Source organism: Variovorax sp. efr-133-TYG-130 (assembly GCF_030208835.1).
In the GTDB taxonomy this organism is placed as follows: Bacteria; Pseudomonadota; Gammaproteobacteria; order Burkholderiales; family Burkholderiaceae_C; genus Variovorax.
Genome location: NZ_JARVTD010000033.1, coordinates 111508 through 202191 on the forward strand (window position 1 = coordinate 111508; position 90684 = coordinate 202191).

The window sequence follows — 90684 nt, forward strand, 5'->3', positions numbered from 1 at the left end:
CGAGCGCCTGGACCGCACCGGCAGCACCAAGCCGCCAGCCTCGGAGGTCAGCGGGGAGCCAATCGAATCGCTCCGTCCAGACGAATCACCTCGCCGTTGAGCATGTCGTTCTCGATGATGTGCCTGGCCAGCTTGGCGTAGTCCTCGGGCGTCCCCAGGCGCGAAGGGAACGGCACGCTGGCGGCCAGTGCGTCCTGCACTTCCTGCGGCATGCCGAACAGCATGGGCGTGCCGAAGATGCCGGGGGCGATGGTCATGTTGCGGATGCCGCTGCGCGCGAGGTCGCGGGCGATCGGCAGCGTCATGCCGACGACGCCGCCCTTGGAGGCGCTGTAGGCCGCCTGGCCGATCTGGCCGTCGTAGGCGGCGACGGAAGCGGTGGAAATCAGCACGCCGCGCTCGCCGGTGGCTTCGGGCTCGTTCTTGCCCATGGCGTCGGCGGCCAGGCGGATCATGTTGAAGCTGCCGATCAGGTTGACCGTGACGGTCTTGCTGAACACCGCCAGCGCGTGCGGGCCGTTCTTGCCCACGGTCTTCTCGGCCGGCGCGATGCCTGCGCAGTTGACCAGCCCGACCAGCTTGCCGAGCTTGAGCGCGGCGGCCACCACGGCCTGGCCGTCGGCTTCCTGGCTCACGTCGCACTTGACGAACACGCCGCCGATGTCCTTGGCAACGGCTTCGCCCTTGTCAGCCTGCATGTCGGCGATGACCACCTTGCCGCCGTTGGCGGCCAGCATGCGCGCCGTGCCTTCGCCGAGGCCCGAAGCGCCACCGGTCACGATAAAAACCTTGCCGTCGATCTGCATAAAAAGTCTCCTGGGATGAGCCTTTCATTATCGAAGACGCCCGCCAGGCCAAAAAAAAGGCCTCATCCGAAGATGAGGCCCTGAATCGGATCCGTGAGGACCCAAGGAGACAACTGGTGGTGGTCGGCGGCTTAGCGCTTGCGCGAAGCGGTCGCGGTCTTCGCGGCGGCGACGGCTTGGTTCGACACGGCGTTGAAGTTGGCTTCGGCGACGTCCGACGCCTGCTTGACGGCCTTCTGGACCGATTCGAAAGCGTTGTTGGCGGCGGCCACGGCGCTCTTCATCACGGCGACGGCGGTTTCCGAACCGGCCGGGGCATTCTTGGAAGCGCTGTCGACGAGGCCGACGAAGGCTTGCTGGGCTTCGGTGGCCTTGGCTTCGAAAGCCTTGCCGAACTCGGCGCCGGTGCCTTGGGCGATGTCGTACAGGTGACGGCTGTAGGCGGCGGTCTTTTCAGCCAGGGGCTGGAACAGGCTGGCTTGCAGCGTCAGCAGTTCTTGCGCGTCCTTCACGCTCAGGGCGGCCTGGGCGGTGCTCTGGGCTTCGGCCAGGGCTGCCTTGGAAGCGGTCACGTTCAGTTCGACCAGCTTTTCGACGCCTTCGAATGCCTTGGTGGTCAGGCCGAACAGGGTTTCGAGGTTGGCTTTTTGGGCGGCGAGGATTTGGTCAGCGGTCAGGGCCATTTGAGATCTCCAGAAGGGATGATTGGGTGGTCGGTTCACGTTGCGCTGTCTCGCCGTCTATGTTGCGGTGCAGCATGGCCTCAAGTATAGGCAGCTGGTTTTTGCGGGCAAGGGGTTTTTGCTGCTCTGCAGCAATTTAGAACCCGTCTTCTAAATTCGGCCTGCCGCTCCAGAATGCAGCCATGCGCGCTTTCTATTCCGGCCAGTTCGTCCTGCCCCTGCCCGAGGGCCATCGCTTTCCCATGTCCCGCTACGCCATGCTGCGCGACCGCCTGCTGGAGCAGCTTCCGGCCGTGGTGATGGACGTGGCCCCGCGCGCCGGCGACGAAGAACTGGCGCTCGCCCACACGGCCGAATGGATCTCCGCCGTCAGCGAGGGCAGCGTCAGCCCGCAGGCGATGCGAGAGATCGGCTTTCCCTGGAGCGAGGCGATGGTCGAGCGCTCGCGCCGTTCCGCCGGCGCCACCGTCGCGGCCTGCCGCGCGGCCTTCTCGGAGGGCGTGTCGGCCAACATGGCCGGCGGCACGCATCACGCCTACGCCGACAAAGGCAGCGGCTTCTGCGTCTTCAACGACGCCGCCGTGGCTGCCCGGCTCATGCAGGCGGAGCACGCCCGCGCCGGGCAGTTGCTCCGGGTGGCGGTGATCGATCTCGACGTGCACCAGGGCAACGGCACCGCGAGCATCTTCCAGGGCGACCCGAGCGTGTTCACGCTGTCGCTGCACGGCCAGAAGAACTTTCCCTTCCGCAAGGAGACGAGCGACCTCGATGTCGAATTGCCCGACGGCTGCGGCGACGCCGAGTACCTTGCAGCGCTGGAGCACGCCCTTGACGAGCTCGACCGGCGCTTCGCCCCCGGCCTCGTGATCTATCTCGCCGGCGCAGATCCCTTCGAGCGCGACCGCCTGGGCCGCCTCAAGCTCAGCTTCGACGGGCTGGAGGCGCGCGACCGGCGCGTGTTCGACTGGGCCTGGCAGCGCCGCCTGCCGATGGCGTTTGCCATGGCCGGCGGCTATGCCAGCGACATCGCGGAGACGGTGCAGGTGCAGGTCGGCACCTTCAGGGTGGCGCTGGAATACTGGCGCCGCTGGCAAAATGCCGCGCGATGAGCGCCACCACCAAACCCACCCCGCACACACGCGACGGCTATCGCGCCTTTCGCAGCATCCCGACGCGCTGGGCCGACAACGACATGTACGGCCACGTCAACAACGTCGTCTACTACAGCTGGTTCGACACTGCGGTCAACGCGCTGCTGATCGAGCGCGGCGCGCTCGACATCCACCAGGGCCAGACCATCGGCTTCGTGGTCGAGACCCAATGCAACTACTTCGCTCCCATCGCGTTTCCCCAGACGGTGGAGGCGGGCATCCGCGTCGCGCAGGCCGGCCGCTCCAGCGTGCGCTACGAGATCGCGCTCTTCGCCGAGGGCTCTGACAGCGCGGCGGCGCAGGGCCACTTCATCCACGTCTACGTCGACCGCGCCACCCAGCGCCCGGTGCCACTGCCAGAGGCCTTGCAGCAGGTGGTGGACTCGCTCAAGGCCTGAGCGGACAACCAGCTCTTCAACGAGAAACGGCGCCCGAGGGCGCCGTTCCGTCTATTGAAGGCGCTCAGGCCTTACATCGTCTTCTTCATGGCCTTGATGTCGGCCTTGCCCTTGTCTTCGTCAGCCTTGGCCTGGTTCACGCAGGCGCTCTTGGCGTCACCCTTCTGGTCATCGCACTTTTCCTTGGCGACCTCGTAGGTGGCCTTCACCTTTTCCTCGGCGACCTTGCGGGCATGGCTGTCGCTCGGCTGGTATTGCTGTTCCAGCTCGGCCTTGGCCACGTCTTCCTTGCCCTTGGCTTCCTTCTGGCAGACGTCCTTGGCGTTGTCCTTCATCGTGTCGCACTGGGTCTTGGCGACCTTGTAGTCGGCCTCGATCTTTTCCTTGGCGACCTTGTATTCGTCCTTGGTCATCGCGCTGGCTTGCGTGGCGACGAAGCAGGTGGATGCCAAGGCGAGCATCAGCAGGTGTTTTTTCATTTGAGTTTTCCTTCAGGGAGATGTTGAAACAGGGTTCGGTTCAGCGAACGGCTCAGTAGCGCTCGAACCAGAGTGCATCGGGCGTGCGGCCGTCGCGGGATTCCCACTCCTTGACCTGCTTCTCCGCCTCATCGCGGCTGATGCCGTGGCGCTCCTGGATGCGGCCCAGCAGTTGGTCGCGCTTGCCGGCAATGACATCGAAGTCGTCGTCGGTCAGCTTTCCCCATTGCTCCTTGACCTTGCCCTTGAGCTGTTTCCAGTTGCCTTCGATGGTGTCCTTGTTCATGCGACTCTCCTTTGAGATGTTGATCCGGCAGACTGTTGCGCCGCCGTGAAGTCAATGTCGCCGGGTCGATTCACCCCCGTGGTAGGACGTGCTGTCCGGGCCTCGTAGGCAGAGGCCGACGCCTCCCGTGATAATCGAGCGGACGCCGAAAGTTTGAGACACCGCATCGCGTACAGCACCATGATCATTCACAGCCTGCTCGACACCGACCTCTACAAATTCACGATGATGCAGGTCGTGCTGCACCACTTTCCCGGGGCCCGGGTCGAGTACCGCTTCAAGTGCCGCAACCCCGGTGTCGACCTGGCCCAGTTCGCGGGCCAGATCCGCGACGAGGTGCGCAGCCTGTGCTCGCTGCAGTTCCGCGACGCCGAGCTCGCCTACCTGCGCTCCATGCGCTTCATCAAGAGCGACTTCGTCGACTTCCTCGGCCTCTTCAGGCTCAACGAGAAGTACATCAACATCATTCCCCAGCCCTCGGGCGAGCTCGAGATCCGCATCAAGGGGCCGTGGCTGCACACCATCCTGTTCGAGATCCCGGTGCTGGCCATCGTCAACGAGGTCTATTTCCGCAACACCCGCAAGAAGCCCGATTTCGAAGAGGGCCGCCGCCGGCTCGAGACCAAGATCGCGCAACTGCAGGACGAGGGCCTGGCCGACCTCAAGATCGCCGACTACGGCACGCGCCGCCGCTTCTCCAAGGACTGGCATGAAGAGGTCCTGCGCACGCTCACCGCTCGGCTGGGCGCAGTCACGCCGCCGGCGGTGCAGCAGCCCACGGGCGCGCGGCTGCCGCAGCTCGCGGGCACCAGCAACGTGCTGTACGCCATGAAGCTCGGCCTGATTCCGCTGGGCACCATGGCGCACGAATACCTGCAGGCCTGCCAGGCGCTCGGCCCGCGGCTGCGCGACAGCCAGATCTTCGGCTTCGAGAGCTGGGCGCGCGAGTACCGCGGCGACCTCGGCATCGCGCTGTCCGACGTGTATGGCATGAGCGCCTTCCTGCGCGACTTCGACCTGTATTTCTGCAAGCTCTTCGACGGCGCCCGCCACGACAGCGGCGACCCGTTCCAGTGGGGCGAGCGCATGCTGGCGCATTACGTCGCCAACCGGGTCGACCCGCGCACCAAGACGCTGATCTTCAGCGACGGCCTGACGGTGCCGCGCACCATCGAGCTCTACCAGCAGTTCCGCGGCCGCTGCCAGCTGGCCTTCGGCATCGGCACCAACCTCACCAACGACCTGGGCTACGAGCCGCTGCAGATCGTCATCAAGATGATCCACTGCAACGACCAGCCGGTGGCCAAGCTGTCGGACACGCCGTCCAAGAACATGTGCGAGGACGAGAAATACCTGGCCTACCTGCGGCAGGTCTTCGAGATCGAACAACCCCCCGCCTGACGGCTGTACCCGCGCCCCGCCCCGCACGGTCTGGTACGGTACAGCCCCGATGAAAAAAACGATCCGACTGACCGCGGCCGCGGTGCCGCTGCTCCTTCTTCCCGCCCTGGCCACGGCCGCCGACTTCGACGGCGGCAAGCTGTCGCCGCTGTGGGGCGTGCCCTTCGCGGGCATCCTGCTGTCGATCGCGCTGATGCCGCTGCTTGCGCCGTCGTTCTGGCATCACCACTACGGAAAGATATCCGCGGCCTGGGCACTGGCCTTCCTGCTGCCCTTTGCCGCCACCTACGGCGCGACGCTGGCCGGCGTGCAGCTGGTGCATGCGCTGGTGGCCGAGTACATCCCGTTCATCATCCTGCTGACGGCGCTGTTCACCGTGGCGGGCGGCATCCATATCCGGGGCAACCTGCGCGGCGCGCCGGGGCTCAACACGGCCATCCTTGCCATCGGCGCGGTGCTCGCAAGCTTCATGGGCACCACGGGGGCCTCGATGCTGCTGATACGGCCGCTGATCCGCGCCAACGACAACCGCGTGCACAGGGTGCATGTGATCGTGTTCTTCATCTTCATCGTGTCGAACGCGGGCGGCTCGCTCACGCCGCTGGGCGATCCGCCGCTGTTCCTCGGCTTCCTGAAGGGCGTCAGCTTTTTCTGGACCGTGCAGAACATCCTGCCCGAGACGCTCTTCATCCTGGCCGTGCTGCTGGCGTTGTTCTATTTCATCGACCGCCACTACTACCGCAAGGAAGGCGTGCTGCCGGTCGACCCGACGCCGGACACGACGGGCATCCGCTTCGACGGCGCCGCCAACTTCTGGCTGCTGGGCGGCATCGTCGCGCTGGTGCTGATGAGCGGCTTCTGGAAGTCGCCCGTGGTGTTCGACGTGTTCGGCACCGAAGTCGGCCTGCCGGGCCTGCTGCGCGACGTGGGGCTGGCGCTGATCGCGGTGGTCTCGTACAAGCTCACCGCGCCCAAGGTGCACGCGGACAACCAGTTCGAATGGGGGCCGATGGCCGAGGTGGCCAAGCTGTTCGCGGGCATCTTCCTGACCATCATCCCGGTGATCGCGATGCTCAAGGCCGGCACGCAAGGCCCGTTCGGCGCCATCGTCTCGGCCGTGACGCGCGCCGACGGCCAGCCCGATCCGGCGATGTACTTCTGGGCCACCGGCTTGCTGAGTTCCTTCCTCGACAACGCGCCGACCTACCTCGTGTTCTTCAACACCGCGGGCGGCGATCCGGCCACGCTGATGACCACCTATGCCTCCACGCTGGCCGCCATTTCGGCCGGGGCGGTGTTCATGGGCGCCAACACCTACATCGGCAACGCGCCGAACCTCATGGTCAAGGCCATCGCCGAGAGCCGCGGCGTGCGCATGCCGAGCTTCTTCGGGTACATGGCATGGTCGATGGCGATCCTGGTTCCGCTTTTCGTCATCTGCACCTTCATCTTCTTCCGCTGATCTTCTTCCTTCGACAAGAGACAACATCATGAGCAAGCCCAAGATCCTGGTCGCGCGCGCGATCTTTCCCGAGACCATCGAGCGCCTGTCGCAGCATTTCGAGGTCGAGTCGAACCAGTCCGACGAAAGCTGGAGCAAGGATCAGCTCATCGCCAGGCTGCAGGGCATGGCGGGCGCCTTCACCACCGGCAGCGAGCGCATCGACGCCGCCGTGCTCGACGCCTGCCCCGACCTGAAGATCTGCGCCAACATGGCGGTGGGCTACAACAACTTCGACGTCGACGCGATGGCCGCGCGCGGCGTGCTCGGCACCAACGCGCCCGACGTGCTGACCGAGACCACGGCCGACTTCGGCTTCGCGCTGCTCATGGCCACGGCACGCCGCATCACCGAGAGCGAACACTTCCTGCGCGCGGGCAAGTGGCAGAAATGGAGCTTCGACATGTTCGCGGGCTCCGACATCCACGGCTCCACGCTGGGCATCATCGGCATGGGCCGCATCGGGCAGGGCATTGCGAAGCGCGGCGCGCACGGCTTCGGCATGAAGGTGGTCTATCACAACCGCTCTAAGCTCGACGCCTCGCTCGAGGCCGAATGCAAGGCCAGCTACGTGAGCAAGGAAGAGCTGCTCAAGACCGCCGACCACGTGGTGCTGGTGGTGCCGTACTCGGCGGCTTCGCACCACACCATCGGCGCGGCGGAAATCGCGCTGATGAAGCCGACGGCCACGCTCGTCAACATCGCGCGCGGCGGCATCGTCGACGACGCGGCACTGGCTGTTGCATTGCGCGAAAAGCGCATCGCCGCCGCCGGCCTCGACGTGTTCGAGGGCGAGCCCAAGGTCCATCCCGACCTGCTGACCGTGCCCAACGTGGTGCTCACGCCGCACATCGCCAGCGCCACCGTGCCCACGCGCCGCGCGATGGCCGACCTGGCAGCCGACAACCTCATCGCCTACTTCGGCGGCAAGGGACCGCTGACGCCGGTCACGCCCGTGCCCGCCGCCGGCAAGTAAGAAGCAAGAGGCGACAACCAGACCTTGGACACTGCCCTTATCCTGATCGGACTGGCCGTACTCGCGGCCGTCCAGCTCGTGCTGCTGATCTGGCTGCTGGCCCGCCGGCAGCCCCCGGCCGACCACAGCGACCTGCTGCGCGTGCTTGCCAACATCGGCTCGGCCAACGAGCGCACCGAGCGCGAACTGCGCCGGGAAATCGCCGACAGCTCGCGCGGTGCCCGCCAGGAAACCACGCAGGCCTTTGCCACCTTCCAGCGCGCGCTGGTGCAGCAGGGCGCCGAGGCCACGCGCACGCAGAACGCGCAGCTCGATGCTTTTTCGCTGCAGCTCGCCTCGCTGCAGAAGACGCTGGCCGACACGCTCAATACGCAATTGCAGGGCCTGAGCGAATCGAACGCCCGCCGCCTTTCGGAGGTACGCGCGACCATGGAGTCCCAGCTCGCGCAATTGCAGCAGACCAATGCCGCCAAGCTCGACGAGATGCGCAAGACCGTCGACGAGAAGCTGCAGAGCACGCTCGAAACCCGGCTGGGCGAAAGCTTCAAGCAGGTGGCCGACCGGCTCGAGCAGGTGCACAAGGGGCTCGGCGAAATGCAGACGCTGGCCGTCGGCGTCGGCAGCCTGCAGCGGGTGCTGACCAACGTGAAGACGCGCGGCGTGTTCGGCGAGGTGCAGCTCGAGGCCTTGCTCGAGCAGGTGCTCACGCCCGACCAGTTCGCCAAGCAGATCGAGACCAAGCCGCGCAGCGGGCAGCGCGTCGACTTCGCGATCCGCTTTCCGGGGCGAGGCGAGGAGGGCGCGCCCGTGTGGCTGCCGATCGACGCCAAGTTCCCGCGCGACGACTACGAGCGCCTGATCGACGCGCACGAGCGCGCCGATGCGCCCGGCGCGGAGCTGGCCGCCAAGGCGCTGGAGGCGCGCATCCGCACCGAGGCCAAGTCGATCGCCGACAACTACCTCGCCGCGCCGCACACCACCGACTTCGCCATCCTCTTCCTGCCGGTCGAGAGCCTCTACGCCGAGGTGCTGCGCCGCCCCGGACTGATGGACGCCATCCAGCGCCAGCACCGGGTGACGCTGGCCGGCCCGACCACCTTGCTCGCCATGCTCAACAGCCTGCACATGGGCTTTCGCACGCTCGCGCTGGAGCAGCAGGCCTCCGAGGTCTGGAAGGTGCTGGGCGCGGTCAAGACCGAGTTCGAGCGCTACGGCGACTGGGTCGCGCGCATCAAGGAACAGGTGGCCAAGGCGTCCGACACGCTCGACAAGGCCGACACGCGCGCCAAGCAGATGCGCCTGGCATTGCGCAAGGTCGAGGCCCTGCCCGAGGCGCAGTCGCAGGCGCTGCTGCCGCCCACCGCCGACAGCGAGGGCGACGACACCCCGTGAAAGGCTCCGAGCTTCTGCGCGTCATCGGCGCCCAGGTCTGCCTGCACGCCACCATGGCCGGCATGCGCCTCGCCACGCCGCTGCTGGCGCTGCAGCAGGGCTACAGCGCGGCGGCGGTCGGCGTGCTGATCTCGCTGTTCGCGCTGACCCAGGTGTTCCTGGCGTTGCCCGCGGGGCGCTTTGCCGACCGGCATGGCTTCAAGCGGCCGCTGTGGCTGTCGGTGATCGCGGCGGTGGTCGGCGCGGGGCTGGTGGTGGTGTTCCCCGTGTTCCCGGTGATGTGCCTGTCGGCCTTGCTGACCGGCGGCGCCACCGGCGCGACCGTCATTGCGCTGCAGCGGCATGTGGGCCGCTCCGCCCATGACCCGACGCAGCTCAAGCGCGTGTTCAGCTGGCTCGCCATTGCGCCTGCGGCAGCCAATTTCGTCGGGCCTTTCCTGGCCGGCATGCTGATCGACCACGCAGGCCGCGCGCCGGCGGACATGCTGGCCTTCCGCGTCTGCTTCGCGGTGATGGCCGCGCTGCCGCTGGTCTGCTGGTTGCTCGCACGCGGCGCTCACGAGCCGCCGCCCACGCCGCCGCTGGCCGGTGCCGTGCCCACGCGCGCCTGGGACCTGCTGCGCGAGCCGATGTTCCGGCGCCTGCTCTTCGTGAACTGGCTGCAGTCGTCGAGCTGGGACGTGCACGCCTTCGTGCTGCCGGTGCTGGGGCACGACCGGGGCATCAGCGCTTCGGTGATCGGCTCGATCCTCGGCGCTTTCGCGGTCGCGGCGGCCGTCATTCGGGTGGTGCTGCCGGTGATCGCATCGCGCGCCTCGGAGCGCGGCGTGATCCTGAGCTCCACCGTAGTGACGGCGCTGGTGTTCGCGGTCTATCCGCTGCTCGACGCGGCCTGGGCCATGGGCGTGTGCTCGGTGATCCTGGGCTTTGCGCTGGGGGCAGTGCAGCCGATGGTGATGAGCATGCTGCACCAGATCACGCCGCACACGCGGCACGGCGAGGCGCTGGGGCTGCGGCTGATGACCATCAATGCGTCGAGCGTGGCGATGCCGATGCTCTTCGGCTCGCTCGGCGCGCTGATCGGCATTGCCGGCGTGTTCTGGGTGGTCGGCGGCGTGCTGGCGCTGGGTGCGCGCGCCACCTGGGGCCTGAAGGCCTGAGATGGCGCCGCCGCCTGCGGCGGACCCGGGTCAGAGCTTGTAGAAGCGCTTGATCGCATTCCAGGCGTCGTCGGGCGCGTCGACGTACTCGAAGAGCTTCACGTCGCCCGGCGAAATGACGCCCTCGTCGACGAGGAAGTCGAAGTCGATCAGCCGCTTCCAGTAGTCCGAGCCGAACAGCACGATCGGCACCGGCTTCGACTTCTTGGTCTGCACCAGCGTGATCACTTCGAACAGCTCGTCGAGCGTGCCGAAGCCGCCCGGGAATGCCACCAGCGCCTTCGCACGCATCATGAAATGCATCTTGCGGATCGCGAAGTAGTGGAACTTGAAGCTCAGCGCCGGCGTGACGTACGGATTGGCTTCTTCCTCCATCGGCAGCGCGATGGCCAGGCCGACCGAGAGGCCGCCGCCTTCATGCGCGCCGCGGTTGGCCGCCTGCATGATGCCGGGACCGCCGCCGGTGCAGACGAACAGCTTGTCCTGCGGTTCCTTGTCGTTGCTGTACTGCGCGACCAGCTTGCCGAAGGCGCGCGCCTTCTCGTAGTAGTGCGAGTTGCGCGCGAGACGGCGCCAGCGCTCGGAGGCGGCCGCATCGCCGGCCGCATCGGCCTGGGCGATCATGGCGGCGGCGTCTTCCTCGCTGCGGAAACGCGCGCTGCCGAACACCACCACGGTGTTCTCGATGCCGTGGGCGCGCTGCTCGACGTCGGGCTTCATCAGCTCGAGCTGCATGCGGATGCCGCGGGTTTCGCGGCGCAGCAGGAATTCGGGGTCGGCGAAGGCGATGCGCGAGGGATCGGGGTCGAGCGGGAGGCCCTGGTCGGCGTGGGACTGGAGCGTGGCCCAGGCGTCGGCCAGGCGTTTGTCGTGAAGATCGTGCGTGTTGTTCATGAAGAAACGGGACAGATGGACCTGCGTGATTGTGCAGCGTTGCAACCAGTGTGCCCGGAAACGAAAAAGGCTCCTTGCGGAGCCTTTCTACAGGGTGGTGGTCGATCGGCCGGGGAGGCTCAGACGCGCTTGCGGTATTCGCCGGTGCGCGTGTCGATTTCGATCTTGTCGCCTTGCGAGACGAACAGCGGCACGGGCACGTCGAAGCCGGTGGCGATCTTGGCGGGCTTCATGACCTTGCCCGAGGTGTCGCCCTTGACGGCGGGTTCGGTCCAGGTGATTTCGCGCTCGACGCTGGTCGGCAGTTCGACCGAGATGGCCTTGCCGTCGTAGAACACCACTTCGACGGCCATGCCGTCTTCGAGGTAGTTCAGGGCGTCGCCCATGTTCTCGGCTTCGACTTCGTACTGGTTGTATTCGGCGTCCATGCAGACATACATGGGGTCGGCGAAGTAGGAGTAGGTGCACTCCTTCTTGTCCAGCACGATCTGGTCGATCTTGTCGTCGGCCTTGAAGACCACTTCGGTGTTGAAGTTGGCGATCAGGCTCTTCATCTTCATGCGCACGGTGGCGGAGTTGCGACCGCCGCGGCTGTATTCGGTCTTGAGGACGACCATCGGGTCCTTGCCGTGCATGATGACGTTGCCGGCGCGGATTTCTTGAGCGATTTTCATAACAGGGTCTCTGGATGTTGGCCGCTCGGTGCGCGGAGCCATCGACGGTATGTGCCGGTGTTGCTGGCCCCGCGGTACATGTCCCGCGGCAGGTTTAGCGGAGAGCATCACGGACCGAAGGAATCCGGGCCGAAATCCGCAAAGCCCGCTATTTTAGCTTTTTTGGCCGATCATTTCCTGCAGTTGCGTGACGAGATCGTCCTGCGCGAGCAGGCGCTCACGGGCATTCCGGGCGGTTTCGCGCCACGGACCCTGCATTTCCAGCGGCGGCAACGGCCCGTCGCCGAAGCCGTTCCAGGCGTGGTGAAAAAGCCGCAGCGAAGGCGGGGCGCCCAGCCAGTCCTGCCAGGCGCCGAGCTTGACGTGGTGCGCGTCGTCATCCTGCGGGTAGATCTGCCAGACCAGCGGCGCGCCCGCCCAGAGCCCGCGCACCAGCGAATCCTCGCCGCGCACGAAGTTCAGGTCGCAGGCCCAGAGCAGGTGGTCGAAATCGGGCTGGGTGAGATAAGGCAGGTATGAAATTGATAGCGCGCCGCGCGCTTCTTCCGCGCCGAGCAGTGCCCTGACCGCCTGAGCGGCGCGCCCGGCCGTCACCAGCAGCCGCGTGTGTTCAGGGCCGTGCGCCAGTTGTGCCAGCAGCGCGGCCAGCGCCGGCGGCTCGTAGCAGAACAGCGACACCAGGCGCTCGCCGGCTTGCCACGGAATCTGCCGTCCGGAAAGCCACCGCGTGCGGTCGAAGCCGGCCTGCCGCGCCGCAAGGTCGGCCTCCCGGAGCAGGCCGCCGGTCGCGGGCGTGAAGCCAGGGTAGAAGAAGCGCTTGGTCAACCCTGCGCCCGGGCCCCGGAACACCGGGGAGGGCAAGCCGTGCAGCCGTTCCACGTATGGCTCGGCCGACAGGTATTCGAGATTGATCCAGGCCTTGCCCGGTGTTTCTGCAAAACGCGCGATCAGCTCCGGCGCCGGATCGCAGCCGAAGGCCTCGACCAGCACGTCGGGCGGGGGCTGCGCCACGGCTGCCTGCAGCGCGGCGGCGTCCAGCCAGTCGATCACCCGCACGCCTTCGTGTCCCGACGGCGCCATCCAGCGCAGCGCGGCCGCGTCGTCGATCCACAGCCGCACGCGTTGGCCGCGTACCGCCAGTTGGCAGGCCAGCCGCCAGCAGACGCCCAGGTCGCCGTGGTTGTCGATGACCCGGCAGAAGATGTCCCATTGCCTCGATTGCATAGGTCGCGAGTGTGCCCGTGTTCCGCGGCGTCGCTTGCTATGCTGGCCGGCACAACAACCACCGGAGAGAGACCATGAGGATGCAGACCTTCCGCGCCGTGAAGACCGTGCTCGCCGCGTCGCTGGCCCTGTGCGGCATGACCGCCGCGCTGGCGCAGACGCCAACGCCAACGCCGCCGCCATCGCTCACGCCGCAGCAGCAGCGCTTTCACGACATCTACAAGGAGCTGGTGGAAATCAACACCACCCATTCGGTGGGAGACAACACGGTGGCTGCGCGCGCCATGGAAAAGCGCCTGATCGAAGCGGGCTTCGCGCCGGGCGACATCCAGATCTTCGAGCCGTTCCCGAAGAAGGGCAACCTGGTGCTGCGCTTCAAGGGCGACGGCAGCAAGAAGCCGCTGCTCCTGCTTGCCCACATCGACGTGGTCGAGGCCCGCCGCGAAGACTGGAAGACCGATCCGTTCAAGCTGCAGGAAACCGGCGGCTACTTCACCGCGCGCGGCTCCATCGACGACAAGGCCATGGCCTCGGCGCTGGTGTCGGTGGTGGGGCAGCTCAAGCAGGAAGGCTTCAAGCCGAAGCGCGACATCATCCTCGCGCTGACCGCCGACGAAGAGCGCGGCGACGCGCTGAGCAACGGCGCCTTCTGGCTCATCAACAACAAGCCCGAACTGCTGCAGGCGGAGTTCGGCATCAACGAAGGCGGCGGCGGTGAACTGCGCGGCGGCAAGCCGAACCTGCACCGCATGCAGGTGGCCGAGAAGATGTACACCACCTACATGCTGGAAGTGCGAGACGTCGGCGGCCACAGCTCGGTGCCGACCAGGAGCAACCCGATCTACGCGCTGTCGGCGGGGCTGGAGCGGCTGGGCAATTTCAATTTCCCGGTCAAGCTGGCCGATGTCACCAAGACCTACTTCGCGCGCAGCGCGCCGTTTGCCACCGGCCAGCTGGCCGACGACATGCGCGCGGTGGGCGCTGGCAACCCCGACCCCTCGGTGATCGAGCGCATGTCGGCCAATCCGGCCTACAACGCGCAGTTCCGCACCACCTGCGTCGCGACGATGGTGCAGGCCGGCCACGCCGAGAACGCGCTGCCGCAGTCGGCCAAGGCCACGGTCAACTGCCGCATCCTGCCGCACGACGACCCCGACGAGGTCGAGCGCCTGCTGACCCAGGCGGTCGGCAACGACAAGATCGTGGTGCGCAACATGGGCAAGCCGCTGCGCAGCCCGGCTTCGCCGCTGAACGGCGACCTGGTCAAGACGGTGGAGTCGCTCACCCAGCAGATGTGGCCGGGCGTGCCCGTGGTGCCGGCCATGAGCACCGGCGCCACCGACAGCCGCTTCATGCGCAATGCCGGCATCCCGATGTACGGCGTGACCGGCATGTTCCTGGAGCCCGCCGATGCGCGCGCCCACGGGCTGGACGAGCGCATAGAGATCCAGCGCCTGTACGACGGGCGCGAGTTCCTGTACCGGCTGGTCAGCGAACTCGCGAAGTAGGCGTACCCGGCGCTTTCCGGGGCGTCAGGGCGTGAAGGTATCGCCCAGCACGATGCCTTCGCGACGCGGATCGGCCCCGCCGGTCAGCGTCGGCTTGCCGCCGACGTTGGTGCGGATGATGGTACTGGTGCCGCTGGACTGGGCGCCGAAATTCACCACATGGCCCAGGTCGCGCAGTCCTGTGATCAGCGGGTCGCTGTTGCCGCTGTTGGCGGTGTTCACGTTGGGATGCTCGCCGCCGACGTTGGTGGCGCTGTAGGTGCCGCCGGGGGTGGCCGCCGAGTTGGTGGCGCCGAAGTCGACCAGCGACGTGGCCTGCTGGGCATCGAGTCCCCAGTCGAGCGCACCCACGAGGGTCTTCACCACGTACTGAATGATGGTGCCGCCGCCCGGCGAGCCGGTGCCCATGACGAACTCGCCCATGCTGCCGTCGGCGTTCTTCCTGAAGACGAGCGTGGGCGCCATCGTGCTGCGTGGCCGCTTGCCCGGCGCGACGCGGTTGGCGACCTTGATGCTCGGGTCGGTCGTGTCGTTCGGATTGGCCGAGAAGTCAGTGAGCTGGTTGTTCAGCATGAAGCCTTGTGTCATGTGGAACGAGCCCAGCGTGCTTTCCACCGTGGTGGTCATCGAGACCACGTTGCCCTGCTTGTCAACGATGGTGAAGTGCGTGGTGCCGTGCTCCTCGGTCTTGTCGATGCCCAGCGGCACCGAGCCGAGGTTGCCGGCTTGGGCGAGGCCCATGCTCTTCGTCAGGCTGATGAGGCTGGCGCGGCTTTGCAGGTACGGCTTGTTGATCAGCGAGTCGACGGAGCCGTTCGGCAGCGGGATGAAGTCGGTGTCGGCCACGTACTTGTCGCGGTCGGCGTATGCGAGGCGCTCGGCTTCGCTCACCAGGTGGACGCCCATCACGGTGGGCTTGCCGCCTTCAAGGTCGATGGCGGTCGGTTTGTAGAGGCCCAGGTTGAAGGTCTCAAGGATGCCCAGGCTCGCCACAACCGCTATGCCCCCTGACGATGGCGGCGACATGCTGCACACGTAGTAGTCGCGATAGGTGCCGCACACCGGGTCGCGGCGCTTGGCCTTGTAGTTGGCCAGGTCTGACATCGTGGTCACGCCTGGCGTGATGGCCGAGCCGTCGTTCGCTGCGGTGGTGATGCCGATCTTGTCGACGATGCCCTGTGCGATGCTGCCCGAGTAGAAAGCGCCGGCGCCTTGCGTGGCGATGGTGTTCAGCGTCTTGGCGTAGGCCGGATTCGTGATCTTGGTGCCCAGGGCCTTGGGCGTGCCGTCGGCGTTGAAGAAATATGCAGTGGCTTCGGCGTCGCGCTTCAGGTTCGTGGCCGAGGACGAGATGGCTGCAGCCATGCGCCCGCCGATAGGGAAGCCGTCGGAAGCCAGCGTGATGCCGTAGCCGAACAGGTCTTTCCAGGGGAGCTTGCCGTGGTCCTGGTAGGCGATGTCGAGCATGCGGACCGCTCCGGGCGTGCCGATGGAGCGTCCGCTGGCGCGCGCGCCACCGGGCTTGGGCGCCGTGGTGTCGGCGCCGGTCTGGTCGATGTAGCGCAGGTAGTTCTCGGTGGCCGCGGCGGGCGCAGTCTCGCGGCCGTCATAGGCTTGCACCTTCTTCGTGACCGCATCGTAGTGGAGCATGAAGGCGCCGCCGCCCAGGCCGCTCGACTGCGGCTCGACCAGGCCGAGCACTGATTGCACCGCCACCGCCGCATCGACCGCGCTGCCGCCGGCCTTGAGGATGTCGCAGCCGGCACGCGTGGCCAGTGGATGGTTGGCGACCACCATGTAGTTCTTGGCGTAGACCAGCTTGTGGCCTGGCACATAACCCGAGGCCGGTTCGGGCGCTGCGGGGTCGCCAGCGTCGCCGGAACCCACCACGACCGAGGAACTCGTGCCTGCCGTGAGGCAGCCGTTGTCGGCGACGGGAGCCGGCGGCTGGGAGTTGTTCGCGTTCATGGCCGCAATGGCCGCGAGCAGGGCTGTGTTGTCCTGGGTGTTGCTGCCGCCGCCGCAGCCCGCCAGGGTCAGCGAGAGTGCGAGGGGCGTCACTGCCCACCACGCGTGCGCGTGATTCTTCGTCTTCATGGAGTTTCCCGAGTAGTTATGCTTAAAAAACACGGGCGCTCCTCGCGCCCGTGTGCCCATTCTTCAGCAGGTTTTGTTCCAGCCCTGTCGGGTTTGCGATAGGTGCGCGCCGGGCCGTGCGTCGCACGCCACAATAGCCGCCATGTCAGACGTGCATTCCGATCAATTGCTCAGCGAAGTCGCGGCCTTGCCGCAGCTGCCCGGGGTCTATCGCTATTTCGACGCCGCGGGCGCGGTGCTGTATGTGGGCAAGGCGCGCAACCTCAGGAAGCGGGTCGCCAACTACTTCCAGAAGAGCCACGGCGGCACCCGCATCGGGCACATGATCTCGAAGATCGCGCGCATGGAGACCACGGTGGTGCGCTCCGAGGCCGAGGCGCTGCTGCTCGAGAACAACCTGATCAAGACGCTCAAGCCGCGCTACAACATCCTGTTTCGCGACGACAAGAGCTACCCCTATCTCAAGATCGCGTCGCACCAGTTTCCGCGGCTGGCCTACTACCGCGGCGCGGTCGACAAGAAGCACCGCTATTTCGGGCCGTACCCCAGCGCCTGGGCGGTGAAGGAGTCGATCCAGCTGCTGCAGAAGGTGTTTCGCCTGCGCACCTGCGAGGACACGGTGTACGCCAACCGTACGCGGCCCTGCCTGCTGTACCAGATCAAGCGCTGCAGCGGGCCCTGCGTCGGCCACATCGCGCCGGAAGCCTATGCGCAGGACGTCGCGAGCGCCGAGGCCTTCCTGATGGGCGACACGCAACTCGTGCTCTCGAAGCTGGAGCAACGCATGATGACGCACGCCGAGAAGCTCGAGTTCGAGCAGGCGGCCGAACTGCGCAACCAGATGTCGGCCATCTCGCGCGTGCTGCACCAGCAGTCGATCGAGATCGCCTCCGACAAGGACGTGGACATCCTGGCCGTGAAGGTGCAGGGCGGCAAGGCCTGCGTGAACCTGGCCATGGTGCGCGGCGGCCGCCACCTGGGCGACCGGCCGTACTTTCCCGTGCACGTGGAAGACGCGGCGCAGATCCATCACGGCGAGCTGGACGGCGACGAGGGCGACGATGCAGCTCCCGTGGCGGCCGACCCGATCGAGGTGCAGGTGCTCGAGGCGTTCATCGCCCAGCACTACATCGACGTGCCGGTGCCGGCCACGCTGGTGCTGAGCCAGCAGGTGAGCCGCGAGCTGATCGAGGCGATCTCGCAGCAGTCCGGCTCCCGCGTGACGGCCGTGTTCCAGCCGCGCGAGCAGCGCCGCCACTGGCTCGAGATGGCCGAGACCAATGCCGGCCTGCAACTGGCCCGGCTGCTGGCCGAAGAGGGCTCGCAACAGGCGCGCACCCGCGCGCTGGCCGACGCGCTCGAGCTGGCTTCGGACGACCTCGACAACTTCCGCGTCGAGTGCTTCGACATCTCGCACACGGCCGGGGAGGCCACGCAGGCCTCCTGCGTGGTGTTCGAGCACCACGCCATGCAGAACAAGGAGTACCGCCGCTACAACATCGAGGGCATCACGCCCGGCGACGACTACGCGGCCATGCGACAGGTGCTGCACCGCCGCTACGGCAAGCTGGCCGAGGCGATGGCGGCCGAGACCGACGCGCTGCCGCCCGGCGACGCCGAGAGCGATGGCACCGAAGCCCCGCCGAAGCCCCGCACCGCGCGCATGCCCGACCTGGTGCTGGTCGACGGCGGCAAGGGCCAGGTGTCGATGGCGCGCGAGGTGTTCGGCGAACTGGGCCTGCCGCTGTCGCTGATCGTCGGCGTCGAGAAGGGCGAGGGCCGCAAGGTCGGGCTCGAGGAACTGGTGTTCGCCGACGGCCGCGAGAAGGTCTACCTGGGCAAGGACTCGGCCGCGCTGATGCTGGTGGCACAGATCCGCGACGAGGCGCACCGCTTCGCCATCACCGGCATGCGGGCCAAGCGCGCCAAGGTGCGGGTGGGCGGCAGCCAGCTCGAAGACATTCCGGGCATCGGGCCGAAGCGCCGGGCGCGGCTGCTGCAACGCTTCGGCGGCATCCGCGGCGTGGCCGCGGCGAGCGTGGAAGACATCGCCTCGGTCGAGGGCATCGCCTCCGACCTGGCGGAAGAGATCTACAAGGCGCTGCACTGAGTCGATTGCCCTCAACCGGTCGCCGGTCGAGGGGTAACGCCGCCATGACACAATCAAGCGATGTTCTGGACCTTACCGACCATCATGACCTGGACGCGCATCGTCGCGATCCCTTTGATCGTCGGCGTGTTCTACCTGCCGATGGCCGAGCCGATGCGCAACCTGATCGCCACGGTCATGTTCATCGTCTTCGCGGCCACCGACTGGCTCGACGGCTTCCTGGCCCGCAAGCTCAACCAGACTTCGGCCTTCGGCGCCTTTCTCGACCCGGTGGCCGACAAGTTCCTGGTCTGTGCGTCTCTTCTGGTGCTGGTTCACCTGCAGCGCGCCGACGTGTTCGTGGCGCTCATCATCATCGGCCGCGAGATCGCGATCTCGGCGCTGCGCGAGTGGATGGCGCAGATCGGCGCCAGCAAGAGCGTGGCGGTCCACATGATCGGCAAGGTCAAGACGACCGTGCAGATGATCGCCATCCCGTTCCTTCTTTATGACGGGCGGCTCTTCAAGGTGATCGACACCGGTCTCTGGGGCCAGTGGCTGATCTGGATCTCGGCCGTGCTCACCATCTGGTCGATGGTGTACTACCTGCAGAAGGCCATTCCCGAAATCCGGGCGCGCACCAAATGACCTCGGCGGTCCCGGCCCGCAATGCGGGCTGGCTGCGGGCGATGCCCGGGGTCTTCGTGCTGATCTGGAGCACCGGCTTCATCGTCGCGCGCTACGGCATGCCGTATGCGCCACCCCTCAAGTTCCTGGCCGTGCGCTATGCGCTGTCCCTGGCGTGCTTCGGCTTTTGGGTAGCGCTGGCGCGGGTCGCGTGGCCGAAGCAGCGCGCCCAGTGGGGGCACCTGGCGGTCACCGGCATCCTGATGCAGGCGGGCTACCTCGGCGGCGTATGGGCCGCGGTGCATGAGGGCATGGGTGCCGGGCTGGTGGCGCTGCTGGTCGGAATCCAGCCGGTGCTGACGGCGGTCTGGATGTCGCTCAACGGCGGGCGCATTTCCAAGCGGCAGTGGGGCGGGCTTGCGCTGGGTTTCGCGGGGCTGGTCCTGGTGGTGTCGCGCAAGCTCGGGCAGGGCGGCGAGGTGAGCGCCCTGACGATGGGCCTGGCGCTGATGGCGCTGGTCTCGATCACCGCGGGCACGCTGTACCAGAAGCGCTTCGTCGCGCCCTGCGATGTGCGCAGCGCAAGCGCGGTGCAGATGGCGGCGGCGCTGCTCGTCACGCTGCCGTTCGCGGCGCTGGAGCCGCAGCATATCGAGTGGAACCTGCAGTCGGGCGGCGCGATGGCCTGGTCGGTGCTGGCGCTGTCGCTCGGCGGGAGTTCTCTTCTATATATGTTGATACAGCGCGGCACCGCCACCGCCGTCACCAGCCTCCTGTACCTGGTGCCGCCCTGCACGGCGGTGATGGCGTGGCTGCTGTTCAGCGAGCCGATCACGCTGGTGACCGTGCTCGGCATTGCGCTCACCGCTGTCGGCGTGAGCCTGGTGGTGCGCAGCGAGCGCTGAGCCGGCCGGCCCCGGTCTATTCAGCGTGCGCCGGCCTTGCCCGGCTTCCACGGTTCCGCTCGAAACTGTTCCGCGAGGTGATCGACCAGCAGCCGCACGCGGCGCGGCGTCTTCGGCCGCCATGGGGCGACCCAGTGGATGTCGGCGTCCGCCATCGCGTAGTGCGGCAGCACGCGTACCAGTTCGCCGCTGGCGAGCTGCGGCGCGATGTCCCACAGGCTGCGCAGCATCACGCCATGCCCGGCCAGGCACCAGTCGCGCACCATCTCGCCCGAGTTGCTGGCAAGGCGGCCCTGCACGCGCACCCGCGCCGTGCTGCCGTCGCGCGCATGGCGCAGGCTCCACAGCGTGAACTGGCGCTGGTTGACCTCGCCGTTTTCACGCGCGACCAGGCAGTCGTGCGATGCCAGCGCCTCGACCGTGGCCGGCATGCCGCGGCGGGCCAGGTAGTCCGGTGACGCCGCCAGCACGCGCTGGTTGCGCGTGATGCGCCGCGTGACCCAGTCGGCCGCGCGGGGCTGCTGCACGGCCCAGAGCCAGATGGCGCCGTCGTAGCCTTCGGCGCCGAGGTCGGGCAGCTGCTCGGTCAGCAGCAGCTCGATCTGAAGTGCCGGGTGGCGGGTCTGGAAAGTGGCCAGCGCGGGCCCGAGCCAGCGCCGCCCGAATCCGAATGTGGCGGCAAGGCGGATCGTGCCGGCCAACTCGTTCTGCCGTTCGCCGAGTTCGCTCTCGAGCGCGGCAAAGCCCTCGAGCAGCGTCTTCGCATGCAGGCAGACGGCCTCGCCCTCGGCCGTGACGCTGAGGCGCCGCGTGGTGCGATCGAACAGGCGCTGGCCCAGCCGCGCCTCGAGCGCGCCAAGCCGCTTGGTGATGACGGAAGGCACGACATCGAGCGTGTCGGCGGCGCCGGCCAGGCTGCCCTGGTCGCGGATGGCCAGCACCAGCGCCAGGTCGCCTCGGTCCATCAAGGGGGAATTCATGCCGGAATGGAAAGTATGAATTGGCCGATTGTTGCTTGATGGCGGCGAGGGCGCAACGCACAATCGCCGACGTGACAACCTCGTTCCTCTCCTTCCCCACTTTCGACATTGCGCGCGACGGCGTGCGCATCCACGGCCGCATCGGCGGGCGGGGTGCGCCGCTGCTGCTGCTGCACGGTCATCCGCAGACGCATGCGATCTGGCACCGCGTGGCGCCGGCGCTGGCCGAGCGCTTCACCGTGGTCGCCCTGGACCTGCGCGGCTACGGCGATTCGGGCCGGCCGGCGGCCGATGCCGAGCACAGTGTCTACAGCAAGCGCGAAATGGCGCTCGACGCGCTCGCCGCCATGCGGCACCACGGCTTCGAGCGCTTCGGCGTGCTGGCGCATGACCGCGGCGCGCGCGTGGCGCATCGGCTCGCGGCGGACCATCCGGCGGCGGTCGAGCGCATGCTGCTGCTCGACATCGCGCCCACGCTCGCCATGTACGAGCAGACCTCCGAGGCGTTCGCCAAGGCCTATTGGCACTGGTTCTTCCTGATCCAGCCGCCGCCGCTGCCCGAGTCGCTGATCGCCTCCGACCCGGTGCGCTACGTGCGCAGCGTGATGGGCGGGCGGCATGCGGGACTGGCGCCGTTCGCGCCCGAGGTGCTTGCGGAATATGAGCGCTGCGCCGGCATCGCGGGCACGGCCGAATCCATCTGCGAGGACTACCGCGCCTCCGCAACGATCGACCTCGTCCATGACCGTGCCGACATCGCGGCCGGGCAACGCCTTGCACAGCCGTTGCGCGTGCTGTGGGGCGAGCATGGCGCGGTCGGCAAGGCCTTCGACATGCTGGCGCTGTGGCGCGAGCGCGCGGCCGAGGTGTCTGGCCATGCCCTGCCTTGCGGCCACTACGTTCCCGAGGAGGCGCCCGACGCATTGCTGGCCGAGGCGCTCGAATTCTTTTCCCTTCCCCTACAAGCAGGAGCCACATCATGAGCACCCAGAGAATCGCAGTCATCGCCGGCGACGGCATCGGCAAGGAAACCACGCCCGAGGGCCTGCGCGTGCTCGAGGCGGCGGCCACCAGGTTCGGCATCGACCTGAAGTTCGACCACTTCGACTTCTCGAGCTGGGACTACTACGAGAAGCACGGCCAGATGCTGCCCGACAACTGGAAGGACCAGATCGGCGGCCACGACGCCATCTTCTTCGGCGCGGTCGGCTGGCCCGAGAAGATTCCCGACCACGTGTCGCTGTGGGGCTCGCTGCTGATGTTCCGCCGCGAGTTCGACCAGTACATCAACCTGCGCCCGGCGCGCCTGATGCCCGGCATCATCGCGCCCGTGGTGCGGCGCGACGGAACGCCGCGCGAGCCCGGCGAGATCGACATGTACATCGTGCGCGAGAACACCGAGGGCGAGTACTCCAGCATCGGCGGGCGCATGTACCAGGGCACGCCGCGCGAGATCGTGGTGCAGGAAACCGTGATGTCGCGCGTGGGCGTCGACCGCGTGCTGAAGTTCGCATTCGAGCTCGCGCAGTCGCGGCCCAAGAAGCACCTGACCAGCGCCACCAAGTCGAACGGCATCTCGATCACCATGCCCTACTGGGACGAGCGCGTGGCCGAGATGGGCAAGAACTATCCGGGCGTCACGCTCGACAAGTTCCACATCGACATCCTCACCGCGCACTTCGTTCAGCGGCCCGACTTCTTCGACGTGGTGGTGGCGAGCAACCTGTTCGGCGACATCCTGTCGGACCTGGGCCCGGCCTGCACCGGCACCATCGGCATCGCGCCGAGCGCCAACCTCAATCCCGAGCGCACCACGCCCTCGCTGTTCGAACCGGTGCACGGCTCGGCACCCGACATCGCGGGCAAGGGCATCGCCAACCCCATCGGGCAGATCTGGTGCGGCGCGATGATGCTGGAGTTCCTCGGCCACAAGCAGGCGCACGATGCCATCCTGTCGACCATCGAGAAGGTGCTCGCGCCCCAAAGCGGAGCGCCGCGCACCCCGGATATCGGTGGCAAGGCGAGCACCTCGGACCTTGGCAAAGCCATCGCAGAAGCGCTTTGAACCGCAAGGGAAAAGGAGTTCACGAAAGGCCCCTAAAATCGCGCGCTCCGCTGATCGGCAAGGCGCCGTGTCTTATTGACACCCTGCAGACCAGTGGTTGTAATCCTCGCTGGCAGTGCGCTGCCGAGGCGTCAGGCCTGCCAGGTTCTTGAGTCGCACACACCGCGGCCAGGTCGCAGCTGACGAAAGCCGACCAACTTTTTTTCTACAAGGGGCCCTTGTGAACAAGACCGAACTGATTGAGCACATCGCAAAGAACGCCGACATCTCCAAAGCCGCAGCGACCCGCGCGCTCGAATCCACGATCGGCGCCATTCGTACCACGCTCAAGAAGGGCGGCTCTGTTTCGCTCGTCGGTTTCGGCACTTTCGCAGTCGGCAAACGCGCTGCCCGCACGGGCCGAAATCCCCGCACCGGCGACGCGATTAAAATCAAGGCCGCCAAGATCCCGAAGTTCCGTCCAGGCAAGGCGCTGAAAGACGCGCTGAACTAAGGCGTTAGACTCGGAGAACAAATTCCGGTGGGGTGCTTAGCTCAGTTGGTAGAGCGGCGCCCTTACAAGGCGTAGGTCGGGGGTTCGAGCCCCTCAGCACCCACCACCACCAGATGCAAAGGCGAACCGCAAGTTCGCCTTTTTTATTGCCGTCCGACAGCCGTCGAAAAAGAGTGTTCAAGCATGTTTGAAGCCTTCCGCAAGCACACCAAGATCGTGATGATTTTCTTGTTCTTGCTGATCATTCCCTCGTTCGTGTTCTTCGGGGTCGAACGCTACCAGGGGTTCGGCGGGGACGAGAAGGTTGCGCGCATCGAAGGTCATGACATCACTCGCCCCGAGTGGGACCAGCAGCACCGCGTCGAAACGGACCGCATCCGCCAGCAGTCTCCCAACGTCGACCCGACGCTGCTCGAGTCCGATGCGCTGCGCTACGCCACCCTGGAGCGCATGGTGCGCGACCGCGTGCTGGCGGCAGCTGCTTCCAAGGCCAACATGACGGTGTCCGAAGACCGCCTCTCGCGCATCTTCGCGCAGGACCCCGGCCTGGCCTCGTTCCGCACGCCCGACGGCAAGTTCGACCGCGATACCTTCCAGCGCGTGACGGGCCGCACGCCCGAACAGTACGAAGCTTCCGTGCGTGCCGACATGGCAACGCAGCAGGTGATGCTGGGCATTTCGGGCACGGCCTTCACGCCGCCGGCACTGGCCGCCACCACGATCAACGCCTTCTACGACAGCCGCGAAATCCAGGTCGCGCGCTTCAGCCCCGAGACCTTCGCGTCGAAGGTGACGGTGAGCGATGCCGACATCGAGACCTACTACAAGGACCACTCGGCGCAGTTCCAGGCACCGGAGCAGGCCAACATCGAGTACCTGGTGCTCGATCTCGACGCCGCCAAGAAGAACATCAACGTCAGCGAGGCCGATCTCAAGTCCTACTACGACCAGAACTCCGGGCGTTTCGGCACGAAGGAAGAACGCCGCGCGAGCCACATCCTGATCACCGCGCCGTCGAGCATGCCCGCAGCCGACCGCGCAAAGGCCAAGGCCAAGGCGGAAGAACTGCTGGCCGAGGTGAAGAAGGCGCCGAACACCTTCGCCGACGTGGCGCGCAAGAACTCGCAAGACCCGGGCTCGGCAGAGAAGGGCGGCGACCTCGACTTCGTCACCAAGGGCGCGATGGTCAAGCCTTTCGAAGACGCGATGTTCTCGCTCAAGAAGGGCGAGATCAGCAACGTGGTCGAAACCGAGTTCGGCTATCACATCATTCACCTGACCGACATCAAGCCCGCAGTGGTGCCGCCTTTCGAACAGGTGCGCGCGACCATCGAGAACGAGGTGCGCTCGCAGCAGGCCACGCAGGAATTCGCGAAGGCGGCCGAGGTCTTCACCGACGCCGTGTACCAGACGCCCGACAGCCTCAAGCCCGCGGCCGAGAAACTGAAGCTCACGATCCAGACCGCCAACAACGTGGCGCGGGCGCCCGTGCCGGGTGCCAAAGGCCCGCTGGCCAGCCGCAACTTCCTGAACGCGTTGTTCGCTCCTGATTCGCTGCAGCGCAAGCAGAACACCGAGGCGATTGAAGTCGGCTCGAGCCAGCTCGCATCGGGCCGCGTGACGACGTACACGCCGGCGCATCCTGTGCCGCTGGCCGAGGTCAAGGACAAGATCCGCGCTCAGATCGTCAACGAGCGTGCTGCTGTGCTGGCCAAGGCCGAGGGTGAGGCAAAGCTCGCCGCATGGACGGCCAAGGCCGACGGTGCGACCTTCGGCGCGCCCATGACCGTGTCGCGCCGCGATGCGGCATCGCAGCCGCTGCCGGTGATCGACGCCGCGCTGCGTGCCGACGCCGCCAAGCTGCCGGCGCTGGTTGGCGTGGACCTGGGCGCGCAAGGCTATGCCGTGGTTCGCGTGACCAAGGTCGTCCCGCGCACGCCGCCGCCGGCCGAACTCGCGAAGCAGGAGCAGGCGCAGGTCGGCCAGTCGGTGGCCGCCGCCGAAGACGCCGCGTACTACGACATGCTGAAGGACCGGTACAAGGCCCAGATCCTGGTGCCCAAGCCGGCGGACCCGCTGCCTGGCGCAGCAGCAGCCGGTCGCTGACCCGCAGCAAGAGTCTTCTCGACGCAAGATACGGCCCGAGCCCATGGCTCGGGCTTTTTCGTTTTGGTCGCACGAGGGACAAGCGGCGAACACGCTTCTTGCCAGAATCCCGCACATGGGAACCCTCTATCTCGTGCGCCACGGGCAAGCCAGCTTTGGTGCCGCCGACTATGACAATCTGAGCGAACTCGGACACCGGCAGTCCGTTCGGCTCGGCGAGTACTGGCGCGAGCGCGGCATGGCTTTCGATGCGGTGATCACCGGCACGCTCAGGCGCCATCGCCAGACCTGGGAAGGCATCGCCAAGGGACTGGGCCTTTCGCGCGACGACGTGCTGCCGTGGCCCGGGCTCAACGAGTACGACAGCGAGGCCGTCATTGCCACGATCCATGAAGGCAAGCTGGAGAAGCCCGATTCACCCGAGATGTACCGTCATCACTTCCGCTTGCTGCGCGAAGGATTGGGCGCCTGGATGCAGGGCAAGACCAAGCCTGCGGGCATGCCCAGCTATGTCGACTTCCTGGCGGGCGTGACCACGGCGCTCGACCACGTGCGCGACAAGCATCACGGCGCGAGAGTGCTGGTGGTGTCCAGCGGCGGCCCGATCAGCACCGCCGTCGGCCATGTGCTGGGGACGAGCGCCGAGACCACGATCGAACTCAACCTGCGCATCCGCAACACTTCGGTCACGGAATTCGCGTTCACCCCGAAGCGGCACATGCTGGTCACCTACAACACGCTGCCGCACCTGGACGGCCCGGCTTACGAAGACTGGGTGACCTACGCCTGAGTGCCTGGTCGTGGTGCGCGGGCTGGCTCAGGCCTGCCATACGCCGTAGCCGGCCTTGCGCAGCATGATGCCGAGCTCGACTTCCATCGAACGGGCGTCTTCATACGGCATCGGGTTGTAGCGCTCGTAGAGCGCGGGCAGCAGGCGCAGGCCAAATTCCTCGACGAAGCTGTTGGCCTGGATGCCGGCCTTGTGCTTGTCGAAGCGGATGTCGGGGTCAAGCCCTGTCATGCCCACGTAGACGAACGGCTTGCCGAGTTGGTAGTCGGGGTTGGCACGACGAAAGCGGCCGTTGTTCCAGACGCGGTCGTCGAGTTCGACCACATAGACGTGGTGTTTTGCGCGTGGTTTGCGGGGTGCCCGCGGCGGCATCAGCTCTTGCGCTTGATCAGGCCGTAAAGAATCAGCAGCACGATTGCGCCCAGCACCGAAGCGATGAAGCCGGCGCCCTGTCCGGCGATGTACCAGCCCATCGCCTGGCCCACGTAGGTTGCGATCAGCGAACCGGCAACGCCGATGATCGTGGTGATGATGAAGCCAGCGGAATCGTCCCCCGGCTTGACGGCGCGCGCCACCAGACCCACGACGAACCCGATCAGAATAGTCCAGACGATGCTCATGAAATTCCTTTGGAGGTGAGTGGCAGTGGCGAAAGCCGGGCGGTACGCGCGGCCCTCTTTCATGATAGCGGAGCGATGTGGAGCACCGCGACACCGAGGGCGCGCGGCGTCCTACAGGAGGCGACGCAGGGCGGCGGTATACCCGTCGCATGCTGGAAAAATTGCCTGATGTCATTGGTCACGCGCTGCAGGGCGTTCGCGCGGGGCTGGACAACATCGTTTTCAACGCGCTCGGCATGCGGGAGGGCATGGCCACCATCGCCGTCACGAGCATGGCGTTCGTGGACCATGCGCCGATTCCCGCGCGCTACACCGCCGACGGGGAGGGCGTGTCGCCGCCCCTGCAATGGACGGATCTGCCTGCGGGCACCGCTGCGCTGGTGCTGATCGTGGAGGACGCCGATTCGCCGACGCCCAACCCGCTCGTGCATGCCATCGTCGTGGGGCTGCCGCCCGAGAGCGGCTCTATTGCCGAAGCTGCCATACCGAGCCCGGACAACGATGGCGCCGGCCTGCATGTCGGACGCAATTCGGCATTGCAGGCGATGTGGCTGCCGCCCGATCCGCCTCCGGGGCATGGAGAGCATCGCTATGCATTCCAGGTGTTCGCGTTGAGCGAGTCGCCCGAGTTCTCCGATACGCCCGGCCGGGAAGAGGTTTTCGAAGCCTTGCGCGCGAGCGCCATCGCCAGCGGCCTGCTGATCGGCACCTGCGAGCGGCCCGATGGCTCCATCAAGATCGAGGAAAGCGCGCCCGCCACAGGTCCGCTGGCGGCGGGTTGAGATGCACGAATGCGACTTTCGAGCAATCGAGTTGAAGTCGATCGTCAAAACGACGATTTTTAACGCTACAATCTGAGGCTCTGCGGTGGCTGTAGCTCAGCTGGTAGAGTCCCAGATTGTGATTCTGGTCGTCGTGGGTTCGAGTCCCATCAGCCACCCCAAAATATCTCCTTTGCGCTATTGCTCAATAGCAATCAAAGGATTACACCGCCGGACTTGCTCCGGCGTTGTCATTTCCGGCACCGTTTTCTGCGGCGCGCCATCTCTCATTTTCCCCCGCTGATTCGCATATCCCGTCCCGGGTTGGCGCAACTTTACGTTGCGAGTTGTTGCATTAAAGCAATGAACTGCAGGTTTTTTGATCCCGAGGCACGTGCGTGACAAATGTAAATTGAATTAAAATCCGCTCGTTTTCAATTTCAGGAGTCCAACAATGGCTTCGACCCTCGCAGATATCAATTCCCAGATCAAGAAGCACGACGAGCAGATTGCGCAATTGCGCAAGCAGGCTGAAGACCTGCGCAACCAGGAGCGCGCTGGCGTGATCGAAGAGTTGCGCAAGAAGATTGCCGAATATGGGTTGACGGCTTCTGATCTGAAACTGACGGGCCGCGCCACCGCCGCCAAGCGCAGCACTGGCGCCGCCCCGGCAAAGGCAGCCGCCAAATACCGCGGTCCGACGGGCGAAACCTGGTCCGGTGGCCGGGGCCGCAAGCCGCGTTGGGTGACTGAAGCGTTGGCAGCCGGCAAGTCGCTCTCCGATTACGAGATCAAGTAAGTGCCTGCGCTTTCGGTGGCAGGCAACTGCCCAATAAAAAAGCCCGCATCCGCGGGCTTTTTTATTGGGCGATGACGCGCTGCAGTCCGGTCAGTTGACCATCACGAGTTTGCCTTTGACGCCGCGCGAACCCATGTGGGCATAGGCGGCCTTCAATTCCGCCATCGGCATCGTGCTGTCGATCACCGGCTTGATCTTTCCCTGGCCGTACCACTGAGCCAATTCGGCCATCATCTGTGCATTGGCCTTGGGTTCGCGCTTGGCGAAATCGCCCCAGAACACGCCGACCAGGGAGGCGCCTTTCAAGAGCGTCAGATTCAATGGCAGCGACGGAATGGGCCCGGATGCAAAACCCACCACCAAATAGCGGCCCCGCCATCCGATCGAGCGAAATGCCGGCTCCGCAAAATCACCGCCGACCGGGTCATAAATGACATCCGGGCCTTTGCCGTCGGTCGCGGCCTTGATGGCATCGCGGAAACCGTTGGGCAGCGCGTGCGTGGTGTAGTTGATCGTCGCGTCGGCACCAATGGAGCGGCAGAGTTCACATTTCTCGTCGCTCGATGCAGCTGCAATGACCTTGGCGCCCGCGGCCTTGGCAATCTGGATGGCCGCCGTGCCCACGCCGCCAGCGGCGCCGAGCACCAGCACGGTTTCGCCGGCCTTGAGCTGGGCGCGGTCCATCAGCGCATGCCACGAGGTTGCATAGATCATGATGAAAGCGGCCGCGTCGACATACCCGAAGCCTTCCGGCAGCGGCATGCACAGCGCGGCGGGTGCCAGCGTGTGGGTGCCGAATCCACCAGTGCCTGACAGGCAGGCCACGTTCTGGCCGACCTTGAGGTGGGTGACGCCTTCGCCGACCGCCTGCACGACGCCTGCGTACTCGGAACCCGGCACGAAGGGAAGCGGCGGCTTCATCTGGTATTTGTTCTGCACGATCAGCAGATCGGGAAAATTAAGGCTGGCCGCCTTGATCTCGATCAGCACCTGGCCGGGGCCCGGGGTCGGTGTCGGCAGTTCCTTCCAGGTCAGCGCATCGACGCCGGTGGGGTTTTCGCAAAGCCATGCGTGCATGCTCGGGTCTCCTTCGTGTGAGTCGGGTGAGGGCAATGAATGCGGGCGATGATAGGGGGCGCGGCAAGGCGGCCTTGTCCCTGCTGCGACGCACCCGGCGCCTACAATCTGGCGCATCCAGGACACCATGAAGATACTTATTTCCAACGACGATGGCTTTCAGGCGCCCGGCATCGTCGCTTTGCACGACGCGCTGAAGGACATCGCCGACGTCGAGGTGGTGGCCCCCGAACACAACAACAGCGCCAAGTCGAACGCGCTCACGCTCGCAGCGCCGCTCTACGTGCGCGAGGCGCACAACGGCTTTCGCTACGTGACCGGCACGCCGGCCGATTGCGTGCACATCGCGCTCAAGGGACTGCTCGACTACCGGCCCGATCTGGTGGTCTCCGGCATCAACAACGGTGCCAACATGGGCGACGACACCATCTATTCGGGCACTGTCGGCGCGGCGATGGAGGCCTATCTTTTCGGTATTCCGGCCATCGCCTTCTCGCAGATCGAGAAAGGCTGGGCCCACGTCGATGCGGCAGGCCAGGTGGCGCGCCGGCTGGTGCAGCAGATCGAGCGCGAGCGCATGCTCGGCGGCGCGCCGTTCCTGCTCAATGTGAACGTGCCGAACCTGCCGTTCGACCAGCTCAAGCCGGTCAAGGTCTGCCGCCTTGGCCGCCGGCACGCGGCCGAGAAAGTGATCACGCAGGACAGCCCGCGTGGCGAAACCATGTACTGGATCGCCGGCGCGGGTGGCGCAAAGGACAGCGGCGAGGGCACCGACTTCCACGCCACCGCTGCGGGCCACATCGCGCTGACGCCCTTGCAGATCGACCTGACCGACCACGCCAACCTCGGCCAATGGCGCGAGACGGTGGCCCGTCTCGGCAACTGACATGGCCACGCAGCGGCCCGGTTTCCCCGTTCGACTGACACCCACAGCTTCTGCCGCCACGCGCGGGCGCATGCCCGCCGTGCCGGTCAAGCCCATGGTGCCGTCCACTCCCTCCATGGCTTCGGACGCGGTGCGCGCACGCATGGTGCAGAAGCTTGCGGCCCAGGGCATCTCCGATCCGCGCGTGCTCCGCGCGATGGGCGCCGTGGAGCGGCATCGCTTCGTCGACAGCGCATTGGTCAACCAGGCCTACGAAGACACGAGCCTGCCCATCGGGCTGGGACAGACCATCTCCAAGCCCAGCGTGGTGGCCCGCATGATCGAACTGCTGCTCGGCGCCCCGGCGCTGGTCGGCAAGCCGCAAGACAAGCTGGGCCGCGTGCTGGAGATCGGCACCGGCTGCGGCTATCAGGCTGCGGTGCTCGATCATGTGGCCGCCGAGGTCTACAGCATCGAGCGCCTGCGCGGTCTGCACGAGCGCGCACGCACGAATCTGCGGCACTTCCGCCTGGCCACGGTGCACCTCATGCTGGGCGACGGAATGATCGGCTATGCCAAGGGCGCGCCGTATGCCGGCATCATTGCCGCGGCGGGTGGCGAGGCCGTACCCGAAGCCTGGATCACGCAACTCGCGGTAGGCGGCCGCATCGTGGCGCCGACGCATTCCGCGAACGGCGGTCAAGCACTTGTCGTCATTGACAAGACCCCGCGGGGGTTGGAGCGGCTCATTCTTGAGGCGGTCCACTTTGTCCCCCTAAAATCGGGGATTGCTTGAAGGAATAACAAATGCAGGGTATTGGCAATCGGAGTTGGTTCGCTGGCATCACGTTGGCTTTTGTGCTCGTGATCGCGGGCTGTTCCACGCCGCGTGGGCCGGCGCCGGTCGAAGACCGCGGCACCATGACTCGCGCCCCGGCCCCCGGCACGGTTCCTGGCGGCCCGCCGATCACCACCGACGCGAACGGCAAGCCGCTTGCCGGCATTGAAAACTACGGCAAGCCCGGGTACTACGCAGTGCGTCCGGGCGACACGATTCGCCGCATCGGCATCGAGACAGGGCAGCGCTGGCAAGACATCGTGCGCTGGAACAACATCGACAACCCCGACCTCATCGAAGTCGGCCAGGTGCTGCGTGTAATTCCCCCGACCGGCTCGGGTACTTCCGTCGCCGCAGCGCCTTCGTCTTCAGCAAACAGCGGTTCCGAGGGCGCGGTCACCAAGCCCGTGACGCCGCCTCCCGTCATCGCGCCGGTAACACCCCCCACCGGCGCAAGCAAGCCGCCGGCTCCCGTCACTGCATCTCCGGCAGGTCCGGGCAGCGGCGCGTCGGGTGACGAAGACCTCGGCTGGATCTGGCCCGCGAGTGGTTCGCTGATCGCAGGCTTCGACGAAGCCAAGAACAAGGGCTACGACATCAGCGGCAAGGCGGGCGACCCGGTGCTGGCCGCCGCCGATGGCCGCGTGGTCTACGCCGGCGCCGGTCTTCGCGGCTACGGCAACCTGATCATCCTGAAGCACAACAACACCTACCTGACCGCGTATGCGCACAACCAGGCGCTGCTCGTGAAGGAGGACCAGTCGGTTCAGAAGGGCCAGAAGATCGCCGAAATGGGCAGCAGCGATTCCGATCGCGTCAAGCTGCACTTCGAGATCCGCCGCCAGGGCAAGCCCGTCGATCCCTCGCGTTACCTGCCCAGCCGGTGATGCCATGGCTGCCTCCCGCCCCCGCCGCACGCCGCCTGTGCGCGGGTTGGCGGGCAAGGGCAGCGCGTTTCCGCCTTCCGCGGACCCTGCCGGCGAGCCACCCGAGCAAGACCTGCGCTCGATGGAGGGCACGGCCGCACAGCCCAATGGTGCGACGGCCGATTTGATCGGTGGTGAGGGCGCCGACGCCCTCACCATCTACCTGCGCCAGGTTCGCCGCACCGAACTCTTCACTCCCGCCGAGGAGTACCAGGCCGCATGCGCCGCGCGGGCCGGCGACTTTGCCGCGAGGCAGTCGATGATCGAGCACAACCTGCGGCTCGTCGTGAGCATCGCCAAGGGCTATCTCGGGCGTGGCGTGCCAATGTCCGACCTGATCGAAGAAGGCAACCTGGGGCTGATGCATGCCATCAGCAAGTTCGAGCCCGAACGCGGCTTTCGCTTCTCCACTTACGCGACCTGGTGGATCCGCCAATCGGTCGAGCGCGCCGTCATGACGCAGGCACGGGCGATCCGCTTGCCGGTGCATGTGGTGCGCGAACTCCAGCAGGTTCTGCGTGCCCGGCGCACGCTCGAAGGCGACGCCGAGTTCCTCGCTCGCCGACCCGACGGCGTGCGCGTGGAAGACATCGCCGCGCTGCTCGGTCGCGACGTCCAGGCGGTGGCCGACCTGTTGGCTCTGGCGGAGGCGCCGCGCTCGCTCGACGCGGGCGATGCGCGCGGCGACGACGGCTTCACGCTGGCCGACACCGTGGCCTCCGACGACGAACAAGGCAGCCCCAGCAGCACCACGCACGCGCACGAAGTCGAGCGCCTGCTCGACCAGTGGGTGCATGCGCTCGACGCGCGCGAGCGGGAGGTGCTGGAGGGCCGCTATGGCCTGCACGACCGCGAGCCCGAAACCCTCGAGGTGCTGAGCGTCCGGCTGGGTCTCACGCGCGAGCGCGTCAGGCAGATCCAGAACGAGGCGCTGGCCAAGATGCGCCGCCAGCTGGCGCGCTCCGGGGTCGGGCGGGACGCGCTGTTCTAGGTGCTTTCAGGGCGCTTCGCCCGCGCTGAGACAATCGGGGGATGACGGAATCCATCGAAGAAAAGAAAGTCCCCACGAATCCCGGTGAAGAATGGTTGCAGGTCGAGTCGCTCGACCTCGACGCACAGGGCGTATCGCACAAGGCCGACGGCATGGTCGTGTTCATCGAAGGCGCATTGCCCTTCGAGGAGGTGCAGTTCAACGTCCATCGCCGGAAGAACAACTGGGAGCAGGGCACGGTCACGGCCATCCGCCGTGAATCATCACAGCGCGTGCGCCCGGGCTGCCCGCATTTCGGCCTGCACACCGGCGCCTGCGGCGGCTGCAAGATGCAGCACCTGGACCCGGCCGCCCAGGTGGCCGTGAAGCAGCGTGCGCTGGAAGACAACCTGTGGCACCTCGGCAAGGTCAAGCCCGAGAACCTGCTGCGGCCGCTCGAAGGCCCGGCGTGGCATTACCGCTATCGCGCGCGGCTGTCGGTGCGGCACGTGGTGAAGAAGGGCACGGTGCTGATCGGCTTCCACGAGCGCAAGAGCCGCTACCTGGCCGACATGCAGGTGTGTCCGGTGCTGCCGAAGCAGGTCAGCGAAATGCTGATGCCGCTGCGCGCGCTGATCGGCTCGCTCGACGCGCGAGATACCTGCCCGCAGATCGAACTCGCCTGCGGCGACGCACCGGACTCCACCAGGCTCGGAACCATCGCGCTGGTGCTGCGGCACCTGGAGCCGCTGTCGCGTGCCGACATCGACCGCCTGAAGGCCTTTGCAGCGCAGAACGAGGGCGTGCAATGGTGGCTGCAGGCCAAGGGGCCTGACACGGTCAAGCTGCTCGAGGAGGGCGGCACGCCGCTGGCTTACCGGCTGCCCGAATTCGGCGTCACGATGCCTTTCAAGCCAACCGATTTCACGCAGGTCAATCCGCACATCAACCGAGCGCTCGTGGGCAAGGCGCTGCGCCTGCTCGACGTGCAGCCCGACGAGCGCGTGATCGACTGGTTCTGCGGCCTCGGAAACTTCACGCTGCCGCTGGCGAGCAAGGCGCGCGAGGTGCTGGGCATCGAGGGCAGCGACACGCTGGTGGCGCGCGCCACCGACAACTACCGGACCAACCAGCCCGCGACCTCCGCCCGTCGTGCGCTGTCACCCGCAAAGTTTGTCGCGCGCAACCTGTTCGAAATGACGCCGGCCATGCTGGTTGCAGACGGCAGCGCCGACAAATGGCTGGTCGATCCGCCGCGCGAAGGTGCGTTTGCGCTGGCCAAGGCCATGGCCGACCTGCATCAGCAGCCCGAACTGCGCACCGACGGCTGGACGCCGCCGAAGCGCATCGTGTATGTGAGCTGCAATCCGTCGACACTGGCGCGCGATGCCGGCCTGCTGGTGCACCAGGCGGGCTACCGCTGCACCTTCGCGGGGGTGGTCAACATGTTCCCGCACACGGCGCACGTCGAGTCGATCGCGGTGTTCGACCTGGAATGAAAAAAGGGCCCCTCGCGGGGCCCTTCTTCCTGGCGGGCGGCCCTCTGGGGGCCTATAGCTCAGTCGCGTTCGCCACCGAAGATGCCCAGCAGGGCCAGCAGGCTCTGGAACACGTTGAACAGGTCCAGGTAAAGCGCGAGCGTGGCAGTGATGTAGTTGGTTTCGCCGCCGTCCATGATCTGCTTCAGGTCATAGAGCATGTAGGCCGAGAAGATGCCGATGGCGGCCACCGAGATGACCAGCATGCCGGTGCTCGAGCCCACGAACACGTTGATGATGGCGCCGAACATCAGCACCATCGCGCCGACGAACAGGAACTTGCCCATGCCCGACAGGTCGCGCTTGATGACCGTGGCCAGCGAGGCCATCACGAAGAACACGCCGGCGGTACCGCCGAAGGCCGTCATGATGAGTTCCGAGCCGTTCTTGAAGCCCAGCACCATCGCGATCAGGCGCGACAGCATCAGGCCCATGAAGAAGGTGAAGCCCAGCAGCACCGGCACGCCGGCTGCGGAGTTCTTGGTCTTCTCGATAGCGAACATGAAACCGAACGCGCCGCCGAGGAACACGATGAGGCCGAGGCCGCCCGTGAGCGAGCGTGTGATGCCGGTGCTGACGCCGACCCAGGCGCCCAGCACGGTGGGCAGCAGGCTGAGCGCGAGCAGCCAGTAGGTGTTGCGCAGCACGCGCTGGCGTTCTGCCTGGGCCAGCGGCTGGCCGTAGCCTGTGGAGGTGTCGAGGGTGGTAACGCGGTCGTTCATGGCCGGAGCTCCTGTGGTTGCTGCTAAGACGCAGTTGGGGCGCATTCTAGGGGGCTGCAAGAGCAGGTTTCGATAAAGACCGTATGCAGGATGTTCCCAAGCTTGGCACCTGCCCGAAGGCACTGCTGGCTGCGTGGCCGTTATGCTGTGGGGTTTTTACGCAACCTGAGCCAAACCATGAAGACCAAGTCATTCCTCGAACTCGCCGACGTCAAGACCATTGCCGCAGCGGCAGAAGCCGAGGCGCTCAAGAACAACTGGGCTGTCACCATCGCCATTTCGGACGACGCCGGCAACCTGCTCTGGCTGCAGCGCCTGGACGGTGCCGCTGCTCTGTCTTCGCACATCGCCCCCGCCAAGGCCCATACGGCTGCCATGGGCCGCCGCGAGAGCAAGGTCTATGAAGACATCATCAACGGCGGCCGTACCGCATTCCTGACCGCGCCTGAAGTGCAGGGCCTGCTCGAAGGCGGCGTGCCGATCGTGAAGGACGGCCACGTGATCGGGGCAGTCGGCGTGAGCGGCGTGAAGTCGAATGAAGACGCGCAGATCGCCAAGGCGGGTATCGCGGCGCTCGGCCTCTGATTCTTTTCGGAATCGCATAAAGCAAAACGCCGACTTCAAGGTCGGCGTTTTCTTTTTGAAGGCTTCAGCGTGAAAAAAAGCTTGGCTAGTCGGCGAACCGTTGGCTAGCAAAAAAACGACCCTTCGGAGATGAATCTCCTTGAGTCGCCCCACGATGAAACTTGCGCGAGGGGCGGGCTGAACGACCTTACTTGGTCAGGATCAGCTTGCCGAGTTTGGTGGCTTGAAGCCGATAGAGGGAACCGTTGTGCATGATGCCCACGGTCTTGCTTCCCTTCAGAAGCTCCGTGCTTTCGACCATCGGGACCGGACGCGTTGCCTGGATCGAATGGCCGCCACCCGACTGGTCGAGCGAAGGATGGTTCAGAACAGAAAAGGCGTTGGGGGTGGCTGGCATTTGAAGTTCCCTTATCGAAGCGATGACTGAATGATAATGATTCGCAATAAAAAATCAATAGCCGCGATCAACTTTTTTTCGATCGCGATTCAGCTCACTTCGTATCGGGCTCCGTGATGAAGCCGATCTTGCGCACGCCGGCTTCGCGAGCCTCGGACATGGCCTTGGCCACGCGCTCGTAGCGCACGGCCTTGTCACCGCGGATGTGCAGTTCGGGCTGAGGGTCCTTGGCGGCTTCGGCGGCCAGGCGGCCTGGCAGCTCGCTGTCGTCGATCTTCTGCTCGTTCCAGTAGTACTCGCCATTGGCCGTGATGCTGAACAGGATGTTCTGCGGCTTGGGCTGTTCCGGCTCGCTGGTTGCGCGCGGCAAGTCGATGTTGACCGCGTGCTTCATCACCGGCACGGTAATGATGAAGATGATCAGGAGCACCAGCATGACGTCGACCAGCGGCGTCATGTTGATCTCGTTCATCACCTCATCGGGCTCGTCTTGGGTTCCGAAAGCCATGATGCTCAGCCCTTCTTGAGCGGAACCACGATCGCTTCGGTGCCGCTCTGGACGCGGGCGCCGGTCACGAAGTAGGCGTGCAGGTCGTGCGCGAAGGCGTTCAGCTTGGTCAGCACGAACTTGTTGCCGCGCACCAGCGCGTTGTAGCCGAGCACCGCGGGAATGGCCACCGCCAGGCCCAGCGCCGTCATGATCAGTGCCTCACCGATCGGACCGGCCACCTTGTCGATGGTCGCCTGGCCGGCTGAGCCGATACTCATCAGCGCGTGGTAGATGCCCCAGACCGTGCCGAACAGGCCGATGAACGGCGCGGTCGAGCCGACAGACGCCAGGATCGCCAGGCCGGTCTGCAGGCGAGCGGTGAATGCGTCGATGCCGTTGCGCAGGGAGCGCGTGATCCAGTCGCTCACGTCCAGCGCGTCATGCAGATGGGCCTTGGTGTTGCGGTGGTGCGCCGCGGCTTCTCGGCCTTCGAGGGCCAACGCGCGGAACGGGTTGCTGTCGTCCTTGCCGAGCTTGTTCAACGCGGTCGCGAAGTCCTCGCTGTGCCAGAAGTCCTGCGAGTGCTTGGCAAGGCGCTTGTAGCGGATGACGTCGAGCGCCTTGATGATGATCACGATCCATGACGCAAGCGACATGCCGATCAACAGCACAGCCACGGCCTTGGTGACGAAATCGCCTTGGTTCCAGACGTTCATCAAGCCAAATTGGGAATCCATACGAAGTTGCTCCAGAGAAAAATTAGTTCAGAACGTAGTTGACGGGGGCGTCATAGGACATGGCCTGCACCACTCCATTGACCTTGCCGGGAACGAACCGGCATTTCAGGATGTATTCCACGGCGGCTTCATCGAGACGGTCGAAGCCGCTGGATTTCTTGACCTCGGCGCTCTTGGGCAGTCCGTCGACGCCGACGAGCACCCGCACGATGACCTTGCCCTGTTCGCCGAGCCGTTTGCTCATGGCCGGGTAGGTGGCCTTGGGGTTTTGCAGATAGTCGGCGTTGCTCGACGGCAACTGCACGGCGGGCGGTGCCGGCGGAGCAGGTGGCGGTGCGGGCGGCGCTGGGGGCGCGGGCGGTGCCGGCGGAGCGGCCGGGGGCGGCGGCTCCGTGACGCCGACAGGTGCCTGGGGTGCCGGAGTGGGCTTCGGCTCGCGAATGGCCTGGGGGCGCGGCGGAGGCGGCGCCTTCGTCACCTTGGGCTGAGGCGGCGGCGGGGGTGGAGGAGGGGGATCGGCCTTCGGTTTCGGCGGCTCGACGAACTGGCTCAGGATCTCGACCGGAATCACCACTTCGGCAGCGCGCCGGAGCAACCCGCTTTGCAGTGCCCAGAGCGCGGCCGCATGAAAAACGATGACGCTGCCGGCAATGACGACATTGCGGGAAAGGCCGAGGACGGAGGGGGGAGGGGCAAAGCGATCAGACACGATCAAACATTCGAATGCGGGCACTCAAGAAAGTGCCACGATTGCAGCAAAACCGCTACGAAGACGCTAACTGCGCTATTTTCGGAAAATCCACCAGACCGAGCCTGCGACCAGGATCAGGCTGCCGCCGAGTGCCGAGACGAGTTCCATGCCTTGCTTTCCTTGATGGAGTTGGCAAGCTGGATCGCCCTCGGACCCGGTTCGCAATTCAAGGCGGCGACCGGGTGCGAAGCGCTGCACTGCGCGACGATATCGCGCGCACAACCTTCACACTGGCCACACTGGGTGGCCACGCCGAGTTCGAATTGGACTTCGTCGAAGGTCATGCCCGCGCGCACGTGACGTGCGATTTCGCGGTCGGAGACTCGGCGGCAGACGCAAACGATCATGGCGGTGAAAGCGGCAGTTGGCTGGCTGTTGGATGTGGCTGATTATAAATAAGAATTTATCGCATTTGCAATAACTATGGTGTTACCGATTTCTGCAACACCCGCTTTCAGGCGTCAGACGTCCGACCAGAGCCGCAGAAGATTGTGATAGTGGCCGGTGAGCGCCACGGTTTCCTCGCACTCGCCAAGCCGCGCCCGCAGCTTCTGGATGCTCTGGTCCAGTTCGAAAAGCATGCCGCGCTGCTGGTCGCTGCGCACCATGCTCTGCAGCCAGAAGAACGAACAAACCCGCGCGCCCCGGGTAACGGGATGCACCCGGTGCAGGCTGCTGGCCGGATAAAGAATGAGATCGCCGGCAGGCAGCTTCACTTCGTGCGAGCCGTAGGTGTCGATCACTTCCAGTTCGCCGCCGTCGTAGTCCTCCGGCTCGCAGAGAAAGAGGGTGCAGGACAAGTCGGTCCGCAGCTGCTCCCCGCCGGGCACGGCTCTTACCGCACCGTCGACATGCACCCCGTAGTTCTCGCCGCCTTCGTAGCGGTTGAACAGCGGCGGCACGAAGCGCAACGGCAGCGCGGACGAGAAGAAGAGGGCATTCCGGGCCAGCGCCGCCAACACCGTCTTGCCGAGCTCGCGGCCGACCGGCGATTGTTCCGGCAACTGCCGGTTGCGCTTGACCTGGGCACCCTGGTCGCCGACGGTCTCGCGGCCATCGGTCCATGGGGCGGCGTCGAGCGCGGCGCGCATCTGGCGAACCTGGTCGGGGCTCAGTACCCCGGGCACATGCAGCATCATTTGTAGGGAATCCCGCAGTCAAAAAAGCTCCGGCATGGGCCGGGGTTCCAGTGTCGCACCGCCTCGGACGAGCCCGGCTGCGGCGGCCGATCGTTCAATAGACGTCGCGACGGTAGCGTCCGCTCGCCGATAGCTCACTGACCAGGTCCTCGCCTGCGATCTGTCGCAAAGCGGCGTCCACGCCCGAGGCCATGCCTCGCAGGCTCCCGCAGACGTAGATTGCCGCACCGTCCTTCAGCCACTGCAGCAAGGTGTCGGCCAATTGCAGCAGCCGGTGCTGTACGTAGAAGCGCTCCGGCTGGTCACGCGAGAACACCATGTCGAGGCGTCGAAGCACGCCCTGCGCCTGCCAGGCGTCGATTTCGGCGCGGTAGAGAAAGTCGTGGGCTTGCTGGCGCTCGCCGAATACCAGCCAGTTTTCGTGCTGGCCCGCGGCGGCCCGTGCGCGCAGGTGGGCGCGCAGCCCCGCGAGGCCCGTGCCGTTTCCTATGAGGATCAGCGGCCGGGCGTCGTTGCCATCGAGGCGAAAGCCGCGATGTGGCCGCAGGCGCACGGCCACGCTGTCACCGACCGCGAGGGTGGACGTGAGCAGGCCCGACGCGGCGCCCAGCGTGCCGTCGGGATGCTGTTCCTGCCGCACGAGGAGTTGCAGTTCGCCGTCGGAATGCAGGGACGAGATCGAATAGTCGCGAGGATGCGAGGGATCGCTCGCGACCGCCACTTGCGCCAAGTCGCCGGAGGCCCATTGCGGCATCGGACCGGCCTGAGGCACCAACCCCAGATGAAAGACCGGGGCGCCGGCGCTGCCGGGGTTGAGCAGTTCCCGGCTGGTCAGCCGCCATTGCGCGAAGGCGCTGCCTGGTTCTTCGGCGGAGGGCGCGGCATCCGCCGAAGAACCCCACCGGGCTTGCCATACGGCCAGTGCGGCCGGATCGCTGTTGTCGACCTCGAGACGCTCGAACTCGCGCTCGGCGCCTGCCGCTTGCAGCCATTCGTCAAGCGCACGCCCGAAGCCGCAGAAGTTGGCGTATTGCCGGTCACCCAGCGCCAGCACAGCGTAGCGGAGCGACCCCAATGGCTGCGGCGAACCCATCACTTGCTCGCAGAAGACGCTGGCGCCGTCGGGCGCATCGCCTTCGCCGTAGGTGCTTGCGATGAAGACGGCTTTGCGGGCGGCGACGAGGGTCGCGACATCGAGCGTGTTCATCTCCATCACCCGCACACCAGTGCCGGCCGCTCGCAACTGCCTGGCCGTCTGCCAGGCGATGGTTTCCGCCTGGCCTGTCTGGCTCGCAAAAACCACAAGCGTGGGCGGCTCGTCGCGGCTGCCGGCCGACAGCGCGGCGGCGGCACGCAAGGCAGCCGCTTTTCTGCGGCGCTCGCGCATATAGATGGCGGTGCACAGCGCGCCATAGGCGATCACGGAAGAGCTCGCGCCGAGCGCGCGCCAGGCGGCCTCGTTCATGACCGGGCTTGTGCGGGCCAGTCGCTCGTGGCTCGCATAGTGGGCGATGGATTGCCATGACTCACGAACAACGCGGCAACACCGTGCTGTTCCGCAAAGCCCCACCCCTCGTCGGGCCCCAGCACGGTCAGCACGGTGGCCAGTGCGTCGGCTTCCATGCACTGCGCATGCAGCACGGTGACGCTGGCCAGCGCATGGGCGACCGGCTCCCCGGTACGCGGGTCGATGGTGTGCGACCAGCGCTTGCCTTCGTGCGCCCGCTGGTGCCACCGGTCGCCGGAGGTCGCGGCAGCCATGTCGGCCAACGCGATGCGCTGCCCGGCTGCAAGGCCGGTGTCGACCTGCACCTGCCACGGCTGCCCGCCGGGACGCCGCCCGACGCCCCGCAGTTCGCCGCCTATTTCAAACAGGAAATCGGCGAGGCCCAATGCCTGCAGCGCCTGCGTGCCGTGATCGACCGCGAAGCCCTTGGCGATGCCGGAAAGGTCGAGCGCCACGCCACCCGGCTGCGTCAGCGAGCCTTCGGCTGCATCGAAGGCCAACCGCTGCCAGCCGACCTGCGAGCGTGCCGCGGCAAGAGCCTGCGCGGAAGGCAAGCCGGATTCATCCGCCGAGGGCCCGAAGCCCCAGCAGGCGACAAGAGGCCCCACCGTCGGATCGATTGCCCCGCCGCTGGCAGCTGCCCAGCTTGCCCCGCAGCGCATCACCTCGGCGAACTCCTTCGGAAGCACATGGCGCGACCGGGCGGGCGCACGGTTGATCCGGCTGATGTCCGAATCCTGTTCCCAGTGGCTCATCTGCGCGACCACGACGTCCAGCGCGCCCTCGACAGCCGCGCGTACCGCCGCCAGCGGCAGCATCCGCGGGTTGTCGAACCGCAGCGACCATGTGGTGCCCATCGTCCGTCCGGCCAACTGCTGGAGACTGGCAGGGTCGGCGGGGCGAGGGACGGCGGCGTTGGCGTAGCCGCCGGCGCGCCAGGTGCTGAACGAAAGTCCCAAGGGCGCTTGCCGCGTCAGGGCATCACTTCGAGGGTGGCGGCGTAGCTCAGGCGGCGTTCCTTGGCTTGTGGCACGGTGGTCTTGTTGTCCTTGGTGCTGGCGTCGAGCCAGTACATGCCGGCGGCCGGCCAGGTCACGCTGAACTGTCCCTTATCGTCGGTCTTGAGCTTGATTTCCTCGAGCTTGTCTCGGTACTGCGTGTTGCCTGCCGTCACGGTCACTTCGAGGTCTTTCGCGGGCTGGCCGTCGAGGTTGAGCGTGAAGGTGGCTTTCTCGCCCTTGGCCAGGTCGGTCGGGCTGCCGGCGGAGACCAGTTCCAGGCCCTGGCCAACCGGCCTGAGCGCCGAAGGCTTGCCGACGGTCACGAAGGTCTCGATGCGGCCGGACGACTGCGTGATCGTCACTTCCGTTGCATCGGCCGGTACTTCCTTGGCAATGCTCTCGGCCGTGCCGCGTGCGCGCCTGGTCTGGCCGGTGGCCTTGTCCTTCCAGCTCGCGAACGCGCCGGCGTTGACCACTGCGATGCGGTAGGTGCCGGTCTGTGCCACGTTCACGTCGAACACGTTGCGCAGCTTGAGCTTGGCTTCGGCCTCGGGCTTGACGGTGCTGCCGTCGGGCGCGGTGATCTGCAGGCCGTCCAGGCGCAGCGGCGCGTGGTTGGCGACGAACAGGTCGTTCGACACCGCGGCGTCGACCGAAACGGTGTCGGCCTTGGAAAACACGGTGGACGAGGGCAGCAGCCAGGCGTTGTGCGCCTGGGCGAGCGAGGCGATGGCGCTGAGGGCGATGGCGAGGCTGGCGGCGCGCAGTGTGAGGTGGGTCATGTTGGCGAATCCTTGGGTGACGGGCTGGCGATGAAGACGGTAGGGTGGGGCCGCTCAGGGCTTGAGTTCGAGCTTGATCTCGCCCAGCTCTTCCTTGCCGGAAGCGGTCGGCTGCGCGGCGGCGGTCGGCGGCCACTGGAAGGGAATGCTCACGACTTCGCGGCCGCCCACTTCGCGCGCGGCCTCCACCACAAGCTTGTAGGCGCCCGGCGCGAGCTTGGGCATCTGGGCCGAGCCTTCGGTGAAGCTCAACTGATGCTTGCCGGCTGGTTTGGTCGCGCCCGTCACGCCGTCGACCGGCACCGCGAGTTCACGGCCGCCGCGGCGCCACCACTGGCGCAGGTCCTTCAGCCACTTCGTGCCTTCGCCCTCGGGGTTGTTGGTCTTGGTGCGCACGTCGTACCAGACGGCCAGCGTGCCGGCGACCGTGTTGTCGGCGCGTTCGATCCAGGTCGCAACGTAGGGGCGGTGGTACTCGGAGACATTCAGACGCGGAATCTCGATATTGACCGCCAGCCCGGCTGCGAAGGCCGGAGCCGCGAACAGTGCCGACATGGCAAGCGGCGCGAGTGAGTAGCGAACGTGCACGGGAACCTCTTTTTTGTGAAAACGACGGATGGATCAGTGAATGAACAGCAGCGCGAGCAGCACCGGCACCACCAGTCCCATGCCCACCATCGGCCAGGTGAACGGACGGTTGCCGGCGTGCATCTTGAGAATGAACAGGCCGGTGATCGAGAAGACCAGCGCGGCGCCCGCGAAGATGTCGATGAACCAGCTCCAAGCAGCGCCGGTGTTGCGGCCCTTGTGGAGGTCGTTGAAGTAAGAGAGCCAGCCGCGGTCGGTGCGCTCGTATTCGATCTCGCCGTCGGCCAGGTTCAGGCGCAGCCAGGCGTCGCCGCCTGGGCGCGGGAGCGAAAGATAGATTTCGTCGTCGGACCACTCGGCGTCGCGGCCGGCGGTGGCGATGTCCCAGTGCTGTTGGACCCAGGCCTGGAGTTCCAAGGGCAGGGGGGCCTTGCCCTTCTCGGCCTTGGCGGCTGGCAACTGCTTTTCAAGCTGCGCGCGCAAGGCTTCGTCGACCGTGCCGCTGAGCCTGGTGACGGCCGGCTTGGCCTCGATCTGACCGGCGTGATTCAGCGTGAAGCCCGTGACGCTGAACAGGATCATGCCGATCAGGCAGATCGCGGAGCTGACCCAGTGCCATTCATGCAGGGTCTTGAGCCAATAGGCGCGGCGTCGGTTGTCAGGGCGGGCGGCAGTCATCGAAGGCGCGGATTCTATCTGCGCAAATGAGAATGACTGCTAATTGAGGTCGGTTAAGTTACGTAAAGCAATAAAAAACGGGACCGAAGTCCCGTTGGCTGGCAAGCGCGGAAGCCTTGCTTATTCGAGTTCGCCCATCTGCGACTGCAGGTAGTTCTGCAGGCCGACCTTGTCGATCAGGTCGATCTGGGTTTCGAGGAAGTCGATGTGCTCCTCGGTGTCGTCCAGGATCTCCTGCAGCAGATCGCGCGAGACATAGTCGCGCACCGATTCGCAATGCGCGATGCCGTCCTTGATGGTGGCTTGCGCGCCGGTTTCGGCGCCGAGGTCGCAACGCAGCAGCTCCGGCACGTCTTCACCGATGTTCAGCTTGCCTAGGTCCTGCAGGTTCGGCAGGCCGTCGAGCATGAAGATGCGGTCCATCAGCTTGTCGGCGTGCTTCATTTCGCCGATCGATTCCTCGTATTCCTTCTTTGCCAGCTTGTCCAGACCCCAGTGCTTGAGCATGCGGTAGTGGAGGAAATACTGGTTGATTGCGGTCAGCTCGTTTTTGAGCTGCGCCTGCAGATGTTCGATGACCTTGGGGTCGCCCTTCATGACTTTTTCCTTGTTCTGAAAGAGGGGATTGTCAGAGGAGCGGACGCGCGCTTGCAAGCAATCCCATGCTGCGCCGGTCTGCATGCGTGTGATGCTGATACACGTTCGTATTGGTTTACATCCGACGGCGTTTCGCAGCCATCGTGAACATAGCAAGCTCCAATACTTTTAATAGTTACCAACTATTGATTGTGTGCGATTGGTAGTTATACTAATGGCTCGCACTTATCTTTGTCCAACCGCAGCATCTAAGGAATTTCAATGTCCCTGATCAACACCCAAGTCCAGCCCTTCAAGACCCAGGCCTACCTCAACGGCAAGTTCATCGATGTGTCCGACGAGACGCTCAAGGGCAAGTGGTCTGTGCTGATCTTCATGCCGGCGGCGTTCACCTTCAACTGCCCGACCGAAGTCGAAGACGCGGCCGACAACTATCCCGAGTTCCAGAAGCTGGGTGCCGAGGTCTACATCGTGACCACCGACACGCACTTCTCGCACAAGGTCTGGCACGACACCTCGCCGGCCGTCGGCAAGGCCAAGTTCCCGCTGGTGGGCGACCCGACCCACACGCTGACCAACGCTTTCGGCGTGCACATCCCCGAAGAAGGCTTGGCGCTGCGCGGCACCTTCGTGATCAACCCTGAAGGCATCATCAAGACGGCCGAAGTGCACTCCAACGAAATCGCCCGCGACGTCAAGGAAACCCTGCGCAAGCTCAAGGCAGCCGTATACACCGCCGCCCACCCGAACGAAGTGTGCCCGGCCAAGTGGAACGAAGGCGACAAGACGATCGCTCCGTCGTTCGACCTCGTCGGCAAGATCTAAGCATCCCGGTGCGAAAGCCCGGGCGCTCACGAGGCCCCGGGCTTTTTTGTCCCCCAGTTGATAGTTTCCAGTTATCGAAAGAGAGTTCCTCATGCTCGACGCAAACACCAAAGCCCAATTGAAGAGTTACCTCGAACGCGCCACGCAGCCGATCGAGATCGTCGCCTCGCTCGACGACAGCAAGGCCTCGGGCGAAGTGTTGTCGCTGCTGAAGGACGTGGCTGATGTGTCCCCGCTGGTCAAGCTGACCGAGAGCCGCGACGACAACCACCGCAAGCCCTCGTTCTCCATCAACCGCCCGAGCGAAAACCACGGCCCGCGCTTTGCCGGCCTGCCCATGGGCCATGAATTCACGTCGCTGATCCTTGCGCTGCTGCAGATCGGCGGCTATCCCCCGAAGGTCGAGCAGGCCGTGCTCGACCAGATCAAGGCGCTCGACGGCGACTTCGAGTTCGAAATCTACGTTTCGCTCACCTGCCACAACTGCCCCGACGTGGTCCAGGCGCTGAACCTGATGGCAGTGCAGAACCCGCGCATCCGCGCCACCATGATCGAAGGCGGCACCTTCCAGGAAGAAGTCAAGGAACGCCAGATCATGGCCGTGCCGACCGTGTTCCTGAACGGCACCGAGTTCGGCCAGGGGCGCATGAGCCTGGAAGAAATCCTCGCCAAGATCGACAACAGCGGCGTCGAGCGCGAAGCGAAGAAGATCGCAGGCAAGGAGGCATTCGACGTGCTGATCGTCGGTGGCGGCCCGGCCGGCGCCGCGGCAGCCGTGTATGCCGCGCGCAAGGGTATTCGCACCGGCGTGGCCTCGGAGCGCTTCGGCGGCCAGGTGCTCGACACCATGGGCATCGAGAACTTCATCTCGATCAAGGAAACCGAAGGACCGAAGTTCGCCCACGCCCTCGAGGAGCATGTGCGCGACTACGAGGTCGACATCATGAACCTGCAGCGTGCCAAGGCACTGGTGCCGGGCAACGACCTCATCGAGGTGCAGCTCGAAAGCGGCGCCTCGCTCAAGAGCAAGACCGTGATCATTTCGACCGGCGCGCGCTGGCGCAACATCAACGTGCCCGGCGAGCACGAGTTCAAGAACAAGGGCGTGGCCTACTGCCCGCACTGCGACGGCCCGCTGTTCAAGGGCAAGCGCGTCGCGGTCATCGGTGGCGGCAACTCGGGCGTCGAAGCGGCGATCGACCTGGCCGGCATCGTGGGCCATGTCACGCTGATCGAGTTCGACACGCAACTGCGCGCCGACGCCGTTCTGCAGCGCAAGCTCAAGAGCCTGAACAACGTCGACATCTTCACCAACGCGCAGACCACCGAGATCACCGGCGACCAGAAGGTCAACGGCCTGGTCTTCAAGGACCGTGCGACGGGCGAACTGAAGACGGTTGAGCTCGAAGGCGTGTTCATCCAGATCGGCCTGGTGCCCAACACCGACTGGCTCAAGGGCACGGTCGAGCTGTCGAAGCACGGCGAAATCATCGTCGACGCACGCGGCCAGACCTCGGTGCCGGGCGTGTTCGCGGCGGGCGACGCCACCACCGTGCCGTTCAAGCAGATCATCATCGCGGCGGGCGACGGCGCGAAGGCGGCGCTGGGCGCGTTCGATCACCTGATTCGCACATCGGCTCCTGCCTGAGGGCGCGTCGGTCGAGCCAGCCATGAAAAAGCGCCCGCCAGCCGGGCGCTTTTTGCTATCCAGAAGACAGCGGAATCAGTACGTCAGCCGCTCGGGCCGCAGTTCCTGCAGGATCGTCGTCGCGATTTCCTCGATCGACTTGGTGGTGGTCGACAGCCATCGGATGCCGGCGCGCCGCATCATCGCCTCGGCCTCGCTCACCTCGTGGCGGCAGTTCTCGAGGCTGGCGTAGCGGGAGTTCGGCCGGCGCTCGTTGCGGATCTCGCTGAGCCGGTCGGGCTGGATGGTCAGTCCAAAAATCTTCTTGCGGTGCGGCGTCAGCGCCGGCGGCAGCTGTCGGCGGTCGAAGTCTTCCGGAATCAGCGGATAGTTGGCCGCCTTCAGGCCGTGCTGCATCGCCAGGTAGAGGGAGGTAGGCGTCTTGCCGCTGCGGCTCACGCCCACCAGGATCACGTCGGCGCCCTCGAGGTCGCGGTTGCTCTGGCCGTCGTCGTGCTGCAGGCTGAAATCGATCGCGGCGATCCGGTCGTTGTATTCCTTGCTCTTGCTGACGTCGCTGAAGCGGCCGATGCGGTGGTTGGATTTCACGCCCAGCTCTATTTCCAGCGGCCGCACGAAGGTACCGAACATGTCCAGCAGCATGCCCTTGCAGCCGGTTTCGATCACTTCCAGCACGTCCATGTTGGCCAGCGTGGTGAAGACGATGGGGCGCACGCCCTCGAGTTCGGCGGTGTGGTTGATCTGCCGCACTGCCTGGTGGGCCTTGTCGACCGTGTCGGTGAAAGGCAGCCGGACGTGGCGCGGTTTCATCTCGAACTGGGCCAGAACGGCGTTGCCGAAGGTCTCCGCGGTAATACCGGTGCCGTCGGAAATGAAGAAAACTGTGCGTGAATGCGTGGTCATGCGGCCTTGTCCTGCGGCGCGGGCAACCTCGCCACGCCTACAATCCGGGCCATTATCGGGAATCCGCTTCCCGGCCCCAATTCTTTCCATGCACACCGCGCCCGCACCCAAAGCAACGACAACGATCGTGCCGCGCCGTCTGCATGCGGCACCGGTTTCAACTTCTGGAGCTCCCCCATGTCTGCACTTTTCGACGCGACCGCCCTGGTCGTACCGTTTGAAAACCTGAGAATGACCGACGTCGAGGCGGTTGGCGGCAAGAACGCCAGCCTCGGCGAAATGATCTCGCAGCTGCCGCAGGGCGTGCGGGTGCCGACCGGTTTCGCGACCACGGCGCACGCATTCCGCCAGTTCCTGGCCCACGACGGCCTGGCCGACAAGATCAGCAAGCGCCTGGCCGCCCTGGACACCGAAGACGTGCGCGCACTGGCCGCCGCCGGCGCCGAGATCCGCGCCATGGTCGAGGCCCAGCCGTTCCCGGCCGACCTGCAGAAAGCCATCGGCGAAGCCTTTGCCACGCTGAGCGCTGGCAACCCGGCCGCGTCGTTCGCCGTGCGTTCCTCCGCCACCGCGGAAGACCTGCCCGACGCCTCGTTCGCCGGCCAGCAAGAGACTTTCCTGAACGTGGTCGGCATCGACGACGTGCTGCACAAGATGAAGGAGGTCTTCGCCTCCCTCTACAACGACCGCGCCATCAGCTACCGCGTGCACAAGGGCTTCGAGCACGACGTGGTCGCGCTGTCGGCCGGCGTGCAGCGCATGGTGCGCTCCGACCTCGGCGCCGCCGGCGTCATGTTCACCATCGACACCGAATCGGGCTTCGAAGACGTGGTGTTCATCACCTCCAGCTACGGCCTGGGCGAAACGGTGGTGCAGGGCGCCGTGAACCCCGACGAGTTCTACGTGCACAAGCCGACGCTCAAGGCCGGCAAGAAGGCCGTGATCCGCCGCAACCTCGGCTCCAAGCTGATCCAGATGGAGTTCGCGACGCCCGAAGAGAAAAAGGCGAGCGGCAAGCTGGTGAAGACCACCGACGTCAAGGCCGAGCAGCGCAACCGCTACTCGCTGAGCGACGCCGACGTCGAGCAACTGGCCAGGTATGCGCTGGTCATCGAGGAGCACTACGGCCGCCCGATGGACATCGAGTGGGGCAAGGACGGCACCGACGGCCACCTCTACATCCTGCAGGCACGCCCCGAGACGGTGAAGAGCCAGCAGCAGGGCAAGGCCGAGCAGCGCTACAAGCTGCTGGGCAAGGGCGCAGTGCTGGCCGAAGGCCGCGCCATCGGCCAGAAGATCGGCACCGGCCCCGTGCGGCTGGTGCACAACATCAGCGAAATGGACAAGGTGCAGGCCGGCGACGTGCTCGTCACCGACATGACCGATCCCAACTGGGAGCCGGTGATGAAGCGCGCCGCCGCCATCGTCACCAACCGTGGCGGGCGTACCTGCCACGCGGCCATCATCGCGCGTGAACTCGGCATTCCGGCCGTTGTCGGCTGTGGCGACGCCACCGACCTGCTGAAAGACGGCACCCTGGTGACCGTGAGCTGCGCCGAGGGCGACACCGGCTTCATTTACGACGGCCTGCTCGAGACCGAAGTGACCGAAGTGCAGCGCGGCGTGATGCCCGAGATCGATCTCAAGATCATGATGAACGTGGGCAACCCGCAGCTCGCCTTCGACTTCGCGCAGTTGCCGAACCACGGCGTGGGCCTGGCCCGCCTGGAGTTCATCATCAACAACAACATCGGCGTGCACCCGAAGGCGATCCTCGACTATCCGAACGTCGACAACGACCTGAAGAAGGCCGTCGAGTCGGTGGCCCGCGGCCATGCCTCGCCGCGCGCGTTCTACGTCGACAAGGTGGCCGAAGGCATCGCGACCATCGCGGCGGCGTTCTGGCCCAAGCCCGTCATCGTGCGCCTGTCCGACTTCAAGTCGAACGAATACCGCAAGCTGATCGGCGGCAGCCGCTACGAGCCGGAAGAAGAAAACCCGATGCTGGGTTTCCGCGGCGCAGCGCGCTACCTGAGCGCCGATTTCGGCGAAGCCTTCGCCATGGAGTGCGAGGCGCTGAAGCGTGTGCGCAACGACATGGGCCTGACCAACGTGCAGATCATGGTGCCCTTCGTGCGCACGCTGGGCCAGGCAGAGCGCGTGACCGGCCTGCTCGGCGAGCACGGCCTGAAGCGCGGCGAGAACGAGCTCAAGCTGATCATGATGTGCGAGGTGCCCAGCAACGCCATCCTGGCCGATGAGTTCCTGCAGTTCTTCGACGGCTTCTCGATCGGCTCGAACGACCTGACCCAGCTCACCCTGGGCCTGGACCGCGACTCGGGCCTCGAACTGCTGGCCGCCGACTTCGACGAGCGCGACCCGGCCGTCAAGGCCATGCTGAGCCGCGCCATCAAGGCCTGCAAGGCGCAGGGCAAGTACGTCGGCATCTGCGGCCAGGGCCCCAGCGATCACCCCGACTTCGCGCTGTGGCTGGCGGAGCAGGGCATCGAGTCGATCTCGCTGAACCCCGACAGCGTGATCGACACCTGGCAGCAGCTCGCCAAGCGCTGAAGCCTGTGGATTGCGGAAATCCCCCATGGGGGATTCCCGCGTCACCGGCCTGTTTTTGAAACAAATTGCGTATTTGCTGCCAGACTTGAGGGAACTCACGGGCGCATCCCGGAACGGGGAACACCATGATTCTTCTCAAGACCGAAGCGGGCCACCAGGCCCTCAAAGACCGCTCGGTCCCGCTGTCGCCGCGCCAGCGCTCGGCGTTCATCCTGTTCGACGGCAAGCGGTCGGTCGATGACGTGCTGGCCGCGGGCATGGGCATTTCGCGGGAGGACATCGATCAGATGATCTCGCTCGGCGTGCTGGAGCCCTTGGGCGGCAAGGCCGCGCAGCCTGTTGCCGCGGGCCCGGCCCCTGCCGAGGAGCCGAAGCCGGCCGCCAGCGGCTCCGGCCGCAGCAAGCAGCAGCGCTACAAGGACGCCTATCCCATCGCCACCCAGCTCACCGGCAGCCTGGGCCTGATGGGCTTCCGGCTCAACCTCCAGGTCGAGGGCACGACCAGCTATGACGACCTGGTGGCGCTGGCGCCGAAGATCCGTGCCGCGGTCGGCCCGGAGAAGGCCGCCGCCCTGGACAAGGCCCTGGGCGAATGAGCCGCCTTGCCGGGGTGCGGATTACAGGGCTATAATCGCCGGCTTTGCCTTGCCACACTGCGCCCGACGCTGCAGGTGGCTTTTCCTCTTCTTCGGAAGAATCCACAAGGAGTGCCATGCGTCACTACGAAATCATTTTGCTGATCCACCCGGATCAGAGCGAACAAGTTCCGGCCATGCTGGAGCGCTACAAGGGCCTGATCACGGCCGGCGGCGGCAATGTCCACCGCGTTGAAGACTGGGGCCGCCGTCAGCTGGCTTACCAGATCAACAAGCTCAACAAGGCGCACTACCTGTGCGTCAACATCGAAGCTGAACAAGCCGTGATGGCCGAACTGGAACACGCGTTCAAGTTCAACGACGCCGTGCTGCGCCACCTGACCGTCCAGAAGAAGAAGGCCGAAACCGGTCCTTCGTCGATGATGAAGACGGTCGAGCGCGAAGAGGCCCGCAAGGCCCAGCAGGCCGAGTACGCCGCCAACAACAACTGATGGTGTGACTGCTGCCGCTGCGGCAACCGGGGTCAACCAGCTTCTGCTGTCCGCCTCCGTTGCCGAACTCGGAGCCTTGCGATTCACGCCGGCCGGCTTGCCCGCCATCGACCTGAAGCTCGAACACGAGTCGACGCTCCAGGAAGAGGGCAAGCCCCGGCAGGTCAAGACGGCCCTCAAAGCCGTGGCCTTCGGCGCAATCGCCGAACGGCTCGCAAAGCAGTCGATGGGGAGCCGCTGGCGTTTTCAGGGCTTTCTCGCGACACCGGGCAACGGCAAGCATCCAGTCCTGCATATCCAGGATTTTCAGCAAGATTAATTTTCGAAAAGAGGTCCTCAAATGGCCACGTTCAAGAAATTCAACAAAGACAAGCGCCCGAAGCGCAACACCCAGTCGCTGCTGTTCAAGCGCAAGCGCTTCTGCCGCTTCACCGTCGCTGGCGTCGAAGAAATCGACTACAAGGACATCGACACGCTGCGTGACTTCATCAGCGAAAACGGCAAGATCATCCCCGCCCGCCTGACCGGCACGCGCGCGATCTACCAACGCCAGCTGAACACCGCCATCAAGCGCGCGCGCTTCCTGGCCATGGTGCCGTACAGCGACCAGCACCGCGTCTAAGGAGTCGAGAACATGCAAATCATTCTTCTGGACAAGGTTGTCAACGTCGGTGCCCTGGGCGATATCGTCAAGGTCAAGGACGGCTACGCTCGCAACTTCCTGATCCCGACGGGCCTGGCCCGCCGTGCCACCGCCGCCAACAAGGCCGAATTCGAAGCCAAGCGCGCCGAACTCGAAAAGGCTGCGGCCGCCAAGCTGGCCGAATCGCAAGCTCAAGGCGAAAAGCTCGGTGGCACGACCATCAAGCTGACGCAAAAGGCTGGCGTCGACGGCCGTCTGTTCGGCTCGGTCACCAACGGCGACATCGCCGAAGAGCTGGGCAAGCAAGGCTACAAGGTTGTCAAGTCGCAGGTTCGCCTGCCCAACGGCCCGATCAAGGTCGTCGGCGACAGCACCGTGAGCGTTGCCCTGCACACCGACGTGGTGGTTGACATCACCGTGACGGTCTACGGCGAAACCGCCTGATCGCTCACAGCGCCTTGTGCGCTGCAGCAGAAGCCGCCTTCGGGCGGCTTTTCTTTTTTCGCGCACGTGTTTTCCAGCGCATTGCACTGGAAGATCACCGTTTATTCACAACCTTGTCCACACACGCATCGGCGTGCGCGGCTTAGCATGCAGGGTTGCAAGGGAAGTCCATGTCCGCCGTTTTTTCCTATGCCGACAATGACCCGTCGGCCGACCGCCAGATCGCCCAACTGCGCATTCCGCCTCATTCCATCGAGGCCGAATCGAGCGTGCTCGGCGGGCTGCTGCTCGACAACGGGGCTTGGGACCGCATGGGCGACCTGCTGGTCGACGGCGACTTCTACCGGCACGAACACAAGCTGATCTATGCCGCCATCGGCGGGCTGATCAACGCCAGCAAGCCGGCCGACGTGATCACGGTCTACGAGCAGCTGCAGAACCTCGGCAAGGCCGACGAGATCGGCGGGCTGGTCTACCTGAACTCGCTCGCGCAGTACGTGCCAAGCGCGAGCAACATCCGGCGCTATGCGGAGATCGTGCGCGAGCGCTCGATCCTGCGAAAACTGGTGTCCGCCAGCGACGAGATCGCGACGCAGGCCTTCAACCCGCAGGGCAAGCCGGTCGACAAGATCCTGGACGAGGCAGAGCAGAAGATCTTCAACATCGGCGAAGAAGGCACGCGGATGAAGCAGGGCTTCCAGAGCATGGATGCCCTGGTGGTCGAACTGCTCGACCGCGTGACCGAGATGGCCGAGAACCCGAACGACATCACGGGCATCCGCACCGGCTTCCACGACTTCGACAAGATGACCTCGGGCCTGCAGCCCGGCGACATGATCGTGCTGGCCGCGCGTCCGTCGATGGGCAAGACCTCGCTCGCCATCAACATCGCCGAGCACGTGGCGCTCGACGAAGGCCTGCCGGTGGCCGTGTTCTCGATGGAAATGGGCGCCTCCCAGCTCGCGGTGCGTATCGTCGGCTCCATCGGCCGCATCGACCAGGGCCATCTGCGCACCGGCAAGCTCAGCGACGAGGAGTGGCCGCGCCTGACCGAGGCCATCGAGAAGCTGCGCACGGTGTCGCTGCACATCGACGAGACGCCGGGCCTCTCGACCAGCGAACTGCGCGCCAATGCGCGGCGGCTGGCGCGCCAGTACGGAAGGCTCGGCCTGATCGTGGTCGACTACCTGCAGCTGATGTCGACCAGCAGCTCCGACGAGAACCGGGCCACCGCCGTGGGCGAAATCTCGCGGGGCCTGAAGATGCTGGCCAAGGAACTGAAGTGCCCGGTGATCGCGCTGTCGCAGCTCAGCCGCGGCGTCGAGAGCCGCACCGACAAGCGCCCCATGATGAGCGACTTGCGCGAATCCGGCGCGATCGAGCAGGACGCGGACATCATCATGTTCATCTACCGCGACGACTACTACGACAAGAACAGCAAGGAGCCGGGCGTGGCCGAGGTGATCATCAGCAAGCACCGCAACGGCCCCACGGGCACCGTCAAGCTGGCCTTCCTGAAGCCGCTCACCAAGTTCGAGAACCTGGCCGGCTACAGCAACAACGAGCAGTACTGAGCGGGCCTACTTGATCGGCACGATCTGCCCCTGCACCTTCTCGACCTTGAAGGTGCGAAGCAGGTCGGCCAGCGTCTTGCCGGGCTCGTCGCGAAAACGATCGGGCAGCATGTCGATCGTGTCCATGCGGTCCAGCCGGAAGCCGCGGAAGTCGTCGCGCAGTTCGCACCACGCCGACAGCGTCCACACCTTGCCCCAGTAGAAGCAGCCCAGCGGCCGCACCGTGCGTTCGCTGGCGTCGCCCGACACGTCGCGGTAGGCCAGCCGCAGCTTGTTGCGCGACTGCACGGCCTCGCGCAGCGTCTGCAGCCGCGCACGCAGGGCGGGTTCCAGGCCCATGGCGGGAGCGTAGAGCGCCAGCGCCTCGGCCGACACCCGCGCCGCCGCCGGCAGCACCGACAGGATCTTGCCGAGGCCGGTCTCGATGTCGCGTGCGAGCGCCGGATCGACCCAGCTCTGCGCCATCCGCGCGGCAGCCACCAGGGCCGACGCCTCGTCCTGCGTGAACATCAGCGGCGGCAGCTCGAAGCCCATGCCCAGCCGGTAGCCCATGCCGGCCTCGCCTTCGATGGGCACGCCCTGGTGCTGCAGGTCGGCCACGTCGCGGTACACCGTTCGCTCCGACACCTCGAGCCGCAGCGCCAGGAACGCGGCCGTGGTGAGGCGCCGCCCGCGGATGAGCTGCACGATCTGGAAGAGGCGGTCGGCGCGGCGCATCGGCTTGTTCCGTTCAGCTCTTTCCGGGGCTCAGGCAACGCCGATGTGGATCGCCACCTTGTCCGGTCCTTCGTAGGCCTCGAAATCGCTGCGGCAACTGCGTGTGACCTCCGGGTGCGCCTCGAAGTATTGCCAGATGCGTTGCCAGGCGGCGATCACCATGTGCGGCATCTCGCCCTGGCCGGAGAAGACGAGATAGTCGCCGGCTTCGACGGAAATGCTGCCTTGCCCATTCGAGACGGCGACACCGGCGGTCACGTCGAACGCGCCATCGGCGTCCGACTCGTAGCCCGAGTAGACGCCGAAGATGCGGGTGTCCGCCGTCCGGTTCGGTGTCGACGCGTAAGTCTCTTCGCCGAAGAAGCGTCCCCACAGCGCGCCGAGGCGCGCAGTGGCCGGCGTGCTCTCTTCGCGGTTGGTGGTGCGCACGGCGATGCCCGAAACGCGAAAGGCGTCGACGTGCTGGCGGATGGGTTCCATGTTTCTTCTTCTCCTCAAAACGATAGTGTCTTCGCTTCCGCCTTCATGGCCTGGGCGATCAGCCGCATGTCGTCATCGTTGACCTCGAACATGCCGAAGCGGAATTTGTAGCCCCACTGCCTGGGGTTCTCGATGAATGCGAGCCGTTCGATCAACGGCGCGATGGGCGCTTCATGCGACGTGGCATATGCCACGTCGCGGCGCCACGGCACGAAGCCGTTGCCCATGTCGAACTCGTACGGCCCGCCCGACTGCACGATGCCGATCGCGACGAAGCTCTGCAGCCTGTCGGTGCCGCCGAACACCGTGGCCGGCGAATAGTAGGCCACGCGGTCTCCGGGCGACAGCCGCTTGAGCGGCGCATGCTTGCCGTGGCCCACCTGCATGAAGCCGGTGGGCCGGTGGTCGCGGCCACGCCGGGCATGCTCGGCGCTGGCCACCGCGATCCAGTTTCGCTGCGTCATGGTGGTTCAGTCCGGTGCGTGCAGGCCGACTTCGTTGCCTTCGGTGTCGCGCATGTAGGCGATGAAACCCATGCCCGGAGGCAGCGCGGACTTGGCCCCCACGATCTGTCCGCCAGCCGCCTCGACGCGTGCCAGCACGGCGTCGATGCCGGGCGTGCAGTCGAGGTAGATGCGGATTCCGGTGCCGGCACGTGCGCTGCCGCTCGCGCCGGCTTGCAGGGCGCCGCCCGTGGCGGGCTTGTCGTGGGGGAACACGGCCAGCGTGTCGGCGCCGAAGGTCTCGCGACGCAGCTTGCGGCCCAGTACGGTCTCGTAGAAGGCCTGGGCGCGGTCCATGTCGGCGACCGGGATCTCGAACCAGCTGATGGCGTTTTGCATTTGGAGGGCTCTCTTTCGTGTGTTGTTGAGGAGCCCCGATGGTGCTGGCGGGCTACTGACAGCGTCTTGTCAGTAGCCTGTCGGCAGGTCGAAAAAAAGCCCGCGCATGCTCCGGGGAGCATGCGCGGGCCCTGTGCGGGACGAAGCGAAGGCTAGAGCACGTCGCTCGCGAAATCGGCCAGCCGCGAGCGTTCGCCGCGCGCCAGCGTGATGTGCCCGCCGTGCGGCCAGCCCTTGAACTTGTCGACCGCGAAGGTCAGGCCGGAGGAGCCTTCCGTGAGGTACGGCGTGTCGATCTGCGCGAGGTTGCCCATGCAGATGATCTTGGTGCCGGGGCCTGCGCGCGTGATCAGCGTCTTCATCTGCTTGGGCGTCAGGTTCTGCGCCTCGTCGATGATCACGTACTTGTTCAGGAAGGTGCGCCCGCGCATGAAGTTCATGCTCTTGACCTTGATGCGGCTGCGGATCAGCTCGTTGGTGGCCGCGCGGCCCCACTCGCCGGCACCGCCGCCGTCGCCCTTGGCCAGGAACTCGAGGTTGTCGTCGAGCGCGCCCATCCAGGGGCCCATCTTTTCTTCCTCGGTGCCGGGCAGGAAGCCGATGTCTTCGCCCACGCTCACGGTGGCGCGGGTCATGATGATCTCGGTGTAGCGGCGGTCGTCCAGCACCTGCGTGAGGCCGGAGGCCAGCGCCATCAGGGTCTTGCCGGTGCCGGCGGTGCCGGTCAGCGTGACGAAGTCGATCTCCGGGTCCATCAGCAGGTTCATCGCGAAGTTCTGCTCGCGGTTGCGGGTGTTCACGCCCCACACGGCGTTCTTGCCCGAGCTGTAGTCCTTGAGCGTCTTCAGCACCGCGGTCTTGTCGCGGATTTCGGTGACGCGCGCGTACATGCTCGGCTCGCCCGGCGCTTCGAAGAAGACGAACTGGTTGATGTACAGGTTGGGCACCAGCGGACCGCTGATCCGGTAGAAGGTGTTGCTGCCGCTCTGCCAGCTTTCGACCGTCTTGCTCTGGCGGGTCCAGAAGTCGGGCGGCAGGGCCAGCGAGCCGGCGTAGAGCAGGTCGCCGTCTTCCAGCGTCTTGTCGTTCTGGTAGTCGTCGGCGGCCAGGCCGAGCGCGCGCGCCTTGACGCGCATGTTGATGTCCTTCGACACCAGCACGACCTCTTGCTTCGGCTTGCCTGGCTTGTCGGTGGCGTACTCGTCGCGCAGCGCCTGCACCACGCCGAGGATCTGGTTGTCCGCCTTGCCCTGGGGCAGGCTGATCGGCAGCGAGTAGTCCAGCGGGGCGGTCTGGAAGAACAGCCGGCCGCCGGCTTCGCGGTGGCCGGTGGTGTCGAGCTTCAGGCCCTTGTCGATGTCGGCATCCTGCGCAGCGGCCAGCGCGTCGAGCGTGCGGCTGGTCTGGCGGCCGTTGCGGGCGACTTCGGTGGTGCCTTTCTTGTGGCCGTCGAGCTCCTCCAGCACGATCATCGGCAGGAAGATGTCGTGCTCCTCGAAGCGGAACAGGCACATCGGGTCGTGCAGCAGCACGTTGGTGTCGAGCACGAAGAGCTTGGCGGGGCCGGCGGACTTGCTGCGCTTGGGGCGGGCGGGAGTCTGCGGCGCCGAGGCGACAGGTGCCGGGGCGGCGGCCGGTGCGGTCGGCTGCACCTTCGTCTCGACCTGTATGAGGGCTTGCGGCTGGGGCGCGCTCACGGGCGCCGGTGCGGTCGCGGGAGTGGCAGCGGGCGCGCCCTTTGCCTTGGTCCGGCGCGCCGGGCGAGTGGCGGCGGATGCGCCGCCGGCACCGTCGGCGCCGATGCTGTCGAACAGTTCCAGCGGTTGCGGCGTGCGTGCGGGCGCCTCATCGGCGCGCTGGTCGGTAGCGCGGCGCGAGCCCCGGTGCGAGGAACGGGCGGGCGCGTCGATTGCGTCCGGCGAGAGCAATGCGGCGCGTTTCGTGGGGGCGGGGGGCAATGGCATGTGTCAGGTCGCTCGCAGGAAGTGGGAACCAGAAAACGAAAAAGCCGCCTGAAGACCAAGGCGGCTTTGTTCGGAGGATGCGGTCGTGGAGCTCAACGGCATGAGGCCATTATGCACACCGCAAATGAAGCACCGGGGGCTCTTTTGCGCGTGGCGTTGGGCATTTCCCACGCCACGCCGCCAGGGCGCCCTGCGGTGATCAGGCCGCCTTCTTGAGCGCCTTGACCGCCTTGAGCACGTCGTCGACGTGCCCCGGAACCTTGAGCCCGCGCCATTCGGCCTTCAGGATGCCGTCGGCGCCGATCAGGAAGGTGCTGCGCTCGATGCCCTTGACCTTCTTGCCGTACATGATCTTGTTCTTGACCACGCCGAACATGTGGCACATCTTTTCTTCGGTGTCGGCGATGAGCTCGAAGGGGAGTTCGAGCTTGGCCTTGAATTCGTCGTGCGACTTCATGTTGTCGCGGGACACGCCGAAGACCGTGGCACCGGCTTTTTCGAAGTCTTTGTAGCGGTCGCGAAACTGCATCGCTTCGGTAGTACAACCCGGAGTGTTATCTTTCGGGTAAAAATACATGACCAGCACGTGGCCGAGATGCGAGGTATTCGAGACCTTGAGGCCGCCCGTGGCGTTGGCGTCGAATTCAGGAATGGGTTTGTTGACAACGATCGCCATGAAACTTGTTTTCTCCGTTAGATTCCGTTCTTCGAGCCCTCTCAGCCTTTTTCGGGGCTCGCTCGATGAATGGAGGATTGGTCGTTGCTAACTTTGGGGTAGCTGGCCTGTTCGCAACCTAGTATTTTACCCCGAAAACGCCTCTATCAGCCACCCGCCGGGCTCTCGACCAGCAGCGCGGCGATTACGTGGCGGCCTTCCCCGGCCAGGATGTTGTAGGTCCGGCAGGCGGCGGCCGTGTCCATGGTCTCGACCCCGGTGCGCTGCGCCATGAGGGGCTTCAGCCATGCCGGCTGGGGAAAGCGGATGCGGTTTCCGCTGCCGAAGATGATCAGTTCCGCGCCCAGCGCGGTCAGTTGCGCGAAATGCTCCGGCCCGAGCTGGTCGAAGCTGGCGCAGTTCCATTCGAAGCGCTCGCCGCGCGAGCCGACGACCACGCTGCCTTCGACTTTTTCGTTGTTGATTGCAATCCAGCCGGGGCCGTGCGCGGTGAGGGACTGGGCGTCTGATTTGTCGGGCTGGAGCTTCATCTGGGCACTGGGAACTGTGGTCAAATTATAGGTTTTCCCTGGTGCCAGAGGGCCTGCAAGGGCTTTCGCGAGCGAACCTCGCCGGCCTGTATCTCCGAGTAACAAACCCGTCTCAACCCGTTAATCCGCGCCCGGGAGGGCCCTTTGAAGCAGCTCAAGAAATCGGCCAAGCTGGCCAACGTCCTCTACGACATCCGCGGTCCCATCATGGATGCCGCCAAGCAGATGGAAGAGGACGGCCAGAAGATCATCAAGCTCAACATCGGCAACCTGGCCGTGTTCGGCTTCGACGCGCCCGAGGAAATCCAGCAGGACATGATCCGCAACCTGCCGACCTCGGCGGGCTATTCGGACAGCAAGGGTGTCTTCGCCGCGCGCAAGGCCGTGATGCACGAGACGCAGAAGCAGGGTGTCGTGGGCGTCACCCTCGACGACATCTACCTCGGCAACGGCGCCAGCGAGCTGATCGCCATGTCCACCAACGCGCTGCTCAACGACGGCGACGAGCTGCTCCTGCCTGCCCCCGACTATCCGCTGTGGACCGCTTCCACGAGCCTGTCCGGCGGCACCCCGGTGCACTACCTGTGCGACGAGGCCAACGGCTGGATGCCCAACCTGGACGACATCCGCGCCAAGATCACGCCGCGCACCAAGGGCATCGTGGTCATCAATCCGAACAACCCGACCGGCGCCCTGTATTCCGACGACCTGCTCAAGAGCATCGTGGCCATCGCGCGCGAGCACGACCTCGTGATCTTCGCCGACGAGGTCTACGACAAGGTGCTCTACGACGGCGTCAAGCACACCGCCATCGCGAGCCTGTCGACGGACGTGCTCACGCTGACCTTCAATTCGCTCTCCAAGAGCTACCGCTCGTGCGGCTACCGCGCCGGCTGGCTCGCGGTGTCGGGCAACAAGCGCGCCGCGCAGGACTACATCGAGGGCCTGAACATGCTCTCGAACATGCGCCTGTGCGCCAACGTGCCGGGCCAATGGGCCATCCAGACGGCGCTGGGCGGCTACCAGAGCATCAACGACCTCGTGTGCGAAGGCGGGCGCCTGCGCCGCCAGCGCGACCTGGCCTACGAGCTGATCACCGCCATTCCCGGCGTGAGCTGCGTCAAGCCGAGCGCCGCGCTCTACATGTTTCCCAAGCTCGACCCCGCGGTCTACCCGATCGAGGACGACCGCCAGTTCTTCCTCGAGCTGCTGAAGGAAACCCGCGTGATGCTGGTGCAGGGCACCGGCTTCAACTGGGCCACGCCAGACCATTTCCGCATCGTGTTCCTGCCCCACGAGGACGACCTGCGCGAAGCCATCAACCGCATCGCCAAGTTCCTGGAGCAGTACCGCCTGCGCCGCAAGACGGGCTCATGAACCTCGCCCGTGTCGCCGTGGCGCTGTCGCTGGTCGCGCTGTCCGTTGGCGCCGCCGGCAAGGAACCGGTTGCGTTCTCGCACAACGACTGGGAGCTGGCCTGCGACAACACGCTGACCTGCCGGGCCGCCGGCTACCAGGCGGACAGCGGCGGCAGCGAGCCGGTGTCGATGCTCGTCGCCCGCAAGGCCGGCCCCGGCACGCCGATCGACATCCAGCTCCAGATCGGCGACGCCGACGGCGTCAAGGGCACGCTGCGCTTCAAGGTCGGCAAGGCCACGGTCTCGGGTCTCGAGGCGGGAACCGCCAGCTTCGACGACAGCCAGGTCCGTTCCGTGCTGCCCGAACTCCTCAAGGGCGACGAAGCCCAGGTCACGGCCGGCGGCGGCAAGAAGTGGGTTCTTTCGCTCTCCGGCCTCAACGCCGTGCTGCTGAAGATGGACGAGGCGCAGGGCCGCGTGGGCACGCCGGGTGCGCTGGTGCGCAAGGGCAGCAGGCCCGAATCGTCGGCGCTGCAGCCTGTGCCCATGCCCGTCGTCAACGTGCCGAGGCCGCCGAAGGCGCGTCCCGGCGATGCCGCCCTGGCCGCGCGCATCTTCCCCTCGCTCGACCTGAAAGACGCGCTCGAGCAGTGCAACAACCAGGAACAGGTCAACGCCAAGTCGGTGGAAGTCCACCGCCTGAACGACCGCAAGGTGCTGCTGGCCCTGGGCTGCGGCGTGGGGGCGTACAACTACACCACGCTGCTCTGGATTGCCGGCGACAAGCCGCCTTATGCGCCCGTGTCCCTCGAGGCGAGCGGCGAGTTCGACGAAAAGGACGCCAGCGTCACCTCTTCCATGAAGGGGCGCGGCATCGGCGACTGCTGGTCGGCCGAGACCTGGAATTTCAACGGCAAGGACTTCGTGCGCACCGGCGCGACGGGCGACGGCATGTGCCGTGGCTTCGCCGGTGGTGCCTGGAGCTTGCCCCGCTACGTCAGCCGCGTCGTCGTGACCGAGCCGGCCGCCACCCCATCCAAACCATGAACGCGACTCTCCCAATGAAATCCATCCAAGTAGGCCTGCTCGGCGCAGGCACGGTCGGCAGCGGCACCTTCAAGGTGCTCCAGCGCAACCAGGAAGAAATCAAGCGCCGTGCCGGCCGCGGCATCGAGATCACCATGGTGGCCGACCTCGACACCGCCCGCGCCCGCGAAGTGGCCGGCGAAGGCGTGAAAGTGGTTGCCGATGCGCGCGAAATCATCGCCAACCCCGACATCGACATCGTCATCGAGCTGATCGGCGGCTACGGCATCGCGAAGCAGCTGGTGCTCGAAGCCATCGCGGCCGGCAAGCACGTGGTCACTGCCAACAAGGCGCTGCTCGCGGTGCACGGCACCGAGATCTTCGCGGCCGCGCACGCCAAGGGCGTGATGGTGGCCTTCGAGGCCGCGGTGGCCGGCGGCATCCCGATCATCAAGGCGCTGCGCGAAGGCCTCACGGCCAACAGCATCCAGTGGCTGGCCGGCATCATCAACGGCACCACCAACTTCATCCTGTCCGAGATGCGCGACAAGGGCCTGGACTTCGCGACCGTGCTCAAGGAAGCGCAGCGCCTGGGCTACGCCGAAGCCGACCCGACCTTCGACATCGAAGGCGTGGACGCCGGCCACAAGGTCACGCTGATGAGCGCCATCGCCTTCGGCATTCCGGTGCAGTTCGACAAGGCCCACATCGAGGGCATCACCAAGCTCGCCGCGCAGGACATCAAGTACGCCGAGCAGCTCGGCTACCGCATCAAGCTGCTGGGCGTGACCAAGCGCACCGCCAAGGGCATCGAGCTGCGCGTGCACCCGTCGCTCGTGCCGTCGAAGCGCCTGCTGGCGAACGTCGAAGGCGCGATGAACGCGGTGGTGGTGCATGGCGACGCCGTGGGCACCACGCTCTACTACGGCAAGGGCGCGGGCAGCGAGCCCACGGCCAGCGCCGTGATCGCCGACCTGGTCGACATCACCCGCCTGCACACGGCCGACGCCGCGCACCGCGTGCCGCACCTGGCCTTCCACCCCGACGCCATGAGCGACCTGAAGGTGCTGCCGATGACCGAGGTCGTCACCAGCTACTACCTGCGCCTGCGCGTGGCCGACCAGGCCGGCGTGCTCGCCAAGGTGACGGGCCTGCTCGCCACGGCCGGCATCAGCATCGACGCGGTGCTGCAGCGCGAGGCCGACGAAGTGGGCGGCGAGGGCTCGACGCAGACCGACCTCATCATCCTCACGCACGACGCGCGCGAAGGCACCGTCAACGACGTGCTGGCCGAGCTGCAGGCGCTGCCCACCGTGCTGCAGCCCATCGTGCGCATCCGCAAGGAAGAGCTGTCCTGAGCGACGGCGCGCCCAAGCCAAACAACCGAGCATCCAAAGTGAACTACCTGAGCACCCGCGGCCACCCCGACCGCAAGCGCTTCTGCGAAATCCTCCTCGAAGGCCTCGCGCCCGACGGCGGGCTCTACCTGCCCGAGCAATACCCGCAGGTCGACACCGCCACGCTCGCCAAGTGGCGCGCGCTGCCGTACGCCGAGCTGGCCTTCGAGATCCTCTCGCTCTACATCGACGACATCCCGCCGGCCGACCTGAAGGCGCTCTGCGCGAAGACGTACACCGCCGAAGTGTTCGGCACCGACGAGATCGTGCCGCTGCGCGAGCTCGAAGACGGCGTGTACCTCGAAGCCCTGTCCAACGGCCCCACGCTGGCCTTCAAGGACATGGCGATGCAGCTGCTGGGCAACCTGTTCGAGTACGAACTGGCGCGCCGCGGCTCGGAGCTCAACATCCTGGGCGCCACCAGCGGCGACACCGGCAGCGCTGCCGAGTACGCCATGCGCGGCAAGAAGGGCGTGCGCGTCTTCATGACCTCGCCGGACGGCCGCATGAGCCCGTTCCAGCAGGCGCAGATGTTCAGCCTGCAGGACGAGAACATTCACAACATCGCCATCACCGGCGTGTTCGACGACTGCCAGGACATCGTCAAGGCGGTGTCGAACGACCTGGGCTTCAAGCGCAAGTACCGCATCGGCACGGTCAACTCGATCAACTGGGCGCGGCTGCTGGCGCAGGTGGTCTATTACTTCGCTGGCTACTTCCAGGCCACGGCGAGCAACGACAAGCCGGTGAGCTTCACCGTGCCCTCGGGCAACTTCGGCAACGTCTGCGCGGGCCACGTGGCACGCATGATGGGCCTGCCGATCCAGACGCTGGTGGTCGCCACCAACGAGAACGACGTGCTCGACGAGTTCTTCCGCACCGGCGTGTACCGCGTGCGCGGCGCGGCCGACACGCACGAGACCTCCAGCCCGTCGATGGACATCAGCAAGGCCAGCAACTTCGAGCGCTTCGTGTTCGACCTGGTGGGCCGCGACGCCGCCCGGCTGCGCAAGCTCTTCGTGGAAGACCTGGGCCTGCAGGGCAGCTTCGACCTGAGCGGCGACCCGGCCTTCCAGCAGGCCGCCGGGCGCTTCGGCTTCAAGAGCAGCCGCAGCACCCACGCAGACCGCCTGGCCGTCATTCGCGACACCGACAAGCGCTTTGCAACGCTGGTCGACCCGCACACGGCCGACGGCCTGAAGGCCGCGCGCGAGCACATCGTGCCGGGCGTGCCGATGGTGGTGCTCGAAACCGCCTTGCCCATCAAGTTCGCGGCCACGCTGGTCGAGGCGCTGGGCGAAGAGCCCGCGCGCCCGAAGAAGTTCGAAGGCATCGAGGCGCTGCCCAAGCGCGTCGTCAAGCTGCCGGCCGACGCGGAAGCCGTCAAGGCCTATATCGCGCAGAACTGTGACTGACCACGGCCGGGCCCGCGCATGAAGGTCGTCGCATGAAGGTGGTCGGCTTTGCCGGCTATTCGGGCGCGGGCAAGACCACGCTGCTCGAGCGCCTGATTCCGGCGCTCAAGCGGCACGGGCTGCGCGTGTCAGTGGTCAAGCATGCGCACCACAAGTTCGACATCGACCATCCGGGCAAGGACACCTGGCGCCACCGCCAGGCCGGAGCCTTCGAGGTGGTGGTGGCGTCCGACCAGCGGCTGGCGGTGATGCGCGAGTTCGAGGTGCCCGTCGAGCTCAGCGTGCACCAGCTGCTGGCCGAAGTGCATGCCGCGGCCGACTGGGTGCTGGTCGAGGGCTTCCGGCACAGCGACGTGCTCAAGATCGAGGTCTGGCGCGAGCCGGGAGCGGGCGAGCCGTCGCGGCCCGTGCTGTACCCGGACGACCCCTTCGTCACCGCCGTGGCCACTGACGCACCGGGCAGCCTGCCGTCGCCCACCGCGCGCCCGCTGTTCGACCTCAACGACGCCGAGGCCATTGCGAAGTGGTTGATCGACAGCGGCGACCGCTTCGAATACAACCCCGAACACCATGGCTGATTCACCCGTTCCCTTCTCCGCTTCTTCGTCGCGTCCGCCGCTGATGCCGCTGGACGAGGCCATCGCCGTCCTGCTCGCGAAGGCGCAACCGGCGCTCGCGACCGAAAGCATCGTCACCTTCGACGCCGACGGCCGCGTGCTGGCGCAAGACCTCGTCTCCGGCCTCACGGTGCCGCCGCGCGACAACAGCGCCATGGACGGCTATGCCGTGCGCGTGGCCGACTGCGCCGCGCCGGGCGCCGAGCTGAAGGTGGCGCAGCGCATTCCCGCGGGCACCGTCGGCACGCCGCTCGCGGCAGGCACGGCGGCGCGCATCTTCACGGGCGCGCAGATCCCCGAAGGCGCCGACGCGGTCGTGATGCAGGAAGACACGGCCGCCACGCCGCAGGAGGGCGGCCTGGGCTCGGTGCGCATCGCCATCGTGCCGGCAGCCGGCCAGTGGATTCGCCGCGCGGGGGAAGACGTGGCCTCCGGGGATGTCGTGCTCAAGAAGGGTGAACGCCTGACGCCCGCCGCGCTCGGCCTGGCGGCCAGCATCGGCTTCCACAAGCTGCCGGTGGCCCGCAAGCCGCGCGTGGCGATGCTCTCCACCGGCGACGAGCTGGTGATGCCCGGCGAGGTCGCGCCCGACGCGATGAAGCCCGGCGCCATCTACAACTCCAACCGCTTCTTCATGCGTGCGCTGCTGCATCGCCTGGGCTGCGAGGTGAACGACCTGGGCATCGTGCCCGACAACCGCGAGACCACCACTGCGGCGCTGCATGATGCGGCCGAGTCCAGCGACCTGATCATCACGACCGGCGGCGTGTCCGTCGGCGAGGAAGACCACATCCGCGCGGCGCTGCATTCGCTGGGCGAACTGCAGCTGTGGTCGCTGTCGATGAAGCCCGGCAAGCCTTTCGCCTATGGCTCCATCGCGCGCGGCAACGGGCAGGGCGCCTGCCATGTGACCGGGCTGCCGGGCAACCCGGTGTCGAGCTTCCTGACCTTCCTGATGCTGGTGCGGCCCTTTCTGCTGGCGCTGCAGGGCGCCACGCGCGTTGCGCCGGAGCCGGTGAAGATGCGCGCCGATTTCGACTGGCCGCGCGCCGACAAGCGCCGCGAGTTCCTGCGCGCGCGGCGCAACGCGGCGGGCGGCCTCGAGCTGTTCGGCAACCAGAGTTCGGGTGTGCTCACCTCGATGGTCTGGGGCGACGGCGTGGTCGACAACCCGGCGGGGCAGACGATCAAGTCCGGCGACACCGTCGACTTCATTCCCTTCGCTTCGCTGCTGGGCTGAATCCGCTCATGAAAGTCCAGGTCCGTTATTTCGCCTCGGTGCGCGAGGCGCTTTCCAGCAGCGGCGAAGCCGTCGACACGAAGGCCGAAACGCTCGCCGCCCTGCGCGACGAACTCATTGCCAGGGGCGGCGCCTACGCCACCGCGCTGGCCCGGGGCAGGGCGGTGCGCATGGCGCTCGACCAGGCGATGAGCGATGAAGCTGCAGCCCTGCACGAAGGCTGCGAAGTCGCCTTCTTTCCTCCGGTCACGGGCGGTTGAGCGAGGCGTCGAGCGCCACCAGGCGCTCGCGCAGGCCGTCTGACGCACGGGTCATCGGCGAGCGCAATTCGTCCTGCATTTCGCCCGCGTGCGCGAGCAGCGCCTTCACCGGGCCGGGGTTCGGTTCTGCAAAGAGCATTTCCACAAGCGGCTGCAGCGCCTGCCACTCGGCGCGCGCCTCGGCCAGCCGGTTCTGCGCCAGCAGCCGGACCAGTTGCACGAAGCGCCGCGTCTGCACGTTGCCGCTGGCCGCGATCGCGCCCACGCCGCCTTCGGCCATGGTGCTGAAGATCTGGTGGTCTTCGCCCGTCAGCACCTGCAGCCGGCCATCGGCGATCACGGCGCGCGTCTTGGCCATGTCGCCGCCGCAATCCTTGATGCCGCGGATGCGCGGGTGCCCGGCCAGCGCCAGCAGCGTGTCGCGCGCGATGGGGACACCGGTGCGGTAGGGAATGTCGTAGACCAGCACCGGCACTCTGCTGGCATCGGCGATGGCGTGGAACCATTCGATCAGTCCGGCCTGCGAGGGACGCACGTAGTGCGGCGCGGACACCAGCAGGCCCGCCAGCGGGCGCTCCGAGAGCTTGCGCGCCCAGGCCGTGGCCTTGCCCAGGTGGTAGCCGGACATGCCCATCACGACCGGCAGGCCGCCCGCGGCTTCCAGCACGGTGTCCAGCATGGCCAGTTGCTCGGCCTCGTCGAGCGCGGCCGCCTCGCCGGTGGAGCCGCAGGGCACGAAGCCTGTCACGCCGTCGCTCGCGAGCCGGCGGACCAGCGCGGCAAGCGCGGCGTGGTCGACGGCGCCATTGCGCAACGGGGTGACGAGGGCCACCCAGAAGCCGGAAAAGTCGGGGGTGGTGGGGTTCTGTTGTTGAGGCACGCGGGCTTCCTTTCAGGAATCGACCGATGGAAAGAACCATCGTCCGATGCGCGCGCAACCCAGGAGGGGCCAAAGCCTTGGCGGGTTCCGTCGCTCATCCGACGACGGAACCTCGGCTCCGGTCAGACGAGCTTTGGTTTTTTGGCTTTGTTGTTGCCCCGGTGCGCACGGCGGTCTTCGGGGTGCGAAGGCACCGGGAAGAGCGTGGGCGTGGCAAGGCAGGGCATCGGCGCAGTCTATCGCGATGCCACAATTCGGACATGAGCGTTGCCCGTGTTTCGATCCAGACGAACGATTTCGACCTCTCGCAGGAGGTTGCCGCGTTGCGCGACGGCGACAAACGCGTGGGCGCCGTGTGCAGCTTCGTGGGCACCGTGCGCGACCGCAATGACGGCAGCAGCGTTTCGTCGATGGAGCTGGAGCACTACCCCGGCATGACCGAGAAAGCCATCGAGGCCATGATCGACGAGGCGCACAGGCGCTTCGACATCCTCGGTGCGCGTGTGATCCACCGCGTGGGCCTGCTGCAGCCGCCGGACCAGATCATGATGGTGGCGGTGGTGTCGGCGCACCGCGGCCAGAGCTTCGAAGCCTGCGAGTTCCTGATGGACTACCTCAAGACCCAGGCGCCGTTCTGGAAGAAGGAGCAGACGCCCGAAGGCGCCCGCTGGGTCGATGCGCGCGTGGCCGACGACGCGGCGCTGGCGCGCTGGGGCATCAGCGCCCCGAATGCCTAGAGAGGCTTGAAGCCGCTGGACTGGATGATCCGCTCCCAGGTCTGCGTGTACGTGCGAACGCGGCCCGCGAACTGGCCCTGCGGCTCGTAGCCGACCGTCAGGCCCATCGTGGTGAGCTTCTGCTTCACGTCGGGCATGGCTAGCACCTTCTGCAGCGCGTCGCCGTACTTGTCGATGATGGGCTGCGGCGTGCCCACCGGCGCGAAGATGCCGTAGTAGGGCAGGTCGTCCAGGTTCGCGAAGCCCAGTTCGCTGAAGGTCGGCACGTTCGGGATGACGGCCTGGCGCTTGGCGCCGATGGACGCCACGATGCGCACCTTGCCCGCCTTGTGGTTCTCGATGAAGTCCGGCACCGAGGCGATGCCCGCGGTGATCTGGTTGCCCAGCATGTCGGCCGTCATGGGCGCGCTGCCGCGGTAGGGCGCCGGCTGCACGTCGATCTTGTACTTGTCCGAGATCATCTTCACCAGGAACTCGGGAATGGAGGCCGGCGCGGGAATGCCGATGGTTTCCTTGCCGCCCTTTTGCGTGCGCACCCACTTCACGTATTCGTCCATGGACTTGGCCGGCGTGCCGCCCGAGACGGCCAGCACGTTGGCGAAGGTGGCGAAGCCGGCCACGGGCACGAAGTCGGTGGCCGGGTTGAAGCCGGGGTTCTTCACGACCTGCGGCAGGATCGATATGGTGTGGTCATGCGACAGGAACAGCGTGTGGCCGTCGGCCGGCGAAGACTTCAGCACCGTGGCCGCGATCTGCCCGCCCGCGCCCGCCCGGTTCTCGACCACCACGGGCACGCCCAGCACGTCCTTGAGCTTTTCGCCCAGCGTGCGTGCAATGGCGTCGGTGCCGGCCCCTGCCGGAAAGCCCACCAGCAGGCGGATGGGAGTGCCGCTTTGCGCCTGCGCAAGGCCGCACAGGCCCATGGCGGCTAGAAAGAGGCCGGCGCCGATCGCCCGGCGGACCGGCTGAACGCGCTGCATTGAAAAAACCATGATCGACTCCATTCGAGAGAGAGAAATGCCTACGGGCAGGAAACGGGTCTTGTGCAATACCCGTGCCCAGTGCGCCGGCTTGGCCGGCAGCCTTGAATCGTGCCCGAACGGCCCTATTTTGGATGCAGGAATACCACCATGCGACAAGACAAACTCACCACCAAATTTCAGGAAGCACTGGGCGACGCACAGTCGCTCGCGCTGGGCAACGACAACGCCTACATCGAGCCGGCTCACCTGCTGGCCGCGATGCTGCGGCAGGACGACGGTCCCCGCGCCCTGCTGGAGCGTGCCGGCGTCAACGTGCCCGGCCTGCTGAACGGGGCCGAGGCAGCCATCAAGAAGCTGCCGCAGGTGCAGGGCCACGACATCGTGCAGGTCGGCCCCGAACTCGGCAAGCTGCTGCAGGCCACCGAGAAGGAAGCCATCAAGCGCAACGACCAGTTCATTGCCGGCGAACTCTTCCTGCTGGCGCTGGCCGACAGCAAGGCCGACATCGGCAAGACCGCCCGCGAAAACGGCCTGAGCCGCAAGTCGCTCGAATCGGCCATCGACGCCGTGCGCGGCGGCCAGGGCGTGAACAGCGCCGATGCCGAAGGCCAGCGCGAGGCGCTCAAGAAATACACCTTGGACCTGACCGAGCGCGCCCGGCTGGGCAAGCTCGACCCGGTCATCGGCCGCGACGAGGAAATCCGCCGCGCCATCCAGGTGCTGCAGCGCCGCACCAAGAACAACCCCGTGCTCATCGGCGAACCCGGCGTGGGCAAGACCGCCATCGTCGAAGGCCTCGCGCAGCGCATCGTCGCGGGCGAGGTGCCCGATTCGCTCAAGGGCAAGCGGGTGCTGTCGCTCGACATGGCCGCGCTGCTGGCCGGCGCCAAGTTCCGCGGCGAATTCGAAGAGCGCCTGAAGACCGTGCTCAACGAACTCGCGAAGGACGAAGGCCAGACCATCGTCTTCATCGACGAGCTGCACACCATGGTCGGGGCCGGCAAGGCCGAAGGCGCCATGGACGCGGGCAACATGCTCAAGCCGGCCCTTGCGCGCGGCGAGCTGCACTGCGTGGGCGCAACCACGCTCGACGAATACCGCAAGTACATCGAGAAAGACGCCGCGCTGGAGCGCCGCTTCCAGAAGATCATCGTGGGCGAGCCGAGCGTGGAAGCCACCATCGCCATCCTGCGCGGCCTGCAGGAAAAATACGAAGTGCACCACGGCGTGCAGATCACCGACCCGGCCATCGTGGCCGCGGCCGAACTGAGCGACCGCTACATCACCGACCGCTTCCTGCCCGACAAGGCCATCGACCTGATCGACGAGGCCGCGGCCAAGATCAAGATCGAGATGGACTCCAAGCCCGAGGTCATGGACCGGCTCGACCGCCGCCTCATCCAGCTGCAGATCGAACGCGAAGCCGTGCGCCGCGAAAAGGACGAAGCCTCGCAGAAGCGCCTCGGCCTGATCGAGGACGAGATCGTCAAGCTGCAGAAGGAAATCGCCGACTACGACGAGATCTGGCAGGCCGAGAAGGCGCAGGCCCAGGGCAGCGCGCAGGTGCGCGAAGACGTCGACAAGATCAAGTTCCAGATCGAGGAATGGAAGCGCAAGGGCGACTTCAACAAGGTCGCGGAGCTCCAGTACGGCCAACTGCCGGCACTTGAAAAGCGTCTGAAGGAAGCCGAGGCCAGCGAGGCGAGCAAGGGCAAGTCGAGCGCGCCCACGCTGCTGCGCACGCAAGTTGGCGCGGAAGAAATCGCCGAGGTCGTGGCGCGCGCCACCGGCATTCCGGTCGCCAAGCTGATGCAGGGCGAGCGCGACAAGCTGCTCGTGATGGAAGACAAGCTGCACGAGCGCGTGGTTGGCCAGGACGAGGCCATCGGTGCGGTCGCCAACGCGATCCGCCGTTCGCGCTCGGGCCTGTCCGATCCGAACCGCCCCACGGGCTCGTTCCTGTTCCTGGGCCCCACGGGCGTGGGCAAGACCGAGCTGTGCAAGGCGCTCGCGGGCTTCCTGTTCGACAGCGAAGACCACCTGATCCGCATCGACATGAGCGAGTTCATGGAGAAGCACTCGGTCGCCCGCCTGATCGGCGCGCCGCCGGGCTACGTGGGCTACGAGGAGGGCGGCTACCTCACGGAAGCCGTGCGCCGCAAGCCCTACAGCGTGGTGCTGCTCGACGAGGTCGAGAAGGCCCACCCGGACGTGTTCAACGTGCTGCTGCAGGTACTTGACGATGGCCGCCTGACCGACGGCCAGGGCCGCACCGTGGACTTCAAGAACACCGTGATCGTGATGACGAGCAACATCGGCTCGCCCATCATCCAGGCCATGGTGGGCAAGCCTTCGGAAGAGATCAAGGAAGCGGTGTGGGACGAGCTGAAGAACTACTTCCGCCCCGAGTTCCTGAACCGCATCGACGAGACCGTGGTGTTCCATGCGCTCGACGCGAAGAACATCGAATCGATCGCGGCGATCCAGCTCAAGGTGCTGCAGGCGCGGCTCGCGAAGATGGACCTGGGCCTGGAGGTGTCGCCGGCGGCGCTGGCGGAGATCGCCAAGGTCGGCTTCGACCCGGTGTTCGGCGCGCGTCCGCTGAAGCGCGCGATCCAGCAGCGCATCGAGAACCCGCTGTCGAAGCTGTTGCTGGACGGCAGCTTCGGGCCGAAGGACACGATCGAGGTCACGACCGACCCGATCCGGTCGCCGGGCCAGTTCTCGTTCACGAAGACCGGGGAACCAACCGCGGCTGCCTCGGCCTAAAGTCGAATGATGAACTTCATTTTTCGCGTCATTCTTCTGCTCCTGGGGCTGGTCTTCGCGGCCAGCCTGGCCGTGGCGGTCATGCTGCTGGCAGCTGTGTGGGGTGTGCGCTATGCCTGGGGGCGTCTCACGGGCAAGCCCGTGAGCCCCTGGGTGATGCGCTTCAACCCCCGCTCCGGCTTCGACAAATTTCGCAATGCGGCACAGCCGGCCGAACCCAGCGCCGCCGACGTGGCCAATGCCCGGGCGCGCGGCGAATCGGTGGAGCGCCCGGTGCGCATTCGCGGCAGCGCCAGCGACGTGACCGACGTGTCGCCCAAGTCGGTCTCGCGCGGCTGAGCCTGCGCTATTCCACGCGCGACAACCCGTCGCGCCGTTCGCCGTCAGAATCGTCCTCCTGCAGCCGCCGCTTCTTCTTGCGGCTTTCGCTTTCATCCAGGAGAGACATCCCATGACTTCGCGCGACATCTTCGTGGTCGGCACCGCCCGCACCGCCATCGGCACCTTCGGCGGTGCCTTGAAGGATGTACCCAACACCCAGCTGGCCACCACGGCAGTGAAGGCCGCCATCGAGCGCAGCGGCCTTGCGGGCGATGCCATCGGCCATGTGGTGATGGGCAACGTGATCCCCACCGACGTGAAGGACGCCTACCTGAGCCGCGTGGCGGCCATCGACGCGGGTTGCCCTATCGAAACGCCGGCCTTCAACGTCAATCGCCTGTGCGGCTCGGGCCTGCAGGCCCTCGTGTCGGCGGCGCAGGCCATCGCGCTGGGTGACTGCGACATCGCCATCGGCGGCGGCTCGGAGTCGATGAGCCGCGGCCCTTACTTCGACACCTCGGCGCGCTACGGCGCCCGCATGGGCGACGCGGTGCTGGTCGACTACATGCTCGGCATCCTGCACGACCCGTGGGAGAAGATCCACATGGGCATCACCGCCGAGAACGTGGCCGCGCGCTACGGCATCACGCGCGAGCAGATGGACGAACTGGCCGTTGCCAGCCAGCAGCGCGCGGCGGCCGCCATCGCGGCGGGCCGCTTCAAGGAGCAGATCGTTCCGGTCGAGGTGAAGACGCGCAAGGGCGTGGTGCTGTTCGACACCGACGAGCATGTGCGCGCCGACACTTCTGTAGAGACGCTGTCGAAGATGAAACCCGCGTTCAAGAAGGACGGCCTCGTCACCGCCGGCAACGCCTCGGGCATCAACGACGGTGCCGCCGCCGTGGTGCTGGCTGCCGGCGAGAGCGTCAAGGCGCGCGGCCTGAAGCCGCTCGCACGCCTGGTGGGCTATGCGCATGCCGGCGTCGAGCCCGCCTACATGGGCATCGGCCCGGTGCCGGCCACGCGCAAGGTGCTGGAGCGCACCGGCCTGAAAGTGAGCGACTTCGACGTGATCGAGTCGAACGAAGCCTTCGCGGCGCAGGCCTGTGCGGTCATCAAGGAGCTGGGCTTCGACCCCGCCAAGGTGAACCCGAACGGCTCGGGCATTTCGCTGGGCCATCCGGTGGGCGCGACCGGCGCGATCATCACCACGAAGGCGATTGCCGAGCTGCATCGCACGGGCGGGCGCTATGCGCTGGTCACGATGTGCATCGGCGGCGGGCAGGGCATTGCCGCCGTCTTCGAACGGGTCTGAGCGCCGTGCTGCGTCCGCCCGTGCTGATCGATCCGGACGAGGTCGAGATCAGCGCCATCCGGGCGCAGGGCGCGGGCGGGCAGAACGTCAACAAGGTGTCGAGTGCGGTGCACCTGCGCTACGACATCCACGCCAGTTCGCTGCCGCCCGACGTGAAGGAACGGCTGCTCGCCCTGCGCGACAGCCGCATCACGCAGGAAGGCGTGCTGGTGCTCAAGGCACAGCAGCACCGCACGCAGGAAATGAACCGCGCCGACGCCTTCGCGCGCCTGCAGGCGGTGGTCGACAGCGTGGCCGCGCCGCCGCGCGTGCGGCGTGCCACCAAGCCGACCTACGGTTCGAAGCAGCGCAGGCTCGAAGGCAAGAGCCAGCGCTCGCAGATCAAGAACCTGCGCGGGCCGGTGCGGGACTGAGCGCGCCGGCGCCTTGACGTATGCCGAGGCCGGGGGGAGGGACAAAGCCGGGGCTTTATCTCCCTGAAACATCGCGCCCGCACAATCAGGCGAATGAGAAGTCTTTTCGCACGCGTCCTGTTGTCGGCGCTTCTGCTGACACCGCTGGCCGTGCTGCTCGACGGCTGCACGCCGGACGCAGCATCGGGGCAGGTTGCCAGCAACGCCGCGGCGCCCGAACTCAAATGGGAAGCGCTGATCCCCAAGAGCTGGGACCCGACCAGGCGCTACCGCAACATCAGCCTCGAGGCGCTGCGCGACAACGATCCCCAGGCCATCCAGATGCTCGACGAGATGCGCGCCGTCTGGGACAACGCGCCGGTCAACGTCGAGCTCGACGGCAAGGCCGCCAAGCTCGCGGGCTTCGTCGTGCCGCTGGATGCCTCGCAAGAGGGCATCCGCGAGTTCCTGCTGGTGCCGTACTTCGGCGCCTGCATCCACACCCCGCCGCCGCCCGCCAACCAGATCGTGCACGTGATAGCGCCAGGCCCCGTGAAGGGCCTGCATGCGATGGACACGGTGTACGTCAGCGGCACGCTGAAGGCGGCGCGTTACGCGTCCGCGGACATGGGCGTGAGCGGCTACGAGATTGCTTCCGCGACGGTCGAGCGTTTCGTGCCCCGGCAGCCGCAGTGACGCGAGGCCCTCAAGCCATGCGCTGCGACAGGAAATCCAGGAACGATGTGATGCGCGCCGACAGCTGCGTGTTGCGGTAGTACACCGCGTTCACCGGTTGGCGCACGTCCACCGTGTCCTTGGCCAGCACCTGCACCAGTGCACCACTGGCTCGGTCGGCATGGGTCATGAAGTCGGCCAGGCAGGCGATGCCAACACCGGCCAGCGCCAGATGGCGCAGGGTTTCGCCGCTCGATGCCACCACCGTCGGCGCGATGGTCCACTCGTCGCCGTGCGGACCTCGCAGCGGCCAGCGGTTGAGCGACTCCGGCTGTGTGAAGCCGAGCAGTGCATGGCCGGCCAGTTCATCCACCTTGCGCGGCTTGCCGTTGGTTTCGAGGTATGCGGGGCTCGCGAGCACGCGCAGCCGGTGCGTGCCCAGCGGGCGCGCATGCAGCGTGGAGTCGCGCAGCGGGCCGATGCGGATCGCGATGTCGGTGCGGCGCTCCAGCAGGTCGATGGGCAGGTCGTCGGTGTCCAGCTCCAGGCTGATCTGCGGATAGAGCCGCCGGAATTCAGGCACCAGCGGTACGATGGCATGCAGCATGAAGGGCGAGGCTGCGTTCACCCGCAGGCGCCCGGCGGGCTGCTGGCGGCGCGCAGCCATCTGCTCTTCGGCATCGTCGATCGCATCGAGGATGGCGCGCGTGCGCTGCAGGAAGGCCGCGCCTTCCTCGGTGAGTTCCAGCCGCCGCGTGGTGCGGCGCAGCAGCGTGGTGTCGAGCTTCTGCTCGAGCCGGCTCAATGCGCGGCTGATGCCGGAGACCGTTTGCGCCAACTGCTCCGACGCGGCGGTGATCGAGCCCGTGTCCACCACCGTGCGGAACGCAACCAGTTCTTCGATGGTGGATTTCATGGGGGGCGCTTCAGGCGGCGGATTCGGTCTCGGCGGAAGCCCCCGGCACGTCGATGCGCGGCATCAGCGCAGCGAGCGCTTCGCCGTCGGTGCGGTAGCTGAACAGCATGGGGCCCGGGGCCAGCAGGCCGGCGCGTTCCAGCACCTGCATCGCGGGCAGCTTGAGGCCGCTCAGGTGCAGGCGGATGCCCTTGGATTCCATCATCCGGCGGATCGAGCCGAACACTTCGGCGCCGGTGATGTCGATGCGGTTGATCGGCTGCGCGAACAGGCACACGTCGGTGAGTCCGGGCCGTTCGGCCAGCGCCACGGTGAGCGCGCGTTCGAGCGTGGAGGCCGAGGCGAAGTCGAGCTCGGCGTCCATGCGCAGCGCATAGAGCTGCGGCGCCAGCGGCGGCAGCTTCCAGAGATTGCGGTCGCGCAGGCTGCCGTCGGGGTGCAGGCCCACTTCGATGATGCGCGGATGCAGGTGGCGGTACATGTAGTGCGCCAGCGCCGCCAGCAGCCCGCCGAGCACGCCCCAGTAGATGCTGGGCGCGGTCGCGATGGTCAGCACGAAGGTGCCGAAGGCAATGCCCGCCTCGATGCGCGAGATGCGCCACAGCGCGGTGAAGCTCGCCGGCTTCACCAGCCCCAGGATGGCCGTGACCACCACCGCCGCCAGCACTGCCTGCGGCACGTGATAGAGCAGCGGCATCAGCCACAGCAGCGCGCCCGCCACCACCGCCACGCTGAACAGCGTCGCCCAGCCGGTCTGCGCGCCCGCATAGAGCGTGATGGCCGAGCGCGAGAACGACGAGCTGGTCGGGAACGCGCCCGAGAAGCCCGAGGCCAGCTTGGCCAGGCCCTGGCCGATCAGGTCCTGGTTTTCGTTCCAGAGCGTGCCGGCGCGTGCGTTGTCGACCTTGGCGCTCGATGCGGTTTCCAGAAAGCTCACCAGCGTGATCATCAGCGCCGGCAGCACCAGCGCGCCGAGCGTGCCCATCGGCAGCAGGCCGGGCCAGTAGAACGACGGCAGGCCCGAAGGCAGGCTGCCGACCACCGCGCCGCCGCGCAGCGCATAGTTGATCACCCAGCTGATCGCGGCCGCGCCGGCCACCAGCGCCATCGTGGTCGGGAAGCGCGGCAGCAGGCGCTTGCCTAGCCACAGCACCGCGATGCTGCCGAGCCCGAAGGCGATGGCCACCAGGTCGGGCAACGGGCCGCCGCGCAGCACCTGTGGAATGGTGCGGCCGGTGAAGCCCAGCAGCGCGGGCAGCTGCGAGATGGCGATCAGCACCGCCGCCCCCTGCGTGAAGCCGATCAGCACCGGCGAATTGACCAGCCGCAGCAGCCAGCCGAAGCGCCCCGCGCCCAGCACGATCTGGATGGCGCCGGACATCAGCGTGAGCCACACCGCCATCGCCACCCACTCGGCGCTGCCCGCCACCGCCAGCGGCGCGAGCGAGGCACCGACCAGCAGGCTGGTAAGCGCCGTGGGGCCGACCGACAGCCGCTGCGACGAGCTGAACATCACCGCGATCAGCGCCGGGAACAGCGCGGCATACACGCCCGTCACCAGCGGCATGCCGGCCAGCGCGGCATACGCCACGCCCTGCGGGATGACCATCAGCGCGACGGTGATGCCGGCCATCGCCTCGTTGCGCAGCAGCGCGGCGGAGGGACGGGGCCAGGCAAGGCAGGGGACCCAGCGGGAGAGGCGCTGGCGCAGGGAGGGGGAGGTGGTGGCCGGATTCATGGATGACGGATGGCGCCCGCAACGGTGCTTGATGCCGCGCGGGCGCGGAGAGCTTACGCGGCTGCGCGAAGCATGGGGAGCTGAGGCGTGCCTAGATCAGCGACGTCGCGTTCTTGAGAACGTAGTCGCAGGCCTTGGTCTTGAGCTTGGACGACAGGATCTTGAAGTTCAGCGTCTGGCCGTCGCCGCCCTTGAGCAGGCCCTTGGCGCCGTTGGCGAAGCCGGTTTCCTGGGGCTTCTGGCCGGTGATCTTGGCGAGCAGCTTGTCTTTCACCGAGGCCGCGTCGCCGCCCAGGTAGTTGTTCTTGACGCAGTACTGCAGCACCCCTGCCGCGTTGCCGATGGTGCTGGAGCCGATGGCGGGCATCTTGAAGCCGAGGTTGCTGCCCAGGCCGCCGAGCGAGGAGCCGCCGGTGCCGCCCTGGGCGTTGGCGCTGGCGGCCTCGCCGGCTTTTTCCTTCAGCTGGTCGAGCAGGTTGTTGGCTTGCGCCGAGGCACCTGCCGCGAGCAGTGCCAGGGCGATGAGGGTGGAGCGGGCGTGCATGGTGTCCTCCTGTCGGTCAGCGTGATGGAAAGCGGCCATCAGCATACCGGAGACTTTCAGGGGCACAGCCCCTGGCACGCGCCTGGCCTACTTCGTGCGGGGCGGGCGCTTTTCCAGCAAAGGCGCACTCGTGCCCTGCACGCCGACCAGCCCCAGCACCGTCACCAGCGAGTTCTGCGCACCCTTCCAGCCGTCGGTCACGTCGATCCATTCGCTCAGCGCGTGGAAGCCGCCCGTCTTGCCGCCGCCGCCGATGATGATGGCCGGAATGCCCAGCGACATCGGCACGTTCGCGTCGGTGCTCGCGCCGGTCAGCAGCGTCTTGTGGCCGAAGGCCGCGTTCGAGCGCGTGGCGGCCTCGACGATCACCGTGTCCGACTGCGTGCGGCCGCCCGGGCGGTCGCCGATGAGCTTGGTGCTCACGCTCAGCGTGTTGACGTTCCAGCGCTTGTTTTCCTCCACCACGGCCTCGTCGATGGCCGCGAGGATCTTCTTCTCGGTCTCCAGCAGCGGCGCCATTTCGTCGGAGCGGATGTCGACCGCCATGCGCGCGTCGGGTGCGATGGTGTTGACCGAGGTGCCGCCGCCGACCGTGCCCACGGTGAACGTCGTCTTGGGGAAGGTGGGCGTGCGCACGTCGGCGATCTTGGCAATGGCGCGGCCCATGCCGTGGATGGCGCTGGGCACCTGGCCGAACGCACCGAAGCTGTGGCCGCCCGGGCCCTTGAAGGTCACTTCGTAGCGATGGCTGCCGGTGCCGAGCATCAGCACCGTGCCTTCGGGCGCGGGCTCGAGGCCGACCATGCCGTCGATGTCGAGGTTGTCGCGGAAGATGGCTTTCATGCCGCGCAGGTTGCCCAGTTCTTCCTCGCCCACGTTGCCGACGAACAGCAGGTCGCCCACGGTCTGGATCTTGTTGTCGTTCAGCACCTTGAGCCACGACAGCAGCACCGACAGGCCGCGCGTGTCGTCGGAGATGCCGGGCGCGTAGAGCTTGCCGTCGCGCTCCTTCACCTTCACGTCGGTGCCGGCGGGGAACACGGTGTCGAGGTGGGCCGAGATCAGCAGCTTGGGCCCGTTGCCCGTGCCCTTGCGCAGGCCGACCACGTTGCCTTCGGCGTCGATCTTCGCGTCGTCGAGGCCCAGGGCCTTCATGCGCGCGAGGAAGGCTTCGGCGCGCTTCTGTTCCTTGAATGGGGGCGCCTCGATCTCGGTGAGCATCTTCAGATCCTCCACCGAGCGCGCATGGTCGGCCTTCACCGCGTCGAGCAGCTTCTGGATCTGCGGCGACGCCATCAGCTGCGTGTAGGCCTTGTCCACCTCGGGGCGCACCTGCGCGGGCGTGGCGGCGACCGAGCCGGTCTGGGCATGCGCGAACCCGGCGGCGGCGGACGCGAGGGCAAGGACGAGCGGGGCGAGGCGAAGAGACACGGGGCGAGACATGGTGCGGGAATGTCCTTGAAAGAAAAACCGGTGGAAAGAGAGGCGCCGCCGACGCGGCGTCGTCAGCGATTCTTGCGGCTGTGCCAAGCGCGTGCTCTGGTTTAATCTTCCGCGTTGTCAGTTTTTCTAACGAGAGCCCCATGCGCCGCCATATTCCCAGCACCCGCGCGCTGCTGATCTTCGACGCGGTGGCGCGCCATCACGGCGTGGGCAAGGCCGCCGAGGAGCTCTGCCTGACCCACAGCGCGGTGAGCCAGCAACTGCGGCTGCTGGAGTCGCAGATCGGCGTGCGGCTGGTGCAGCGCACCGCGCGCGGCACCGAGCTGACCGAGCCGGGTCGGCGCTACCACGGCCAGATTTCCGGCGACCTGTTGCGGCTGCAGAACCACACGCTGGAGGCGATGGCGCAGCGCGCCGACGGCCTGCGCCTGCTGGTGGGCGCGGTGCCGGTGCTGGCCGAGGGCTGGCTCACGCCGAGGCTGCCGGAATTCATCGCGCAGCACCCGGGCTGCAGCCTGCATCTGCAGGTATTTCCGACGCATCTCTACATGGAGGACCTGCCCTTCGACGTCGGCGTGCAGTACGACGACGCGGTGTGGCCCGGGGCCAATGCGCTGCCGTTGATGGGCGAGCCGTGCGTGGTGGTGTGCTCGCCAAAGGCGAAAGGCCGGGCGGCAATGGCGCGCGGCGACTTCCGTGCCGCGCCGCTGCTGCATCTGCGCACGCGCATGGGCGCCTGGGAGGAATGGTTCGGCCAGTCGGCGAACGCGCGTGCCCCCGACAACCTGGTGGCGGGGCACCGCTTCGACCTGTTCTCGTCGCTGGTCGCGGCGGTGCGCGCCGACCTGGGCGTGGGGCTGGTGCCGGAGTACTTCATCGAGCGAGAACTGCGCTCGGGCGAACTGGTGCTGGCCTGCCCGGAACGGGTGCCGTCGAGCCGTGGCTACAGCGTGTTCGTGGCGCCGAGCCGCGCCGACGATGCGCTGGTCGGCGCTTTCGTCGAATGGCTCCTTGCGGCGGCGTCGATACAATGAGAACAGTTCTTATTTGTATAGAGGGCCTTCGCCCCTTCGAATCCGCGTGCCGCCTTCCTCCGCAGCGTCCATTGCCCAGTCCGCCTCGCACCAGCAGGTCGAGACGCTGTACGCCAACCACCACGGCTGGCTGCAGGGCTGGCTGCGCAAGAAACTGGGCAACGCCTTCGACGCGGCGGACCTGGCGCAGGACACCTTCCTGCGCGTGATGCGCGCGCCGGGGCTGGACCGCGTCGAAGAGCCGCGCGCCTATCTCACCACCGTCGCGCGCAACCTGCTCATCAACCATGTGCGCCGCCGCGCCATCGAGCAGGCTTATCTCGATGCGCTGGCGCTCCTGCCCGAGCCCATGGCGCCCGCGCCCGAAGTGCGGCTCATGGTGCTGGAGACGCTGGTCGAGATCGACCGGCGCCTGCTTGGCCTGCCCGTGCAGGCCAAGCAGGCCTTCCTGCTGGCGCAGCTCGAGGGCCTGGGCCAGGCGGAGATCGCCGCGGAACTTGGCATTTCGGTGTCGACCGTGAAGCGGCACCTGGCGAAGGCGGCGATGCGTTGCTTTTTCTCGGAGTAGGCCGGGTGGCTTTCTCCGGAACCGACGGCGCGCCCGTCTCGCAGGCGGTTGCGCAACAGGCCGTGCAATGGTGGGTCGAGCTGCGCGAGAGCGACATCAGCGCCGCGCGGCTGACCCTGTGGCGGCGCTGGCGCGAGGCCGACGCGGCGCACGAGGCAGCGTGGCAGCGCATCGAGACCGTCGGCGGCCGGTTCGCGGACATTCCCACGCCGCTGGCCAGGGCCGTGCTGAGCACCCCGCCGGACTCGCTACGCCGACGCCGCAGCATGCAACTGCTGACCGTGCTCGTGGTCGCCGGCGGCAGCGCGCTGGCCGTGCGCCAGGCCACGCCGTGGCATGCATGGACGGCCGACCACGTCTCGGGCGTCGGCGATCGGCAAACGGTGCAACTGCCAGACGGCGGCAGCGTGGTGCTCAACACCGACAGCGCCGTCAATGTCCGCTTCGACGCGGATCGCCGCGTGCTGCAGTTGGTGCGCGGAGAAATCCGTGTGCAGACCGCGCAGGACGCGCTGCGCCGTCCGTTCTTCGTCGAGACCGAGGCGGGCGCCGTGCGCGCCATCGGCACGCGCTTCACGGTGCGTGAACGGGGCAGCGAAGGTGGAGTCGACGTGGGCGTGCAGCAAGGCGCGGTAGAGTTGCGCCCCGCCGACGCGCCCGCCGCGTCGCGCATCCTCCAGGCCGGCGAGGCCGGGAGTTTCACGCGCACGCGGGCCATGTACGCCGGCGCGCTCGACAGCAATGCAGGTGCCTGGGCCGACGACGGCATGCTCGTGGTCTCGCGCATGCGCCTGGACGGCTTCCTGGCCGAAGTCGGCCGCTACCGGAAAGGGCGGCTGGGGTGCGACCCGGCTGTTGCCGGCCTGCAGGTGTCGGGCGCCTACCCGCTGGACGACACCGACCGCATCCTCGCGGCGCTGACTTCCTCGCTGCCTGTCGAGGTGCACACGTACACGCGGTACTGGGTCACGGTGCACCCCAGAAAAAATAAATGAGCTAGTTCGGCGGGGGTGCTTGTCAACGAAGGGAAGGGCGCGGATGCGTCGCCTCTTTTTCTTTTCTCGTCACTCACCTTTCCATCGAAGGCACTTTCATGCTTGAGCATTCCGGCCGGCCGACTTTCGCGCCGAACTCCTCCCGTTCGAACTCCCGTGGCAAGGCGCGCCTGCACGTGCTGGCCCTGGCCTCGCGGACCTTGTGTTTCGCCGCGGTGGCCGGCATGGTCGCGGCAGGCCTTGCGGCGCCTCGCACTTCGCTCGCACAGCAGGCAGGCTCGCGCAGCCAGGACGTGCGTCGCTTCGACATTCCCGCAGGCCCGCTCGAGGGCGTTCTCAACCGTCTGGGGCGCGACGCCGGCGTGCTCATCACCTTCGGCTCCCAAGTCACCGAGGGGCTGAGCAGCCGTGGCGTGAGCGGCAGCCACACGGTGGCCGAGGCGCTGTCCCGGGCGCTCGAAGGCACGGGGCTCGGTGCCGTCCCCGCGGCCAGCGGCGGTTATGCGCTGCGGGCCCTGCCGGGAGGCGCGCCCTCCGCTTCCGCCGAGGGCGCGGCAGCCACCATGGCCACCGTGACCGTCACGGCGGACGCCGTGCGCGATGCAAGAACCGACGGTACCGGAAGCTACACGGCCGGCCCGTCGTCCATGTCCACCGGCCTCGGCCTCTCCTTGCGCGACACGCCCCAAAGCGTGACCGTTGTGACGCGCCAGCAGATGGACGACCAGGGCGTCGTGAGCGTCTCCGACGTGATGAGCCAGAGCCCCGGCATCACCGTGCAGAGCTATGACAGCGACCGCTGGAGCTTCAGCGCCCGCGGCTTCGCGGTCACCAATTTCCAGTACGACGGCGTCGCCAAGGATTACGACGGCGTGTACGACTGGGGCGCCACCAACGGCGACCTGACGATCTACGACCGTGTCGAGATCCTCAAGGGCGCGACTGGCCTGATGAGCGGCACGGGCGACCCGTCGGCCACCGTCAACTTCATCCGCAAGCGTCCCACAGACCGTTTTGCCGGATCGGTAGCCGGCACGGTGGGCTCTTGGCACAACGGGCGCGGGGAGGTCGATCTGTCGGGGCCGCTCAACGCGAGCGGCAGCGTGCGCGGCCGCTTCGTCGGCGCCTACCAGGACCGCGAGTCGTTCCTCGATCGCTATCGCCAGAAGAAAAGCGTGGCGTACGGCGTGATCGAAGCCGATCTTTCGCGCGACACCCTGCTCACGCTGGGCGCCGACTATCAGGACACCGACCCCCGCGGCTCGACGTGGACCGGTTTCCCCATCTTCTACAGCGACGGCAGCCGCACCGATTTCAGCCGCTCGTTCAACCCCGCGACCGACTGGAGCCGGCGCCAGATGCGAACGCGCAACGTGTTCGCCACGCTGGAACAGCGGCTGAACGACGACTGGCGCTTCAAGCTCAACGTGAGCAATCAGGAAAGCAAACACCGCTCGTTGCTCGGCTCTGCCAGCGGCGGCAACCCCGATCCGGTGACCGGCGATGGCATGTACCTGTTCTCGGGCGACTTCCGCGGCGACCGCACGCAGAACACCGTGAGTGCCAGCCTGAACGGCTCCTACAGCCTGCTGGGACGCAAGCACGAAGCGATGTTCGGCGCGTCCTGGTCGGACAGCAAGACGCACGGGCCGTGGTCCGAATCGCTCTATCCCATGCTGACGGGCAGCATCTTCAACTGGAACGGCGCGTTCGAGCAGCCGGCCTACCCGCCGATTGCCTCGTACTCGGAGCGCCGCCGGCAGAGCGGCGTGTACGGCGCCACCCGGCTGCGGCCGACCGATGCGCTGTCGGTGATCGTGGGGGCTCGCGTCAGCCGCGTCGTCGGCGGTGACGCCCGGGTCTTCAGCGACGGCGTCACGCCGGCGCTGGCCAGCAACTACCGGGAGAGCGGCGTGGTCACGCCGTATGCCGGCGTGGTCTACGACCTGAACGACACCTATTCGGTGTACGGCAGCTACACCAGCATCTTCTCGCCGCAGTCGCTGCTGGACGCCAACCGCCAGTTCCTGCCGGCCGTCGAGGGACGCGGCATCGAGGCGGGCATCAAGGCGGAGTACCTCGAGGGGCGCCTCAATGCAAGCCTGGCCGCGTTCCAGATCCGGCAGGACAACGTGGCGGAATACGTCGATTTCGTCGACGGCGCTTCGGTGTACCGCGCCGTGAAGGGCGTGACCAACAAGGGCATCGAGGCTGAGTTGTCGGGGCAGATCGCCACCGGCTGGAACCTGCAGGCGGGCTATGCCTACAACCATGTGCGTGACGCCAAGGGCCAGCGTGTCTACGGCGCGACGCTGATGGCCAGCCAGCCCGAACATGTGGTGCGGCTGTCGACCAGCTATAGGCTGCCCGGCGCATGGAACGCGCTCACGGTCGGCGGCGGCGTCAGCTGGCAGAGCGCCTTCTATGGCAAGGTGTGGAACCCGGCGGCGCAGGAGTACGCCGAGATCCGGCAGAAGGGCTATGCGCTGGTGAGCCTGATGGCGCGCTACCAGGTGAACAAGGCGCTGTCCGCCACGCTCAACATCCACAACCTGCTCGACAAGAAGTACTACGCGGGCATGGGCCTGTTCGAGACGGGCTTCTACGGCGAACCGCGCAACGTGACGTTGACGCTTCGCTACCAGTTCTGAGCCAGGAAGCCTAGGAAGCGTCCGGCCGGCGGAACAGCAGCACCGAGTTCGTGCCGCCGAAGGCGAAGGAATTGCTGATCGCGGCCTCGATCGACGGTGCCGCCGTGTCGCCCGGCTGCACCAGATTCAGGCTGCACGCCGGGTCGATTTCCGCGCAGTGCGCATTGGGCGGCAGCTGCCGCTCGTGCACAGCGAGCACGGTGATGAGCGCTTCGAGCGCGCCCGCCGCGCCCAGCAGGTGGCCGTGCAGCGCCTTGGTCGAACTCACGCGCAGCGCGCCGAGGTCGTCGCCCCACACGTCGGCCAGTGCATTGCGCTCGACCACGTCGCCGATGCGCGTGGCCGTGCCGTGCGCATTGCAATAGCCCACGTCGCGCGGCTGCAGGCCGGCTTGCCGCAGCGCGGCGCGCAGTGCGCGGGCCTGGCCGGGAGCGTCGGGCTTGGTGAGGTGGGTGGCGTCGCTGCTCAGGCCCCAGCCGGCCAGCGTGGCATAGCTGCGGGCGCCACGGGCGCGGGCGCGCTCGGCGGATTCCAGGATCAGGAAGGCCGCGCCTTCGCCCAGCACGAAGCCGCTGCGGTCGGCCGCGAAGGGCCGCACCGCGCCGGCCGCTTCGCCGGGCTGGAAGGTGGCGAGCGTCTGCATCGCCTGCCAGGCCAGAACCACGCCCGGCACGATCAGCGCTTCGCTGCCGCCGGCAATGGCGATGTCGACCTCGCCGCGCTGCACCGCCTTGGCCGCCTCGGCAATGGCCGCCGACGACGAGGCGCAGGCGACCGAATAAGTGAGCACCGGGCCCTGAACGCCCTGGCGCATGGCCACGTGGGCGGCGGGCGCGTTGGGCATGAAGGCAGGAATGGTGAGCGGCGACACGCGGCCATTGCCGCGATAGGCGGCTTCCAGCGCCGCGGCGCCGCCCATGCCGCAACCGGCGAAGACGCCGATGCGTTCGGGGTCGGCATCGCCCGCCGCGATGCCCGCGTCGCGCATCGCCATGTCGGCCGCTGCCACGGCCAGCTGGCTCACGCGGTCGACGCCCGCGAGCTGCAGCTTGGTGAACCAGCGCGTCTCGTCGAATGCGACGGTGGCCGCGGCGGCCGGCTTGGGGAGTTCGGGGTAAACGGGCTGGATGGCCGAATGGCCTTGCAGCAAGGCCTGGAACAGTGCGCCGGGCGAGTCGCCGTGCGGCGCCACGACGCCCAGTCCGGTGACGGCGACCTCGTGGTTCACGCTGCCTTTGCCGCGCGGACCTTGTCGACCAGCGCCGCGAGTTCGGCCAGGGTGTCGATGTTCGCGTCCTCGTCGGGCATGGTGATGCCGAAGTGGTCTTCGATGGCGAACAGGAATTCGGCGAGTGCCAGCGAATCGAGTCCGCCGGTTTCCCGCATCGAGGCGTGTGGGTCGAGCTTCGACGGCTCGATGCCGTACTTCTCGTGGATCAGGTCCTGCAATTCCTTCAGCGAACTCATCGTGCGATGCCTGTCGTCATGTGCTGCCGCTGATCGATTGCCACCCCTGCAGGGCATGCCATTGGATCGATCCCTTCCTCATTCCGGCTGTTGTGGTCAATGATGGCCAATGATATCCGCTCCCGCGTGAGGGGCATCCCCTCGCAAACGCTTCCCCGGGCGCCAGTACAGCGAGGGCAGGGCGAACACCACGCCCAGCAGGGCACCCGCCGCCGCGTCGAGCACCACATGCTGCTTGACGGCCAGCGTCGAGTAGGCGATGGCGGCGAACCACGCCCAGTTCAGCACGCGCCACGGCGCCGGCGTGCGGGTTTCGCGCAGCACGTGCTCGATGCGGATCGCGGTGAAGATGGCCACCGCCACGTGCATGGAGGGACAGGCGTTGCCCGCCGCGTCCACGCCCTGCAGCATCGCAAAGCCGGGAAAGCCGGACACGTCGATGGACAGCGGCGGAATCTGCGTCGGCCAAAAATAGAAGAGCCCCAGCCCGGTGATGCACAGCCCGCCGATCCATAGCCCGTAGACCACCAGCTCGCGGAAGGTGAGCTGCAGCCCCGGCGCGATGCCGACGTAGAACCAGAGCGACAGGTAGGCGCCCAATGCATAGGGCTGGAACGGAATGAGGTGGTCCAGCGGCGTCAGCGGCATCACCGTGATCGGGAACGACGGATTGCGCAGCAGGTGGAAGTAGCCGATGAAGAACAGCCACGTGAAGACCGTGGTGCCGACCGCCTTCAGCAGGAAATGGCGGCGCATGCGCAGCCAGATGTCGGCGGTCCATGTGGGCGCCGGGGCTTCGGGCGCCAGCTGCAGGGGGATCGGTGAGTGCATGGTGTCGGTCGCCGATCTTGCCAGAGCGGCATGACCCGCCGCGCGATGCCCCGCGGGTTCAGCTTGCCGCGGCGCGCTTGCGGTGCTGGAACGAGGTCGGCGAGCGGCCGGTCGCCGCCTTGAACATGGCGCAGAAGGCGCTGTCGGTGGCGTAGCCGCTGGCCGCCGCCACCTGGCTCACGGCCATGCCGCGCGCCAGCAGCGGCAGCGCATGGGCCATCACGGCCTGCTGGCGCCATTGCTGCCAGCTCATGCCGAGCTGGTCGCGAAACAGCCGCGCCACCGTGCGCTCGCTGGCGCCGATGGTGGCGGCGCGCTCGGCCAGCGTGGCGCGGTCGGCCGGGTTGCGCAGCAGCGCCTCGCAGAGCTGGCGCAGGCGCTTGTCGGCGGGCAGCGGCACGTCGATGCGGATCTGCGTGGCGCGCTCGACCTCGTCCACCAGCAGCGGCGCGATCATGCGTTCGCGCTGCGGCGCGTGCGGGTCGGCCGGCGGCAGGCCGTCGGGCGTGGTGTCGAGCGCCAGCATCAGTGCGCGCAGCAGCGGGCTGATCTCCAGCACCTCGCATTTCTCCCAGGTGGGAGCGATCCAGGCGTGCAGGTAGACGGTGCGCAGCTCCGCGTCTTCGATCAGCGTGATGCTGTGCGGCATGTTGGCCGGCACCCAGAGCGCGCGGGAGGGCGGCACGATGTAGCTGCCGTCCTGCGTGCTGAGCCGGATCACGCCGCGGGTCGAGAAGGTGAGCTGCGGCCACGGGTGCTCGTGCAGCTCGACCAGGGTGTCGGCGCTCAGGAAATGTTCCTTGGCGCGCAGCGGGCGCACCGCGTCGGGGGCGTAGAGGTGTGGCGTGAGCGGCCCGACGCTGTTGGCCGGCGCGGTCGCCGCAGGAGTCGCGACGGAAGAAGAGGCAGCGGGGGAGGCGGCGCTTGGCATGGTTTCGACAAATGTTGTCGCTGTATCGCCATTCTGCCGCGTCCCCGCCGCATAGGATCGAAGCCCGCCCCGGTTTTTTGTAGCAATCCATGTCCTCCTCATCCTCCGCCGCCGTTCCGGCCACCACCTTGCGCACCGACGCCAAGCTGATCGGGCTGGTCGGCCTGGCCCATGCGGTCAGCCACTTCAGCCAGCTCATCCTGGCGCCGTTGTTTCCCTGGCTGAAGGACGCGTTCAACGTGAGCTATGTGGAGCTGGGCGCGGTGCTCACGGTGTTCTTCGTGGTCTCGTGCATCGTGCAGGCGGCCTCGGGCTTCATCGTCGACAAGCTGGGCCCCCGCCCGGTGCTGTTCGTGGGGCTGGGCGCGCTGGGGCTTGCGGCTTTCGGCTACGCAGCGGCGCAGAGCTACTGGATGCTGCTGGCGTGCGCGGTGGTCGGCGGCATCGGCAACGGCGTGTTCCACCCGGTCGACTACACGCTGTTCAACCGCAAGGTCGCGCCCACGCGGCTTGGCCATGCCTACAGCGTGCACGGCATCACCGGCAGCCTGGGCTGGGCGCTGGCGCCGGCCTTCGTGGTGCCGATTGCCATTGCCTATTCGTGGCGCGTGGCGCTGGCGTCCGCGGGCGCCGTGGCCATCGTGGTGCTGCTGGTGCTGTGGGTCTACCGCAGCGCGCTGTCGCTCGACGCGGCGGCCGTGCACAAGGCCACCGGGCAGGGCGAGCCCGCGCCTGCCGGCGGCGAGTTCGACTTCCTGCGCATTCCCGCGGTGTGGATGTGCTTCGGTTTCTTCTTTTTCTACGCCGCCGTGATCAGCGTGGTGCAGACCTTTGCACCGGTGGCGGCGGGCCACCTGCATGCGGTGCCGGTGGCGCTGGTGGCGGTGTGCCTCACCGTCTACATGGTGGCCAGCGCGGCCGGCATGGTGGTGGGCGGTTTTCTCGCGTCCGATCCGTCGCGCTGCGAGCGCATCGTGGGCGCGGGCTTCGGCGTGGCCGCCATGCTGGCCTTGGTGCTGGCCTTCGCGGACTTCCCGCCGATCGTGGTGCCGGTGCTCTTCGGCATGATGGGTTTCGTCTCCGGCGTGGCCGGCCCTTCGCGCGACCTGCTGGTGAAGAAGTCGACCCCGCCCAACGCCACCGGCCGCGTCTACGGCGTGGTGTACGCGGGCCTGGACATCGGCCAGGCCGTGGCGCCGCTGGTGTTCGGCCGCCTGATGGACCACGGGCAGTACACGAGCGTCATCGTGGGCCTGGCGGTGGTGCAGGGCGTGCTGATCGCCAGCGCCTTCAATGTGCGCCGGGTGCGCCGCACGGCGCTGGTGCCGGCCTCTGCCTGAGCCCCTGCCGGGTCGTTGAACAGCGGCCGATATCATCGGCCGCATGCAAGCCTTGTATGTGTCAGTGATCGCCGGTGCAGTGCTGGCGGGCTTCGTGCAGGGCCTGTCCGGCTTTGCGTTCGGCATGGTGGCCATGTCAGTGTGGGCCTGGACACTGGAGCCTCAGCTGGCGGCGCTGCTTGCGCTGTTCGGGGCGCTCACCGGGCAGGTGATCGCTGCCGTCACGGTGCGCCGCGCCTTCGACAAGAGCCTGCTATGGCCCTTCGTGCTTGGCGGACTCGTAGGCGTGCCTTTCGGTGTGTGGCTGCTGCCGCACCTTGACCTCGTGGTCTTCAAGCTGTGCCTTGGCGTGCTGCTTGTGCTGTGGTGCCCGGCCATGCTGATGTCGCAGCACCTGCCGAAGATCGCCTTCGGCGGCCGCGTGGCGGACGGGGTTGCCGGCGCCATCGGCGGCGCCATGGCCGGCATCGGCGGTTTCTCGGGGACCATTCCCACTCTCTGGTGCACGCTGCGCGGCTTCCAGCGCGATACGCAGCGTGCGGTGATTCAGAACTTCAACCTGTCTATGCTGATGGTGGCGTTTGCTGTTCATCTTGCGAGTGGCAGCATTGCGCGTTCTACGGTTCCACTGCTCGGTGTGGTGGCGCTTGCGGTTGCGTTGCCTGTGTTGCTGGGGGCTCGGCTTTATGTGGGGATCAGTGAAGCTGCGTTTCGGAAGTTGGTGTTGGGGTTGTTGACGGCTTCCGGGGTGGCTATGTTGGCTTCTGCTGTGCCTGCTTTGTTGGGTCGGGGCTGAGGGGTGTTTTTTGCTTTTTGGTGGGGTTTTTTTCCGGGGCCGGGTCTCGCCCCGGCGGGCGACTCACTTTCTTTTGCTTCGCCAAAAG

Annotated in this window: 96 protein-coding genes and 2 tRNA genes (1 of these 98 only partly in view); 55 read left to right on the plus strand and 43 right to left on the minus strand. The window is 66.6% G+C overall.

Annotated features, from left to right (window positions below):
- Positions 1-100 carry the final stretch of a YihY/virulence factor BrkB family protein gene (locus QRN67_RS27735; protein WP_081268641.1) on the plus strand. It extends 848 nt beyond the left edge of the window, so the window shows 100 of its 948 coding nt (coding positions 849-948); its start codon lies beyond the left edge, outside the window; its stop codon occupies positions 98-100.
- On the opposite strand, the gene QRN67_RS27740 is transcribed toward QRN67_RS27735, so the two are convergent.
- The gene (locus tag QRN67_RS27740; protein ID WP_106933854.1) at positions 48-806 is read right to left on the minus strand and encodes a 3-hydroxyacyl-CoA dehydrogenase; all 759 of its coding nucleotides are present in this window, start codon (positions 804-806) and stop codon (positions 48-50) included. The genes QRN67_RS27735 and QRN67_RS27740 overlap by 53 nt on opposite strands.
- A 131-nt stretch (positions 807-937) precedes the next feature.
- Complete coding sequence (locus tag QRN67_RS27745) at positions 938-1489, minus strand: phasin family protein (RefSeq protein WP_081268643.1); 552 nt, start codon at positions 1487-1489, stop codon at positions 938-940.
- Between the two features lie 182 nt (positions 1490-1671).
- On the opposite strand from QRN67_RS27745, the gene QRN67_RS27750 reads away from it, so the two are divergent.
- Complete coding sequence (locus QRN67_RS27750; protein ID WP_285414475.1) at positions 1672-2598, plus strand: histone deacetylase family protein; 927 nt, start codon at positions 1672-1674, stop codon at positions 2596-2598.
- Positions 2595-3038, plus strand: a complete 444-nt coding sequence (locus QRN67_RS27755; RefSeq protein ID WP_081268645.1) for an acyl-CoA thioesterase — start codon at positions 2595-2597, stop codon at positions 3036-3038. The genes QRN67_RS27750 and QRN67_RS27755 overlap by 4 nt, the downstream gene beginning before the upstream one ends.
- Before the next feature lie 71 nt (positions 3039-3109).
- On the opposite strand, the gene QRN67_RS27760 is transcribed toward QRN67_RS27755, so the two are convergent.
- On the minus strand, positions 3110-3517 hold the full coding sequence (locus QRN67_RS27760; RefSeq protein WP_081268646.1) for a hypothetical protein: 408 nt from the start codon (positions 3515-3517) through the stop codon (positions 3110-3112).
- A 52-nt stretch (positions 3518-3569) separates the two neighbouring features.
- Positions 3570-3803: a CsbD family protein gene (locus QRN67_RS27765; RefSeq protein ID WP_081268647.1), complete on the minus strand. Its 234-nt coding sequence runs from the start codon at positions 3801-3803 to the stop codon at positions 3570-3572.
- A gap of 180 nt (positions 3804-3983) precedes the next feature.
- On the opposite strand from QRN67_RS27765, the gene pncB reads away from it, so the two are divergent.
- Genes pncB through QRN67_RS27790 form a run of 5 tightly spaced genes read left to right on the plus strand, consistent with a single transcriptional unit; the run spans position 3984 to position 10233 of the window.
- Entirely contained in the window at positions 3984-5204 is a 1221-nt protein-coding gene (pncB, locus tag QRN67_RS27770) for a nicotinate phosphoribosyltransferase (protein ID WP_081268648.1), read from the plus strand.
- 49 nt (positions 5205-5253) lie between these two features.
- Positions 5254-6666, plus strand: a complete 1413-nt coding sequence (locus QRN67_RS27775; protein WP_106933857.1) for a sodium:proton antiporter — start codon at positions 5254-5256, stop codon at positions 6664-6666.
- A gap of 28 nt (positions 6667-6694) precedes the next feature.
- Positions 6695-7681 carry a 2-hydroxyacid dehydrogenase gene (locus QRN67_RS27780; RefSeq protein WP_285414477.1) on the plus strand — a complete coding sequence of 329 codons (987 nt, stop codon included), beginning with the start codon at positions 6695-6697 and terminating at the stop codon, positions 7679-7681.
- 24 nt (positions 7682-7705) lie between these two features.
- Entirely contained in the window at positions 7706-9073 is a 1368-nt protein-coding gene (locus QRN67_RS27785; RefSeq protein ID WP_285414478.1) for a DNA recombination protein RmuC, read from the plus strand.
- On the plus strand, positions 9070-10233 hold the full coding sequence (locus QRN67_RS27790; RefSeq protein WP_081268652.1) for an MFS transporter: 1164 nt from the start codon (positions 9070-9072) through the stop codon (positions 10231-10233). Before QRN67_RS27785 ends, QRN67_RS27790 begins: the two co-directional genes overlap by 4 nt.
- A gap of 30 nt (positions 10234-10263) precedes the next feature.
- Here the strand turns inward: QRN67_RS27790 and QRN67_RS27795 are convergent, their stop codons facing one another.
- The 3 genes from QRN67_RS27795 to earP all read right to left on the minus strand — a co-directional run bounded on the left by QRN67_RS27795 (position 10264) and on the right by earP (position 13025).
- Complete coding sequence (locus tag QRN67_RS27795) at positions 10264-11127, minus strand: LOG family protein (RefSeq protein ID WP_081268653.1); 864 nt, start codon at positions 11125-11127, stop codon at positions 10264-10266.
- Positions 11128-11246: 119 nt separating this feature from the next.
- On the minus strand, positions 11247-11801 hold the full coding sequence (efp, locus tag QRN67_RS27800; protein WP_285414480.1) for an elongation factor P: 555 nt from the start codon (positions 11799-11801) through the stop codon (positions 11247-11249).
- Positions 11802-11954: 153 nt separating this feature from the next.
- Positions 11955-13025 carry an elongation factor P maturation arginine rhamnosyltransferase EarP gene (gene earP / locus QRN67_RS27805; protein ID WP_285414481.1) on the minus strand — a complete coding sequence of 357 codons (1071 nt, stop codon included), beginning with the start codon at positions 13023-13025 and terminating at the stop codon, positions 11955-11957.
- Positions 13026-13099: 74 nt separating this feature from the next.
- Between earP and QRN67_RS27810 the strand changes: the two genes are divergently transcribed.
- Positions 13100-14533: a M20/M25/M40 family metallo-hydrolase gene (locus QRN67_RS27810; RefSeq protein WP_285414482.1), complete on the plus strand. Its 1434-nt coding sequence runs from the start codon at positions 13100-13102 to the stop codon at positions 14531-14533.
- 24 nt (positions 14534-14557) lie between these two features.
- Here QRN67_RS27810 and ggt read toward each other — a convergent pair whose 3' ends face one another.
- Positions 14558-16630 carry a gamma-glutamyltransferase gene (ggt, locus tag QRN67_RS27815; RefSeq protein WP_285414483.1) on the minus strand — a complete coding sequence of 691 codons (2073 nt, stop codon included), beginning with the start codon at positions 16628-16630 and terminating at the stop codon, positions 14558-14560.
- Positions 16631-16772: 142 nt separating this feature from the next.
- Here ggt and uvrC point away from each other — a divergent pair, with 142 nt between their 5' ends.
- Genes uvrC through QRN67_RS27830 form a run of 3 tightly spaced genes read left to right on the plus strand, consistent with a single transcriptional unit; the run spans position 16773 to position 20251 of the window.
- Entirely contained in the window at positions 16773-18740 is a 1968-nt protein-coding gene (gene uvrC / locus QRN67_RS27820; RefSeq protein ID WP_285414484.1) for an excinuclease ABC subunit UvrC, read from the plus strand.
- Between the two features lie 60 nt (positions 18741-18800).
- The gene (gene pgsA / locus QRN67_RS27825) at positions 18801-19367 is read left to right on the plus strand and encodes a CDP-diacylglycerol--glycerol-3-phosphate 3-phosphatidyltransferase (RefSeq protein ID WP_081268659.1); all 567 of its coding nucleotides are present in this window, start codon (positions 18801-18803) and stop codon (positions 19365-19367) included.
- The gene (locus QRN67_RS27830) at positions 19364-20251 is read left to right on the plus strand and encodes a DMT family transporter (protein WP_285414485.1); all 888 of its coding nucleotides are present in this window, start codon (positions 19364-19366) and stop codon (positions 20249-20251) included. The genes pgsA and QRN67_RS27830 overlap by 4 nt, the downstream gene beginning before the upstream one ends.
- 20 nt (positions 20252-20271) lie before the next feature.
- On the opposite strand, the gene QRN67_RS27835 is transcribed toward QRN67_RS27830, so the two are convergent.
- The gene (locus QRN67_RS27835) at positions 20272-21231 is read right to left on the minus strand and encodes a LysR substrate-binding domain-containing protein (protein WP_285414486.1); all 960 of its coding nucleotides are present in this window, start codon (positions 21229-21231) and stop codon (positions 20272-20274) included.
- 38 nt (positions 21232-21269) lie between these two features.
- On the opposite strand from QRN67_RS27835, the gene QRN67_RS27840 reads away from it, so the two are divergent.
- The 6 genes from QRN67_RS27840 (at position 21270) to QRN67_RS27865 (ending at position 26685) form a co-directional block, all read left to right on the plus strand.
- The gene (locus tag QRN67_RS27840; RefSeq protein ID WP_285414559.1) at positions 21270-22214 is read left to right on the plus strand and encodes an alpha/beta fold hydrolase; all 945 of its coding nucleotides are present in this window, start codon (positions 21270-21272) and stop codon (positions 22212-22214) included.
- The gene (locus tag QRN67_RS27845; protein ID WP_285414487.1) at positions 22211-23296 is read left to right on the plus strand and encodes a tartrate dehydrogenase; all 1086 of its coding nucleotides are present in this window, start codon (positions 22211-22213) and stop codon (positions 23294-23296) included. Before QRN67_RS27840 ends, QRN67_RS27845 begins: the two co-directional genes overlap by 4 nt.
- 220 nt (positions 23297-23516) lie before the next feature.
- Positions 23517-23789 (plus strand): HU family DNA-binding protein, encoded by a 273-nt coding sequence (locus tag QRN67_RS27850; RefSeq protein WP_007830705.1) that lies wholly within the window; start codon positions 23517-23519, stop codon positions 23787-23789.
- A 30-nt stretch (positions 23790-23819) separates the two neighbouring features.
- Positions 23820-23895 (plus strand) — tRNA-Val (locus QRN67_RS27855).
- A 77-nt stretch (positions 23896-23972) separates the two neighbouring features.
- Positions 23973-25895, plus strand: coding sequence for a SurA N-terminal domain-containing protein (locus QRN67_RS27860; RefSeq protein ID WP_285414490.1), 1923 nt, complete (start codon positions 23973-23975; stop codon positions 25893-25895).
- A 115-nt stretch (positions 25896-26010) separates the two neighbouring features.
- Positions 26011-26685 carry a histidine phosphatase family protein gene (locus tag QRN67_RS27865; protein ID WP_106933870.1) on the plus strand — a complete coding sequence of 225 codons (675 nt, stop codon included), beginning with the start codon at positions 26011-26013 and terminating at the stop codon, positions 26683-26685.
- Between the two features lie 27 nt (positions 26686-26712).
- Here QRN67_RS27865 and QRN67_RS27870 read toward each other — a convergent pair whose 3' ends face one another.
- A complete protein-coding gene (locus tag QRN67_RS27870) occupies positions 26713-27057 on the minus strand; it encodes a hypothetical protein (protein WP_285414491.1) in 345 nt (114 codons plus the stop codon).
- Positions 27057-27305, minus strand: coding sequence for a GlsB/YeaQ/YmgE family stress response membrane protein (locus QRN67_RS27875; RefSeq protein WP_081268666.1), 249 nt, complete (start codon positions 27303-27305; stop codon positions 27057-27059). Before QRN67_RS27875 ends, QRN67_RS27870 begins: the two co-directional genes overlap by 1 nt.
- A 77-nt stretch (positions 27306-27382) precedes the next feature.
- Here QRN67_RS27875 and QRN67_RS27880 point away from each other — a divergent pair, with 77 nt between their 5' ends.
- The 3 genes from QRN67_RS27880 to QRN67_RS27890 all read left to right on the plus strand — a co-directional run bounded on the left by QRN67_RS27880 (position 27383) and on the right by QRN67_RS27890 (position 28865).
- The gene (locus QRN67_RS27880) at positions 27383-28087 is read left to right on the plus strand and encodes a YbhB/YbcL family Raf kinase inhibitor-like protein (protein WP_285414492.1); all 705 of its coding nucleotides are present in this window, start codon (positions 27383-27385) and stop codon (positions 28085-28087) included.
- 85 nt (positions 28088-28172) lie between these two features.
- A tRNA-His gene (locus QRN67_RS27885) sits at positions 28173-28248 on the plus strand.
- Between the two features lie 272 nt (positions 28249-28520).
- Positions 28521-28865: an H-NS histone family protein gene (locus QRN67_RS27890; protein ID WP_081268668.1), complete on the plus strand. Its 345-nt coding sequence runs from the start codon at positions 28521-28523 to the stop codon at positions 28863-28865.
- 90 nt (positions 28866-28955) lie between these two features.
- Here QRN67_RS27890 and QRN67_RS27895 read toward each other — a convergent pair whose 3' ends face one another.
- Positions 28956-29942 carry an NADPH:quinone oxidoreductase family protein gene (locus tag QRN67_RS27895; protein ID WP_081268669.1) on the minus strand — a complete coding sequence of 329 codons (987 nt, stop codon included), beginning with the start codon at positions 29940-29942 and terminating at the stop codon, positions 28956-28958.
- Positions 29943-30069: 127 nt separating this feature from the next.
- Between QRN67_RS27895 and surE the strand changes: the two genes are divergently transcribed.
- The 5 genes from surE (at position 30070) to rlmD (ending at position 35040) form a co-directional block, all read left to right on the plus strand.
- Positions 30070-30828 carry a 5'/3'-nucleotidase SurE gene (gene surE, locus QRN67_RS27900; protein ID WP_106933873.1) on the plus strand — a complete coding sequence of 253 codons (759 nt, stop codon included), beginning with the start codon at positions 30070-30072 and terminating at the stop codon, positions 30826-30828.
- 1 nt (position 30829) lies between these two features.
- Complete coding sequence (locus tag QRN67_RS27905) at positions 30830-31603, plus strand: protein-L-isoaspartate(D-aspartate) O-methyltransferase (RefSeq protein ID WP_285414493.1); 774 nt, start codon at positions 30830-30832, stop codon at positions 31601-31603.
- Between the two features lie 11 nt (positions 31604-31614).
- Positions 31615-32532, plus strand: a complete 918-nt coding sequence (locus tag QRN67_RS27910; RefSeq protein ID WP_285414494.1) for a peptidoglycan DD-metalloendopeptidase family protein — start codon at positions 31615-31617, stop codon at positions 32530-32532.
- A gap of 121 nt (positions 32533-32653) precedes the next feature.
- Positions 32654-33562, plus strand: a complete 909-nt coding sequence (locus QRN67_RS27915; protein WP_503010950.1) for a sigma-70 family RNA polymerase sigma factor — start codon at positions 32654-32656, stop codon at positions 33560-33562.
- Between the two features lie 41 nt (positions 33563-33603).
- Positions 33604-35040 (plus strand): 23S rRNA (uracil(1939)-C(5))-methyltransferase RlmD, encoded by a 1437-nt coding sequence (rlmD, locus tag QRN67_RS27920; RefSeq protein ID WP_285414497.1) that lies wholly within the window; start codon positions 33604-33606, stop codon positions 35038-35040.
- A gap of 59 nt (positions 35041-35099) precedes the next feature.
- Here rlmD and QRN67_RS27925 read toward each other — a convergent pair whose 3' ends face one another.
- Positions 35100-35801, minus strand: coding sequence for a Bax inhibitor-1/YccA family protein (locus tag QRN67_RS27925; RefSeq protein ID WP_081268675.1), 702 nt, complete (start codon positions 35799-35801; stop codon positions 35100-35102).
- A gap of 177 nt (positions 35802-35978) precedes the next feature.
- Between QRN67_RS27925 and QRN67_RS27930 the strand changes: the two genes are divergently transcribed.
- Positions 35979-36386: a GlcG/HbpS family heme-binding protein gene (locus QRN67_RS27930; protein ID WP_081268676.1), complete on the plus strand. Its 408-nt coding sequence runs from the start codon at positions 35979-35981 to the stop codon at positions 36384-36386.
- Between the two features lie 187 nt (positions 36387-36573).
- Here the strand turns inward: QRN67_RS27930 and hemP are convergent, their stop codons facing one another.
- The 12 genes from hemP to bfr form a co-directional block, all read right to left on the minus strand.
- Complete coding sequence (hemP, locus tag QRN67_RS27935; protein ID WP_081268677.1) at positions 36574-36783, minus strand: hemin uptake protein HemP; 210 nt, start codon at positions 36781-36783, stop codon at positions 36574-36576.
- Between the two features lie 94 nt (positions 36784-36877).
- Positions 36878-37291 carry an ExbD/TolR family protein gene (locus tag QRN67_RS27940; protein ID WP_081268678.1) on the minus strand — a complete coding sequence of 138 codons (414 nt, stop codon included), beginning with the start codon at positions 37289-37291 and terminating at the stop codon, positions 36878-36880.
- A gap of 5 nt (positions 37292-37296) precedes the next feature.
- Positions 37297-38010: a MotA/TolQ/ExbB proton channel family protein gene (locus QRN67_RS27945; RefSeq protein WP_081268679.1), complete on the minus strand. Its 714-nt coding sequence runs from the start codon at positions 38008-38010 to the stop codon at positions 37297-37299.
- A gap of 22 nt (positions 38011-38032) precedes the next feature.
- On the minus strand, positions 38033-38722 hold the full coding sequence (locus QRN67_RS27950) for an energy transducer TonB (protein WP_454907834.1): 690 nt from the start codon (positions 38720-38722) through the stop codon (positions 38033-38035).
- A gap of 113 nt (positions 38723-38835) precedes the next feature.
- A complete protein-coding gene (locus QRN67_RS27955) occupies positions 38836-39108 on the minus strand; it encodes a (2Fe-2S)-binding protein (protein ID WP_081270483.1) in 273 nt (90 codons plus the stop codon).
- Between the two features lie 114 nt (positions 39109-39222).
- Complete coding sequence (locus QRN67_RS27960) at positions 39223-39900, minus strand: Fe2+-dependent dioxygenase (RefSeq protein WP_285414500.1); 678 nt, start codon at positions 39898-39900, stop codon at positions 39223-39225.
- A gap of 94 nt (positions 39901-39994) precedes the next feature.
- Positions 39995-41365: a sulfite reductase subunit alpha gene (locus QRN67_RS27965; protein WP_285414501.1), complete on the minus strand. Its 1371-nt coding sequence runs from the start codon at positions 41363-41365 to the stop codon at positions 39995-39997.
- The gene (locus QRN67_RS27970; RefSeq protein WP_285414502.1) at positions 41362-42264 is read right to left on the minus strand and encodes an FAD:protein FMN transferase; all 903 of its coding nucleotides are present in this window, start codon (positions 42262-42264) and stop codon (positions 41362-41364) included. The genes QRN67_RS27965 and QRN67_RS27970 overlap by 4 nt, the downstream gene beginning before the upstream one ends.
- A 116-nt stretch (positions 42265-42380) precedes the next feature.
- Entirely contained in the window at positions 42381-43190 is an 810-nt protein-coding gene (locus tag QRN67_RS27975; protein ID WP_285414503.1) for a DUF4198 domain-containing protein, read from the minus strand.
- 54 nt (positions 43191-43244) lie between these two features.
- A complete protein-coding gene (locus tag QRN67_RS27980) occupies positions 43245-43745 on the minus strand; it encodes a DUF2271 domain-containing protein (RefSeq protein ID WP_409196358.1) in 501 nt (166 codons plus the stop codon).
- Positions 43746-43811: 66 nt separating this feature from the next.
- Positions 43812-44456 (minus strand): PepSY-associated TM helix domain-containing protein, encoded by a 645-nt coding sequence (locus tag QRN67_RS27985; RefSeq protein WP_285414504.1) that lies wholly within the window; start codon positions 44454-44456, stop codon positions 43812-43814.
- A 120-nt stretch (positions 44457-44576) separates the two neighbouring features.
- Positions 44577-45053, minus strand: coding sequence for a bacterioferritin (gene bfr, locus QRN67_RS27990; protein WP_081270476.1), 477 nt, complete (start codon positions 45051-45053; stop codon positions 44577-44579).
- 261 nt (positions 45054-45314) lie between these two features.
- Between bfr and ahpC the strand changes: the two genes are divergently transcribed.
- Together ahpC and ahpF are read left to right on the plus strand one after the other, a co-directional pair.
- The gene (gene ahpC, locus QRN67_RS27995; RefSeq protein ID WP_007830764.1) at positions 45315-45878 is read left to right on the plus strand and encodes an alkyl hydroperoxide reductase subunit C; all 564 of its coding nucleotides are present in this window, start codon (positions 45315-45317) and stop codon (positions 45876-45878) included.
- 91 nt (positions 45879-45969) lie between these two features.
- Positions 45970-47526: an alkyl hydroperoxide reductase subunit F gene (gene ahpF, locus QRN67_RS28000; protein ID WP_285414505.1), complete on the plus strand. Its 1557-nt coding sequence runs from the start codon at positions 45970-45972 to the stop codon at positions 47524-47526.
- Between the two features lie 75 nt (positions 47527-47601).
- Here ahpF and ppsR read toward each other — a convergent pair whose 3' ends face one another.
- A complete protein-coding gene (gene ppsR, locus QRN67_RS28005; RefSeq protein WP_081270474.1) occupies positions 47602-48429 on the minus strand; it encodes a posphoenolpyruvate synthetase regulatory kinase/phosphorylase PpsR in 828 nt (275 codons plus the stop codon).
- Positions 48430-48606: 177 nt separating this feature from the next.
- On the opposite strand from ppsR, the gene ppsA reads away from it, so the two are divergent.
- The 7 genes from ppsA (at position 48607) to dnaB (ending at position 54748) form a co-directional block, all read left to right on the plus strand.
- Entirely contained in the window at positions 48607-51000 is a 2394-nt protein-coding gene (gene ppsA / locus QRN67_RS28010; protein ID WP_285414506.1) for a phosphoenolpyruvate synthase, read from the plus strand.
- A 125-nt stretch (positions 51001-51125) separates the two neighbouring features.
- Positions 51126-51596: a hypothetical protein gene (locus QRN67_RS28015; protein ID WP_285414507.1), complete on the plus strand. Its 471-nt coding sequence runs from the start codon at positions 51126-51128 to the stop codon at positions 51594-51596.
- 116 nt (positions 51597-51712) lie between these two features.
- Entirely contained in the window at positions 51713-52087 is a 375-nt protein-coding gene (gene rpsF / locus QRN67_RS28020; RefSeq protein WP_081270471.1) for a 30S ribosomal protein S6, read from the plus strand.
- A gap of 4 nt (positions 52088-52091) precedes the next feature.
- Entirely contained in the window at positions 52092-52406 is a 315-nt protein-coding gene (priB, locus tag QRN67_RS28025; protein WP_285414508.1) for a primosomal replication protein N, read from the plus strand.
- A gap of 21 nt (positions 52407-52427) precedes the next feature.
- Entirely contained in the window at positions 52428-52709 is a 282-nt protein-coding gene (rpsR, locus tag QRN67_RS28030) for a 30S ribosomal protein S18 (RefSeq protein WP_007830781.1), read from the plus strand.
- Positions 52710-52721: 12 nt separating this feature from the next.
- Positions 52722-53174, plus strand: coding sequence for a 50S ribosomal protein L9 (gene rplI, locus QRN67_RS28035; protein WP_081270469.1), 453 nt, complete (start codon positions 52722-52724; stop codon positions 53172-53174).
- A 170-nt stretch (positions 53175-53344) separates the two neighbouring features.
- Entirely contained in the window at positions 53345-54748 is a 1404-nt protein-coding gene (gene dnaB / locus QRN67_RS28040) for a replicative DNA helicase (RefSeq protein ID WP_081270468.1), read from the plus strand.
- 6 nt (positions 54749-54754) lie between these two features.
- Here the strand turns inward: dnaB and QRN67_RS28045 are convergent, their stop codons facing one another.
- The 7 genes from QRN67_RS28045 to QRN67_RS28075 all read right to left on the minus strand — a co-directional run bounded on the left by QRN67_RS28045 (position 54755) and on the right by QRN67_RS28075 (position 59957).
- Entirely contained in the window at positions 54755-55465 is a 711-nt protein-coding gene (locus QRN67_RS28045; RefSeq protein ID WP_285414517.1) for a helix-turn-helix transcriptional regulator, read from the minus strand.
- A gap of 30 nt (positions 55466-55495) precedes the next feature.
- Entirely contained in the window at positions 55496-55945 is a 450-nt protein-coding gene (locus QRN67_RS28050) for a GyrI-like domain-containing protein (protein ID WP_285414519.1), read from the minus strand.
- Between the two features lie 14 nt (positions 55946-55959).
- Positions 55960-56409, minus strand: a complete 450-nt coding sequence (locus QRN67_RS28055; RefSeq protein WP_285414521.1) for an EVE domain-containing protein — start codon at positions 56407-56409, stop codon at positions 55960-55962.
- Positions 56410-56415: 6 nt separating this feature from the next.
- A complete protein-coding gene (locus QRN67_RS28060; protein WP_106933890.1) occupies positions 56416-56787 on the minus strand; it encodes a VOC family protein in 372 nt (123 codons plus the stop codon).
- Positions 56788-56939: 152 nt separating this feature from the next.
- Positions 56940-58751, minus strand: coding sequence for a PhoH family protein (locus QRN67_RS28065; protein WP_285414524.1), 1812 nt, complete (start codon positions 58749-58751; stop codon positions 56940-56942).
- Positions 58752-58950: 199 nt separating this feature from the next.
- Positions 58951-59427 carry a peroxiredoxin gene (locus QRN67_RS28070; protein WP_007830801.1) on the minus strand — a complete coding sequence of 159 codons (477 nt, stop codon included), beginning with the start codon at positions 59425-59427 and terminating at the stop codon, positions 58951-58953.
- Positions 59428-59573: 146 nt separating this feature from the next.
- Positions 59574-59957 (minus strand): Mth938-like domain-containing protein, encoded by a 384-nt coding sequence (locus tag QRN67_RS28075; RefSeq protein ID WP_285414526.1) that lies wholly within the window; start codon positions 59955-59957, stop codon positions 59574-59576.
- A 144-nt stretch (positions 59958-60101) separates the two neighbouring features.
- On the opposite strand from QRN67_RS28075, the gene QRN67_RS28080 reads away from it, so the two are divergent.
- From QRN67_RS28080 to moaD, 7 genes are read left to right on the plus strand one after another with little or no spacing between them, the layout of a single operon-like run.
- Positions 60102-61334, plus strand: a complete 1233-nt coding sequence (locus QRN67_RS28080; protein WP_081270461.1) for a pyridoxal phosphate-dependent aminotransferase — start codon at positions 60102-60104, stop codon at positions 61332-61334.
- Positions 61331-62362, plus strand: a complete 1032-nt coding sequence (locus tag QRN67_RS28085) for a DUF1176 domain-containing protein (RefSeq protein WP_285414528.1) — start codon at positions 61331-61333, stop codon at positions 62360-62362. Before QRN67_RS28080 ends, QRN67_RS28085 begins: the two co-directional genes overlap by 4 nt.
- 14 nt (positions 62363-62376) lie before the next feature.
- A complete protein-coding gene (locus tag QRN67_RS28090) occupies positions 62377-63699 on the plus strand; it encodes a homoserine dehydrogenase (protein WP_285414529.1) in 1323 nt (440 codons plus the stop codon).
- Positions 63700-63737: 38 nt separating this feature from the next.
- Positions 63738-65153 (plus strand): threonine synthase, encoded by a 1416-nt coding sequence (gene thrC / locus QRN67_RS28095; protein ID WP_285414530.1) that lies wholly within the window; start codon positions 63738-63740, stop codon positions 65151-65153.
- A gap of 32 nt (positions 65154-65185) precedes the next feature.
- Positions 65186-65731, plus strand: a complete 546-nt coding sequence (gene mobB / locus QRN67_RS28100) for a molybdopterin-guanine dinucleotide biosynthesis protein B (RefSeq protein ID WP_285414532.1) — start codon at positions 65186-65188, stop codon at positions 65729-65731.
- Positions 65724-67010 (plus strand): molybdopterin molybdotransferase MoeA, encoded by a 1287-nt coding sequence (locus QRN67_RS28105; protein ID WP_285414533.1) that lies wholly within the window; start codon positions 65724-65726, stop codon positions 67008-67010. The genes mobB and QRN67_RS28105 overlap by 8 nt, the downstream gene beginning before the upstream one ends.
- Positions 67011-67018: 8 nt before the next feature.
- Positions 67019-67270, plus strand: a complete 252-nt coding sequence (gene moaD, locus QRN67_RS28110; protein WP_081270455.1) for a molybdopterin converting factor subunit 1 — start codon at positions 67019-67021, stop codon at positions 67268-67270.
- Here moaD and dapA read toward each other — a convergent pair.
- Positions 67257-68150: a 4-hydroxy-tetrahydrodipicolinate synthase gene (gene dapA, locus QRN67_RS28115; protein ID WP_285414534.1), complete on the minus strand. Its 894-nt coding sequence runs from the start codon at positions 68148-68150 to the stop codon at positions 67257-67259. The genes moaD and dapA overlap by 14 nt on opposite strands.
- Before the next feature lie 260 nt (positions 68151-68410).
- Here dapA and QRN67_RS28120 point away from each other — a divergent pair, with 260 nt between their 5' ends.
- Positions 68411-68887 (plus strand): molybdenum cofactor biosynthesis protein MoaE, encoded by a 477-nt coding sequence (locus tag QRN67_RS28120; RefSeq protein WP_285414536.1) that lies wholly within the window; start codon positions 68411-68413, stop codon positions 68885-68887.
- Here QRN67_RS28120 and QRN67_RS28125 read toward each other — a convergent pair.
- Positions 68884-69879 carry a Bug family tripartite tricarboxylate transporter substrate binding protein gene (locus QRN67_RS28125; protein ID WP_159053576.1) on the minus strand — a complete coding sequence of 332 codons (996 nt, stop codon included), beginning with the start codon at positions 69877-69879 and terminating at the stop codon, positions 68884-68886. The genes QRN67_RS28120 and QRN67_RS28125 overlap by 4 nt on opposite strands.
- 138 nt (positions 69880-70017) lie before the next feature.
- On the opposite strand from QRN67_RS28125, the gene clpB reads away from it, so the two are divergent.
- The 5 genes from clpB (at position 70018) to QRN67_RS28150 (ending at position 75363) form a co-directional block, all read left to right on the plus strand.
- Positions 70018-72639 (plus strand): ATP-dependent chaperone ClpB, encoded by a 2622-nt coding sequence (clpB, locus tag QRN67_RS28130; RefSeq protein ID WP_106933900.1) that lies wholly within the window; start codon positions 70018-70020, stop codon positions 72637-72639.
- 9 nt (positions 72640-72648) lie between these two features.
- Entirely contained in the window at positions 72649-72978 is a 330-nt protein-coding gene (locus QRN67_RS28135) for a hypothetical protein (protein WP_240204907.1), read from the plus strand.
- Positions 72979-73090: 112 nt separating this feature from the next.
- Positions 73091-74275, plus strand: a complete 1185-nt coding sequence (locus QRN67_RS28140) for an acetyl-CoA C-acyltransferase family protein (protein WP_285414539.1) — start codon at positions 73091-73093, stop codon at positions 74273-74275.
- Positions 74276-74280: 5 nt separating this feature from the next.
- The gene (gene arfB, locus QRN67_RS28145; RefSeq protein ID WP_081270448.1) at positions 74281-74688 is read left to right on the plus strand and encodes an alternative ribosome rescue aminoacyl-tRNA hydrolase ArfB; all 408 of its coding nucleotides are present in this window, start codon (positions 74281-74283) and stop codon (positions 74686-74688) included.
- Between the two features lie 93 nt (positions 74689-74781).
- Positions 74782-75363, plus strand: coding sequence for a DUF3299 domain-containing protein (locus QRN67_RS28150; protein WP_199851905.1), 582 nt, complete (start codon positions 74782-74784; stop codon positions 75361-75363).
- Positions 75364-75373: 10 nt separating this feature from the next.
- Here the strand turns inward: QRN67_RS28150 and QRN67_RS28155 are convergent, their stop codons facing one another.
- From QRN67_RS28155 to QRN67_RS28170, 4 genes are all read right to left on the minus strand, one after another.
- On the minus strand, positions 75374-76258 hold the full coding sequence (locus tag QRN67_RS28155) for a LysR substrate-binding domain-containing protein (protein WP_285414541.1): 885 nt from the start codon (positions 76256-76258) through the stop codon (positions 75374-75376).
- Between the two features lie 10 nt (positions 76259-76268).
- Positions 76269-77996: a SulP family inorganic anion transporter gene (locus QRN67_RS28160; protein ID WP_285414543.1), complete on the minus strand. Its 1728-nt coding sequence runs from the start codon at positions 77994-77996 to the stop codon at positions 76269-76271.
- Between the two features lie 91 nt (positions 77997-78087).
- Positions 78088-78540 (minus strand): DUF2501 domain-containing protein, encoded by a 453-nt coding sequence (locus QRN67_RS28165; RefSeq protein ID WP_285414544.1) that lies wholly within the window; start codon positions 78538-78540, stop codon positions 78088-78090.
- A gap of 87 nt (positions 78541-78627) precedes the next feature.
- A complete protein-coding gene (locus QRN67_RS28170; RefSeq protein WP_285414546.1) occupies positions 78628-79983 on the minus strand; it encodes a M20/M25/M40 family metallo-hydrolase in 1356 nt (451 codons plus the stop codon).
- Between the two features lie 140 nt (positions 79984-80123).
- Here QRN67_RS28170 and QRN67_RS28175 point away from each other — a divergent pair, with 140 nt between their 5' ends.
- The 4 genes from QRN67_RS28175 (at position 80124) to QRN67_RS28190 (ending at position 85231) form a co-directional block, all read left to right on the plus strand.
- Positions 80124-81017 carry a LysR substrate-binding domain-containing protein gene (locus tag QRN67_RS28175; RefSeq protein WP_285414547.1) on the plus strand — a complete coding sequence of 298 codons (894 nt, stop codon included), beginning with the start codon at positions 80124-80126 and terminating at the stop codon, positions 81015-81017.
- A gap of 46 nt (positions 81018-81063) precedes the next feature.
- Positions 81064-81585 carry a sigma-70 family RNA polymerase sigma factor gene (locus QRN67_RS28180; RefSeq protein WP_234382465.1) on the plus strand — a complete coding sequence of 174 codons (522 nt, stop codon included), beginning with the start codon at positions 81064-81066 and terminating at the stop codon, positions 81583-81585.
- Positions 81586-81590: 5 nt separating this feature from the next.
- Positions 81591-82580, plus strand: coding sequence for a FecR domain-containing protein (locus QRN67_RS28185; RefSeq protein ID WP_285414548.1), 990 nt, complete (start codon positions 81591-81593; stop codon positions 82578-82580).
- A 98-nt stretch (positions 82581-82678) separates the two neighbouring features.
- Positions 82679-85231, plus strand: coding sequence for a TonB-dependent siderophore receptor (locus QRN67_RS28190; protein ID WP_285414550.1), 2553 nt, complete (start codon positions 82679-82681; stop codon positions 85229-85231).
- Positions 85232-85241: 10 nt separating this feature from the next.
- Here QRN67_RS28190 and QRN67_RS28195 read toward each other — a convergent pair whose 3' ends face one another.
- The 4 genes from QRN67_RS28195 to QRN67_RS28210 all read right to left on the minus strand — a co-directional run bounded on the left by QRN67_RS28195 (position 85242) and on the right by QRN67_RS28210 (position 88460).
- Complete coding sequence (locus tag QRN67_RS28195; RefSeq protein WP_285414551.1) at positions 85242-86459, minus strand: beta-ketoacyl-[acyl-carrier-protein] synthase family protein; 1218 nt, start codon at positions 86457-86459, stop codon at positions 85242-85244.
- Positions 86456-86698 (minus strand): acyl carrier protein, encoded by a 243-nt coding sequence (locus QRN67_RS28200; RefSeq protein ID WP_081270439.1) that lies wholly within the window; start codon positions 86696-86698, stop codon positions 86456-86458. The genes QRN67_RS28195 and QRN67_RS28200 overlap by 4 nt, the downstream gene beginning before the upstream one ends.
- A gap of 96 nt (positions 86699-86794) precedes the next feature.
- Positions 86795-87529, minus strand: coding sequence for a phosphatase PAP2 family protein (locus tag QRN67_RS28205; protein ID WP_285414553.1), 735 nt, complete (start codon positions 87527-87529; stop codon positions 86795-86797).
- Between the two features lie 58 nt (positions 87530-87587).
- Positions 87588-88460, minus strand: coding sequence for an AraC family transcriptional regulator (locus QRN67_RS28210; protein ID WP_285414555.1), 873 nt, complete (start codon positions 88458-88460; stop codon positions 87588-87590).
- Between the two features lie 89 nt (positions 88461-88549).
- Between QRN67_RS28210 and QRN67_RS28215 the strand changes: the two genes are divergently transcribed.
- Together QRN67_RS28215 and QRN67_RS28220 are read left to right on the plus strand one after the other, a co-directional pair.
- The gene (locus QRN67_RS28215) at positions 88550-89800 is read left to right on the plus strand and encodes an MFS transporter (protein WP_081270436.1); all 1251 of its coding nucleotides are present in this window, start codon (positions 88550-88552) and stop codon (positions 89798-89800) included.
- Between the two features lie 43 nt (positions 89801-89843).
- Positions 89844-90596 carry a sulfite exporter TauE/SafE family protein gene (locus tag QRN67_RS28220; RefSeq protein ID WP_081270435.1) on the plus strand — a complete coding sequence of 251 codons (753 nt, stop codon included), beginning with the start codon at positions 89844-89846 and terminating at the stop codon, positions 90594-90596.
- The last annotated feature ends 88 nt before the right edge of the window (positions 90597-90684 follow it).

What these genes read in the sequence shown, in the direction of transcription:
- QRN67_RS27740 (WP_106933854.1), bottom strand. Translation starts at nt 806, where the DNA reads ATGCAGATCGACGGCAAGGTTTTTATCGTGACCGGTGGCGCTTCGGGC.
- QRN67_RS27745 (WP_081268643.1), bottom strand. Translation starts at nt 1,489, where the DNA reads ATGGCCCTGACCGCTGACCAAATCCTCGCCGCCCAAAAAGCCAACCTC.
- QRN67_RS27750 (WP_285414475.1), top strand. Translation starts at nt 1,672, where the DNA reads ATGCGCGCTTTCTATTCCGGCCAGTTCGTCCTGCCCCTGCCCGAGGGC.
- QRN67_RS27755 (WP_081268645.1), top strand. Translation starts at nt 2,595, where the DNA reads ATGAGCGCCACCACCAAACCCACCCCGCACACACGCGACGGCTATCGC.
- QRN67_RS27760 (WP_081268646.1), bottom strand. Translation starts at nt 3,517, where the DNA reads ATGAAAAAACACCTGCTGATGCTCGCCTTGGCATCCACCTGCTTCGTC.
- QRN67_RS27765 (WP_081268647.1), bottom strand. Translation starts at nt 3,803, where the DNA reads ATGAACAAGGACACCATCGAAGGCAACTGGAAACAGCTCAAGGGCAAG.
- pncB (WP_081268648.1), top strand. Translation starts at nt 3,984, where the DNA reads ATGATCATTCACAGCCTGCTCGACACCGACCTCTACAAATTCACGATG.
- QRN67_RS27775 (WP_106933857.1), top strand. Translation starts at nt 5,254, where the DNA reads ATGAAAAAAACGATCCGACTGACCGCGGCCGCGGTGCCGCTGCTCCTT.
- QRN67_RS27780 (WP_285414477.1), top strand. Translation starts at nt 6,695, where the DNA reads ATGAGCAAGCCCAAGATCCTGGTCGCGCGCGCGATCTTTCCCGAGACC.
- QRN67_RS27795 (WP_081268653.1), bottom strand. Translation starts at nt 11,127, where the DNA reads ATGAACAACACGCACGATCTTCACGACAAACGCCTGGCCGACGCCTGG.
- efp (WP_285414480.1), bottom strand. Translation starts at nt 11,801, where the DNA reads ATGAAAATCGCTCAAGAAATCCGCGCCGGCAACGTCATCATGCACGGC.
- earP (WP_285414481.1), bottom strand. Translation starts at nt 13,025, where the DNA reads ATGCAATCGAGGCAATGGGACATCTTCTGCCGGGTCATCGACAACCAC.
- QRN67_RS27810 (WP_285414482.1), top strand. Translation starts at nt 13,100, where the DNA reads ATGAGGATGCAGACCTTCCGCGCCGTGAAGACCGTGCTCGCCGCGTCG.
- ggt (WP_285414483.1), bottom strand. Translation starts at nt 16,630, where the DNA reads ATGAAGACGAAGAATCACGCGCACGCGTGGTGGGCAGTGACGCCCCTC.
- uvrC (WP_285414484.1), top strand. Translation starts at nt 16,773, where the DNA reads ATGTCAGACGTGCATTCCGATCAATTGCTCAGCGAAGTCGCGGCCTTG.
- pgsA (WP_081268659.1), top strand. Translation starts at nt 18,801, where the DNA reads ATGTTCTGGACCTTACCGACCATCATGACCTGGACGCGCATCGTCGCG.
- QRN67_RS27830 (WP_285414485.1), top strand. Translation starts at nt 19,364, where the DNA reads ATGACCTCGGCGGTCCCGGCCCGCAATGCGGGCTGGCTGCGGGCGATG.
- QRN67_RS27835 (WP_285414486.1), bottom strand. Translation starts at nt 21,231, where the DNA reads ATGAATTCCCCCTTGATGGACCGAGGCGACCTGGCGCTGGTGCTGGCC.
- QRN67_RS27840 (WP_285414559.1), top strand. Translation starts at nt 21,270, where the DNA reads ATGGCGGCGAGGGCGCAACGCACAATCGCCGACGTGACAACCTCGTTC.
- QRN67_RS27845 (WP_285414487.1), top strand. Translation starts at nt 22,211, where the DNA reads ATGAGCACCCAGAGAATCGCAGTCATCGCCGGCGACGGCATCGGCAAG.
- QRN67_RS27860 (WP_285414490.1), top strand. Translation starts at nt 23,973, where the DNA reads ATGTTTGAAGCCTTCCGCAAGCACACCAAGATCGTGATGATTTTCTTG.
- QRN67_RS27865 (WP_106933870.1), top strand. Translation starts at nt 26,011, where the DNA reads ATGGGAACCCTCTATCTCGTGCGCCACGGGCAAGCCAGCTTTGGTGCC.
- QRN67_RS27870 (WP_285414491.1), bottom strand. Translation starts at nt 27,057, where the DNA reads ATGCCGCCGCGGGCACCCCGCAAACCACGCGCAAAACACCACGTCTAT.
- QRN67_RS27875 (WP_081268666.1), bottom strand. Translation starts at nt 27,305, where the DNA reads ATGAGCATCGTCTGGACTATTCTGATCGGGTTCGTCGTGGGTCTGGTG.
- QRN67_RS27890 (WP_081268668.1), top strand. Translation starts at nt 28,521, where the DNA reads ATGGCTTCGACCCTCGCAGATATCAATTCCCAGATCAAGAAGCACGAC.
- QRN67_RS27895 (WP_081268669.1), bottom strand. Translation starts at nt 29,942, where the DNA reads ATGCACGCATGGCTTTGCGAAAACCCCACCGGCGTCGATGCGCTGACC.
- surE (WP_106933873.1), top strand. Translation starts at nt 30,070, where the DNA reads ATGAAGATACTTATTTCCAACGACGATGGCTTTCAGGCGCCCGGCATC.
- QRN67_RS27905 (WP_285414493.1), top strand. Translation starts at nt 30,830, where the DNA reads ATGGCCACGCAGCGGCCCGGTTTCCCCGTTCGACTGACACCCACAGCT.
- QRN67_RS27910 (WP_285414494.1), top strand. Translation starts at nt 31,615, where the DNA reads ATGCAGGGTATTGGCAATCGGAGTTGGTTCGCTGGCATCACGTTGGCT.
- QRN67_RS27915 (WP_503010950.1), top strand. Translation starts at nt 32,654, where the DNA reads ATGGAGGGCACGGCCGCACAGCCCAATGGTGCGACGGCCGATTTGATC.
- rlmD (WP_285414497.1), top strand. Translation starts at nt 33,604, where the DNA reads ATGACGGAATCCATCGAAGAAAAGAAAGTCCCCACGAATCCCGGTGAA.
- QRN67_RS27925 (WP_081268675.1), bottom strand. Translation starts at nt 35,801, where the DNA reads ATGAACGACCGCGTTACCACCCTCGACACCTCCACAGGCTACGGCCAG.
- QRN67_RS27930 (WP_081268676.1), top strand. Translation starts at nt 35,979, where the DNA reads ATGAAGACCAAGTCATTCCTCGAACTCGCCGACGTCAAGACCATTGCC.
- hemP (WP_081268677.1), bottom strand. Translation starts at nt 36,783, where the DNA reads ATGCCAGCCACCCCCAACGCCTTTTCTGTTCTGAACCATCCTTCGCTC.
- QRN67_RS27940 (WP_081268678.1), bottom strand. Translation starts at nt 37,291, where the DNA reads ATGGCTTTCGGAACCCAAGACGAGCCCGATGAGGTGATGAACGAGATC.
- QRN67_RS27945 (WP_081268679.1), bottom strand. Translation starts at nt 38,010, where the DNA reads ATGGATTCCCAATTTGGCTTGATGAACGTCTGGAACCAAGGCGATTTC.
- QRN67_RS27955 (WP_081270483.1), bottom strand. Translation starts at nt 39,108, where the DNA reads ATGATCGTTTGCGTCTGCCGCCGAGTCTCCGACCGCGAAATCGCACGT.
- QRN67_RS27960 (WP_285414500.1), bottom strand. Translation starts at nt 39,900, where the DNA reads ATGATGCTGCATGTGCCCGGGGTACTGAGCCCCGACCAGGTTCGCCAG.
- QRN67_RS27965 (WP_285414501.1), bottom strand. Translation starts at nt 41,365, where the DNA reads ATGAACGAGGCCGCCTGGCGCGCGCTCGGCGCGAGCTCTTCCGTGATC.
- QRN67_RS27970 (WP_285414502.1), bottom strand. Translation starts at nt 42,264, where the DNA reads ATGGGCACCACATGGTCGCTGCGGTTCGACAACCCGCGGATGCTGCCG.
- QRN67_RS27975 (WP_285414503.1), bottom strand. Translation starts at nt 43,190, where the DNA reads ATGACCCACCTCACACTGCGCGCCGCCAGCCTCGCCATCGCCCTCAGC.
- QRN67_RS27980 (WP_409196358.1), bottom strand. Translation starts at nt 43,745, where the DNA reads ATGTCGGCACTGTTCGCGGCTCCGGCCTTCGCAGCCGGGCTGGCGGTC.
- QRN67_RS27985 (WP_285414504.1), bottom strand. Translation starts at nt 44,456, where the DNA reads ATGACTGCCGCCCGCCCTGACAACCGACGCCGCGCCTATTGGCTCAAG.
- bfr (WP_081270476.1), bottom strand. Translation starts at nt 45,053, where the DNA reads ATGAAGGGCGACCCCAAGGTCATCGAACATCTGCAGGCGCAGCTCAAA.
- ahpC (WP_007830764.1), top strand. Translation starts at nt 45,315, where the DNA reads ATGTCCCTGATCAACACCCAAGTCCAGCCCTTCAAGACCCAGGCCTAC.
- ahpF (WP_285414505.1), top strand. Translation starts at nt 45,970, where the DNA reads ATGCTCGACGCAAACACCAAAGCCCAATTGAAGAGTTACCTCGAACGC.
- ppsR (WP_081270474.1), bottom strand. Translation starts at nt 48,429, where the DNA reads ATGACCACGCATTCACGCACAGTTTTCTTCATTTCCGACGGCACCGGT.
- ppsA (WP_285414506.1), top strand. Translation starts at nt 48,607, where the DNA reads ATGTCTGCACTTTTCGACGCGACCGCCCTGGTCGTACCGTTTGAAAAC.
- QRN67_RS28015 (WP_285414507.1), top strand. Translation starts at nt 51,126, where the DNA reads ATGATTCTTCTCAAGACCGAAGCGGGCCACCAGGCCCTCAAAGACCGC.
- rpsF (WP_081270471.1), top strand. Translation starts at nt 51,713, where the DNA reads ATGCGTCACTACGAAATCATTTTGCTGATCCACCCGGATCAGAGCGAA.
- rpsR (WP_007830781.1), top strand. Translation starts at nt 52,428, where the DNA reads ATGGCCACGTTCAAGAAATTCAACAAAGACAAGCGCCCGAAGCGCAAC.
- rplI (WP_081270469.1), top strand. Translation starts at nt 52,722, where the DNA reads ATGCAAATCATTCTTCTGGACAAGGTTGTCAACGTCGGTGCCCTGGGC.
- dnaB (WP_081270468.1), top strand. Translation starts at nt 53,345, where the DNA reads ATGTCCGCCGTTTTTTCCTATGCCGACAATGACCCGTCGGCCGACCGC.
- QRN67_RS28045 (WP_285414517.1), bottom strand. Translation starts at nt 55,465, where the DNA reads ATGCGCCGCGCCGACCGCCTCTTCCAGATCGTGCAGCTCATCCGCGGG.
- QRN67_RS28050 (WP_285414519.1), bottom strand. Translation starts at nt 55,945, where the DNA reads ATGGAACCCATCCGCCAGCACGTCGACGCCTTTCGCGTTTCGGGCATC.
- QRN67_RS28055 (WP_285414521.1), bottom strand. Translation starts at nt 56,409, where the DNA reads ATGACGCAGCGAAACTGGATCGCGGTGGCCAGCGCCGAGCATGCCCGG.
- QRN67_RS28060 (WP_106933890.1), bottom strand. Translation starts at nt 56,787, where the DNA reads ATGCAAAACGCCATCAGCTGGTTCGAGATCCCGGTCGCCGACATGGAC.
- QRN67_RS28065 (WP_285414524.1), bottom strand. Translation starts at nt 58,751, where the DNA reads ATGCCATTGCCCCCCGCCCCCACGAAACGCGCCGCATTGCTCTCGCCG.
- QRN67_RS28070 (WP_007830801.1), bottom strand. Translation starts at nt 59,427, where the DNA reads ATGGCGATCGTTGTCAACAAACCCATTCCTGAATTCGACGCCAACGCC.
- QRN67_RS28075 (WP_285414526.1), bottom strand. Translation starts at nt 59,957, where the DNA reads ATGAAGCTCCAGCCCGACAAATCAGACGCCCAGTCCCTCACCGCGCAC.
- QRN67_RS28085 (WP_285414528.1), top strand. Translation starts at nt 61,331, where the DNA reads ATGAACCTCGCCCGTGTCGCCGTGGCGCTGTCGCTGGTCGCGCTGTCC.
- QRN67_RS28090 (WP_285414529.1), top strand. Translation starts at nt 62,377, where the DNA reads ATGAAATCCATCCAAGTAGGCCTGCTCGGCGCAGGCACGGTCGGCAGC.
- mobB (WP_285414532.1), top strand. Translation starts at nt 65,186, where the DNA reads ATGAAGGTGGTCGGCTTTGCCGGCTATTCGGGCGCGGGCAAGACCACG.
- QRN67_RS28105 (WP_285414533.1), top strand. Translation starts at nt 65,724, where the DNA reads ATGGCTGATTCACCCGTTCCCTTCTCCGCTTCTTCGTCGCGTCCGCCG.
- moaD (WP_081270455.1), top strand. Translation starts at nt 67,019, where the DNA reads ATGAAAGTCCAGGTCCGTTATTTCGCCTCGGTGCGCGAGGCGCTTTCC.
- QRN67_RS28120 (WP_285414536.1), top strand. Translation starts at nt 68,411, where the DNA reads ATGAGCGTTGCCCGTGTTTCGATCCAGACGAACGATTTCGACCTCTCG.
- QRN67_RS28125 (WP_159053576.1), bottom strand. Translation starts at nt 69,879, where the DNA reads ATGGTTTTTTCAATGCAGCGCGTTCAGCCGGTCCGCCGGGCGATCGGC.
- clpB (WP_106933900.1), top strand. Translation starts at nt 70,018, where the DNA reads ATGCGACAAGACAAACTCACCACCAAATTTCAGGAAGCACTGGGCGAC.
- QRN67_RS28135 (WP_240204907.1), top strand. Translation starts at nt 72,649, where the DNA reads ATGAACTTCATTTTTCGCGTCATTCTTCTGCTCCTGGGGCTGGTCTTC.
- QRN67_RS28140 (WP_285414539.1), top strand. Translation starts at nt 73,091, where the DNA reads ATGACTTCGCGCGACATCTTCGTGGTCGGCACCGCCCGCACCGCCATC.
- QRN67_RS28150 (WP_199851905.1), top strand. Translation starts at nt 74,782, where the DNA reads ATGAGAAGTCTTTTCGCACGCGTCCTGTTGTCGGCGCTTCTGCTGACA.
- QRN67_RS28155 (WP_285414541.1), bottom strand. Translation starts at nt 76,258, where the DNA reads ATGAAATCCACCATCGAAGAACTGGTTGCGTTCCGCACGGTGGTGGAC.
- QRN67_RS28160 (WP_285414543.1), bottom strand. Translation starts at nt 77,996, where the DNA reads ATGAATCCGGCCACCACCTCCCCCTCCCTGCGCCAGCGCCTCTCCCGC.
- QRN67_RS28165 (WP_285414544.1), bottom strand. Translation starts at nt 78,540, where the DNA reads ATGCACGCCCGCTCCACCCTCATCGCCCTGGCACTGCTCGCGGCAGGT.
- QRN67_RS28170 (WP_285414546.1), bottom strand. Translation starts at nt 79,983, where the DNA reads ATGTCTCGCCCCGTGTCTCTTCGCCTCGCCCCGCTCGTCCTTGCCCTC.
- QRN67_RS28175 (WP_285414547.1), top strand. Translation starts at nt 80,124, where the DNA reads ATGCGCCGCCATATTCCCAGCACCCGCGCGCTGCTGATCTTCGACGCG.
- QRN67_RS28190 (WP_285414550.1), top strand. Translation starts at nt 82,679, where the DNA reads ATGCTTGAGCATTCCGGCCGGCCGACTTTCGCGCCGAACTCCTCCCGT.
- QRN67_RS28200 (WP_081270439.1), bottom strand. Translation starts at nt 86,698, where the DNA reads ATGAGTTCGCTGAAGGAATTGCAGGACCTGATCCACGAGAAGTACGGC.
- QRN67_RS28205 (WP_285414553.1), bottom strand. Translation starts at nt 87,529, where the DNA reads ATGCACTCACCGATCCCCCTGCAGCTGGCGCCCGAAGCCCCGGCGCCC.
- QRN67_RS28210 (WP_285414555.1), bottom strand. Translation starts at nt 88,460, where the DNA reads ATGCCAAGCGCCGCCTCCCCCGCTGCCTCTTCTTCCGTCGCGACTCCT.
- QRN67_RS28215 (WP_081270436.1), top strand. Translation starts at nt 88,550, where the DNA reads ATGTCCTCCTCATCCTCCGCCGCCGTTCCGGCCACCACCTTGCGCACC.
- QRN67_RS28220 (WP_081270435.1), top strand. Translation starts at nt 89,844, where the DNA reads ATGCAAGCCTTGTATGTGTCAGTGATCGCCGGTGCAGTGCTGGCGGGC.